Source organism: Inhella proteolytica (assembly GCF_016093275.1).
In the GTDB taxonomy this organism is placed as follows: Bacteria; Pseudomonadota; Gammaproteobacteria; order Burkholderiales; family Burkholderiaceae_C; genus Inhella; species Inhella proteolytica.
This window is the reverse complement of the sequence record NZ_JAEDAK010000002.1, coordinates 444,610-557,029: the sequence shown is the minus strand read 5'-3', so window position 1 is coordinate 557,029 and position 112,420 is coordinate 444,610. Positions and strand designations below refer to the sequence as shown.

The window sequence follows — 112,420 nt, the reverse complement described above, 5'->3', positions numbered from 1 at the left end:
CGGCAGCGGCAGGCTGGGCCGAAACTTGGCCCGCTTGACCGCGAAGAAGGCCTTCACATTCCGCACATTGGCGTCCTGCGTGAAGAGCTCTTGGGCCAGGGCGGCGTAGGCGTCCATGTCGCGCACCTGGATGACGAGCAGAAAGTCCGGCCCCGGCGAGGTGCGGTAGCACTGCTGCACGGCGTCGAAGGCGATCGTGCGGCGCTCGAAGGCTTCGAGGTGCTCGGCGCCCTGGCGGTCCAACGTGATCTCCACCAGGGCCGTGAGCAGGGGCACGAAGGCGGCCGGGTTCAGCAGTGCCACCTGGGCTTCGATGACGCCGCGCTCCTGCAAGGCCTTGACGCGGCGCAGCGCGGTGGCGGGCGAGACCCCGGCGCGCTCGGCCAGGGTCTGGTTGGTCAGGCTGGCATCGCGCTGCAGCAGGTCGAGCAGGCGCAGGTCAATGGCATCCATTTGGGTGGATAAATAAATCAAATACTTCTGTCATTTGAAATAAGAGTGCGAACCAAGAAGAAGGTGCATGAGTATTTCAAATGAATGCAAATTTTGAAAGCACATGCCGTCGCCGACTGCCTAGCATCCGCCACCTTTTCAAACCTGGGCGGACAACACCATGTGCGGCATCGTTGGCGCGGTAAGCAGCAGAAACATCACCCCGATCCTCATCGAAGGCCTCAAGCGCCTGGAATACCGCGGCTATGACAGCTGCGGCGTGGCCGTGCATCAGGACGGCGCGCTGCGCCGCGCCCGCTCCACCAGTCGCGTGGCCGAGCTGCAGACCCAGGCGGCCGAGGACGGCATTGCCTCCGGCACCGGCATCGCCCACACCCGCTGGGCCACCCATGGCGTGCCGGCCGTGCGCAATGCCCACCCGCACTTCAGCCCCGGGCCGAACGCCGCTGAAGGTGCGGCGGGCCGCGTGGCCCTGGTGCACAACGGCATCATCGAGAACCACGACGAGCTGCGCGCCGAACTGCAGGCGCGTGGCTATGTGTTCCACAGCCAGACCGACACCGAGGTGATCTGCCACCTCGTCGACCAGCTCTACAACGGCGACCTGCTGGAAGCCGTGCAGCAGGCCGTGCAGCGCCTCAAGGGCGCCTACGCCATCGCCGTGTTCCACCGCGACGAGCCGCAGCGCGTCGTCGGCGCCCGTGAGGGCTCGCCCCTGGTGCTGGGCGTGGGGGAGGGCGAACGCTTCCTGGCCTCCGACGCCATGGCCCTGGCCGGCGTGACGGACCAGATCGTCTACCTCGAAGAGGGCGATGTGGTGGACCTGCAACTGGGCAAGCACTGGATCAGCCATGCCCAGGCTGGCCGCTTCACGGCGGTCGAGCGCGAGGTCAAGACCGTGCACGCGCACAGCGGCGCGGCCGAGCTCGGCCCCTACCGCCACTACATGCAGAAGGAAATCTTCGAGCAGCCCAAGGCGATTGCCGACACGCTGGACGCCGTCGAGACCATCGGCCCCGAGCTCTTCGGTGCCGGCGCCGCGGCGCGCTTCAAGGACATCGACTCGGTGCTGATCCTCGCCTGCGGCACCAGCTACTACAGCGGCAGCACCGCCAAGTACTGGCTGGAGTCGATCGCCAAGATCCCCACCAGCGTCGAGATCGCCAGCGAATACCGCTACCGCGACTCGGTGCCCAACCCGCGCCAGCTCGTCGTCACCATCAGCCAGAGCGGTGAGACTGCCGACACCCTGGCCGCGCTTAAGCACGCCCGCTCCCTGGGCATGCAGCACACGCTGACGATCTGCAATGTGGGCACCAGCGCGATGGTGCGCGAGTGCGCGCTGAACTACATCACCCGCGCCGGCGCCGAGATCGGCGTGGCCTCCACCAAGGCCTTCACCACCCAGCTGGTCGGCCTGTTCCTGCTGACGCTGACGCTGGCCAAGGTGCGTGGCCACCTGAGCGAGGCGCAGGAGGCCGATCACCTGAAGGCCCTGCGCCACCTGCCCGTGGCCGTGCAGGCCGTGCTGGCGCTCGAACCGCAGGTGGTGGCCTGGAGCGAGGCCTTCGCCCGCAAGGAGAACGCGCTCTTCCTGGGCCGCGGCCTGCACTACCCGATCGCGCTGGAAGGCGCGCTCAAGCTCAAGGAAATCAGCTACATCCATGCCGAGGCCTACCCGGCCGGCGAACTGAAGCACGGCCCGCTGGCCCTGGTGACGGCCGAGATGCCGGTGGTGACCGTGGCGCCGAACGACGCCCTGCTGGAAAAGCTCAAGAGCAATCTGCAGGAAGTGCGCGCGCGCGGCGGCGAGCTGTTCGTGTTCGCCGATGCCGACTCGCACATCGAGAGCGGCGAGGGCCTGCACGTGATCCGCATGCCCGAGCACTACGGCGCGCTCTCGCCCATCCTGCATGTGGTGCCGCTGCAGCTGCTGGCGTATCACACCGCCTGCGCCAGAGGCACGGATGTGGACAAGCCGAGAAACTTGGCGAAATCCGTGACCGTCGAATGACGGGCACGGAGTTCGCCAGGTTCGGCGGCGCAGCCGCCGCGCAGCGCAAGCGCTGCGACTCGGTTTGGACGTGAACCGGGTCGCGCAGCGAGCCGGTTCACGGCACAAGCCCCGCAACTTGGCGAAGTCGGTCACCGTCGATGAGACGGCGACCGGCTGCGCCAAGTTGGGCCGCGCAGCGGCCTGATCGGCGCAGCCGATCATCCGAGCTTGGACGTGTGGCCGCTCGCGCAGCGTGTGGCCACACGGCACAAACCGAGGCGCAGCGCGCGGTCGGCCACACCCGATGCGAAGGAGCCGGCACCGTCAGCGAAGGCCCCCAATCGCCCCCAACTTGGCCCCCACCGCCTGTCACCGCACTCCATGCAGCAAGCACCAGCCTTCCCTTCCATTCCCCAAGCCCTGCTGCTGGCGTTGGCGCTGATCCTGCTTCAGGTGCTGGCGTACGCCCTGTTGCAGGAGCTGCACACCCCGCTGGGTCTGCCGGAGCCTGCGCTCTGGCCGCTGGCCATGGTGCTGGGCAACGGCCTGCTGTTCCTGGGCCTGATGCCGCTGGCCCGGCTCGGCTACCGCCAGCTCTTCCACGCCAGCAAGGCCTCGCCCTGGGTGATCGGCCTGCTGACCCTGCCGCAGCTGCTGATGATCACGCCGCTGCTGGCGCTGCTGTTGGGCCAGCTCGGCGAGTTCCTGATGGAGCTGCTGCCGGTCTCGGCTGCGGAGCAGGCGGGCTTCGAGTTGATGATGGATGGCTCGCTGACCAGTCTGGTGGCGGTCTGCCTGCTGGCGCCCGTGCTGGAGGAAATGCTGTTCCGCGGCGTGGTGCTGCGCGGGATGCTGACGCGCTACCCGCGTGGCCAGGCCATTGCGGCGTCGGCCCTGCTGTTCGGGCTGATGCACCTGAATGTCTACCAGTTCGTCATCGGCTCCCTGCTGGGCCTGCTGCTGGGGTGGCTGTATGAGCGCACGCGCTCGCTGATCCCCTGCATCGGCCTGCATGCGGCCTACAACAGCTGGTTGACCCTGCTGGCCGCGCGTGCGGATGCGCAGGCGAGTCCCTGGGGCGAGCTGGGTTCGCTGGGGCTGGCCGCGGTGGGCATCGGCCTCCTGGGCGCCTGGGGGCTGCGGCGGGTGCTGGCCCCACGACCTCTCAGACCCTGAGCTCTGAACCCGCCCTACAGCCCCATCGCCTCGATCTCCACCGCACAGGCCTCGCGCACCGTTTGCACGGTGCAGGGCATGTCCAGCCGGAACCAGCCGGGCAGGCCGCGCTCGCTGCGTGAATCGAGGATGGCGTGCTTGAGCGCGAAGTACACGGTGGCGGCCAGGCACAGCGGCGGCTCGCCCACCTCTTTCGCCGACATCAGCAGGTTCGGGTTCTCGGGCACCTCGGCCGAGCGTTCGCGTGGGTACAGGTCGACGTGGAACTCGCGCGGAATGGTGGTGCTGGCCGGGATCTTGTAGCCCCAGGTATTGGGCGTGTTGTTCATGCCGCGCTGCGGGCCGTCGGGTTGCCAGACCACGTTCTCCATCAGCACCCGGCCAATGCCTTGCACGAAGGCGCCCTCCAGCTGACCGACATCGGTGGCCGGGTTGAGGCTCTTGCCCATGTCGTAGATGAGGTCGGAGCGCAGGATGGTGGTCTCGCCGGTCAGGATGTCCACCTCGACCTCGCTGCAGCCCACGCTGTAGGTGAAACCGACGAAGTTCTGCGCGGTTTCCTGCGTGCCCGGGTGGAACTGCAGGTTCGTGTCCGCACGCTCGCCGCCGCTCTCGTTGTGCTGGGCCTGGGCGGAGAGGTTGACGCGCGCCATATTGGCGGCCGCCACGATGGCCTGCCACAGCAGCCGTTGCTGGCCATTGCCGGCATCGTAGGGCGTGTTCCAGCCCTCGTCGTAGCTCCAGAAGTCGAGGTGCTGCTGGCGGCAGTAGTCGCGGCCGCGGCTGTTGAGCTGCTCCACGCAGAAGGCTTCGAGGCGCTTGCGCAGGCGCTGGGCGGCCTTCTGGGCCGCGCCGCCGTTGAAGGCGCTGCCGGTGCTCGCGCCGGTGGAGATGGGGTTGGGAATGACCTGGGTGGACAGGGTGCCCACGCGGATCAGGTAGACGGGGATGTTGAGCGCCTCGGCCACCAACTGCATCACCTGGGTGTTCAGGCCCTGGCCGATCTCGCAGCCGCCATGGCGCACCACCACGGTGCCGTCGCCGTCAAAGATGTCCACCAGCGCATCGCCGCGCTCCAGGAAGGTGGCGTTGAAGCCCATACCGTACTTGATGGGCAGCATGGAAATGCCGCGCTTGCGCCAGCGGTTGTTGCGGTTGAACGTGCGCACCTGCTCCAGGCGGCGCGCAAAGTCCACCTTCTGCTTGGCGTACTGCCACACGTCCTGCAGGTAGCAGTACTCCAGCACCTGGCCATAGGGGGTGAAGTCGCCCAGGCGGTAGAGGTTCTTTTCGCGCACCTCCTCGGGCAGCATGCCGATGGCATGTGCGGCCGCCTCCAGGCCGTCTTCCAGCACGACGATGCCGGAGATCGCGTCCAGGCTGCGGAAGGAGCTGTTGCTGATGAGGTTGGTCAGGCAGACCTCGCCCTTGGTTTCGTAGTGCGGCACGTAGTAGCCGTTGTCGGCGCGCAGCAGCACGCAGTCCATCACCACCGGCGTGCAGTCGGCGGTGTTGCCGGCGTCCATGAAGTAGTGGATGTCCAGCCCCATCAGCAGGCCGCGGTGCTCGGGCTTGTCCTCGCCGGTGCCGATGGCGAAGGCGTAGCGGCCGAACAGCGGGCTCTCGTGGCCGAACAGGGCGGAGTCGGCCTCGCGTGTCATGGCCAGCTTCACCGGCCGGCCGAGCTTGTGCGCCGCCACCGCCGCATTGGCCGCGGCCCAGGGCGAGCGCGGGCCCTTGCCGCCATAGCCACCGCCCACGCGCCGCACCTGCACGTCCACCTGGTTGGACGCCAGGCCCAGCGCCGCGCTGACGGCCGAGAGGATGGTGTCGGGGTTCTGGGTGGAGGAGATGACGGTCAGGCTGCCGTTGTCGTTCGGGGTCGCCAGCGCCGATTGCGTCTCCAGGTAGAAGTGCATCTGCGGGCAGCGCGACATCTGCTCGCCCTTCACCACCTGGCAGGCGACGCTGCGCCCCTGCCAGCTCAGCACGGTGCGCTCGGCCTGCTGCCAGCCCGGCTGGCTGCCGTCGCGGGAGATGCCCCAGATGTTGTCCGTCACCAGGAAGTTCTTGGCCTCAATGGCCTGCTCCAGGCTCAGCAGCGGTTGGCGCGGCGCGCCGGCGGCGTCCGGCAACGGGGCATAGGCCACGCAGTCCTGCTGCACGCGGTAGGCGATGTTGATGGCGGCCTGCGCCGTGCGCGCCAGCACCAGGGCCAGCACCTGCCCGCAGGCCGTCACCTGGTCCTGGCAGATCAGCGGGTCTTCCGGGTTCTGGCCGTAGGCCTGGTTGTTCCGGCCCGGCACGTCCTGGGCGCTGACGAGGTCCACGAAGTCGGCGTGCTGTTCACGCAGCCAGGCCGCCAGCTCGGCAGGGGCCAGCGGCGCGCCGCCGCCGGGCTTGCGGAAGCTGAAGCGTGCCAGGGGCTGGATGGCCAGCACCGGTGCGGCTTCCACGCCATGGCGGGGCAGCGGCTCGTCGTGGGTGTAGACCGCTTCGCCGCTGACCTGGATGAAGGCCTCGGCCTTGATGTAGGGCCGATTGACCGGGTACTCGTCGGGGTAGCTCTGGTAGGCCTGCGTGCCGCGCGACACCGGCCGCTCCAGCGGCCATTGCCCGGCCGAGCGCAGGGCCGGCGGCACGCTTTCGGGGGCCACCTGCTCAGCCACCCAGATGAAGAATTGGTAGAAGAAGCTCTCGGCCAGATGGCTGCGGTAGGCGTCGGTGAAGCCCTCGTCGGGCAGGGCGGCCATGCGCTCGCGCGTGGCCTCGAGGCGCGAGCGCACCGCCGCACGCACCCGCTGCAGGCCGCCGGCCAGCAGCGCGGCATTCCAGGCCTGGCCCTGCAGCCATTGCTCCAGTTCGTGCAGCTGGAAGGCGATGGGGCCGATGCCGCCGTAGACCACCCGGGCCTGCTCCACCCGCCCGTCGGCGCCGAAGCGCACCCGCAGGCCCGCGTTGACGATGGAATGCGCATTGATCTCGCGCAGCGCCACCTTGAAGGTGCGCATCAGTTCGCGCGGTGCGGTGTAGGGCACGTGGTAGCGCAGCAGGATGGCACCGCGCTGCAGCTCCGGGTCCTGGCGCCAGGCCTCGGCAAAGGCCGGCAGGCCCAGGCGGCGGGGTGCGCTCCAGTTCGGGCAGGCCACGTCCACCTCGGCGTCCAGGCCGCACAGGGCGGTGAACAGGTCGGAAGGAAAGGGCACGCCGTCTTCCACATGCTGCACCACCAGCATGGTGTTGCCGCCCAGGCTGGCGGCGTCGCGCACGATGCGGCCGGCCGTGCGCTGCGCCATGTAGCGCAGCGCGGTCAGGCCACTGCGCTGGGCCTCGCTCGCCGTGCCCATCAGCGCATCCAGGAACTCCAGCAGCTCGGTGTAGGTGGTGGCTGCACCCAGCACCAGGCCTTCGCTGCCGGCCGTGCGGCCATGCAGCTCGGGGATCTCGGAAATGTCGATGCGGCTGAAGGGGGCGCCGTAGCAGACGTCCTGCGCCGGTTCGCCGTAGATGCCGATGGAGGTATTGCCCATCACCAGGCGCAGCGGGTCCGGCCCGGGGTGGGCGCGCAGCGCCTGCTCCAACTCGGCCAGGCTCAGCACGCGGCGCCAGCTGCTGTCGCGCTGCCGCAGGTCCAGCGGCACCGGCGGGCAATGCGGCAGGTTCTGGATCGGGTTGGGTTCCTGCGCCAGCTGGATGGGGATGACGGCCTTGCCGGTCTTGGCGTCGTAACCGGGCCAGGGCTGGCAGCGCATCGAGCCGCGTTCGTCCGCCTCGCTCCAGCCGGCCGCAAAGTGCCGCATGGCGTAAAGGATGGGACGAAAGCCCGTGCAGCGGCACAGATTGCCGTCGAACAAGGCCTCGATCTCGGCCTGCGTCAGCTGGGCGTCCGGCCGAGCCACAAGCTGGCTGTGCATGCTCATCACCCATCCGGGCGTGCAGTAGCCGCATTGCGTGCCGTTGTTGAGGGCCAGCGTGTACTGCACCGGGCTCAGGCCGGTGGCCACCTTGCCCACGCCTTCGACGGTGGTGATGGCCATGCCATCCACCGCGCACAGCGGGCGCAGGCAGGAATTGATGGCGCGCTGCTCGACCTGACCGCTGCGCGGGTTCCAGCGCGACAGGGTGACCGTGCAGGCCCCGCAGCCGCCCTGGGCGCAGACCTTCTTGGTGCCGGTCAGCCCCACCTCCGGCGAGCGCAGGTAGTCCAGCAGCAGCATGCGCGGGTCAGGGTTCTCGACTACATGGCGCTGGTCGTTGACCCAGAACACCAGGGTGCGCGTGCGCTGTTCGGTGCTTTCGAGCGGGAGCTGCGGCTGTCGGGCGTTCATGCGGTTCACCTCCGATGTCGACAAGGGCATGCACCCGCCAGGGCGCGTGGGTCGGCAGGCTAATCGAGCGCGTGGCCGCGTGCGCGGGGCTCCTTCTTCTTGAGGTGAGGCCGGGCGCGCCTCAGCCCATTGAATCGCTGCAGGCGGCCAGATCCGAACGCGTCACTGGCGGGCGCCGCCGCCCTCCAGCGCGGGGTGCGAGCGCAGGCGCTCCACGGCGAGATCGATGAAGGCACGTGCCTTCTTGGAGGCATAGCGACCCTCGCGGTGCACCACATGCACCGGCAGCGGCTCCGGCTCATAGTCCGTCAGCACGGTCTGCAGGCGGCCTTCGGCCTGCAAGGTCGCCACCTGATAGGACAGCAGGCGCGTCAGCCCGAAGTGCTGCAGGCAGGCTTGAATGGCCGCGTCGTTGGAGGTGGTGGTCAGGCGCGGTTGCAGCTTGATGGTGACGGGCTCTCCCGCTTGCTGCAGGCGCCACTCGGCGTTCGGGGTGACGGCGCTGGCGGCCACGATGGCGTGGGCTTGCAGGTCGGCGGGCACTTGCAGCGGCGGCGCGCTTTTCAGGTACTGCGGCGTGGCCACGATGACGCGCCGCACCTGCCCCACGCGCACCGCCTGCAGCGAGGAATCCGGCAGCTCGCCGATGCGCACGGCCACGTCCACGCCCTCGTCCATCATGTTGACGATGCGGTCCAGAAACCAGCATTGCGCCTGCACTTCCGGGTGCAGGCGCAGGTACTCCGTCACGATGGGCGTGACCACCTGCGCGCCGAACAGCACCGGTGCCGTGAGGGTGAGGCGGCCGCGCGGGTTGGCGTGCAACCCCGCCACGGATTCGTCCGCCTCCACCAGCTCGGCCAGGATGCGACGGCAATCCTCCGCGTAGCGCTCGCCCGCTTCGGTGACGCGAACGACGCGCGTGGTGCGGGTCAGCAGGCGGGCGCCGAGCTGGGCCTCCAGCTCGTTGATGGCGCGCGTCACCGCCGGTGGCGAGAGGTTCAGCTTGCGTGCCGCGCCGGCAAAGCCGTTGGCGTCCACCACGGCCACGAACACTTGAATCTGGTGCAGACGGTCCACAAAGCCTCCCGGTGTGGCGGGGGATTGTGCCGAGCCGGGAAGCCATGCCGGATTGTTCCGCTGCGCGCAGCAGTGCATTGGCTCTGGCGGGGATTCCGCCTGCACACGGGTTTGCGCACAGTGCGGGCATCCCTGCTCTGAAGCCGATTCCTCATGCTGCCCAGCCCTTTCTTCACCGAACTGCCGCCCCAGGGCGATGCCGATTGCTCCTTCGTTTCCCGCGCGTGGGCGGTCTTGCGGGTCTACCTGGGAATGGCGCCATGCAAGCGCTGAGCGTCGATGTGGCCATCGTCGGCACCGGTACCGCCGGCATGGCGGCCTACCGTGCCGCGCGCCAGCACACGGAAAGCGTGCTGGCGATCGAAAGTGGGCCCTATGGCACCACCTGCGCACGCGTGGGCTGCATGCCCAGCAAGCTGCTGATTGCCGCGGCCGAGGCCGCGCATGCCGTGCAGCAGGCGGCCGGCTTCGGCGTGCGGGTGCAGGGCGTGCAGATTGACGGCCGGGCCGTGATGCAGCGCGTGCGCAGCGAGCGCGACCGCTTTGTGGGCTTCGTGACCGAGTCCGTGGACAGCTGGCCCGCCGCCCATCGCCTGCGCGGCCACGCCCGCTTCGTGGCGCCCGGCGTGCTGGAGGTGGACGGCCACACGCGGGTGAAGGCCGCTCGCATCGTCATCGCCACCGGATCGGAGCCGCAGATCGACCCGGCCTGGCAGCAGGCCCTGGGCGAGCGCCTGATCCGCAACGACGAGCTGTTTGACTGGCACGACCTGCCGCGCGCCGTGCTGGTGCTGGGCGCCGGCGTGATTGCGCTGGAACTGGCGCAGGCCCTGCACCGCCTGGGCGTGCGCGTGCGCTTGGTGGGCCGCAGCCAGCGCGTGGGGCCGCTTACCGACCCGGTGCTGCAGGCCCTGAGCCGCGAGCTCCTTGGCGCCGAGATCCCCATGCACCTCGGCCAGCCCCAGCCTGAACTGCGCCGCGAGGGCGACGAGGTGGTGCTGAGGCTCGATGGCCAGGAGGAGCGCGTCGATTGGGTGCTGGCCGCCACAGGGCGCCGCCCGCGCCTGCAGGGCCTCGGGCTGGAGCACAGCGGTCTGCCATTGGACGCCGACGGCGTGCCGCCGTTCGATCGGCACACCGGCCAGGTGGGCGCGCATCCGGTCTTCATCGCGGGCGACGCCACGGCTGAGCTGCAGTTGCTGCACGAGGCCGCCGATGAAGGCCGCATTGCCGGCGACAACGCCGGCCGCTGGCCGGACGTGCGCGTGCGCCCGCGCCGGGCCCCTCTTGCCGTGGTGTTCAGCGATCCGCAGATCGCCACGGTCGGGCGCAGGCACGCCGAATTGCTGCAGGCGGGGGTGGCCTTCGAGACCGGCCGCGTCAGCTTTGCCGACCAAGGCCGCAGCCGGGTGATGCGCAAGAACCAGGGCGGCCTGCACCTGTATGCCGACAAGGGCACGGGCCGCCTGCTGGGCGCCGAAATGATCGGCCCGGCCGCCGAGCACCTGGGCCACCTGCTCAGCTGGAGCGTGCAGCGCGGCGACACGGTGCAGCAGATGCTGGACAGCCCCTTCTATCACCCGGTGGTGGAAGAGGGGCTGCGCACCGCGCTGCGCGACTTGCAGCGCGCCCTGCGCATGGGCCCGCCGCCGGTGGAACGCTGCCTGGACTGCGGGCCGGGGGCCTGAGCGGTGGCCTAGAAAATCGTCTGCAGCGCCGCCACCAGGGCGTCCGCATCCGCCGGGCTGTTGTAGCCCTGGAAGGACGCCCGCACGAAGGTCTGCGGCCCGTGCTGGGTCACCGGCACCTCGATGCGGAATTCGTCGAACAGCCGCTGCTTGAGCGCCTCGCCGTTCATCGGCGGCACGGGAATGGCCACCATCTGGCCGAAGTCCTCATCGCGGCACAGGGGTGAAAGACCGGTGTGCGCGCACACGCGCTGCAGGGTTTGCACCGCCAGCGCGTGACAGGCCTGGCGCACCTGCGGCCAGTGGTGCCGGGCGGCGAAGTCCAGCGCCGCGGGCACCGTGAGGAAGGCGGAAATGTCGCGCGTGCCCTGCCATTGCAGGCGCCGCTCCAGCAGGCTGTGGCCCAGGTAGGCGTCGAAGCCGGTATGCCCCTCCACGCCCGGGCTGTAGCCCCAGCTGATGGTGAGCGCGTGCAGCAATTCGTGCTGCTCGGGCCGCGCGTGCAGAAAGGCCGCACCCTTGGGGGCACCCAGCCACTTGTGGCAATTGCCGGTATAGAAGTCCGCGCCCAGGGCATCCAGATCCAGGGGCAGGTGGCCGGGCATGTGCGCGCCGTCGATCACGCTGCGGATGCCGGCCGCCCGCGCCCGGCGCACCAGCTCCTGGATCGGGAAGATCAGCGCGGTGGTGGACGTCATGTGGCTCAGGAACAGCACGCGCGTGCGCGGCGTCACCGCGCGCCAAACGCGTTCCACGAATTCTTCGGCGCGGAAGGGCAGGGGGATGGGCACCGCCACGCGGCGCGCGCCGCTGCGGGCGCAGACCCAGTCCCAGGTGTTGTCGCAGGCACCGTACTCGTGGTCGGTGCTCAGGATCTCATCGCCCGGTTGCAGCGGCAGCGAGCGCGCCACCGTGTTCACGCCCTGCGTGGCATTGGGCACGAACACCAGGTGTGCCGGGTCCGCGCCCAGTTCCTGCGCCAGCCGCGCGCGCGCCTGCGCCAGCAGTTCGGCCGAGCGTCGCCCAAGAAACGCCACCGGGTTGCGTTCCATCTCGCGCTGCCAGCCTTGCTGCACCGCCAGCACCTCGGCCGGGCAGGCGCCGAAGGAGCCGTGGTTCAGAAACACCAGGTCCGGATCCAGCAGGTACAGCGGCTTCAATCGCGCGGGGTCGAAAGACTCTTGCATGGGCTGAAACAGTGTGTTGGACGGGGCGCGGATTCCCGCGCCGGGGCTGCGTCGGCACAGTGTGGTCCATCGCCTCTCCTGCCTGCATTCGTACCATGATCGACGTCTACTACGCCCCCACCCCGAACGGCATCAAGATCCCGATTGCCCTGGAAGAACTGGGCGTGCCCTACCGGCTCATTCCGGTGAACCTTTCGGCCAACGAACAAAAGCGCCCGGAGTTCCTGAAGATCAATCCGAACGGCCGCATCCCGGCCATCGTGGACCCCGATGGCCCTGATGGCCCTGATGGCGAGCCGGTCTCGGTGTTCGAGTCCGGCGCCATCCTGCAGTACCTGGCCGAGAAATTTGGCGGCCTGCTGCCCAAGCCTGCGCGCGAGCGCATCCGCGCGTTCGAGTACCTGTACTTCCAGATTGGCGGCGTGGGCCCGATGTTCGGCCAGGCCGGCTGGTTCATGCGCCACCCCGAGAAGATGCCCGCCGGCATTGAGCGCTACCAGGCCGAGAGCCGGCGCCTCACGGCCGTGCTGGAAGCCCGCCTGCAAGAGTCGCCCTGGTTGGCCGGTGACGAGTACTCGATTGCCGACATCGCCCACTTCGGCTGGCTGCGATCGGCCGGCTATGCGGGGGTGAAGCTGGAGGACTTCCCGGCGGTGAAGGCCTGGGTGGAGCGAATTGCGCAGCGGCCGGCGGTGAAGCGGGCGCTGGGGTGAGGGGCACTGGGCAGCTGGCCGCGCGGGCTCAGCCGCCCGCGCAGGCGGACTCTTGGCGCTTCTGCCCGCGCTCCAGCGCGCGCTGAGCAACCAGGCGCTGTCGCTCATTGCCGGCGGCTTCGAGCCGCTCCTGCAGGCTGGACAGCCGCTTCGTCTCGAAGTCGCAGACGCGGGCCTGCTCCTGCTCCCGGCGCTCCTGGTGGTGTGAGCGGGCTTCCTCGCGAGCGGCCTGGCGCGCGGCGTCGCCCCGCTCGCGCCGCAGGGCGGCCGCCTCCAGCGGTGGCCGGCGCGCGTAGTCTTTGTTGGCGCTGGAGCGGGCCGTGGCGCGCTGCGCCGAGGCTTCGCGGTTGAAGCGGTAGTTGCGCAGTGCCAGCGCGCACTCCGGCTCGCCCTGGTCGGCGCAGTGCTGCAGCAACTGCTCGCCGCGCTGCGCGTCGATGCCGGACTGCCGGTTGCCCAGGCACCAATGCGCGTAGTCCCGCATGAAGACGCCATGGCCCTGGCTCACACCAGCCTCCAGCTGGGTGCAGCCCTGGCGCACATCCCCCTCCTCCTTGATCGTCCACAGCGCAAGGCGGTGCGCATCCTCGGGCTTGCCGCTGCGTGCTTTGTCGACCAGCTGCTGGCGCGCTTCCTGGCGCCTGAGTTGGCACAAGGGGCTGCCGTGGATCAGGCCGCCGATGAGTGCGGCGGCGGCCGTCCCCTGCTGGCGCCATTGATCGGCGTTGGCGCAGTAGAGGCGAATCGCCTCCGCATGCTGGGCTTGGATGCGCTCCAGCTCCGCCTGCAGGGCCGCGCGCTCGGCACAACTGCCGCAGCGCTCAAGGCGCTGGTGCAGCTCACGCAGCTTGCGCACCTGGGCTTCATGAAGTTCGGCATCGCGCTGGATCTGCGCGTTCTGGCGTTCGGCGGCCTGACGGTCGAATTCCCGCTGCTGCTCATGGGCGCGCTCCAGGTCCTCCAGGCGCCGGAGTTCGGTGGGGCTCATGGCCAGGGCGAATTCGCCCATGCCGAGCTGCAGGGCGAGCAGCAGCGTCGCGCGGCTGCCAGGCTTGCCCAAGCCGATGGACTTGCGTGGGGGGCGTGCGGGGCTCATGGATCGGATCCTGGGTCGCGCCCCTGAGGCGCAGCCCGCCGAAGGATAAGAACGCCGTCACGGCCTCGCAAGCGCAGCGCCCCGGGGCCGCACCCAGCCCAGGCTTTCACGTCGACCATTCCGCGCGCCGCAAGAGTCTCTTGGGCGCTGCGGTGATTCCGCTGTGCAGCCCAAAAACGCACAGTTCAACCCATGCGCTGAAGCCCAGCGACACGGTGCCCCGAGACGGACGCACTGGCCCCCACTCACTCCACGATTGACAGGACCTTTGCAATGAACGCCATGACCCTGCGCCACACCCTGCTGGCCACCCTGATCGCCTCCGCCAGCCTGATGGCCGTGCTGCCCAGCACCGCCCACGCCTACGACACCCACAGCACCTCTGCGCTGAACGTCGACGCCAAGGGCGTGGCCGTCTCCGGCTACGACGTGGTGGCTTACCAAACCGTGGGTGCCCCCACCCAAGGCAACGCCAGCTTCATGGCCAAGCACGAGGGTGCCACCTACCTCTTCAGCAGCGCCGCCAACCGCGACCTGTTCACGGCCAACCCGGCCAAGTACGTGCCGGCCTTCGGTGGCTTCTGCGCCATGGGCGTGGCGCTGGAGAAGAAGCTCGACGGCGACCCGACCGCCTGGCGCGTGGTGGACGGCAAGCTCTACCTGAACGTCAACAAGGACGTGCAGAAGAAGTGGCTGGAAGACGTGCCCGGCAACATCAAGAACGCCCAGATGACCTGGCCCAGCATCAAGGGCAAGGCGCCCAAGGATCTGTAAATCCGGCCTGCCGCCAGCGCGCTCGCATCCGCCGTGCGCGCTGGGGCTGAACTTCTCAGAGCGATGAAACCCCTTGCACTGAACCCCGCCGCGGGCGAGCTGACCATGCCGGGCGCACCCACCGTCACCCTGCCCAACGGATGCGCCTGCGTGCCCCAGCACTACCTGCAGTTCCGCCACGACGCCCGCAGCGTGCAAAGCCTGCTGGCCGACGTGGCGTGTGACGCGCACAGCTTGCTGTTCGCGGCCGAGGATGGCGGCGGGGTCTATCTGCAGGTGGGCCTGATCGGGCGCGAGAACTACGAACGCGGTGCCGCCGCGCGGCCGCTCAAGCTGGTCTACGGGCGCAAGTGGCGCATCGACGCCGACACGCCCAGCTCGGAAATCGTGCAGACCGCCTTTCTGGCCATTCAGAAGGCCCATGAGCACGAGGTGCGCGAGCTGCTGACCCTGCGCGACGCCGCCAGCGCCCGCTGCTCCAGCCCCTTGAGCAACCACCTGGATCTGCCGCTGATGGCGGCATTCCCGGAGCTGACGGCGGCCGAGCCGGAACCGCAGGCACTGGATCGCCCGCTGGCCGAGGCGGTGCGCGAGTGGTTGGCGCTCTGCCAGTTCGCGCAGCGGCCCTTGGAGCTGCTGCGCTGCGAGGACTGGGGCGCGGACGGTGCGGCGCTGTGGGTGCGCATCGGCAGCCCGCCCGCGGCGCGCGCGGCGGAGGGCGAGCTGGCGCACTTTGATGGCCAGGTGCTGCGCCTCCAGCTGGCGCAGGCCAGCCGGGTCGAGCTCGTGTTCGCGTTGATGGATGCGCTCATCCACTGCAGCAACCGGCGCATCGAAGAAGCCTTTCGCTTCCGCGGCTTTGCGCGCTTCAGCCGTCGCAACGACCCGGCGCGCATCGCGCAGTTGTCGCGCCAGCTGCGCCCCTATGCCCGCGACCTTCAGCGCCCCGAGTTCGCCGCCGAGTTCCAACGCCGCAACCACGACACCGACGCAGGCCGCGCGCCGCGCTGGCCCAGCGGCGAGCTGGCGCGCGTGAACGCCGAGAAGCTCATGCCGCACCGCCACCTCAGTGGGCACCTGCCGCAGGGCTATGCCCGTGCCGTCGCCTGATCTTCCTTTCCGCCCTGAATCACCCAGCCGCCATGAAGCTCTATCACTTCCCCCTCTCCGGCAATTCGCACAAGGTGCGTCTGGCCTTGTCGATGCTCGGCCTGCCGTACGAGGCCGAGGTGCCCAGCGGTGGCGCGCACAAGGCGCCCGAGTTCCTGAAGCTCAACCCCTTCGGACAGGTGCCGGTGCTTGTGGACGGGGCGGTGGTGGTGCGCGACAGCCAGGCCATCCTGGCCTACCTGGGCCAGCGCTACGGCGGTGACGCCTGGTGGCCCCGGGAAGCCGGGCGACTGGCGCAGGTGGTGGCCTGGCTCTCCACCGCCGCCAACGAGGTGGCCCACGGCCCGAACCTGCTGCGCCTGCACCACAAGTTCGGCCGCCCGATCGACCTGGCGGCCGCGCAGGCCCGCACCGCGGCCTTGCTGGCGGTGCTGGAAGGCGTGCTGGCCAGCCAGGCCTGGCTGGTGGACGGCGCGGCACCCACCCTGGCCGACCTGGCCGTCTACCCCTACATCGCCCTGGCGCCCGAGGGCCAGGTGGACCTCAGCCCCTATCCCGCCGTGCAGGCCTGGCTGGGGCGTGTGCAGGCCCTGCCGGGCCATGGGGACATGCCGGGCACCTGGAGCGCGAAGCGCGCTGCCTGAATGCTCTGGATCGCCGCTAAACCGCCCTCCCTCACCCCCTTTGCGCAGCCCATGAACACCCCCGAAGCCCCCCGCCACCCCCTGCCGCCCTTCACGCTGGAAGCCGCCCGGCAGAAAGTGCGTGCCGCCGAAGACGCCTGGAACCAGCGCGACCCGAACAAGGTGGCCCTGGCCTACACGCCCGAGAGCCGCTGGCGCAACCGCGCCGAGATCTTCCAGGGGCGGGCGGACATCCAGGCCTTTCTGGAGCGCAAATGGGCCAAGGAGCAGGAGTACCGCTTGATCAAGGAGATCTGGGCCCATGACGGCCACCGCATCGCGGTGCGCTTCGCCTACGAATGGCGGGACGACGCCGGCCACTGGTTCCGCGCCTACGGCAATGAGAACTGGGAGTTCGACGCCAACGGCTTCATGGCGGTGCGGCATGCCTCCATCAACGACCTGCCGATCCGACCCGAGGAGCGCAAGTTCCACTGGCCGCTGGGGCGCCGGCCGGATGACCATCCGGGCCTGAGCGAGCTGGGGCTGTGAGCATGGCTGCGCCCGCTCTGATTCGCAGGGCCCTGCACGGCCTGGAATGGCTGCAGGGGCTCGAAGCGCCGCTGCTGCTGCTGGCCCGTCTGCATGTGGCCTGGGTGTTCTTCGCCTCCGGCCTGACCAAGCTGAGGAATTGGGAGACCACCCTGACGCTCTTCACCGACGACTACCACGTGCCCCTGCTGCCGCCTGAAGCTGCGGCCTGGGCCGGCACCGCCGGCGAGCTGCTGCTGCCGCCCTTGCTGGTGCTGGGCCTGCTGGACCGCGTGCCCGCGCTGGGCCTGCTGGTGGTCAATGCCGTGGCGGTGCTCAGCTTGCCCGACATCGCCCCGGCCGCCTGGGCGCAGCACCAGCTCTGGGGCGTGCTGCTGGTGGTGGTGGCCGTGCGCGGGCCCGGCGCCTGGGCCCTGCCCAGCTTCTGGCGCCGCATCGCCGCCAGCGCCCCGCGCTGACCATGGCGTGACGGCGCGGGTTTCGGCACACTGGCCCACCCGCCCTGCAGGAGCGCCCATGACCATGCCGTCCCTGTCTGTTCTGGGCAGCGATGCCCTCTACGAGCACATCCTCGGTTCGGTCAGCGATGGCATCCACGTCATTGACCTGCAGGGCCGGGTGCTGATCGAGAACACCGCCTCGGCGCGGCTGCTGGGCTGGTGTGGCGACTGCCTGGTGGGCAAGAACGGCCACGCCGCCATCCACCACCACCATGCCGACGGGCGCTTGTTTCCGGTCGAGGACTGCCCGATCTTCTCGACCCTGCAGGACGGCCAGCCGCGTGAGGTGCTGGACGACGTGTTCTGGCGCCAGGACGGCAGCTGCTTCCCGGTGGAATACCGCACCGCGCCCCTGCGCGACGGGCAGGGCGTCATCTACGGCGTGACGGTGGTGTTCCGTGACATCACCGAGCGCAAGCTGGCCGCGCGCATGCAGGCGGCCCTGCATGGCCTGTCCACCTGCGCGCACGACTGCGACTCCTGCGCCACCCTGTACCCGCAGATCGAGCGCCTGCTGGGCGAGGTGCTGCCCCTGCGCGCCCTGCAGGTGGCGCTGCGGGACGAGGGCAGCGCCCAGCTGCAGCTGGCCTACCAGGGCGGGGCCGAGCCGCCGGCCGGTGCCCGCGGCCTGCAGCCCAGGGCGCTGCAGCGGGCCTGGCAGGTGGTGCAGGGGGTCGGCCCCTGCCAGGGCAGCGGCACGGCGGAGGGCGCCTGGCTGGGGGCGCCGCTGCGGCTGGGCGGGCGCATCGTCGGCGCGCTGGTCGTCGAGCCGCTGGAAGACGCGCGCCCCTGCACCGAGGCGCAGCTGCGGCTGCTGCAGTTCGCGGCGGACCAACTGGCCAATGCGCTGGAGCGCACCTGGCGCGAGGAGCGCCTGCGCTTCCAGGCGCAGTACGACGCGCTGACCGAGCTGCCGAACCGGCACCTGTTCGACGACCGCCTGCAGGTCGCTCTGGGCCAGGCCGGGCGGCGGCGCGAGGGCCTGGCGCTGGTCAACATCGACCTCGACAAATTCAAGCCCATCAACGACACCCTGGGCCACGCCGCCGGCGACGCGCTGCTGCGCCATGTGGCGCGCCGCCTCAAGCACGCGCTGCGCCAGTCGGACACCGTGGCCCGCGTGGGCGGGGACGAATTCGTGGCCCTGCTGCAGCCCGCCCTGCGGGCCGAAGAGGTGCTGGCCGTGGCCGAAAAGATGCGCGCCGCGCTGGCGCAGCCCTTTGAGCTGGAGGGGCAGCGGGTCGAGATCTCGGGCAGCATCGGCGTGGCGCTGTACCCGCAGCATGGGCAGGACGCCGAGAGCCTGGGCCGCAGCGCCGACGCCGCCATGTACCGCGCCAAGCGCGCCGGCAGCAACCGCGTGCAGCTGGCCTGACGGCTTCGATTCTTCCGCGCCGCGGCACAGTGCATTGCCGCGCGGGCGCCTTCACCCCGCCGCGGAGAGCGGCGACAGTGCAGGCTCGATCAGGAGACCCCGATGAGCCGCGCCTATTCCGACCTTGCCTTCACCGAGCGCGTGCGCGCCATGCAGACCCGCATGGGCAGCCGCCAGGCCTATGCACCGCTGGACCTGACCGACGATCGCCGCGACACCCTGACGGCGCGCGAGGCCGAATTCATCGGCGCCCGCGACGGCTTCTACCAGGCCACGGTGGGCGAGACCGGCTGGCCCTACGTGCAGTTCCGCGGCGGCCCGGCCGGCTTCCTGAAGGTGCTCGACGCCAAGACCCTGGCCTATGCCGACGTGAGCGGCAACCGCCAGTACATCAGCGTGGGCAACCTGCAGGGCAATGACCGCGTCTCGCTCTTCTTCATGGACTACGCCGCGCAGCGCCGCCTCAAGCTGCTGGGCCGCGTGCGCTTCGTGGAGGACGACCCCGAGCTGCTGGCGCGTCTGCGCATGCCCGGCGTGGCCCAGCCCGCCGAGCGCGCGGTGCTCATCACCGTCGAGGCCTACGACTGGAACTGCCCCAAGCACATCACCCCGCGCTTCACCGAGGCCGAGGTCAATGAGGCCGTGCGGCCGCTGCGCACCGAACTGGAGCGCCTGCGCGCCCAGGCCAGCCAGGCCGAGCTGGAGCTGGGCACAGGCCCGCTGCGCCTGCGCATCAGCGGCGTGCGCGAGCTGACCCCGCGCGTGCGCGCCTACGAACTGCGCGACCCCGAAGGCCGCGAGCTGCCCGCCGTGCGCGCCGGCGCCCACATCGACGTGCCGGTGCGGCTGGCCAGTGGGGCCCTGAGCACGCGCCGCTACTCCATCAGCTCCAACCCCGCGCGGCGCGACGCCTACGAGATCGCCGTGCTGCGCGAAGACGGCGGCAGCGGCGGCTCGGTGGCCGTGCACCAGGGCTACCGGCTGGGCATGACCCTGCACTGCGGGATGCCGGGCAACGACTTCAACCTGCACGAGGACGAACGCCCGGCGGTGCTGATCGCCGCTGGCGTGGGCATCACCCCCATCAAGGCCATGGCCCTGCGCCTGCGCTCGCTCGGCCGGCCGGTGGAACTGCACTACGCCGTGCGTACGCGCCGCGAGGGCGCCTACCTGGACCGCCTGGAGCGCGAGTTCGGCGCCGGCCTGCACGTCTACGCCAAGGACGCCGGCCAGCGCCTGGACCTGGCGGCCGTGCTGGCCGCCGCGCCCGCCGATGCGCTGTTCTATCTGTGCGGCCCGCAGGGCCTGCTGGACGAGGCCCAGGCCGCTGCGGCCGCGCTGGGCATGGACCCGAAGCGCCTGCGCGTCGAGCGCTTCCGCGCCGCCCAGACGGTGGGTGCCGAGAAGGCCCTCACCCTCACGCTGGCCCGCAGCGGCCACCAAGTGGCGGTGAGCCCGCTGCAGACCGTGCTGGAGGCGCTGGAAGACGCCGGCGTGGCCGTGCCCTTCGGCTGCCGCGGCGGCAGCTGCGGGGATTGCGCGGTCAAGGTGCTGGGCGGCACGCCCGAGCACCGCGACTCGGTGCTGAGCGCCGACGAACGCCGCGAGCGGATGTGCGTGTGTGTGTCGCGGGCCCAGGGGCCGGAGCTGGTGCTGGATCTGTGACGCGGCGCCACCCGGCGCACCGAGTTCGGCAACGTGGTGAGCAGCATGAAGAACTGCTCAGCAGCGGCAGCCGCCATTCGCTCCCTTCTCTTGAACGGCAGCTAGAAGTCCTATGGCCACCACCGAAATGCGGGTCGGTCCCCGAGTGCTGAGATGACGCGGCTGCCTTTTTTCGCCTTGCTATCGGCGAGCCGGCTACCCAAGGCGCTCGACCACCCAACCCTGAGCGGCAAGGCCCCTCTTGACGTCCTCCCTCACGCGACTCTCATTCGCCGAGATGCACAGGAAACTTGTTGGCCGAGACATGCCGACATAAAGATTTCGGAACAAAGCCAACTGATGGTCGGTCATCCTGGCGTCGCGTGCCTCGACCCCAGCGAGCACCGGCAATGCCAGTTCTAAGTCGAACCGCCGAGGCCGCCAACCAAACGATTCCAGGACCAGCGTTGCTAAGTGCGTCTCGCCCTTCATGGATGCAATCGAACCAATTTCCACTTGGACCTGACGGCCGCCGTGCTCAACTCGGCAATGCCGCTGCTCCAGTTCGACCTCTGGCGCGTCTTCTGGCTCCTCGAAGACCGACAGCTTGGCAAAGTCAGCGAAGGACAGCGCAGAGGGAAGCAACCCCTTGAGCGCCTGGTAGAACAGTCCCGGGACCTCGAGACGACTCGCCTTCGAGGCACCAAGAGTGCCCTGTAGGGCAAGCGTGCGGCAGAGCAGACGCACGTGCGCCGTGTCCTGGCCAGCCTCCTGCAGCCTTCGCAGTAGTTGGGGCCCATCGCGAACAGTGGAGACATGTTCCGAGCCCGCTGCACGCAGCACCAGTAGGACCGCGCGCTTGGCGTCAACCGCCCGATCGACCAGCGTTGACGCAGCACTCGCCGTCAATCTTGGACTAGCAAGCAGGGCCCAGAACCGTTCGGACCTCGAACCTGAGCTCTTCACGTCCCCGCCGTAGCCGGGCCAGTAGTCGATGAGCGATCTGCCTGGCTCCTCCTTGGCATCACCTTGCTTTCTCGCGCAGAGCGCCCTAACGGAGCCGCTGCCGAGTTGCTCGTCGCTGAACCGCTCTAGGACCTTCTGTCCAAACAGGTTGAGGACTTCGCCGACGCGAGCGGTTGCGTAGGTCAGCAGCATCGGCGGGTGAACGTCCGCGGATGTGCCTACGACGGCGGCCCCGCCGACTCGAACGCCGGAAACCGCAGCTGCAATCAACGGGCCGAAGCGCTTGCTCGTGCTGATGGTTAGTGCAGGAGCCCTCGGAAAGGTCAGGTTCGCAGCCCCTTCATCGCTGCCCAGGATTCGCTGATTGAGGTCTCCAAGCCGCTGCACCGTTACCGTGTCGTCGAAGAGACGGTTCAGGAGGTCCTCCTGCGCCCATGACGTGTCCTGCATCTCGTCGATAAAAACCAGGGGGAAGCGTTTGGACAGCCGGCCCCTCAAGGCGGGTGACTTCTTCAACAGCGCCTCCGCGAAGGCGAACATGTCGGCGTACCGAAAGACGCCCTTCGCGGTCAGTTCCAGCTTGATGTCATGCAGTAGGGGATAGGACTTGGAGTCCGGCTTGGGCAGCTTCCCTCCCTCGCTGACAAGCTCCAGCCCGCTGCCCCTGAAGACCAAGCCGCCAACCATCGGCTTCACGCCATCGTTGTTCGCAGCCCATCCGCGCAGCGGCGCCTTCCTCATTGCCATGCCGATGGCTCGGTTGGCAAACACCTCATCATCGATGACATCGACCTCCAGCCCTTCGCTTCGGAGGAACGGCAACGCCAGGAACTGGTTCACAAACGCGTGGATGGTCCCGATGAAGTGCGGATACGCCAGGAGTCGACTGCCGTCGGGCGTCCCAGCCAGCCGTTTCTGGATTTCCTCACGAGCGACATTCGTGTGGCTGAGCACGCAGATGCCGCGGCGGTCGTCAGGCCACTTGCGCGCCAGGAGCAAGAGCTTGGCCGCCAACACCGTGGTCTTGCCGCTGCCAGGAGCCGCGTTGACGTCGCGCGTCCCGCCTTCAAGTAGCACCGCCCGGCGCTCAGCATCGGTGAAGTCGAGGTCCGCAGTCAGAGCGGCAAGAGCGTCTATGTCTTCATCGGACAGGACTGGCAGCGTCATGCTGCGGCACCTTTACCCGTGAGGTGAGCCAGAGCGCGCTGAACGTAGGGAGGCAGTCGCTTGAAGAGGTCTTCACCCTTCCCATACTGGCCGGTCGCAACGAGATGAGCGGCGTATTGGGCTGCCACTGCCTTGGACGCATCCTTCTCCTGAAGCGGCTGGTAGACGACCGACGCCAGCTTCTCATCGCTGTGCCCGGCAGCCTTCAGCGCTTCCCACTCGTCGTGAGCTACGGCCATGGCCTTCACTTCGTCCTCTTCATCCAGGCGCTCACCCTTGGACTCGGCCAGCTTGGCAAGGTGAATCGCCTTGAACATCAGCTCGGCGCATCCAAAGAGCGCCAGGTCGTACTCGAAGGTCCAGCAGTCCGAGACGCAGACGACAGTGTTGCCGCCCTGCGCGCGGTCCTCCTTGGCCTTGACCAGTGCCTTGACTTCCGCCTCGCTGTAATCGGACTCGAACCGCTTCTTCTCGCCGCTCTTGACCACGAAGTCGTTGGCAACGTCCGGCACAACGTCGCGGTCCGTGAGACAGGCCACGGGTATCGGCACCTTCACCGCCTCATCGGCGCGCTGGAGGATTCGTGCGTAGTGGTACAGGCCTACGTTGCTGACGTTCACCACCGATACGCCATGTCGCGAGAACGACCGGTCGCACGCTTCTGCCAGCGCTGGGAGCAGCAGCGCCTCGGCCGGACCTTCGACTATTGCCACGCCTCGGGCGAAGAACATGTTTGCCTTGGTCGCGTCGATGAAGCGCCGCAGAAACTCGTAGTCGCTCTTCTTAAGCTTGGTCTTGTCGTGAGCCAGGCTGTAAAGCTGGGCCCGGTGCACCAGCGTCATGCTGGCTATGTCGGCACTTGCAGCCAGAGACGGACTATGGGTTGTCATGACGACCTGAACCCTTCGCTTGCCCTCCTCCGGCGTTGTAGCGCTCTGCTCCAGCAGGCGTTGGACGCGCTCCTGCAGTTGCGGGTGCAAGTGGGCTTCCGGCTCTTCAACCAAGAGAAGTGCCAGTTCCTCTCCATCCCTCAGGAGCACCAACTCCGTGGCCATAAAGAGGGCGTTGTTGTAGCCGAGGCCGCGAGCGCAGCGCTCATCGGGATGAATGCCAGTCGATGGCAGCAAGCTGAGTTCGAACTTCTCGAGGATGGGCTGCAGGGCCAGTTCGGAGGCAATCTGAATCCGCGAAGACAACGCGTCCCCGGCGAAGGCGAACTTGTTCAGGTAGTTGTCGTTGATGTCCTTCTCGACGCCCTTGATGACCTCGTGCTCGCCGAGGTGGTGTTGGGCGAAGGCCATCAGACCAACCAGGTTCTTCGGGACTTCCTTGGGCGTCGCTACGACGAAGTCGTTCTTCTCCTGGCCGCCGATGCTCTTGTGCGCGCCGAGAATCTGGGACAGCCGGGATTGACGACCTGGCTGAAGCTCTGCCTCGGCATCTCGCAGCGGTCGCAGGTATGTCGCCCGAACCAGCTCCCGCACGGCCGAACCAATCTCCAGCCCGACGCCGCCACGGCCTGCGCGAGTCACCGCGTCAACGCGCCCACGCTTGCTGTCCTGGGGCGGAATCCATCGCGCTTGCAGATGAAGGATGAGGCTTCTGGTCCCGTCTGCCTCGTGGGTGAGCCACTCCAGAACGGCGGCCTCTTGGTCGGGGCTGAGGTCGGCAAGCGTCGCCTCAATGAACAGCGAGGTCGCGCGTTTCGCGCCGTCGATGTGGAAGTCGGTCTCAAACAGCCGGACGAACTCATAGCTGGTGGTCCATAGCACGTGCCGGATGGCGTCGACGACCGCTGTCTTACCGGCGTCGTTCTCCCCGACCAGGATGTTCAGGCCGGGAGACAGTTCCCAATCCAGAACTGGCGAGGCGATGCCGTCTCCGAACGCGCGAAAGTTGCTTGCGCGAATTTGCTTCAAATACATGCAGTCTCCCTGCGTCGCTTTGCTCCGAGCGACTGGTTTTCAGGATAGCAATCGCGGCGCGAGCGGTGACGGTCGCTACACCGTTGGCCCCGGGGGGTGTCGCCGGGTACTGCATGGTGGTGTCCGGTGAACCCAGACCTCGGCAATGCGGTCGCGGGATCAGCGTGCGGAGAATCCAGCCACGGAGTTCAACGCATAGAAGCACTTGGGGGGAATGATCATGTTCAACCGGATCTGGACAGCGATAGGTGCGCACGTCACCGCGCCCGTGGTCATTGCGTCAGCCGCACTGCTCGTGTCGGTAACAGCGGCGTTGATTGCATGGCGGAACTACCGGCGGAAAAGCTCACTGCACTTACGGGGCTATGCGCTCGTGGCTGAAAGCTCGGAGTGCGCCGACAGGTACGTCTCGTCGGTGGTGATTGAGAACCTCAAGGACCGTGCCGTCTCCATCTACGCCGTCTACCTCAAGGTTGGACACAGCTACTTCATCCGAATCGAAGACTTTCAAGGTGGGCCGCCGCTCATATTGCGACCCTTCGAGACGTGGCACAAAGAGTACGGGCCAATCGATCACTACACCGTAAGCAGCAAGCGGATAGCGATGAACTCCGTACTCGCAGACCAGCGCGCGAAGCGAACGCTGGTGTTGTCCACTACCGAGGGCAAGTACGTCATCAGAAAGGCCCCGAAGGTCTGGAGCCCGATCGAACTCTTCTTCCGCAATCACATGACAGCAGTGGTGCTCCCAAGGCGCGTTAAGCATGACGGTCAAGATGTGGGCGGAAACATCGCCTACGTCGTGAAGTTGCTCTTTAAGAATGGCGAGTCAGAGTTGATTCAGCTCCTGCGACGAGACTTCCAGGTCAGACGGTTCAAAAACTTCAGATTGACGGAGGAGTGCTTGCAGACAGCCGAAGCCCTGCGCGAGTTCCTTCAGGGACAAGTCGATCAGGGCGCCCTAGTCTGCACATCCTTCGAAGTCATCGATTTCGACTCCTGGCGAGAACGCCAGAGAGGCGAGATGCCCGAGGAGGAACACATCGAGGCGGAGTACGTCAGCTATCTCATGTACAAGGTGGTCGGTCGCATCGGCACGCTCGTCGCCGACAGAAGAATGGCAAAGAGCAACCGGCGTCTAGCGGAGCAGAGAGCCAGAGAGGGACGCACAGCCTCCTGACCGTTACACGGCTCAAGTCGGAACACGAATTGAGTTCCAACGCTGGCTGGACTGAGTGAAAGTGCAGTGGTCCCTTCTGGATCGCACGCAGAGCACGACCCAGAGAGCTACCACCGGCTTCACCGCTCCACGGAGCGGTCACTTGGCCCAGCCCTGTGAAAGTCGGCTACCAGCCTGAACCTGTCATCGCACCGGGCTTGAGCGTGTTGCCGATGGACCTGACCACTTACAACTGAAAACCCCGCTCACCGATGATTTCGAGGCGTACTTTCTGGTCAAGGGCCGCCTGATCGTCATGGAGACCCCGATGGTCAACGACTGGATCTCGCCCATCGGCTCGCCTGCTGACGAAGCCCTGTTCCGAGAAGTCGAAGCCCACGTGCAGGGGTTCAGCGCCTGGCTCTACCTGCAGGCGCCGTTGGCTGTTCTGCGGTTTGCGCGGGTTCCGCCCAACCTGCCGCTGCCCTTGCTCGAACAGCACGAACGGGGCGCGCTATCCCATCCTGGCCGGCACTGACCGGCTGCAGCGTCTGCTGCTGCTGCCCTCACGCCGCCAGCGCCGGCTCCGCCCGCAGCCGCTCGATCGCCAGATCCAGAAACGCGCGCGCCTTGCTGGAGGCGTAGCGGCCCTCGCGGTGCACCAGGTGCAGCGGCAGGGGGGGCGGGGCGTGGTCGGCCAGCACCTCTACCAGGCGGCCGCTTTGCAGGTGCTCGCGCACCTGGTAGCTCAGCAGCCGGGTCAGGCCCAGGCCGCTGAGCGCGGTGGACAGGGCGGTTTCGTTGGTGGTGGTCAGCAGGCGGGGGCTCAGGCGCACGCTGTGCGCCTGGCCGTCCTTGAAGAGCTTCCACTCCACGCTCGCCTGGCTGCCCGCGGCCGCCACCACGCAGTGCTGGGGCAAGTCCTCGGGCCCTTGCGGTGTGCCGTGGCGGGCCAGGTACTCGGGCGAGGCGCAGATCACCCGCCGCACCTGGCCCACGCGCACGGCCTGCAGCGTGGAATCGGGCAGCTCGCCAATGCGCACCGCCACGTCCACGCCCTCGTCCATCAGGTTGACCACACGGTCCAGAAACAGGCAGGTGGCGCTGACCTGCGGGTAGCGCTGCAGGTACTCGTTGACGATGCCGGTGATGAATTGCGCCCCCAGCAGTACGGGGGCGGTGAGCGTGAGCCGCCCTTGCGGCTCCCGGTGCAGGCCGTTGACGGCGGCGTCGGCCTCGCTCAGCGAGGCCAGGATGCGCCGGCAGTCCTCCACGTAGCGCGCGCCCGCGTCGGTCACCCGCACCACGCGGGTGGTGCGGGTGAGCAGGCGCACGCCGAGCTGTCGTTCCAGCTCGGCAATGGCGCGGGTGACGGCCGGCGGCGAGATGTTGAGCTTGCGGGCGGCGCCGGCCAGGCCGTTGGCGTCCACCACCGCCACGTAGACCGTCATCAGGTGCAGGCGGTCGACGCTCAGGGCACGGGTCATGCTTTCAACCTGAAAACGGCAGTTGACCGCTTGCCGCCGCAAGCAAGGTCCTGATGGAGAAGCGAAAAGTGCCCACGTACAAGTTCACCTACTGGGTGAGAGCGCTACACGGCCGATTGCACCGCGCTGCGGCACGCTGGCCGCGTTGCTCCGCCTTGCGGGCACGAGCCCGCTGCGTTGTCGCGCCTTGCCAGCGCACCGCATCACGGCGCACTCGACCGCGTCCAACTGCCGTTTCCAGGTTCAAAGATCCAGGGTCAGTTCGGCACTGCGGGCCCAGCCCACGCAGGTGCACAGGCCACCGGCGCGCTGGGCGGGGGTCAGGCAGACGTCGCGGTGCACGGGCTCGCCGTCGAGCACCGGGGTCCAGCACTGGCCGCATTCGCCGCGCTTGCAGTCGAAGGCGACGAACTGGTCGGCCTGGATCAGGGCGTCCAACAGGCTCACCCCCACCGGCACGTCCAGGCTGAGGCCGGACTGCGCCAGGTGCAGGCGGATCGGGCGGTCCTGCGCGTCCACGCGGGCGCCAAAGCTTTCGAAGTGCACGGCTGAGGCCGGCCAGCCCAGGGCGGCGGCCTGCTCGCGCAATGCGTTGAGCAGCGGCACCGGGCCGCAGGCGTGCAGGCTGGTGCCGGCCTGGAACGAACCCAACAGCCCCGCCAGGTCGGGCGGCGTGCGGCCCAGGTGCAGGTGGATCTGTGCATGCGGCAGGGCGCGCAGCTCGTCCAGCAGCACCAGGCGGTCTTCGCTGCGGGCCAGGTAGTGCAACTCGAAGTCGCGCCCCTGGGCGTTGAGGGCATGGGCCATGGCGTGCAGGGGTGTGATGCCGATGCCGCCTGCCACCAGCACGGTGCGGCCGGCATTGGCCCGCAGCGGGAAGCTGTCGAACGGGCCTTCGACCTCCAGCACCTGCCCGGCCGCCAGCTGCTCATGCACCTGGCGCGAGCCGCCGCGCGATTGGGGGTCCTTCAGCACCGCGATGCGATACTCCTGCGTGGCGCCCGGGCTGCCGACCAGCGAATAGTGGCGCTCCAGCGTGGTGCCATCGGCCTGCGGCAGGTGCAGTTTGAGGTGGGCGCCGGCGGGCCAGGCCGCCAGGGGCTGGCCGTCGGGGTGGCGCAGGCGCAGTTCGCGCACGTCGGCGCCGTGGGCCACGGTGGCCTGGATGAGGAGTTTCATGCGGAGACGGGGGTGGGGAGGAAGGGCGAGGCGTCCAGGTACTCCCACTCCATGGCGGTGGGCAGTTCGCGCAGCAGCCACTCGCGCACCTCGAACTCCCAGAAGCGGCCGGTGCCGCCGCTGAGGCCCTGCGGATCGGGCTGGTCCCACAGCAGTTCGGCGCGGCCGCTCAGGTGCAGCAGGCGCCCCGCCGCAAAGTCCGGCAGCACCAGGCCGCAGGAAGGGTCCAGCGCCAGGTTGCCCAGGGTGTTGAACAGGCTGTTGCCGCCGTAGTCCGGCACGCGCAGGCGGGTGGCGCTGAGGGCCTGCACGAAGCCGGCCGGGCCGCCGCGGTGCGAGGCGTCCAGATGCCCAGCAGGCGCACCGCTGGCGATGAAGAGGGTGTCGGCCTGGGCCAGCACGGCCAGGCCCTCGGCATTCAGTTCGGTGCCGCGGCTGATGCGCGGGTTCTCAAGGTTCTGAACCTCGCCCAGCGCGCGCAGGTGGCGGCGCTGGATGTATTTGGGGCAGTTGGGGTAGGCCTCGTCAATGGCCAGCACCATCTGCTCGGCTTGCAGTGCGTGCACATGGCCATTGACGCGGTAGCGGCGGCGCGTGCTGAGCTCGATGAACAGCATGCCCAGCGGCGCCTCGGGGTGAAGCTGCGCCCACACCGGGTCGCTGGGGTCGCGCTGTGCGGCGGGGGTGTGGACCTCAATGTGGCGGCCCTCCGGGCTCTTCAGAAAGCCCGGGGCGCCGAACCACAGCGAGGCCCAGAGCGCGCCGTCCGCCGCGCGCGCTGCCACCGCCGTCATGGCCTGCTTTTCGATGAAGGGGCGCGCACCGGCGATCACCGTGTCGGTGATCACCGACGCATTGCGCAGCGCGACCGCCGACTCGCCGGCGCGCGCCTGCACGGCACGCTCACCCTCATGAAAGGCAAAGGCCATGGCGGGCTCGGCTTAGAAGGTGAAGACGGTGAAGCCGTCGGCCACCAGCTTGCCCAGGCTGGGCAGGCCCGAGGTGCCGGGCACGCTGTTGTCGGTGATCAGGTCAAAGCCGCTCTTGACGGCGTCTTCACGGGCACCGAAGACATCCGCGCAGCCGCAGGACACGCCGGCGATCTCCGTCTCCACGGCCTTGAAGAGCGCGTGCACCGGGTGGCTGGGCTGGCCCACCACGCCGGGCCAGCGGGTGCCGGCGCCTTGGAAGTAGATCGACACCGGGATGTCGCGCTGCTTGAAGTCGTAGGCAGCGGCCAGGCCGTTGAACATGCGGCCCAGGGCGTCTTCGCCACCGTGCTTGGGGTCGGACAGGATGATGATGGCGGCTTTCATGGGGTTTCCTTTGCGTTCGTTTTGGGTGGGGTTGGCAGCCGTGTTGGGCTGGGAACGAACTCTAGGAATCGGGGCCCTTTTGAAAAATCACTTGGGCGGTAATGGGCTCTTGCGCGCAGCGGAAGAATGACCCGGGCAAAGCGCGCGGGGCTGCCGTGCTACCGTCCCCCAAGCCCGGCCGCTGCAGTTCGCGCCGGCCCCTGACGCCCGTCTGGCCTGCGCCCCTGCACTCGCATGCCCCTGCTCAGCTACCTGTCCCAGGATCGTCGACTGGCGCTGGCCGAAGGGCCCGAGGGCAGCTTGCCGGAGCGCGTGCAGGGCACGGCGCTGATCGCGGACATCGCCGGCTTCACGGCGCTGACGGAGCGGCTCAGCCAGCGCAGCGGCGAGCGCCTGGGGATCGAGGCGCTGTCGGAGCAGATCAATGCCGTCTACGCGGCGCTGATTGCCGAGGTCGAGGCGCAGCAGGGCAGCGTCATCGCCTTTGCCGGCGATGCCATCACCTGCTGGTTCGATGCCGCGCAGGGCGCCGCCAGCGCGCGCGCCGCGGTGGCGGCGCTGGGCATGCAGCGGGCCATGGCCGGCTTTGGGGGCCTGTCACTCCGGGTCGGCATGGCCAGCGGCGCGGCGCGGCGCTGGGTGGTGGGGCGCGACAGCCAGCCGCCGCAGTGGCTCGACGTGCTGGTGGGCGCCACGGTGGTGCGCGCCGCCACCGCCGAGAACCTGGCCCAGACCGGCGAGGTGCTGCTCGCTCAGGCCAGCGCCGTGCAGCTCGGCCTGCCCAAGGGCGCGCCGCGCGAGGCGCCCAGCGGCGAGCGCTTCTTCCTGCTCGAGCCCGGCTGGACACCGAACCCCGCGCCGGCGCCCAGCGCGCCGCGGCCCCTGCCTGAGTTGCCGCTGGCGCTGCTGCGCCCCTGGGTACAGCCCTTCGTGTTCGCGCGCGAACTGGGCGGGCAGGACCTGTTCCTGAGCGATCTGCGCCCGGCCACCGCGCTGTTCCTGCGCTTCGAGGGGATTGACTACGACCGCGACCCGGGCGCGCTGGCCGCCCTGGACGCGCTGGTGGCGCAGATCCGCCGCGCCGTCGAGCAGCAGGGCGGCACGGTGCTGGAGCTCAGCGTGGGCGACAAGGGCAGCTACCTGTACGCCAACTTCGGCGCCGCCCAGGTGCATGAAGACGATGCAGCGCGGGCGGTGCGCGCCGCGCTGGCCCTGCGCGAGGCCTTGGGCGGCACGCCGCATGCGGTGCAGATCGGGCTTTCCTGCGGCACGCTGCGGGTGGGCGGCTATGGCGGCCCCACGCGCCAGTCCTTCGGAGCCCTGGGCGATGAAGTCAATGCCGCGGCGCGGCTGATGGCGCTGGCCCAGCCCGGCGAGCTGCTGATCTCCGGGCGGCTGCGCCAGCAGCTGGGCCAGGAGTTCCGGCTCGAAGCCCGGCCGCCCGTGCCGCTCAAGGGCAAGGCCGAGCCCATGCCGGTGTTTGCGGTGCTGGGCCTGGCCACCCAGGCACCGATCCGGCTGCAGGAGCGGGTGCAGGCGCAGCTGATGGCCGGGCGCGCGGCGGAGCTGGCGCTGCTGACGCGCAAGCTCGGCATCGCGCGCCAGGGGCAGGGGCAGGTGCTGTGCTTCAGCGGCGAGCCCGGCATCGGCAAGTCGCGGCTGGTCGTCGAGGCCCTTGGCATGGCGCAGCGCCAGCAGTTCATCGCCTGCGGTGGTGCCTGCCGCCAGGAAGACGTGCCCACGCCCTACCGGGTCTGGCAGCCGATCTGGCAGGCGCTGCTGGACCTTGACCCGAGCTGGCCGGCGCGGCGGCAGCGGCGCGCGCTGGAGGCGCGGCTGCAGGCCTGTGCGGCCGCGCAGGCCGAGGCCTGGCCCCTGCTGGGTGGCCTGCTGGGCATCGACTGGCCCGACACCCCCTTCACCGCCGCCCTGCTGCCGAAGGACCGCAAGGCCGCGCTGGAGGCCTTGCTGCAGCAATGCCTGGGCCAGTTGCTGCGTGAGGCCGAGGAGGACGACGCCGCGCTGCTGCTGGTGCTGGAGGACGTGCACGCCATCGACCCGCTCTCGGCCGATCTGCTGCTGCAGCTGGCCAGCCTGAGTGCCACCGGGCCGCTGCTGCTGCTGCTGACCCACCGGCCCGAGCCCGCGCCGGTGCTGCAGGGCCTGTTGGAGCGCTTGGAGGAGCTGCACCATGCCGAGCGCCGCACGCTCGGGAGCCTGAGCGCCCAGGAGATCGAGCAGGTGCTGCGCGCGCGCCTGGCGGCGCTGTTCCCGGCCCGGCTGGCCACGGTGCCGCCGGCGCTGCTGGCCGGCATTGCCGCGCGCGCCCAGGGCAACCCCTTCTTTGCCGAGGAGCTGCTGCACGACCTGCACGACCGCGGCCTCGACCCCTTCGACCCCGCCAGCGCCGCGCAGCTGGCCCTGCCGGGCAGCCTGCACAGCCTGGTGCTCAGCCGCATCGACCGCCTGCCGCTGCCGCAGCAGCGGGTGCTCAAGGTCGCCAGCGTGATCGGCCGCTTGTTCCCCGCGGCGGACGTGCAGTCCTACCACGCCGGCATGGGCGAGCCGGCCCAGGTCGAGGCCGATCTGCAGGCGCTGGAGCAGCAGGGCTTCACGCCGCAGGCGCCCGACGAGGCGCGGCTCAGCTACCTGTTCCGCCACCTGATCACCCAGGAGGCCGCCTACGAAAGCATGGCCCTGGCGGCGCGCCATGCGCTGCACGGCGAGTACGCGAGCTTTCTGGAGGCCACGGCCAGTGGCAGCGCGGCGCTGCTGGCCCAGCACTTCTGCCGGGCCGAGCTGCGCGGCCCGGCCTGCCGCTATCTCAAGCTGGCCGGCGAAGAGGCGGCGGCCCGCTTCGCCAACGAGGACGCGCTGCGCTGCTTTGCGCAGGCACTGGCCTGGTTGCCCGCCGAGGCGGTGGACGAGCGCCTGGCGCTGCTGCTGCACAGCGAGGCCCTGCTGGACGTGCAGGGCCGCCACGACGCCCGCGCCGAGACGCTCGACCAGCTGCAGGCGCTGGCTGAGCGGCTGGAGGGCAGCGCCGCGCAGTGTGCCGGTGTGTGGGCGCAGATCGCGCTGCGCCGCGCCCGGCTGGCGCTGGACCTGGGCGATTACGCGCAGGCGCGCCGCCAGGCCAGCCTGCCGGAGCTGCCCGCTGCCCCGGACGAGCTGCCGCTGCCGCTGCAGGTGGACGCGCTGCTGCTGCAGGCCCGTGCCCTGTTCTATGCCGGCCATGCCGCCGAGGCCCGCCCCCTGCTGGCCCAGGCCCAGCAGCTGGCCGAGGCCGGCGCCTACGCCGCCGGGCACTACAACAGCCTGGCCCTGCTCGGCGTGGTGCACTGGCAGCTCGGCGAATTCACCCAGGCCACGGCGCTGCTGCAGCAGGCCTTGGCCCTGATCGAGCGCGCGGGCGACGTGCGCCGCCAGGTCGATGTGCTGAGCAATCTGGGTGTGGTGGCCAAGGCCCAGGGCCAGCCGGCCAAGGCGCTGGCCTTTTATGCCGCCGCGCGCGCGCAGGCGCTGCGCATTGGCGACCGCGCCGGCGAGGCCATGCTGCTGACGAACATGAGCAATGCCGAGCTGATGGCCGGCGACTTTGTGGCCGCCGGCGCCCACGCCGAGCAGGCCGCGGCGCTGTACGGCGCGCTGCGCGAGCCCGCGCAGCAGGGCATGGCGATGCTCAATGGCGCCGAGGCCCAGCGCGAACTGGGCCAGCTGGATGCCGCCCAGGCTGGCGCCGAGCGTGCGCTGGCGCTGCTGCGCCGCGCCGGCGCCGAGCGCAACGAGGCCATCCTGCTGGAGAACCTGGGCCTGCTGGCGGCCGCGCGGGGCGACTCGGCGTCGGCCGCCGACTGGTACGCGCAGGCGCTGACCCGTGCCGAGGCGCTGGACATGCGCCCGTTGGCCACCAGCGTGCGGCTGAACCGGGCCGCCACTGCCCTGCGCCGCGGGGACGACACGGCGGCCGAGGCCGACCTGGCCGCCGCCGCGCGGCAGCTGCGGCCCGACGACGACCCGATGCTGGGCCTGCGCCTGCAGGCCCTGCGCTCCGAATTGGCCCTGGCGCGCCGGCAGCCCGCCGCGGCCCTGGCCGCGCTGGCCACGCCGCTGGACCTGGTGCAGCACCTGCTGGCCGCCGATGCCGGCTTCCTGCCCATGGAGCTCTTTGCCTGCGCACTGCGCACCCTGGCGACGGGGGCCGACCCACGCCATGCCGCGCTGCGCGCGCACGCCCAGGCGCTGCTGGCCCAGCGCGCTGCCGCGCTGCCCGAAGGGGCCGCGCGCCAGGCCTTCCTGGCGCTGCCGGATCACCAGGCCATCGGCGCCGGCTCGGCCGCCTGAGCTTTCGCCGCCGTGCCCAAGCCCGCCCCGTTCCAAGCCCGCTTCCAGCTCGACATCCAGGGCCACCTGGGCCCGGTGCACCAGCTCGCCGTCAGCCCCGACGGCAAGCACCTGCTGAGCGCCGATGCCCAGGAGCTGCGCGTCTGGGACCTCGCCACTCGCCAGCCCCTGCACCGCTGGTTCGCCCCCTGGATGGGGATGGAACCCGGGCACCTGCTGCGCTTTGCGCTCAGCCCCGATGGCCGCTGGGTGGTGGTGCTGACGCTGAACCGCTGGCGCGACACGCTGGGCGCCGCCGCGCCGGCCCGCTCCGAGCTGCAGGTCTACGAGCTGGCCACCGGCAATCTGCAGGCGGCCAGCACCTGGCCGGGCTTTGTGCAGGACCTCGCCTTCAGCGCGGACGGCCGCCAGCTGCTGCTGGCCTGCGACCCGGGTGCGGGCGAGGCCACGCAGCTGCAGCTGCTGGGCCTGCGCGCGCTGCTGCAGGCGCGCTTCCGCCCCTGGCCGGTGCCGCTGGCGCGGCTGCAGGGCCTGGGGGGCGAGGGCCTGCGCCTGGCGCTGCGCAGCGTGCCGGGCGGCGGCTGGCTGCTGGCCGCGCAGGCACGGCGCAGCCCGGGGGCGCTGGTCTGGCTGGCTTGGGACCGCCGGGCCGGCCTGCAGGTGCAGCGGCAAGTCCACACCCCGGTGGGCCTGCAGGTGCGCACCCTGGCCTGCAGCGCACGCCACGCGGTGGTGGCCGGCTACGGCAGCCCGCGCCGCGACGGCCGCCTGGGCCAGCTGCTGAGCTACCGCCACGATGGCCAGGCCCTGCCGCGCACGCTGACCGAATCGCTGCCCGCGGCGCTGGCCTTTGACGCGATGGGCACGGGCCTGCTGGTGGGCCTGCAGGTGGACGGGGCGCGGCCGCCCGTCGACGGCGTGGCCGTGTTCGGGGCCGACCTGCCGCCGGCCCGGCCCGGCAGCGCGGCCTACTTCAACGGCCCGCCCATGCCCGAGGAAGAGGGCCTGGGCCTGCAGAGCGTGCAGGTCAATGCCTATGCGGTGGCGGGCGATGCGCTCACGCTGTGCAGCAGCTACTTCGGCCATGACGATTCGGTGCGCGCGCTGGCCTGGGCCGGCGCGGGCCTGGCCTTGAGCAGCGGCGGGGACAACCAGGCCCTGCATGCCTGGAGCACCGAATGCCGCTTCCCGGTGCGGCGCTGGGCGCTGCGGGGCAGCGGGCGCAATTGCTTCGCCCCCGGCATCGATGCCGACGAGCAGCTGCGCTTCGGCGTGCTGCCGCCGCGCCTGCTGCCGCCCCAGCACCCGCAGCGCCAGCAATGCTTTGACCTGCGCAGCCGCAGCCTTTCCACCACCCGCGCCAGCGACGTGGACCCGGACGACTACGCCTCGGAGAAATGGCTGGTGGCGGGCGAGCTCTCGCCGGTGATCCAGCTCGGCCATCTGGACGACGCCATGGCGGCCCTGGACGCCCTGGCCGAGAAGGCCGTGGACGCAGCCACCTTTCCGGCCGATCTGTCCCTCTACGTGGGCGCGGACGACGAGTGGCTGCTGTGGAGCCGCAGCGGCTTCTACGACGCCAGCCCGCGCGGCGCGCAGCGCGCCGGCTATTGCATCGACCGCGGGCGCGAGCAGGAGGCGCTGTTTGTGCCGGCCGACCGCTTCAAGGCCTTCTACCGGCCGGACCTGATCGCCGCCATCGTGCGCCATGGCAGCGAGGAACGCGCACGGCGTGCCGGCGTGGCCATTCCGCAGCTGGCGCTGGCACAGATGCTGCCGCCGCTGCTGGAGCTGAGCCGCGGCGGCGTGGCGGTGGAAGGCGGGCGCGTGACGTTGCGCTTCAGCGTGCAGCAGCTCGGCGCGGGCGCGCCGCTGGAGCGCGTATGGGTGGTGGCCAACGAGCGCTTTGCCTGGGAACTCAAGCGCAGCGACGCCGCCTGGCCGCGCCGGCGCGGCCGCCAGCGCGAGCAGCAGTTTGAAGTGCGCCTGCCGCTGCGCCCGGGGCGCAATGTCTTCAAGCTCTGCGCCGAGACCGCGGACGCCAAGGCCGTGCCGCTGATCTGCCGGGTGGACGGCCCGGCGCTGGCGAGCGCCCCGGCCGCCGCCCCGGACCTGCCAGCGCCGGGTCGCCTGCACCTGCTGTGCGTGGGCGTGTCGCAGATGGCGGTGGCCGGCACGCCGCAGGCGCAGGGCTTCAAGAACCTGCGCTACGCGCATCGGGATGCGATTGCCGTGTTCAAGGCCCTGGCGCGCCGCCGCGGCCAGGCGGCGGGCCCGCTGCACAACCCGGCCTTCAGCGCCGTACAGGGCGAGCTGCTGACCGATGTGGCGGCCACCCGTGCCGCGGTGCTGGCGGCGCTGGAGCGCCTGTGCGCGCCCCTGCGCGCCAGCGCCCAGGCCGGCGCACCGCGCGACGTGCTGATGGTCTTCCTGGCCGGGCATGGCGCGCGCTTCGCCGGCGAGCAGGACCTCTACTTCTTCACCCACGACGTGGAGCCCGCCAGCATGGACCGCAGCGGCCTGTCGCTGCTGGAGCTCGGCCGCCTGGTGACCTCGGTGGCCGCCGAGGTGGTGCTGGTGATCGACACCTGCCACGCGGCCCTGGCGGGGGACGACGTGATCGCCAGCCTCAGCCCGGAGGAACTGGGCCAGCGCCTGCACGCCCTCAACGAGCGCGGCCTGACCCTGCTGAGTGCGGCACGCGGCGACGAGATCGCACGCGAGAACCCGCTGACGCGCCAGGGCCTGTTCACCGGGGCGCTGCTCGACACCCTGGCCGACACGCGCTTCTACGCCCCCGGCCCGCCCGGCCAGCGCGCGCTGACCCTGCTCGGGCTGATGCATGGCATCGAGACCCTGGTGCCGCTGGCCAGCGCGCAGGCCGGCACCAAGCCGCAGACGCCGGTCTGCCGCAGCTACGGCGATCTGCTGCCGCTCACGCTCTACCGCCGTTGAGCGGCAGATCTGGCTGCGGGTAGACCGCCATTGCTGGCCGGTCGGCGGCTTCCTACGCTGTCCGCACCCCCAGCCCGGAGCCGCACCCATGGCCACCTCCAAGTCCGCCGCGAAGAAGACCGCCCCGAAGCCGGCCGCGAAGACCGCGGCCGCGCCGAAGCCGAGCAAGGCCAAGGCCGTGGCGCCCGATGAGGACGATGGCCGCGGCGGCACGGACGTGGTGCGCGGCAAGACCGGCGGGAGTTGAGCGCATGACGGGCGCGGGCGGGCCCGCGCCTCGGGCCCGCCGCGGGGCTTACTTCAGCCCGTTGCCGATCGCCTTGGTCAGCGAGGCCTGCGGGTCATCGCCGCTGAACTCCCAGAAGAAGGCGCCGCCGAGGTTCTTGCTCTTCACGTAGTTCATCTTCTCGGTGACCTGTGCCGGGGTGTCGAAGCTCCAGAAGGTCGTGCCGTTGTAGATCCACTGCGCGCGGCTTTGCGGGTCGACGAAGCTGGGCCAGGCCAGGTTCTTCAGCACCTTGTAGTCCTCGTTGCCCGCCTCATAAGTGCCCGGGGCGGCGCCGCTGCTGGTCTGGAACAGGCCGTTGTTGACGTTGGGCACGCCCGTCCAGCCGCGGCCGTAGTAGCCGATGCCGAGGTTCAGCTTGGCGGCTGGCACGCCGGCATCCAGGTAGGCCTGCAGGCCGGCATGGGTGTTGTACTGGCGCGCGTCGCCCGTCGAGGGGTCGGCGCTGTTGCCGTACAGGCCGGAGTGGAAGCCGGTACGGTTCTCCCAACTGCCGTGGAAGTCGTAGGTCATCACATTGATGAAGTCCATCGACGGATGGGCCAGGCCGGGGTCGAAGGCGCGCACCTTGTCGACACCGGCGGGCGCGGCCATGGTCAGCAGCAGGCCGGGTCGCACGGCGTTCAGTTGGCGGCGGAACTCGGCCATCAGGGCGGTGAAGTTGGCGCGGTCCTCGGGCTGGCCGCAGGCCAGGCCGCAGGCGTTCGGGTACTCCCAATCGATGTCGATGCCGTCGAACACACCCGCTGCCGCGGCAGTGCCGCCGGCGCCGTCGGTGACCGGCAGATCGCCCTTGATATAGGCGTCGACGCAGCTCTTGACGAAGGCCACGCGGTTCTCCGGCCGCGCGGCGCTGGAGAAGCCACGCGAGTAGGTCCAGCCGCCCAGCGAGATCAGCACCTTGAGCTTGGGGTACTTGGCCTTGAGCTTCTTCAGCTGGCCCCAGTTGCCGCGCAGGGGCTGGTCCCAGCGGTCGGCCACGCCGTCCACGCTCTGGTCGGCCTGGAAGGCCTTGCTGTAGTCGGCAAAGGCATCGCCGCCGACGCCGGTCTGCTCATTGCTGGGCACGGTCAGGCCGACCTCGCAGCGGTTGTTGCGCACATTGCCGAAGGCGTAATTGATGTGCGTGAGGTGGGGTGCGGCGCCGCTGCTGTCGATGTGCTTCACCAGGTAGTTGCGGCCATAGATGCCCCATTGCGCGAAGTAGCCGATGACGTTCTTGGCACCGCCCTGGCCGAGTGGATCGGTGCGCACGCTGATGGGGGCGGAGACCGGCGAATTGCCGGCCTGGTTGAAGGCCTGCACGCTGAAGCTGTAGGCGGTGTCGGGGCTCAGGTTCGTCACATTGGCGCTGGTGGCCGCGCCCTGGGCCACGCTGCTGCCGGCTTGCAGCAGGCGGTACTGCACCGTGCAGTTGGGGCCGGCGGCCACGGCGTTCCAGGCCAGGCCGATGCTGTTGCTGCTGCGGCTCGGGCTGTTCAAGCCCGAGGGCGTGGTGGGCGGGCTGGCGCAGGCGCCGCTGGCGGTGCTGGTCAGCAGCGCGGCACTGGCGGCCGAGACATTGCCGGCCACGTCCTTGGCACGCACGGTGTAGCTGTAGGCGGTGCCGGCGCTCAACCCGGTGTCGGTATGGCTGGTGCCGGTGGGGCTGGCGATCAGCTGGCCGCCGCGCAGCAGCTCGTAGCCGGCCACGCCGCTGCCGCCGGCGTTGTCGCTGCTGGCCTGCCAGCTCAGGGTGATGCTGCTGGTTGTGATGTTGCTGGCGCTCAGGCCCGCGGGCACGGACGGGGCGGTGGTGTCGGTGCCCGCGCCATCGCAGGCGCCGAGCTTTTTCCAGACATCCCATTGGCCCGAGCGCAGAACCGGGCTCTCGTTCTGGGTCCACCACTTGGCCTCGTAGGCCTGGCCGGTCTGCTGGACCTTGAGGCCGCCGGTGTAGATGGCGCTGCCGCTCCATTCGGGCAGGCCGGTGCAGTTGTAGGCCTGGGCCTGGGCGGCCGCGCCGAGCAGGATGGCGGCGGCGAGGGCGGTGCGTTGCTTGCGGAAGTTCATGAGGATTCCTTGGGGTGAGGGCTCAACGACGTGCGAGGGAGGCAGGGGCGGCGGCAGCGCCGCGGCGGGCTTCCTGCACCAGGCCATAGCTCTTGCCCCCGAAGCTGACGCTCCAGTTGCTCGGCACGGGCATGGGCAGGTAGTAGTTCAGGCGGATGGCGACGCTGGCCCCGGGGGCCAGGCTCTGCCAGCCGGGCAGCTTGAAGCTGGCGCGATGGAACTCGCTCAGCAGGCCGCCGATGTTGTGCCCGGCCGGGTTGGCGCCGCTCTGCACCACCTGCAGGCCCACGCCGCTCTGGTCGGTCAGCGTGGCGGGAATGGCGGTGGGCACATCGAAGCTGAACTCGGTCCCGCCGGGCAGGGTCTGGCTGCTGCGGTTCGTCAGGGTCAGCGTGGGGTTGATCGGGTAGTTCGCATCACCGAGCGCGAAGCCGTCGATCTTGAAGCCGAGGTCGATGCGCTCGGCCGGGCCGGCAGCGCGACCGAGCTGGTTGCCATAGGGCGCCGCGCTCTTGAGCTTGTTGTAGAGCAGGGTGGTCAGGGTGCTGCCCATGCCGTACTCGGCCTTGGCGGTGTCATAGGCGTAGTCCCCCGCCAGCTCCCAGAACATCACGCCGCCGAGGCCCTTGTCGGCCACGTACTGGGCCTTGACGGCGACGGACTGCTCGTCCTCGGTGCTCAGGAAGACCTTCTTCTGCGCGTTCCACAGCCAGGGGGCGACGAGGGTGGCGTCGTAGTGCCGCGCATAGGTGCCGGTCAGGCGGTCCTCGGGGTCGCTGGCCGGTGTCAGCCCATAGGCGGCCAGATAGCTGCCGGCCTTGCCCTGGGCCAGATTCATCGCATGCCACATGGGGTTGGAGCCCGCCGGCATCTCGCGGCCCTGGCTGTCCAGGTCGTGCCAGAGGTTGTCGATGCCCACCGCGCCGGCGCCGCATTTCTGCACCGTGCCGCCGCCGGTGCCAGCCGGGCAACGCGTCTGGTCGGTCTGCGCGGCCGTGCCCCACAGCCCATTCGTGCCGCCCTGCACGTCCTTCCAGCCGCGCGTGTAGTAGGGCAGGCCGATGTTGATGCGGCCGGCCGGCAGCGCGCCGCGGAAATAGTGCGCCGCCCAGTCGGTGTTCAGGTAGCCGATGCGCGCGTACTGGCTGGCGCTGTAGTAGTTCCAGGCCTGCAGCTCGGCGTCGCGGCCATCGTCATACAGCGCGGCGTTGGGGCCGACGAACTGGTTCCAGGCGCCGTGCAGGTCGTAGCTCATGATGTTCACGTAGTCCAGGTACTGCGTGACGGGGTAGCTCTCCATGCCGCGCAGCAGGTAGGCCGAAGAGGGGGCAGCCACGGTCAGCAGGTAGTGGCGCTGGTCCTGCTGGCTGGCCGCGTCCAGCTTCTCGCGCAGCACGCGCATCAGCACCGCGTAGTTCTTCACCAGGCTGGCGCGGCGGGCGTTGGAGATGGCGAAGTCGTCGGGGTTGCCGGCGTCCTTCATGCTGGTGGCGTACTCGTAGTCGATGTCCACGCCGTCGAAGCCGTACTGGCGCAGGAAGGCCACGGTCGAATCGGCGAAGGTGTTGATGCCGACCTGATTGGCGCTGCCGTCGGCATTCGTCGTCAGCGTGTAGAAGCCGCCGCTGGCGACGCGCTGGCCGGCGTCGTTGAAGTAGCCGCCGGTCTCGGCCCAGCCGCCCACGGAGATCAGGGTCTTGACCTTGGGGTGTTGCTTCTTGAACTTGTTCAGCAGGTTGAAGTGGCCCTTGTAGGGCAGCGCGGGGTCCAGCTCGGCGCCGGCCACGCCGGGCCAGCTCAGGCTGGTGGCGGCGTTGTTGGGGTCGGCCGCATTGCCGATCGAGAGCCGGTTGTTGCCGTCGACATGGGCGAAGGCGTAGTTGATGTGGGTCAGCTGGCCCCAGGGGATCTGGTGGGCCAGGTAGGCCGGCTGGCCGTTCTTGCCGGTGCGCCAGCTGGTGAAGTAGCCAATGATGCGGCGCGGCTTGTCGGCGCCCATCGCTTCGCGGCCCTGCTCGTCGTAGACCTTGCAGTAGGCCGGCGCGGTGCCGGGGCTGGTGACCAAGCCATCGGGGCGGCAGCGCTCGTGGCCCGTGGGCTGGGTGCCGATGCTGATGCGCACCGCGGTGCTGTCGCGGCTGGCGCCGAGGTTGTCGGTGGCGCGGGCCATGATCTCGGCACTGCTGCCGGCGGCCGTCCAGTTGATGGCGTAGGGCGCCGTGCTGTCCTCGCCCACCAGGCTGCCGTTCACGTAGAAGCCCACCTTGGCGACCGTGCCATCGGCATCGGCTGCATTCGCGGCCAGGCTGAGCACCGTGCCGGCCGGCACGCTGCTGCCTTCCGTGGGGCTGCTGAGCTGCACCGTGGGCGCCTGGTTGGCGCCGCTGCTGACCGTGACAACGCGGCTGCTGCTGTGCGTGGCGCCCTTGTTGTCGGTCACGGTCAGGCTCACCGAGTAGCTGCCCGCGGAGGCATAGCTGCGGCTGGCGCGCACGCCCGTGGCGGTGCTGCCATCGCCAAAGCTCCAGGCGTAGCTGGCGATCTGGCCATCGGGGTCGCTGGAGGCGGCGGCGTCCACGCTCAGGCTCAGGCCGCTGGCCGAGTGCGTGAAGCTGGCCACGGGCGGCTGGTTGGGCGTGCCGCCATCGCAATTGCCCAGGGGCTTCCAGACATCCCATTGGCCCGAGCGCAGGGCCGGGCTGTCGTTCTGGGTCCACCACTTGGCCTCGTAGGCCAGGTTGGCCTGCTGGACCTTTTTGCCACCGGTGTAGATGGCGCTGGCGCTCCACTCGGGCAGGCCGGTGCAGTCGTAGGCGAGGGCGGGCAGGGCGCCGCTGCTCAGCAGCAAGGCAACGAGAGGCTTGAGTCGCATGGGGAATTCCGGCGTGAGTTCGCCCCGGCCCCGCGCGACGGGGGCTTGAAGGGCGGGGTTGGATGGGGCTTAGGGCTTGACGATCACGTCAAAGAACTTCTCGACGCAGCGCTGGTAGTCGCCGCTCTTGAGTGCGAAGAAGGCGGTCTGGTAGCCCACCCTTTTGCATGCGAACGCCTTGCCCTCGGGCATGTCGGCGCGGTAGGACCAGTCCTGGTCCCAGTAGATGTCCAGCGCACCGGCGCCGCCGACCTCGAAGCGCTTCTGGTTGGCGCAGCCGAGTTCCTCCTGCGCGGTGATGGGCACGTTCAGCGCCGCGGCGAACTGGCGGTAGTAGGCGATGCGATTGACCGACTGCGGCTTCTCGTAGCCATGCCCGCACTCGATGCCGCCGTTGATCACATTCGTGGTGGCGCCAAAGCCCGGCGCGATGCCGGCGGCGCGGTCCACCGCATTGGGCTGCCAGCTGCCATCCACCACATGCAGCATGCTGGGTTTGGGCGAGGCCGGGTAGGCGTAGAAGAACAGCGCCGAGGCCAGGTTCAGCCAGGTGTCGGCGACCTGCTCGGGCGCGTTCAGCAGCACGCGCACATCGCCAAACATCGCGTCCGAGAAGGGGCCGTAGTTGTAGTTGTACGAGAGCTGCTTGGCGCCGCGCCCGAAGTACTGCTTGTAGCGGCCTTGCGCGTCCTTGCCGCAGGGCCAGGTCTGGCCTTGCCAGGTGCTGGGCAGGCACTCGTTGTTGTAGGGGCAGCCGTAGCTGCCCTCGTTGCAGCCGGACTCGCGCAGGAAGTAGAGCGCCTGGCGCCATTCGGGGATGGCGTGGTTGCGGTCGTGCGCGCCCGTCTCCTGCGCGAAGTGCGCAAACATCGTCGCCAGGGTCTTGCGGCAGATGGCGTCGGCGTCGCGGCCATCGCCGTAGCTGGCGCAGACGCCGGCGAACTTGGCGACGGATTGCAGGAAGCCGGTGTAGCTGTAGGCCGGGTCGCGCAGCGGGAACAGATAGTCCCATTGCGTGAGGGGCAGCAGGCGCTCCACGCGGCGCACGTTCTCGGGGTTGGCGCTGGCGCCGGGCCGCACCGCGTCCACCACGGCCTGGCTGCGCGTGGCCACCGAAGCCTGCACGGCGCGGAACAGCGGGCTGTCGGTCAGCGCGGCCTCGGTGGCGCGCACATCGGCCGCGCGCAGCAGCCACTTGCCGCTCACCGGGTCGCGCACCACGGCGGCCACGGTCACGGACTGGGACTTGCTGGCCGTGGCGCCCCAGTCGTCCGTGACGGTGAGCGTCACGGCATAGGTGCCGGGCGCGGCGTAGCGGTGGCTGATGCGCGCGCCGCTGGCGCTCTGGCCATCGCCCAGGCTCCAGCTCCAGCTGCGCAGCGTGCCGTCGGGGTCGCGCGAGGTGCTGGCGTCCAGGCTGATGCTCAGGGCCTCGCTGCTGACGCTGAAGCTGGCCTGTGGCGCCTGGTTGCCGCCCCCGCCCCCTCCGCTGCAAGTGCCTTGCAAGGTCCAGACCTGCCAGGGCCCCGAGTTCGCCGCCGGGGTGGCACCCTGGTTCCACCAGTTGGCCCGGTAGGCCTTGCCCTGGTCTTGCACTTGCTGCGGGGATGTGTAGATACCAGTAGGAGACCAAACAGGGAGCGAACCGCAATCCACTGTTTGTGCCAGCGCGGTGCCGGCGGTGCTGCACAGCAGCAGGCCCAGCAGGGCCGGGTTCCGAGAGGCCATGAACGACTCCGTTCAGGGGTGGCGCTCCAGACTTCCGCGCCTTGCGTGAGGACCGGCGGCCTGTAGGGCTGCCACGGCCATCGAGGTCTGGACTGCAACTGATCTCGTGGTGGTATGCACTGTAGATACCAATCAGATGCCAGATATCGGGCCTTACCCGAGGGGTGCAGGTAAGAACTTGCAACAGCTGGCGAGGACCGCCAGCCGCACCGGCTGCTCAGCCGGTGGAGAGCTCGACCAGCCCCTCTGCCACCGACTGCTGCAGCGGCCGCTGCAGCGCCTGCGCCAGGCCCTCGGCGTCGCGCAGGGCCTGGTTGTTCACCAGCACCCAGCGGTTGCGGCCGCGCGCCTTGCCCTCGTAGAGCGCCAGGTCGGCCAGGGCCACCAGGTTCGTCCAGGCGGGGGCATCGGCCGCTTCGATGAAGGGCAGGCGCACGGCGCCGATGGTGCAGGTGACGGGGATGGGCTCCGCGGCCCCGACCGCGAAAGGCGTGCCATTGACCGCCTGCAGCAGGCGCGCCGCAATTTGCGCGCAGCGCTCCGGGCAGTCGAGCCGGGCCAGCAGCAGGAACTCCTCGCCGCCCCAGCGCACCAGCAGATCGGTCTCGCGCGTGATGGCCTGCACCCGGCGGCTGAGCGTGACCAGCACCTTGTCTCCCACGCCATGGCCATGGCGGTCGTTGATCGACTTGAAGTGGTCGACGTCGAACACATAGAGCCCGAGCGAGGCCGCGGGGTTGCTGCGCCGTGCCCGCTGCAGATGGGCGAGCTCGCGGCCGATGTGCTGCTCCAGGTAGCGGCGGTTGCCCAGCTGCGTGAGCGAGTCCACCAGGCTCAGGTGCTCGAACTGCTCGGCCAGCTTCTTCTTGGCGCGCCATTGCAGGCCGATCAGCAGCAGCACCGCGCCCAGCAGCAGCGAGAGGGCGATGAAGAACTGCTGACGCTGCGTGTGCGTGGCGTCGCGCTCGCGCTGCAGCTCCGCCTGCTGGCGCAGCACCACGCTCTTCAGTTCCGATTCGCGCTGCAGGCGGGCCAGCTCCGCCTTCGAGGCCGCTTGCGAGCCGCGCCGCCGCAGCTGCGGCTCCAGCTTGTCGAGGAACAGGGTCTTCAAGCCGCGCAGGCCGGCCAGGGCGATGGCCGGGTCCTCGCTGCGCGAGAGGCGCTTGTAGACGTCGAGCTGCACCTCGGTGGTGGTGTCGGGCTTCAGATTCAGGCAGGAGGCGAGCGAATGCCCGGGTTGCCAGTGGCGCTGCGCCAGGTCGCGGTAGCAGCTCAGGTACTGCTGCACCGTGGGTGAGAAGTCCCCGGCGGGCTCGCGCGTGGCGCGTGCCACGTAGCGGCGGGCGCGCTCATGCTCGCCCAGCTCGGCGGCCGCCAGGGCGGCAAAGCTGAGCGCGCTGGCGCGGTAGGCGCTGGGCTCGGCATTGACACGGTCGAAATGCTCCAGCGCGCGGGTGTAGTCGCCCAGGTGCAGCACGTAGGCGATGCCGCGGTTGAACTCGCTGAGCAGGATGGCGTCGCGCAGCATGTCCTTGTCGCTGCGATCGGCCGGATCGTTCAGGGCCCGTTCCATCTGCTCGCGCGCATTGGCCAGCAGCGCGATGCCCTTGCGGATGTAGGCCTCGTCGCCGTTGACGATGTAGCTGGCCGCGGTGTCCATCATCAGGTCGCTGAGCAGCTGGACGTTCTCGGCCGGCACCAGGCTGAGCGCGGCCTCGAAGTTCTCGAAGGCCCCGGCGATATCGCCTGCCTGCGATTGCCGCCAGGCCAGGCCACTGAGCACCTCGGCCGCGGCCGCTGGCTTGCCCAGGGTGCGCGCCTCAGTGGCCAGCGCGAGCAGGGCCGGAACTTGTTCGTCTTCCGACTGCAGCGTGGCCAGCAGGCAGCGCTCGCGGTAGACGAAGTCCTCGCGCAGCGGCGGGTTCTGGCGGCAGAGGGGAGCGGCTTCACTCAGCCGGTAGGCGAGGAAGTACTCGTCGAACCGCAGGCGCAGCGTGCGGTAGCGCTCGGCGGGGTCCTGGGTCTGCGCCAGCCGCTGCTGCAGCCAGGCCAGGCGCGCGTCCAGCGAGGGCTCCTGCTCGTAGCTCGCGGGCAGGGGCGGCAGCGCCCGGACCTGCTCGACGCGCAGTTCGGCGTGGGCGGGCGCTAGCGCCAGCAGTGCGAACTGCGCGCACAAAGCGGCGGCCAGCAGGTGCCGGGTACCAGGCCGGCGCGGGCCGGGTGCTGGGGCGGGGCGGGGTGTGGGCACGCGCAAGGGCTCAGGCGATCCGTGTGGCGAGGACCGCCGATTCTGGCCTGGCGTGCGGAAGCAAGCAGGCGGCGCCGTGTGCCGGCGCCGCCTGTGGGGGCTTCGCGTAGTGTGAACAGGCCCTAGTGCAAACGCGTGGTGCTGCGTCGGCGGCTGGCCAGCGCCGCCGCGGCGGCCACCAGCAGCCAGCTGGCGGGCTCGGGCACTTGATGGGTCGGGATGTCACGCAGACCGACGGTGCGGATCAGGGTCTGGAACTCGGCGTAGGAGAAGTCGCGGTCCAGGATGCGCTGGTTGTTCGGCATGCTGGTGGGAAACGCGCCGGTTGACATCACCGAGTAGATCGACTCGCCCGGATTGGTCTGCGGGCCGCTCGGGTGGTCCAGCAGCAGGGTGTGGCCGATCTCGTGCGTCAGCGTACCCACCAGCAGGTTCAGGCGCTCGGTGTCGTTGTCGGCCAGTGGCAGCAGGCCCGCGATGGTGTCCGTCAGCACGGAGCCGACCTGGCTGCCGACAGCCGCCGGCGAGCCGTTCCCGCGCACGCAGCCGTAGCAGGCCTGACCCAAGAAGCCCTGGTTGGGGCTGGCGTCGCCGATGTTGACGAAGTAGTAGTCGCTATCGCCGCTGGTCGGGGCGGTCAGGCCGAAGGAGATCTCGAAATCGATGTTCAGCTGCTTGCCGACCGGCAGCGGGCTGTTGGCATCGCCGCCCAGACTGGGAAAGCCGTGGAAGTCGTCGATGACGGCCGCCAGCGTGGCGTTGCGCAGCTGGTTGATTGACATGCCGAAGCCCCAGGAGGCGAAGCTTTCCGAGACTGTGGTGACGCCCCACATATCGGTCGTCGAGCTGCCCGTGAAGTTCAGCATCACCGTCAGCGCCTGCGCGGGCTGCGGGAGCACGAGGGTGGCGCTGGCCAGGGCCAGGGCGGGCACTGCCAGCGCTCGGCGGGTGTGGCGGGTCAGCTGGGACCAGAGGCGACGGGTGACGGTCATGTGAACTCCTGTGGGCTGCGTGCGGCTTCGCAAGCAAGCAACGCGCCACGCCCTGCTGACAAGGACTTGCGCGCGTTGGCGCGGTGAACTGTCAAGCGGGTCGACGCGCGCGGCTGCGCCAGATCAAGCCGGTGGCGTCCCGACTGGCGCATGCTTGGAGCCTTGGCCCATGTCCGGAGCGCCCCATGCCCTTTCGTCTGACCCCTCGCCCGACCGTTCGCAGCCTGGCCGTCTGGATGGCGGCCGGCCTTGGCCTGCTGGCCTGCAGCGCCCCGCGTGTCGAGTTTGAAAACACGCAGCCCGCCAAGGAACAGGCCCGCCAGCAGGCGCAGGCGGCCGGCTCGCTGTACGGCGGCTGGCGCGTCTACCAGCAGCGCTGTGCCAGCTGCCACGGCGAATGGGCCGATGGCGCCGGCGGCGCGCCCAATCTGCTGCTGCGCGTGCGCGACCTCGGGCCGCAGCGCTTCGTGGATCTGGTGCTGCGCCGCTACAGCAAGGACCTGCTGCCCGAAGGCGGTGGCACGCCGCGCGAGACCCTGGTGGACGAGGTGCTGGAACGCCGCTCGGGCGCCCTCAGCATGCCGGCCTGGCAGGGCGACCCGGTGGTGCAGGCCCATGTGATGGACCTCTACGCCTACCTGAACGCGCGCGCCGAGGGGCGCCAGGGCACCGAGCGGCCGGCGCGCTGAGCCGCCCCCGCGGGCAAGCCTGGCTTGCCTGAATATTGGATCCAAAAAATCGGCGTGCGGCTAGCATCGCGGCCCTGCTGATGCCCTGAGCCGCCCATGCCTGCCACCGCCGATACCGCCTTCCAGACCCTGTTGGCCGATGAATGGGCCTGGCGCCTGCGCGAGTTCCCGCGCCTGGCCAGCTGGGTGGGCGAACGCAGCGAAGACCACCGCCTGGAGCGCATGGACGGCGCCAGCCGGGCCGCGCGCCTGGCACGTTGGCGCGCCACGCGCACGGCGCTGCAGGCCATCGACCGCGGCGCGCTGAGCGCGAGCGCGCGCGTGGAGGCGGCGGTCTACGCACACCAGCTCGAAGGCCTGATCACCGAGCACGAGCTGGGCGGCGTGCTGATGCCCATCGATGGCGACTCGGCCTTCTACAGCTACCTGCCCGAGCTCTGGCGCGACCAGCCGCTGGACACCCCCGCGCAACTGCAGGCCCATCTGCAGCGCCTGGCGGCGATCCCGCAGCTCTTTGACGATTTCATCGGGCTGATGGAAGAAGGGCGCCGCAGCGGCCGCATGCCGCCCGCTCTGATCATGGCGGGCCGTGAAGAGCCGGTGGCCCGCGTGGCGGCCTGCAGCCGCGCCGAGGACACGCCTTTCTACGCCGCGCTGCACGAGCGCCTGCAGGGCCAGCCGGCGCTGCAGCGCGAGGCCGTGGCGGTCATCGAGCAGCGCCTGCTGCCCGCCTACCGCCACTTGCTGCACTACCTGCGCACGGACTACCTGCCGCACGCCCGCCCCAACACCGCGGCGCGCGATCTGCCCAGCGGCGAGGCCTTCTACGCCGCCCGCGTGCGCCAGTTCACCACCCTGGACATGAGCCCGCAGCAGGTGCATGAGACGGGGCTGGCGGAGGTCGAGCGCATCGCCGCGGACATGCGCCGCCTGCAGCGCGAGTGCGGCCACACGGGCGACTGGGGCGATTTCCTCGCCTGGCTGCGCAGCGATCCGCAGTTCTACCCGCGCAGCGGCGACGAACTGCTGGCCCAGGCCAGCTGGATTGCCAAGCGCGTGGACAGCGTGCTGCCGCGCTACTTCGGCCACCTGCCGCGCCAGCCCTTCGGCGTGGAGCCCGTGCCGGCCGAGATGGCGCCCTTCTACACGACCGGCCGCTACGTGCCCGCCGCGCCGGGCAGCGGCCAGGCGGCGTTGTACTGGGTCAACACCCACAACCTGGGCGCGCGCGCTCTCTATTCCCTTCCCGCCCTGACGCTGCACGAGGCCGTTCCCGGCCACCACCTGCAGTTCGCGCTCGAAGCCGAGAACCCCGGGCTCCAGCCTTTCCGTCGCGCCGGCGACCTGTCCGCCCACAGCGAGGGCTGGGCCCTGTACGCCGAGTACCTGGGCTCCGAAATGGGCCTGTACCGCACCCCCTTCGAGGAATTCGGCCGCGCCAGCTACGAGATGTGGCGCGCCTGCCGCCTGGTGGCCGACACCGGCCTGCACGCCCTGGGCTGGAGCCGAGAGCAGGCCTGCCAGCTGCTGCGCCAGCACACCGCCTTGAGCGAGCATGAGATCGGCACCGAGGTGGACCGCTACATCGGCTGGCCCGGCCAGGCGCTCTCGTACAAGATGGGCGAGATCGTCATCCGCCGGCTGCGCCGCAGCTGGGAGCAGGCGCAGGGCGCGGCCTTCGACCTGCGCGCCTTCCACGACCGCCTGCTTGCCCTGGGTACGGTGCCCCTGCCCTGCCTGGAGCAGGAGCTGGCCGCGCCGACCTGAGCAATCCCTAACGACAGGCCGAGCTGGGACGCCCGCGCCCCGCCATGGCCTTGGGTTACCGGCTGCTTCACGGCTAAGCTGCCGCATTCCCGCAGATTCAAGCCGCGCTCCCGTCGGGCGGCGCGGCCTTTTTCAACATGAACGAAACCCTGATCTGGATCCTGGCCCTGGCCATCGCCATCGTCCTGGGATGGCTCGGGTGGACGCGCTGGCGCGCCGCCGTGCGTGCCAAACATCCGAAGCGCGAGGAGCTGGAGGAAGTCAAAGACCTCCTCGGCCCCAATGTCGTGGCGCCGCCCTCGATGGCCATGCCCGAGGAGGCCGATGCCGCGCACGACGCCGACACCGAAGCCGACATCGCCGAGTTGGAGCGCCAGTACGCCGCCCTGGCCGCCGAAGAAGAGGCCCGCCAGCGCGCCCAGCGCCAAACCACCGAAAGCACGGAAGCCCCCGCCCGTGCCCAAGCCGAAAGCGAAGCCGCCGCCCGTGTCCAGGCGGAACGTGAAGCCGCCGAAGCTGCCGCGCGTGCCCAGGCCGAACGTGAAGCCGCGGAGGCCGCAGCCCGTGTCCAGGCCGAGCGTGAAGCCGCCGAAGCCGCGCGTGCCCAGGCCGAACGCGAGGCCGCCGAAGCCGCTGCCCGTGCCCAGGCCGAGCGTGAAGCGGCCGAAGCCGCCGCGCGCGCCGAGGCCGAACGCGAAGCTGCTGAAGCCGCCGCCCGTGCCGAGGCTGAGCGTGAAGCCGCCGAAGCCGCTGCCCGTGCTCAGGCCGAGCGTGAAGCGGCCGAAGCCGCCGCGCGTGCCCAGGCCGAACGCGAAGCTGCTGAGGCGACCGCGCGTGCCCAGGCCGAACGCGAAGCTGATGAGGCGGCCGCGCGTGCCGAGGCCGAACGCGAAGCTGCCGAAGCCGCCGCGCGTGCCGAGGCTGAACGTGAGGCTGCCGAAGCCGCCGCGCGTGCCGAGGCTGAACGTGAAGCTGCTGAAGCCGCAGCCCGCGCCCAGGCCGAACGTGAAGCTGCAGAAGCCGTTGCCCGCGCCCAGGCCGAACGTGAAGCTGCTGAAGCCGTTGCCCGCGCCCAGGCCGAACGTGAAGCTGCTGAAGCCGTTGCCCGCGCCCAGGCCGAACGCGAAGCCGCTGAAGCGGCAGCAGCGACAGCAGCCGCCACCTCGGCGCCCCGCACCCCGCTGAGCCCGCAGGAGACCATCGTCATGGTGGTGGATGACTCCAAAGTCGTGCGCGTCAAGACCAACCGCCTGCTCAGCCCGCAGGGCTACAAGGTGGTGCTGGCCGAATCGGCCGAACAGGCGATCGAGTTCATCGCCGCCGAGCCGCCCCATGTGCTGATCACCGATGTGGAGATGCCCGGCATGGACGGCTTCGACCTGACCCGGCATGTGCGCGCCACGCCCACCATTGCGGATATGCCGGTCATCATGATCACCTCGGCCGATGACCGCAAGGCCGCGGCCGATGCCGCCGGGGTCACCCTGCTGCTGGGCAAGCCCTACCCCGAAGAGCGTCTGATCGAGTGCATCGAGCGGGCCCGCCAGGGCCAGCCGATTGTTTGAGAGGCTGAGCCCGCCGCTCATTCGAATCCGCCTGCAAGCCCTATTGCGCGCGCTGCGCCCCGCGGCGCTGGGCGGTGATGGGCGCGAGCGCGCGCGGGCCGCTTTGGGCGCCTTGCTCGGGCTGCTGGCCACCGCGCTCATCACGGCGTGGCTGGCACCTGCCAGCCCCTGGCTGGTGGCGCCGCTGGGGGCCAGCGCCGTGCTGGTGTTTGCCGTGCCCGCCAGCCCGCTGGCCCAGCCCTGGGCCGTGCTGGGCGGCAACGGCCTGTCGGCTCTGGTGGGCGTGGTCGTGATGCAGCTCGGTCTGGCCGCACCGCTGGCCGCCGCGCTGGCCGTGGCCCTGGCCATCGGCACCATGTTCGTGCTGCGCTGCCTGCACCCTCCGGGCGGTGCGGCGGCACTGCTGATGGTGCTCAGCGGCATCACCGACCCGCGCTTCGCGCTGCTGCCCGTGGCCGTCAATTCCGTGCTGCTGGTGCTGGTCGGCATGGCCTACCACCCGCTCACCGGCCGGCGCTACCCGCACCCGCAATGGCCCGAGCCGGTCGCGCGTGACCGCGAGGCTCAGGGCCTGGACGCCGACTTGCAGACCGTGCTGGCCCGCCACACCGAGGTGCTGGACATCAGCCCCGCCGACCTGCGCGGCCTGCTGGCCGAGCTGCAGCTGCAGGGCCAGCAGCGCCGGCTCACGCAGCTGCGCTGTGGCGACATCATGAGCCGCCAGCCCATCACCGTGCGGCGCGACACCCCGCTCACGCAGGCCTGGTCCCTCTTCCGCGAGCACCGCATCAAGGCCCTGCCGGTGGTGGACGCCGCCGGAGGCGTGATCGGCATCCTGACCCCGGCCGACGTGCTGCGCAGCGCCGAGGGCGCCGCCGCGGAAAGCCTGGGTTCGCGCATGGACGCGCTGCGCCAGCTGCTGCGGGGCCGTGGTGATGGCCTGCCCGAGCGGGTGGGCGAGGTGATGAGCCGCGAGGTGCGCGTGGCGCGCGTGGACCGGCACCTGGCCGAGCTGCTGCCCCTGTTCGCCGGCAGCGGCCACCACCACCTGCCCATCCTGGGGCTGGACGGGCGCCTGGTGGGCATCCTGACGCAGTCGGATGTGGTGAAGGCGCTGGCGCGTCTGGGCTAGCGGCCAGAGGCTTTCGGCGCCAACGGCAAAGCCTGCGCTCAGCGTGGTGGCGGCTCAACGCGCCAGTTCGGGGTAGCGGGCTGCAAAGCGCAACCAGGCCTGCGCCCCTTCGCTGGTGGCGCCGCGTTGCCCCTGGGCCGCGGCGACGAACTCGGCGTCATAGCGGTTCAGCGGCGTGAGCTGACCGCTGGCGAGCCCGCGCAGGTAATGGCCATAGTGACGCAGCAGGTAGCGCTGCAGCCCGCTCAGGCCCTCCGGCAGTTCCTCTTCGAAGCCGCCCCGCTCCAGCAGGGCCTGATGGGCCGCGGGCACCGGGCTCCAGTGCTGGTGAATCAGCGCCAACACATGGGCCTGGGCCTGCGGATCCTGCAGGATGCCAGTGTGGGTGGTGTTGAAGCCGCGCTGCTGGCGGGCCTGGCGCTGCGCGTTGGCGCTGAGCTGGCTGGACAGGGGCACCACGCCGTCGCTGTTCTCGCCCAGCTTGAGCGCGTCCGGGTTGGCGAAGGCGTACAGCAGGTGGTGGCTGACCGCCTCCGGCAGCGGCGTGCGGTGCAGGCCGGCAATGAAGCGGCTGGCGGGGCTCAGGTCGCGCCAGGAGGGCAGCACCAGCAGGCCGTTGCGCTCGCCGGCCGCCGCCGCCGGGTGCCCGCCGAAGGGGCTGGCCAGCGAGATGAAGCCGATGGGTCGCTGCTCTCCGGCGGCACGCAGGTTCAGGGCCTCGCGCACCACCAGGCCACCCATGCTGTGCGCCACGATGACCAGGGGCATGCCCTCGGGCGGCGGGATCAGGCGGCCGGACAGAAAGATGTCGTGAAACAGCTGGGCCATCTGGTTCAGGCTGGCCCCGGAGGGGTAGTGGAAGAACCAGGGTTTGAAGCGCCGACGGTCGAGCTGCTGCACCAGGCCTTCGAACTCGCGCGCGCTGCCCTGGATGCCGTGCACGAAGACCACCGGGATCTTGTGGCCGAAGTCTTCCTCCAGCGCATAGAACAGCGTTCCGGCCTTCTCGATGAAGGCGGCCGGCTGGTACAGGCCCAGTGCGGACATCGCCGGGTCGAACAGCGGGTCGCTGAGGGTGCGCAGGGTGTTGGGCGGGTAGAAGAGCGACTGCGGCCGCGTGGGCAGGGGTTCGGCCTTCAGGTCGATCGGCCATTCCGGCGGCTGCGTGGGGCCGATGGGCAGGTCCACCTGGCCGATCACCTTTTGCGCGCTGGCTGCGTCCGGCAGCTGCAGCTGGCGCCGCGCCAGCGCCTCATGAGTACCCAGTCGCCCATCGCCGTCCAAATCGCTCAGCAGCACCAGCTCGTAGTCACCCGGCGGCAGGTTGAGCCCGTAGTGGGTGCCAGGGGCCAGGTGGTGCATTGCATCCACCGCCTCATGTGCGCGCAGCCGGCTGGAGAAGGCCACCAGGCTCATCGGCTGGGTGAGTGCAGGGCCACCCTCCAGGGCGCTCACGCGGCCATGCACCAGATAGGTCTCGCGGGCGACCAGGTGCTTGAGGTTGCGCATCGACGGCTCGGCCGTCTGCAGGCGCTCGTACTCGGCCTGCAGGGCGGCGTTCTGCAGGAAGGTGCAGGAGGCCAGCAGGGGGAGGAGGGTGGCGCAGAGGCGCTTCATCCGCCCCAGGGGAGGTACTCGACGCCGCTGGCTGCCAGCCCCACCAAATCGATCCGCAGGGCGTTCTCGCTGGTGTCGGCGGCCATCAAGAGCAACTCGGCCTGGCTGGCAGAGCCCCCGTCCAGTAGCGCGACATAGCGCTGCAGGGCCGTCTGGTCTGGGGCGCTGCCGACGACATTGCGGTAGACGCAGTTGACGAAATCGACATTCGAAGACGAGCCGGCGAGAGCCTGAAAGGCCTCCGTCTTCAGGGCTGCACTTGCGACGGCCAGGCGGTCCATGCCGCTGTCGATCATGGACAGGCCGGCGCCGACCACGGATTTGTCACGCACCATGGCGGGGCCGAACAAGGCGCCAATCAGCTTGACGGCCGTCCCCGCTCCGCCTTCGAGGTCCAGGGCGAGGTGCAGGTCCACAAAAGCAATGCGCTCGACGCCGATCAGGGTGTCGTGGCCTTCGTTGCCGTAGCGGCCGGCCACCACCCAGTTGCTGCCCTGCTTCAGAACCCAGTACTCCGAGCGCTTGCCAATGTAGCCCTGCGCGATATCAGTGCCCGCACCGCCATTCAGTACATCCGCGCCACCGCCGCCCTGCAAGCGGTCGTTGCCCGCGCCTCCTGACAGGTTGTCATCGCCGATGCCGCCGCGCAGGTTGTCATCGCCCGGGCCTCCAGACGGCCATGCCGGCGGATAGACCGTCATCTGAGACTTGAAGGCGGGGCGCAGTGAGGTGGCCAGCGGGTTCTGATTGAGGTCGAGCACGGCGCTTGCAGGTAGCAGTACCTCGTAGTCCGTGCCTCTGTACAGCAGCAGCGCGTTGAAGCTCAGCATGGTGCCATTGAAGACCAGGGCCGGGTTGCTGGCGACATCAAAGCTTGCAATAGGAACGCCGCTCTTGGTCTGCACGACCAGGGTTCCGCTGCCACGCTGGATCGGCTCGTCGAAATAGAGTGCCAGATCCGAGCCGGGCACGAAGGTCGACGGGACGCCCAGCAGTTCAGGCCCAGCCTTGTCGTTCGAACGATCGACGGCATGGAAGGCCGTCGATGGACCGTTGGTCGAACCAAAGCCCCAGCTGCCATTGAGTCCGTCGCCACCGTAAATCCAGTTCAGGGCCAGCTGATCAAAGGCCTGAAAGCTGGTCTTGCGGCTGCCCGACTGGGTGTACGACATCACCGTGTTGCCGCTGTGGTCCTCTGAACTCGATAGACGGCTCGTACCTTCGAAGGGGTGCTTCAGCCCCAGCGCATGACCAAGCTCATGCAGAAGGGTCTGGTAGCCGGCACTGCCCGGACTGGGGTTGCTGTTCGCGTTGCGGAATGTCGTGTCATCCAGATAGATGTAGGCATCTGCGAAGTAGCCGCCAGCAGTGGTCTGGACGCTCGTCATGCAAAGCCCGGTGGTCTGCGTGCCTTCCAGATCCGAGTTTGCGAAATGCAGATCCGCCTGCGCGGCGGCGGAGGTTTCGACAAACCGAACTCCCGTCAAAGCACCGCAATGAGCCAGCAGCTGACGCGCCGCGTTTTGCTGCTCGCTATTGAACATGGACGGAGTTTGATCAGGCGACTGCGAGTAGTCGCTAAAGGTAATTTCGAACGTGAAGTAGATCGTGTTGCTGGCACGCCCGGATGGCAGCGTCAGGAGATTCCAATCGATGGCGCTGCCAAGCAAGGCGTCAACTCGGGGATCGCCGCTGAGCGGCAGGCTGGAAGGGGAAAGCGGGGAAGTCATGCGTATCAGCCGTCGTGCTGAACTTTTTCGGGGGCTGGATTCTCGGTGGCTGGACCCCGAACAGGCCCTCCGCCAGGAAGCGTGCGGACACGAGGCGTGGAAGGGCGCACAGACCGACGGACAACGTCTGGCGTCAGGATTCCAGCCCGGTTGTGCGGAGTGGTGTCCACGCCAACTCAGCTTCTGTGCCCAATCCCTCTGCCAACCGCCCCGGCGTCATAGCCCCCACCTCGGCCCCGGCCGCCACCGGCTTGGCCGCCAGCTCGCGGTCGAACACCGGGCCGGCCTGTTCATCCCGCGCGGTCAGCCCAGCACCTTGCTGTCCTGGGCCGTGAGCCCTCGCACGTGGCTGATCAGCACCGATTCGCCCAGGCCCTCGGAGAAGTTGCCGATGCGGACGCCGATGACGCGCCGCGCCGCTTCGATGCGCTCGGCTGCGTAGACCACCGCCTGCCCGATGGGGGTGCCGCCGCCAAGTGGCATCTGCGCCAGCAGCTCGACCGGGTCAACCCAGCTGCTTGAGATGAAGACTGCGGAACCGAGGGGCTGCGTTTGTGGTTCACGGGGTGGTCGGCGCGCTCCCCTGTGCCCAGACCTCCCAGAACTTGCTGGAGTCACCCCCACCCACTCGAATCGCCGCATCCTTGCCTCCCCTCAGAGGCCGGCGACTTTAGGGTGTGGCCATGCGGGGGGCGGCTTCTCGGCAACCCTTCGGATGCAGGAGTCAGGCGCTCAGCGGAACTCGGCCGGCGGCTCCGATGCGTCTTCGACGCACACCTGGTTGCGCCCAAGGTGCTTGGCGCGGTAGAGGCGCCGGTCGGCGGTGGCGTAGAGGGTGGTCAGCGCGTCGCAGCTCGGGCCGGTCTGGGCTACGCCCAGGCTGATGCTGAGCTGCAACTGGCTGCCCTGGGGGGTGGGGATGCGCAGGGCCTGCACGGCGGCGCGCAGTTGTTCGGCCTTCAGTGCGGCGGCGTCCAGCGGGGTGTCGGGCAGCAGCACGGCGAACTCCTCGCCGCCCACGCGCGCCAGCAGGTCCTCGCGGCGCACCAGCGGGCGCAGGGCCTCGGCCAGGGCGCGCAAGGCGTCGTCGCCCACGCTGTGGCCATGGCGGTCGTTGATGGCCTTGAACTGGTCGATGTCCAGCAGCACCAGGCTGATGCGGCGCTGGTGGCGCTGGGTGCGCGAGAGTTCGGTCTCGGCGGTGGTCACGAAGTGGCGGCGGTTGGCCAGGCCGGTGAGCGAATCGGTGACGGACTGCTGGCGCAGCTGTTCGCGCAGGCGCACCAGCTCGGTGATGTCGGAGGAGAAGCCGATCAGCACCCGGTGCCCAGCTTCCGTCTTCAGAGGCACCTTGACCGTCCAGTAGTGCGAGCTGCGGCCCTCGGCATCAATGATGGTTTCCTCACCGCTCTGCGGCCGGCCGGACTCGAACACCTGGCGGTCCATGTCCCACAGGGCGTCGGCAGTCTCCGCTTTCAACACCTCAATGTCCCGGCGGCCGATGATGTCGGCCGCCGGGCGCTGGAACAGGGCGGCCGTCTTGGCGTTGACGTACTGAAAGCGACGCTGGTCGTCCTTCATGTAGATGTGAGCATCCACATGGGCCAGCACGGTCTGCAGCAGCTGGTGCTGCTCGGCCAGCTGCGCCTCAATGCGCTTGCGCTCGGTGATGTCGGTGGAGATGCCGCACAGGCCAACGATGTGGCCCTCGGGGTCGCGTACCGGTTTCTTGACGGTCCAGTAGATGCGCTGCTCACCGGTTTCGCGCACGTAGTTCAGCTCTTCCTGCTCGATCGGCTCGCCGGTGCGCATGACCTGCTGGTCGTGCTCGCGCAGCTGGCTGGAGCGTTCGAGGTCGAAGAACTCGCTGTCCTCGTGGCCCAGCACCTGCTCGCGGCTGCGCCCGAACAGGTCCAGCACCAGCTGGTTCACATAGGTGTAGCGGCCCTGCAGGTCCTTGCAGAAGATGTAGGCGCCGGTTTCGTCCAGGACATTGCGCAGGGCCAGCAGCTCGTGGAGCAGCGCGGTGGGCAGGGCGGCGTCGTTGGACATGGGGCAGTGCGGGCGGGCCCCTGGTTGTACTCCAAGCAACACCCGGAAACACTCCGGCCCCGCCAGGGGGCCGGAGCGCGGGGATCAGCGGCTGATGGCGTCGCTGGTCTCGGTGTTGGTGGCCGGCTGGTAGGCGTAGCCGGCCAGGCTGACCCCGGTGACCGTGAACACGAAGCTGCCGCTGGTGCTGCGCGTGTTGGGCGACACCAGGTTCGCCACGCCATTGCTGGTGGTGGTGGCGGTGGCGCCGGTGCGGCTGACGATGCCGCTCCAGTTGCCCGTCACCACCGCGCCCGCCACCGGCTGGCCGCTGCCGTTCAGCACCTTCACCATGGCCGTGGCCTTGGCCTGGCCATTGCGCGCCACCTGCAGATACATGGCGATGTCCGCCACGCGCATGGGGATGAGGACGACGGGTGCGTCCACCGTGATGGTGACGGCGCTGCTGGCGCTGAGGCCGCTGTTGTCGGTGACGCGCAGCTGCGCGCTGTAGCTGCCGGGCTGGGTGTAGCTGTGGCTGCTGCTGACGCCGCCGGCCGTGCTGCCGTCGCCGAACTGCCAGTCGTAGGCCACGATGCTGCCGTCGGGGTCGGAGGAGCCGGCGCCGGAGAAGTTGACCGTCAGCGGCGCGGTGCCGCGCAGGGTCGATGCGCCGATCTGGGCCGTGGGTGCGCTGCCGATCGGTGTGGTGTAGCTGGCGCTGAGCTGGTAGTTGCCCAGGCTGCCGTAGGACGTGTAGCCGGTGCCCAGCGGGTCACCCTTGCCCGTGCCCTGCACCCACAGGGTGTAGGTGCCGGCGCTGGGCAGGCTGAGGCTGGCGCTGGCGTTCAGGGCTTCGGTGGGGTTGATGCTGGCCAGCACCGTGCCCGCGGCGTCGCGCAGGGTCAGCAGGGCGTCCAGATTGGGCGAGCGGGCAGCGGGGCTCAGCGTCAGGCTCAAGGGGCCGGCGCCGGCGTTGAAGCTGAACACGTCCACATCGGTGGGCCGCTCGATGACGCCGGTGGCGCTGGCGCTGGTGACGCCGCCGCCATTCACGCCGGGCAGGGGCGTGGCCGTGGCGGCGCTGTCGCCATGATCGTCGGCACGCAGCGGCAGGCCGTTGCCCTGCATCACCACGTAGTCGTCCTGCACGTTGTTGGCGCCGCTGTACTCGCCCTTGTTCCACTGCACCAGGGCCTGGTAGTAGCCCACGCCCATGATGGGCGCCCAGCCGGTGGCGCCGCTGCCATGGCCCTGGTAGTAGCCGGCGGTGGCGCTGCCGTCGTGGTTCAGGCCCATGTTGTGGCCGGCCTCGTGCGAGATGGCCTCGGCCACGTACTTCTCGTTGCCGCTGCCCAGGGCGTCATAGAACACCAGGGCGGGTTTGTAGAAGTCGCTGGTGTCGTCAAAGATGCCCAGGTAAGCCACGCCGCCGCAGCTGCAGCTGTACACGCCGGCGCGCGTGGTGATCAGCACCGTGGTGCCGAACACCGTGTCGGTGCTGCCGCTGCGCGTCAGCGCCTCGGGCGGCGGGGCTTCGGTGGTGACGTTGACGTCGAAGGGCGCGTAGTCCTCGGCCACGCGCTGCCAGATGGTTTGGATGCGCTGCAGCTCGCTGGTGTTGAAGCTGCCGGGGATGCCGTCCAGGTCGAAGGGCGGGGCGGTGATGGCCGTGCCGCTGCTGTTCCAGGCCGTGCCGCTCAGCGTGGCGCCCTTGAAGTTCAGGTAGATGGTGCGGGCTGCGCCGGGGCGGCTGTGCAGGGCGAAGGTCTGGTCCAGCGGGGCCAGCGTGCCGTCCAGCACGTTCGTCGGACTGCTGGCTGCCAGCGGCTGCTCCAGCTCTTCCACGAAGAACACGCGGCCGCGTGCGTCCAGGCGCATGCGCTTGTCCTGCTGCAGCAGGTTGGCGAATTCTTCGGGTGACTTGCCGTACCAGGCGGCCACCTCGGGCAGGCGGCTGCCCAGCACCTCGACGGCGCGCTGGCCGGCCACGCCCTCGCGGCCCACTTCCAGCAGGCGCAGCTGCGGGAAGGGCGGTTTGACGTTGGCGGGCGGCGCAGCCAGGGCGGCGCCGGCCAGCAGGGTGGAGAGCAGCAGGGAAAGCAGACGCGGCATGAGGAGGCTCCGGCTACGGGCCACGCCGCGAGGGGGTCGTGCTTGGGGAACGACGCCAGCCGGGGGGGGGGGAAGGGGCTGGCGGCGGCCCCGCTGTCGTGGCGGCTTGCGCCGCGGTAGACCGGAAGCTTTGCGACCCCGGCTTTCGCGCGGGTGTGCCCAGGGCGCCGATGCTAGGCAGTGCGCGCCGGCGCCGCAGCCCCTCTTACCCGCCGTTACATCTGTTCCAGCGCGCGCGCCGCGCCCAGCAGTGCGGGCGAGACCGGGCTGTCGATCACCCAGCAGGGGATGGGCGTCAGGAAGGGCGCGAAGCGGCCCTTGCCCTCGAACCGCTCGCGAAAGCGCGAGGCGCGCAGCTCGGGCAGCAGGCGCGGCGCGATGCCGCCACCGATGTAGACCCCGCCCTGCGCGCCCAACGTCAGCGCCAGGTTGCCGGCCACGCTACCCAGGAAGGCGCAGAACCAGCCCACGGCATGCTGGCAGTCGGCATCGCCGGCGCGCGCACCGTTGATCACGGCGGCCGGCTCCAGGCGCTCGGCCACGGCGCCGCGCAGGCGCGCGGCGGCCCAGGCCAGATTGCTCAGCCCGGGGCCGGACAGCGCCCGTTCGGCCGAGACATGGCCGAACTCCTGGCGCAGCAGGCGCAGCACGGCGTCTTCCTCGTCGTCGCAGGCGGGCAGAGTGGCATGGCCGCCCTCACCGGCCAGCGGCAGGAATTGCCCGCCCGCCGCCGGCAGCAGGCCGGAAACCCCCAAGCCGGTACCGGCGCCCAGCAGCGCGAGCGGGGCGTGGGGCCGGGTGCGCTCCGCCTCGCTCAGGCTGCGGCCGCCCAGCTGCTGCAACTCCTGCGCCGGCAGGGCGGGCAGGGCCAGGGCCAGGGCGGTGAAGTCGTTCAGCACCTCCAGGCGCTGCAGGCCCAGACCCTGGCGCAGTTCGCGGATGGAGAACGCCCAGTGGTGGTTGGTCATGCGCACCTGGTCGCCATCCACCGGGTTGGCAATGCCCAATGCGCAGGCGGCGGGGTTCTCGCCCCCCTGCTCGTGCAGGTATTGGCGGATGGCGGCCTCCAGCGTCGGGTGCTCGGCGCAGCGGTAGCTGCGCACATCGCTGAGCGCGGCGCCCGGGCGGCTGAGCCAGGCGAAGCGGGCATTGGTGCCGCCGATGTCACCCAGCAGGCGGGGAAAGGGGGTGGTGTTCATGCGGCTCCGGCAAGGCGTGTGGGACAGATGGCCGGATTTTCATGAAAGCGCTTGCATGACGCAAGCCCGCCGTGATGGTTCCATAACCCAAGGTGATTAGGTGAATACCCTTTCCGTCAGCAGTATGAAAGCGTTTTCATTAAGATTGCGACAAACACCACCCACGGAGTGTCGGATGAAGTGCTTGCGCCCCAGCGCCTGGCTGGCCCATGTTGTGTTGCTGGCTTCCTGCGGCGGCGGGGGCGGCGCGGCCTCGGCCCCACCCGTGCCGGCCCCTGCACCCGCTCCCGCTCCCGCTCCCGCTCCCGCTCCCGCTCCCGCTCCCGCTCCGGCGCCCGCGGCTGCGCTGCAGCGCCCCGACGACCACCAGCTCGTCTGGGCCGAGGAGTTCGAGCAGGCCGGCCTGCCGGATGCCAGCCGCTGGGTCTACGACACCTTCCGCAACAAGGAGGGCTGGTTCAACCACGAGCTGCAGTACTACAGCGCCGCGCGCGCCGAGAACAGCGTGGTGCGCGACGGCCGCCTCGTCATCACGGCGCGGCGCGAGTCGCTCTCCAGCCAGCCAGATTGGGGTGGCCAGCCCTACACCTCCGCTCGTCTGATCACCCGCGGCAAGGCCGAGTGGACGTACGGCTTCTTCGAGGTCCGCGCCAAGCTGCCTTGCGCCAAGGGCAACTGGCCGGCCATCTGGTTCCTGGGTTCCCAGGGCGAATGGCCCGACGGCGGCGAGCTGGACCTGATGGAACACCTGGGCCGCGACCCCGGCCATGTGTTCTCCACCGTGCACACGCGCAGCGGCTTCGGCGGCCAGGGCAAGGGCGGCGGCACGCAACTGCCCACCGTCTGCTCCGCCTTCCACAACTACCAGATGCTGTGGACGCCGCAGAGCGTGCGCTTCGGCATCGACGGCGTGGAGCACGCCCGCTACGACAACGCCGGCAGCGGCCCGGCGCAATGGCCCTTCGACAAGCCGCAGTTCCTGCTGCTGAACCTCGCCATCGGGGGCGACCTGGGCGGTGCGGTGGACGACAGCGCCTTCCCGCAGCAGATGGAAGTCGAGTACGTGCGGGTCTATCAGAAGCGATGAGTAACGCGCCCTACCGCGAACCCGGCCTGCCCCTGCAGGCGCGCGTGGATGACCTGCTGGCGCGCATGACGCTGCCGGAAAAGGTCGGTCAGCTGATGCAGCTGGATGGCCAGCGCGTTTACCGCGACCTGATCCGCGACTTTAACGTCGGCAGCCTGCTGCACATCAATGGCAGCGATGCCGATGCCGCCCAGGCCGCCGCCGCGCAGACGCGGCTGGGCATTCCGCTGCTGCTGGCCGACGACGGCATCCACGGCCACTCCTTCTGGGCCGGCGCCACCATCTTCCCCACCCAGCTGGCGTTGGCCTGCAGCTGGAACCCCGAGCTCGCGCGCGAGGTGGCGCGCGTGACGGCGGTGGAGATGCGCGCCACCGGCCTGAAGTGGACCTTCAGCCCGGTGCTGTGCCTGGCGCGCGACCTGCGCTGGGGCCGCATCAACGAAACCTTCGGCGAGGACCCGCTGCTGCTGGGCACGCTGGCGCTGGCCATGATCGAGGGCTACCAGGGCGAGGGCCTGCACGACCCCAATGCCGTGCTGGCCACCGCCAAGCATTACGCCGGCTACTCCGAAACCTTGGGCGGGCGCGACGCCAGCGAGGCTGAGCTGAGCCGCCGCAAGCTGCGTTCGACCTTCCTGCCGCCCTTCGAGCGTGCCGCCCGCGGCGGCGCCATGGCCTTCATGACCGGCTACCAGGCCATCGATGGCGTGCCCAGCACCGCCAACCGCTGGCTGCTGACCGAGGTGCTGCGCGAGGAGTGGGGCTTCGAGGGCATCCTGGTGACGGACTGGAACAACCTCGGGCATCTGGTGAATTCGCAGCGCGTCTGCGCGGATCACGCCGAGGCTGCCGCGCTGGCCATCCGCGCCGGCAACGACCTCATCATGGCCACGCCCGAGTTCTTCGAAGGCGCCCAGGCCGCCGTGGCGCGCGGCCTGCTGACGGAGGCCGAGATCGATGCCGTGGTGCGGCGCGTGCTGACGCTCAAGTTCCGCATGGGCCTCTTTGAGGACGCCGGGCTCAGCGACCCCGAGCGCATCCGCACCCAGGTGGGCTGTGCCGCGCACCGCGAGCTGGCGCTGCGCGCCGCGCGCGAATCGCTGGTGCTGCTGCGCAACGACCCTTGGCAGGGCGCGCCCCTGCTGCCGCTCGACCCCTCGCGCCCGCGCCGCATCGCGGTGGTGGGGCCGAACGCCGACGACCCCGACGCCCAGCTGGGCGACTGGAGCCTGGGCAGCGGGCAGATGGTGGGCCCGAGCGGAGATCGCCATCCGCGCGAGGCCACCGTGACGGTGCGCGACGGCGTGCGCTCGCTGCTGCCGGCGGGCTGGACGTTGGTGGATAGCGCCGACGAGGCGGACCTGATCGTCGCCCTGGTGGGCGACCGCGTGGCCTACAACGGCGAGTTCAAGAGCACCGCCACGCTGGAGCTGCAGGACGGCCAGATCGAATGGCTGGCCGGCCTTGCTGCGCTCGGCAAGCCCTGGGTCGGCGTGCTGATCAACGGCAAGCCCCTGGTGTTGCCGCCGGCGCTGCAGGCGGTACCGGCGCTGATCGAATGCTTCAACCCCGGCATGCTGGGCGGCCAGGCGGTGGCCGAGGCCTTGTTCGGCCTGCTGAACCCGAGCGGCCGGCTGTCCATCAGCATTCCCGTGCACGTGGGCCAGCAGCCGGTCTTCTACAACGCGGTGCGCGGCCAGCATGGCGACCGCTATGCGGACCTGACGCAGGAGCCGGCGTTTGCGTTTGGCTTCGGGCTGGGCTACGGGCGCGTTGAGTACGGCGCCCCTTCGCTCGATCGCCCGCAAGCCCGTGCGGGTGAGACCGTGAGCGTGCAGCTGGAACTGCACAACCCTGGGCCGCGGGAGCAGGTGGAGGTGGTGCAGCTCTACGTCGAGGACGAGGTGACCAGTGCGACCTGGGCGCGGCGGGAGTTGAAGGGGTGGGAGCGGGTCTGCCTGGCGGCGGGTGAGCGGCGCGAGGTGGTGCTGAGCCTGGCGGTGGATTCGCTCTGGATCGTGGATGCGGAGGGGCGGCGGGTTGTGGAGCCGGGGTCGTTCCGCTTGCTGGTGGGGGGCTCTTCTCGGGATCAGGACTTGTCGGCTTTGTCGCTGGTGGTGGGCTGAGGGGGAGCCCGCAGGGGCTTCACCCCTGCACCCGACCTACCTTCTTTGCTTCGCCAAAGAAGGTAGGCCAAGAAAGGCGACCCCGATGCCTGCGCCCCTCGCCTGCGGCGAGGGGTTCCCTGCGGTGCGCGAAGAGCGGGCCCAGGCGCAAAACTCGCTGCGCTCGCTCTGCTCACTCCGCTCAGACAGTTGCGCCAAGTCAGAGCACGAGGCGCGCTGACGCGCGCGGGCCCGCTCTTCTGTGCTCCTCGGCTTGGCATAGGGGGAACTCCAAACAGCCAACAGCCAACAGCCGAACAGCCCGGACTGCCCCTATCGCGCCGTTTCCCGGCTGTTGGCTGTTCGGCTGTTCGGGCTGTTGCCCCTATGCGCTGCCGAGAAGCGCAGCTTGGCTGGGCAGCGTGCGCAGCACGCGTTCCCATCAAACTCGGCCCGACTGTCTGAGCGGAGTGAGCGAAGCGAACGTAGCGAGTTTCGGGCCGGCCCAAGTGGGCGAGCATCGCAGGGGACCGCTTGGCGAAGCCTAGGGGCTGCGCATCGGGGCCGTGTTCTTTGCTTACTTTCTTGCACGAGCAAGAAAGTGAGTCGCCTGCCGGGGCGAAGTCCCGGCGGGGTCTTTCGACTCACACCGGACAGGCCAGAAGCTCAGGCCAGTTCAGCCCAAGCGCAACCCCGCGCCATCAAACGCCATCACCGCCTCCTGCCGCGCACACAGCCGCACCTCGACCCCCATCTGAATCGCCCGCCCCTCATCCCCCAGTCGCACGATCAAGGGTTGCTCCAGCCCCTGCACGCGCGCGTAGACCAAGGTGGTGTCCCCCAGATGCTCGGCCAGCTCAACGAGGGCCGGCACGCCCGCCTCGTCGCCCACTGCCAGACGCAGATGCTCCGGTCGCACGCCACGCCGCACGCAAGCCGCATCGGCCGGGCCCATCGCCACCCACAGCGCCCGATGCGGCGCCGGGGCGTCGCCAGCAGGCCGCGGCACCAAGTTGATGCGCGGCGCGCCGATGAAGCCGGCGACGAACTCGGTGGCGGGCTTCCCGTACAGCTCCAGCGGTGCACCGATCTGCTCGATGCGGCCGCCGTTGAACACGGCGATGCGGTCGCCCAGGGTCATGGCCTCGGTCTGGTCGTGCGTCACGTAGATCATGGTGGCACCCAGCTGCTGGTGCAGGCGCGCCAGCTCGATGCGCATGTCCACGCGCAGCGAGGCGTCCAGGTTCGAGAGCGGCTCGTCGAACAGAAAGACCTTGGGCTGGCGCACGATGGCGCGGCCGATGGCCACGCGCTGGCGTTGGCCGCCGCTCAGTTGCGCGGGGCGGCGATCCAGCAGCTCGGTCAGGCGCAGGGTCTCGGCGGCTTGGCGCACGCGCGCCTCGCGCTCGGCCTTCTTGACGCCGGCCATCTTGAGCGCGAAGCCCATGTTCTCGGCCACGCTCATGTGCGGGTAGAGCGCGTAGCTCTGGAACACCATGGCGGCGCCGCGCTCGGCCGGGCGGCGTTCGTTGGCGCGCTGGCCGTCGATGCGCAGCTCGCCCTCGCTGATGTCTTCCAGCCCGGCAATCATGCGCAGGGTGGTGGTCTTGCCGCAGCCGGAGGGACCGACGAAGACGAGGAACTCGCCGTCGCGCACCTCCAGGTCCACGCCCTTGATGATGTGCGTGTCGCCGTAGCGCTTGTGGATGCCGTGCAGGCTCAAAGCGGCCATGGTCAGGCTTTCTTCTGCTGCTGCAGGAACTGCTGGTACCAGCGCGCGCTGTCCTTGGGCGTGCGCTGCTGGGTGGCGTAGTCCACATGCACGATGCCGAAGCGCTTGCTGTAGCCGAAGGCCCACTCGAAGTTGTCCAGCAGGCTCCAGACCATGTAGGCGCCCACGCGCACGCCCTCCTGCATGGCCTCGTGCACGGCCGCGATGTGCTGCTGCAGGTAGCGGGTGCGGGCTTCATCGGCCACGCGGCCGTCCTTCAGCTCGTCGGGAAAGGCGCCGCCGTTCTCGGTGATCCACAGGCTGGGCAGTTGCGGGTAGTCGCGCTGCAGGCGCAGCAGCAGCTCGGTCAGGCCCTCGGGGTAGATCTCCCAGCCCATGTCGGTGAGCTCGCGGCCGGATTGCTGGTTGGTCCAGCTGCCATCGGCCGATTGCACGGTGCGCGAGTAGTAGTTGACGCCCAGGAAGTCCAGCGGCTGCTGGATCTCGGCCAGGTCGCCCTCGGCCACCTGGGGTGCGGCATCGCCCAGGCTGGCCCAGACGTCGGCGGGGTAGCGGCCGCGGCACAGCGGGTCCAGGTACCAGCGCGCCAGCAGGCCGTCTTCCAGCTGCGCCTTGGCGCGGTCGGCCGGCGAGGGCGTGGCCGGGTGCATCGGGGCCAGGTTCAGCACGATGCCGAGCTTGGCCTTGGCCCCGTGGGCACGCAGCGCCTTGAGCGCGCGGCCGTGGCTGAGCAGCAAGTGGTGCGAGACCTGCATCGCGGTGGCGCGGTCCTTCACGCCGGGGGCAAAGATGCCCTGGTGGTGGCCCAGCTCGGCCATCACCCAGGGTTCGTTGTGCGTCACCAGCGAGGCCAGGCGGTCGCCCAGGCGGCGCTCGATGGCGAGCGCGTAGTCGACGAAGCGGTCCACGGTGGCGCGGTTGGCCCAGCCGCCTTGCTCCTGCAGGGCCTGCGGCAGGTCCCAGTGGTTCAGGGTCAGGTGCGGCTGCAGGCCACGCGCCAGCATGCCGTCCACCAGGCGGTCGTAGAAGGCCAGGCCGGCGCGGTTCCAGTCGCCCTGGCCGGTGGGCTGTACACGCGGCCAGCTGACCGAGAAGCGGTAGGCGTTGACGCCCAGGCTGGCGATGAGGTCCAGGTCATCGGCCCAGCGCTGGTAATGCTCGCAGGCCACCAGCCCATTGCTGGCATCGGCAATCGCACCGGGCTGGCGGCAGAAGCGGTCCCAGACGGATTCACCCTTGCCGTCGGCTTGGGCGGCGCCCTCGATCTGGAAGGCGCTGGTGGACACGCCCCAGACGAAATCGGCCGGGAAGCGCAGGTCGGCGGTGGGGTCGGACATGGGGAGTTTTTGTGGGGACAACATCACTTGACGGCACCGGCGGTCAGGCCGGCAATCAGTTGGCGCGAGGCCAGGGCGAACAGCAGCAGCAGGGGCAGGGTGGCGATGGCGGCGCCGGCAATCAGGGCGCCCCATTCGGTGTCCACCGGGTTCTGCAGCAGGCGCAGGGCCAGCGGCAGGGTGAAGTTCTCGGGCGTGCGCATCACGATCAGCGGGCCGACGAAGTTGTTCCAGCTGCCGATGAAGGCGATCAGGCCCAGCGTGCCCATGGCGGGCTTGAGCAGGGGCAGCACGATGCGGGCGTAGATGCCGAACTCGCTGCAGCCGTCCATGCGCGCGGCCTCGATCAGCTCCTTGGGCACTGCGCTCTTCACGTACTGACGCATCAGGAAGATGCCGAAGGCGCTGGCCGCACCGGGCAGGTAGAGCGCGCGGGGTTGGTCGATCCAACCCAGCAGGTCCATGATCATGAAGCTCGGAATCATGCTCATGAAGCTGGGCAGGATCATGGTGCCCAGCACCAGCGCAAAGAGCGGCCGCTTGAAGCGGAACTCGAACATCGCGAAGGCGTAGCCGGCCATCGAGCAGAACAGCAGCGTCAGCGCCGTGGAGGCCAGCGCCACGTACAGGCTCCAGCCCAGGTTGCGCCAGAAGGGGATGCGCTCGGTCAGGATGCGGAAGTTGTTCAGCAGGTCGTCGCCAAACCACAGCGGTGGCGGCACGGCAAAGATCTCGGCGCGCGACTGCGTGGCGAACACGAACATCACGTAGAAGGGCGCGGCCATCAGCACGGCGCCCAAGGCCACCAGCAGTTGGGCGGCGCGCGGGGTCATGGTGTCGGGCTTCATGCGCGCTCTCCGAAGGCCTTCTGCGTGGCCCAGGTGGCCAGGGCCAGCAGGGCGAACAGCAGCCAGGCCATGGCGCTGGCGGCGCCGAAGTCGTTGAAGTCGAAGGCCAGGCGATACAGGTACACCGCGCTCGTCATGCCGGCCTGGTCGTTGCCGCCGCGGCCGTTGGTGAGGATGAAGGGCTCCTCGAACAGCTGCAGGCTGCCGATGACCGAGAGCGTCACGCCGAACAGCAGCATCGCCTTCAGGCCCGGCAGGGTGATGTAGACGAAGCGCTGCCAGCGCCCGGCGCCGTCCATGGTGGCGGCCTCATACAGATCGCGCGGGATGGTCTGCAGCGCGGCCAGGTAGAGCACGGTGTTGAAGCCGACGAAGCGCCAGAACACCACGGTGGCGATGGCGGGCTTGAGGCGGTCGGGGTCGTTCAGCCAGTCAATGGCTTGCGCGGGCAGCAGCCAGTCCAGCCCCGGCACCGCCCGCAGGGCCTTCAGCCCCGCGTTGATCAGACCGTAGTCGGTCGAAAACAGCGAGCTGAACAGGATGGCAATCGCCACCGTGGAGGTGATGTAGGGCATGAAGTAGATGCCCACCAGGGTGTTGCGCGCGCGTTGGTGCAGGCCGTTGAGTGCACAGGCCAGCGGCACCGCGATCAGGTGCTGCGGCAGCGCGCTGGCCAGGCCCAGCCAGAGTGTGTTGCCGAGCGACTTCCAGAACCATTCGTCCTGCAGCGCGAAGACAAAGTTTTCGAGGCCGACCCACTCCATCGCGCCCATGCCGCTGGTCGGTTCCCACCGCGCAAAGGCCAGGCCCAGCGAGAACAGCAGCGGGAACAGGCCGAACACCGCGAACAGCAGCAGGAAGGGGGCCAGGAACCAGTAGGGCGCGCTGCGCGCCGTGATGAAGAAGCGTGTCATGGCGTTCAGCGGTGGGCGCGGCGAGCCAGCAGGCGTTCGGCATCGCCTAGGGCGCTGGCCACGTCTTTGCCGCGCACCAGCACCTTGTCCAGCTCGGTGTTGATGACCTCGTCCGCGAACGCATCCTGGCGGTGCACCTCGACGGCGCGGATGTTGCGCGCGGCCTCACGCCAGATGCGGCGCGCCGGCTGGCCGCCGAGGAAGGGCAGGGGCTGGTCGAAGAAGGGGTCGTCGAAGGTGTCCACCAGGGCCGGGAAGATGTCGTGCGCCTGGAAGGCGTCCAGCAGCAGCTGGCGGTTCAGGGTCAGGTGCTGCAGCAGGTCCCAGGCCAGGGCCCGGCGGCTCGGTTCGCCCTTGGCGGGCATGGCGTAGAAGCTGCCGCCATAGGCCGCGAAGCTGCCCTCGGGCAACTGGGCGGCGCGCCACAAGCCGCGGGTCTTGGGGGCCAGCCAGCTGTTCAGGAATCCGGCCAGCCAGGCGCCGATCATTTGGGTGGCGATGGCGCCGCGGCGGAAGCCCTCCGTCCAGTCGCTCGACCAGTTGTAGACCTTGGCGTCCAGGCCTTCGCGGCGCACCTGCGCGGCCAGCTCGAAGGCGCGCACGAAGCGGGGGCTGCGCACCAGCACGCGGTTGTCCTTGCTGAAGTACAGGCCCTCGCCCGGCTGGATGCCGGTGCGGATCAGGATGTCCTTCATGTCGCGCGCATGGGCGAGTAGGAAGGCGCCAGTGCGGGTGCGGATCTGCTTTCCTGCCGCCAAAAAGCCTTGCCAGCTGGTCGTCAAGTCGGGCTCGGTGAGGCCGGCGCGCGTCAGCACGTCGTGGCGGTAGAGCAGGGTGCCGGGGCCGATGTCCGAGGGCAGGGCCAGCAGCTCGCCGCGCGCGTTGTGGGCCTGCTGCCAGGTGTAGGGCACGAAGCGCTTCTCCAGCCGCTCGGCCTGGAAGGGCGCCTGGCGCAGATCCAGCAGCCCGTGGCCCTGGGCGAAGCGGCCCAGATACCCGACCTCCAGCGTCATCAGGTCCGGCAGGTGGCTGCCGGTGGAGAGCGCCGTCACCATCGCCGTGTGGTGGTCGTTCATCTCCCGGCTCACCACCTCCACCTTGACGCCGGGGTGCTGGGCTTCCCAGGCGGGCAGTGCGGCTTTGACGATGGCGTCCAGCTTCGGGTAGGCGGCGACGGTGAGGTGCTGCGGGGCCTGCGCCCGGGCTTGACCGGCACCCAGTGCCAGACCCAGGCCGAGCGCGAGGGTGCTGCGGCGGGGCAAGGGTGGGGCGGCGGTTTTGGGATCGGTCATGAGATGAATGAAAGCGCTTTCATGACTCTAGGGACTGTTGATGGTGCTGTCAATGTCGAGAAGGCGAAACCGGGGGTTTTCGTGGGGGCGCCCTTACCTTCGCTGGCGCTGCTTGTGAGGGCCCTCGGGGGCTTCACCCCCGAACCCCGACCCGCAATTCTTTGTCTTGCCAAAGAAACGCGGGGCAAAGAAAGGCGCTGAATGCACGCAGCCGACCTAGGGTCGGCCGCGATTGCACGTCCGGTTCACATGGCTCCGAGACCCCTCCTGGGACTGCGAAAACCTGCCCGCTAAGCTGGCCGGAGTACCGGCCGACTAGACCACCGCAAACCATCGCGGGCTCTCTGCGATGAATGGACCCCCATCCAGCAGAAGACAAGGTTTGGTGCCCGTTGGGGGTCTGTTCTTCGGAGCACCTAAGGTCATGGTCTGCGGTGCCCGGGACGACCGGTACCCCGGGCGCCTTCGTTGTCCTGACCGTCGAAGTCAGAAGAGGGCTCGTGTCAGTGTGAGCCCAAGCACCGCCATCACAGTTCGCCCCTAGGGCGACTGTGTTCTTGAGCGCCTTTCTTTGCCCCGCGTTTCTTTGGCGCAGCAAAGAAATGCGGGTCGGGGTGTGGGGTTGAAGACCCCACGGGCTCTCACTTGGGCAACAACAACATGCTCAAGCGGCCACAGCGGCATCCCTCGCCCGCACCGGCGCACAGAAGCGCTCCACGTACTCCTGATGCGACGGCAAGCTCGCCACCGTCCGTTCCACCTGGCTGTGGATGCCCTCCAGGAACTGCGTCAGCTCGGACAGTCCCATCAGGTCCGCTACCGGGTGATACGCACGTGGCGTGATGCCCTGCCCCAGCATCACCTGGATCCACGAGTTCTCGGCAAACAGCTCATCCGCCGGCCGGAACACGCGGCCGGATTCGCGGAAGAGTTCGATGCGATGGCGCAGCGTGGCCGGGATTTCCATCGTGCGGACATGCCGCCACAGGGCCGAGTCGTCCCGCTCGGTCACGTGATAGTGCAGCACGATGAAGTCGCGGATGTGCTCGATGTCCTTGGCGGCCTGGCGGTTGAACTCTTCGACATCCACGGCGCGGATGCCGCCGGCCGGGAAGAGCTGGGCCAGGCGGATGGCGGCGCGCTGGATCAGGTGGATGCTGGTGGATTCGAGCGGCTCGATGAAGCCGCTGGACAGGCCCACGGCCACGCAGTTGTGCGACCACACGCGGTGGCGCTGCCCGGGCGTGAAGCGCAGCAGGCGCGGCTGGATCAGCAGCTCGCCCTCCACATGCTGCTTCAGCACCTCGGGGGCATCGGCGTCGCTCAGCTCCTTGCTGCTGTAGACCAGGCCATTGCCGACGCGGTGTTGCAGCGGGATGCGCCATTGCCAGCCAAAGCGGTGGGCGATCGAGCGCGTGTAAGGCGGCGCCTCGCGCACGCTGGCGGTCTGCACGGCCACGGCGCGGTCGCAGGGCAGCCAGTGGCTCCAGTCCTCGTAGCCCACGCCCAGGGTCTCACCCAGCAGCAGAGAACGAAAGCCGGTGCAGTCGACGAAGAAGTCGGCCTCCAGGCGGCTGCCATCGGCCAGCGCCAGGGCCTGGATGGCACCGAAGGGTTCGATCTGCTCGACGCGCGCGATCTTGCCCTCGATGCGCTGCACGCCATGGCGCTCTGCCAGGGCGCGCAGGAAGCGTGCGTAGCGGCCGGCGTCCAGGTGGTAGGCGTAGTTCATGCCGTGCCGCGGCAGGTGGGCGAAGCGGCTTTCCTCGGCGGCGCGCAGCTCCAGGCAGTAGTCGCCATAGGGGCGGGCGATGCCTTCGCGCTGGGCCTTGAGCCAGAAGTGCTGGAAGCCCGCACTCCAGTGGTCCTTGCCCGTCATGCCGAAGGAGTGGATGTAGTCCTGCCCCGGCGCGCGCCAGCCTTCGAACTGGATGCCCAGTTTCATCGTGGCTTGGGTGGCGGCCATGAACTCGGGCTCATCCAGGCCGAGCAGCTCGTGGAAGGTGTGCAGGGCCGGGATGGTGGCCTCGCCCACGCCCACGGTGCCGATCTCCTCGGATTCGACGAGCTGGATCTGCAACTGTTTGCCGAGCAGCTTGCCCAGCAGCGCGGCCGTCATCCAGCCGGCGGTGCCGCCGCCGGCGATGAGCAGCCGGCGCACCGGGGTGGAGGTTTCAAAGGGCTTGTGGTCCATGGGGTGCTTACCGGTTCAGGCGGTTCAGGAGCAGGGCGCGGATGCGGCGCATGCCGGCTTCGTCCAGCGGCGCGAGCGGGCCGCGCGCGTGGGCGGGGATGTGGGTGGGTTCGGGGGCGTCGAACACGTAGTGGTCGAACAGCGCCCGCCAGGCCTGACGCTCGGCGGCGGGGAGGTCGCGCATGGTGGCCAGGGCCAGCCACAGCGCCTGCATGGGCGAATCGGCCCAGGCCGGGCCGCGCCGCCACCAGTGGTTGAGCAGCAGATTGAAGGGCTCCAGCGCCTCGACCTGATGCCACCACAGGCTGGGGATGTAGAGCGCGTCGCCGGGCGCCAGCTCCACCACCTGCGCGCGCGCCTGCGCGGCGGCGAAGCGCGGGAAGCGCTGCAGGTCGGGGGCGCGCGCATCCACCAGGCTGACGGGCTGGCCGGCGGGGGTCAGGTCGAGCGGGCCGATGTAGAGATCGGCCACGCAGTCGGGCGGAAAGAGCGTGAAGCGGCGGCGACCCGCCAGCACGCAGGCCAGGTTGTCCGGCCAATCCTGGTGCGTGGCCACGCAGGCGCGATTGCCCAGCCACAGGCTGGCCAGCGGCTCGGGCACGTCCAGCGCCAGTGGCAGCTCCGCACACAGGCCGGGCAGGCAGGTGTCCAGCGTGGTGGAGCCCATGTAGAGCGCCGGGGGCGCGGCCGCACTCTGCAACGCCAGCAGCTCGTCCAGCACGGCGGGGAAGGGGTGGATCTCGCGGCTGAAGTTGAAGCCGCGGAAGTCGTCTGTGTAGAAGAAGCGCCCGCCGGCCTGCGGCGGCGCGCGCCACACGCCCACGGTGGCACCCCGCCAGTGCGCGCGCAGGCGCGCGGCCACGGCGGCCGGGTCCGCAGCCTCCTGCGCCAGCGGCCAATGCGCCACCAGGCCGCGCAGCAGCTGGGGCTCGGCCCCCTGCAGGGCGCCAGGCGGCAGCTCGCCGGGGCAGGTGACTTCGAGGAGCTGCATCAGCCGCGCTGGCGCGCCTCGCGTTCGACCAGATCGCGCAGCCGGCCCAGCGAGGCCAGGGCCATGGCGATGGGCAGCCAGTGGCCGGCCTCGTGCAGCGCCGCCACGGCCGCGCCGGGCAGGGCGGCCAGGCGTTCCTCGTGGATGCCGTGGTAGCCCGAGAGCCGCCGCACCGAGCCATCGGGCTGGTCGACGTCGAAGTGCAGGGGCTCCAGCAGGTCCAGCCGGCACAGCGCCTCGATGAAGCCCGGCAGTTCTTCAAGCCCCTGGTGCAGGGCCTGCAGCACGGCCACGCGGCGCTCCAGCAGCGGCGCCTGACCGCCATGGGGCAGGAACAGGGGCTCGCCCTCGCGCTCGCTCAGCAGCGGGTGGTCGAGGTCGATGTGCACCACGGCCTGGCTGCCCTCACGGCCCACCAGCAGGGGCTGGCGCTCCAGCGCCCAGGGCAGGTGGGCGGCGTCCCAGCCGGTGTCGGTCAGGAACAGGTTCTGGCCCTGCTCCAGCCCCAGCAGCGCCACCGGCTGGAAGCTGTCGCCCGCGGCCTGGAACAGGATGGGGTAGTGCGCCTGCAGCAGGCGGAACTCGGCCGGCACGGTGGGCAGGGCGCCGGGCAAGGCCGGGGCGCTCTGGCGGGTGAGCGGACGCAGGCGCAGCGCCTGGTGGTCGAGGTTGTTGAGCAGGGCGGCACGCATCAGGGTTCCTGGGTGAGTTCTTGGAGCAGGCGGCGGTGGTCGGGCAGGGCGGCCAGCAGGCGCTGCGTACGGGCGGGCTGTTCGGCCAGCAAGGTCTGCGCGGCGCGCAGTTCATCAGGGCGGGCCGGGCCGCCCATTCCGGCCGAGGCAAAGCCCATGCCGTACAGCACGTACTGGTAGCTGGCCGAGGGAAAGAGCTCTTCGGCCATGGGCAGGTCGCGCCGGCTGGGGGGGCGGTGGGCCCAGAGCCGCAGCTGCTCGCGCAGGCGCTCGGGGCAGCTGGCGGGGTCGCGGTGGGCACGCCAGTAGGCGCTGTCATCGCGCTCGCTTAAGACATAGTGCAGTTTCAGGAATTCCACCAGCCAGCCCCAGCGATAGTCCAGGGTGTCGTTCATGCGGCGCGCCACGGTGTCCATGGCGGCGCGCTCAAACGGGAAGTCGTCGCAGAGCTGCTGCACGCTCAGCTCGATCAGTGCCAGGGCCGAGGCCTCCAGCGGTTCGATGAAGCCGCCCGCCAGGCCCACGGCCAGGCAGTTGCGTTCCCAGAAGCGGGCGCGGTGGCCGGGGTCGAAGCGGATCAGGCGCGGCTCGGCGGTGCCGCTGCCTTGAGGGGCCAGATAGGTCTGCAGGGCGTCGTGGGCCTGGGCCTCGCTGGCGAAGTCGCTCGCGAACACGCAGCCCACGCCGCGGCGCGTAGGCAGGCCGATCTCCCAGATCCAGCCCTGGCTGTGCGCGGTGGCCAGGGTCTGGCTGGCCAGCTGCCCGTGCGGGTCGGCATGTGGCACCTGCACGGCCAGCGCGCGGTCGTTGAACAGCACGTCGCGCCGCGAGACCCAGGGCACGCCCAGCTCCTGGCTGATCAGGCGCGCCTGCAGGCCGCTGCAGTCGATGAAGAGGTCGGCCGCCAGGCGCTCGCCGGCCTCGGTGTGCAGGGCCGCGATGTCGCCATCGGCGTGGCGCTCCACGCGCTGCACATGGGCCACGCGGTGCTGCACGCCCAAATGCTGTACGGCGTGGCGCTGCAGCAGCGGTACGAAGCGGCCGGCGTCGAAGTGGTAGCCGTAGTTCAGCACCGCGGCGTAGTCCGGCGTACTGGCCTGCTTGGGCGCGCGGGCGGCCAGGCAGACGGCGGGCTGCGGGCCCACGGCGGCGGCAAAGTCGCCGCGCGTCGTGGTCGCCGCCCAGGCGGCCACCAGGGGCAGTTCGCCATGGCCCTGCGGCAGGCTGAAGGGGTGGTGGTAGACGTCCTGGCCATTGCGCCAGCCCACGAAGCGCGAGCCCTGCTTGAAGGCGGCGTCGGCATGGCGCAGCAGCTCGCGTTCGGAGAGACCGATGCGGCGCAGGGTGTCGCGCATCGTCGGCCAAGTGCCTTCGCCCACGCCAATGGGCGGGGTGTTGGGGGATTCGACCAGGGTGATGCGCAGCGCATCCTCGCCCTGGCCGCGCTCCGCCGCCAGCAGGGCGGCGGCCAGCCAACCGGCGGAGCCGCCCCCCAGGATCAGAACGTCTTGAATTCGGGCAGAACGCATGGTGAAAAGCCCGCCCCGGGTGGGCCGGGGCGGGCAAGGGCCTTGCAGGTCAGAAGTTGTACCTTGCGCCCAGCATGAAGCGACGTCCCGTCTGCGTCATGTAAACCACCTGTTCCTTGGTGCGGCCATGCAGGCGCTGCACGCCGTCATTCAGGTTGATGGCCTCGAACTGGAAGCTCAGGTGCTTGTCCCACTTGTAGCCCAGGCTCAGGTCCCACTGGCCATAGGGTTCGGTGTAGACCGGGTTGGGCAGGCCGCTGCCGTCGGTGGTGGCGGTCAGGAACTCGCCGCGCCAGTTGTAGGCGGCACGCACGCTGAAGCGGTCGTCCTCGTAGAAGCCCACCAGGTTGGCGGCATTGCTCAGACCCAGAAGCGCGAACTGCTCCTTCAGGCTGTTGTTGTCGTACTTCAGGCCGGAACGCACATAGGTGTAGTTCGCCGAAAGACCGAAGCCGCTGTTGCCGAAGTGGTGCTGCACATTGAGCTCGGCCCCGCTCAGGCTGGCGCTCTTCTGGTTCGAGGGCACCGTGATGTCGAAGGTGGCGATCGGGTCGCCCGACTGGCCGGCGATGGTGCCGGTGGCATTGCCATTGCTGTCCACGCCCGTCTTCACCACACCACGGCTGCCGTTGTAGGTGTTGAGGATGTAGTTGCGGATGCAGGTCAGGTCGGTGCCCTGGCAGCCCTTGCTCACGGCCTCCTTGAACAGGGTGCCGTTGGCCGGCGTAGCCAGATTGAACGGCGTGGCCTGCACGGTGCCGGTGCCGATGTAGTTGGAGATGTTCTTGCGGAACAGCCCCAGCGCCACATAGCTGCCCTTGGCGTAGTAATGCTCCAGCGAGAGGTCGAAGTTCTTCGACAGCAGGGGCTTCAGGCCCGGGTTGCCCTGCGCGCCGGTGCCGCCGTTGATGCGCACCAGCTGGTTCAGGGTCTGTCCGCCCTGGATGTCGCCCCAGCCCGGACGGCCGATGCTCTCACCGTAGCTGAAGCGCAGCTTGGTCTTGTCGTTCAGCTCGGCTTCCAGGTCGATGTTGGGCAGCACGTAGTCGTACTTGCCTTCCAGCGTGGTGAAGCCGGGCTGGCCGAAGCTGACGGAGAACTCGTTGTTGGCCACCCAGCTGATGCCGGTGGCGGTGGGCACCAGGGCGGTGGAGATGACCTTGGTGCGCTCGTAGCGCAGGCCGATGGCCGCGCCCATCGGGATGCCCCATTCCCAGTCGGTGTTGTACTGGGCGTAGGCGCTCTGGCTCTCTTCGGTGGTGCGGCGGTCGGTGGTGAACTGGTTCGAGGATTTGAACAGCGCGTCGCTGCCGTCGGCCTTGATGGCGGCGTCGCGCACGGCGCCGAAGTCCCAGGTGAAGAACTGGTTGTAGAGGTTGCCGGCGTTCGAGCCCAGCATGCGGCCGAAGTAGGGGGCCAGTTGCTGCGGGATCCACAGGCTGTCGGCGTAGTCGGCCGGGCTGGTGCGGCCGCCCCAGCTGTCTTGCTGCACGTTGGCGTAGGCCGAGCGGTTCTTGGCCTTGACGCTGCTGACGCCGAAGTCGAGGCTGGAGGTGTCCTCGAACAGGTAGGAGCCCTTGGCCTGGAACTGCTCGATCTCGGCCTTCATGTAGCTGTTGCGGAAGGAGGAGCCCGTCACCAGCATCTTGCTGGCATCCAGCGGCGCGCCCTGGATGCTCAGCACCGGGAAGTCCTGCGAGAAGTCCACCGAGGTGGTGCCGCGGTTGAACATGGCCGCGCCCAGCACGGCGTTGCTGCCGAAGGGGCTGTCCTGCGCCGAGATGGCGGTTGCCTTGTGGGCGTCCACGCCCAGGCGCAGCTTGTCGCTGGCCTTCCACAGCACGTTCAGGCCGGTGGACTCGTTCTTGTTGCGCGTGCCGTAGTTGGCGCCGGCCATGGCCACGTCCGAGGTGGCCGGCGAGATGATTTCCTGGTACAGCAGCGGCGCGGCCACCGGACCGTCGGTCCAGGTGGTGGTGGTGGGACCGAAGTTGAACCAGGCCGAGAGCTCGTTGCGCTTGGTCTGCAGCTTGTTCTCGGAGTAGGTGTAGTCCAGCGTGGCGGTGACGGCCTTGGAGGGCGCGTACTGCAGCGTCAGCTGGCCGTTGGTGCGCTCGCGCTCGATGCCGTTCACGCTGTAGAGCAGGTTCTGCGGCACCGAGTAGATGTCACCTGCCTTCGGGCGGTTGGTGATGCGCTCCGAGCCCGGCGTGCCGGCCTGGGGGATGGTGCCCCAGTTGTTCTCGTCGCCCTTGAAGGCGCGCCAGCCACCCGGCACCGAGGCCTGGTTGTAGCCGAGGTCGCGCTTCTGGTAGCTGCCCGAGAGGGCGATGCCGAACTGGCCGTCGGCGAACACGTCGCTATAGATGCCCGAGAGCTCGGGGGTGACGTTGCTGCCGGCCAGGGTGTCGGGCAGGCGGGTGTTGCTCTGGTCCTTCACCGCCTTCACGCCGATGCTGGCGATCATGCGCTTGCTGTCCAGCGGGCGGGCGGTCTTGATGTTGATGACCGCGCCCATGCCGCCGGCCGGGTTCTCGGCGCGGCTGGTCTTGTAGACCTCCAGCGCGGCAATCGATTCCGAGGCCAGGTTCGCGAAGTCGAAGGCGCGGCTGTTCGAGGGGCCGGTCTCCTGCAGGCTGGAGGCCGGCATCTGGCGGCCGTTCAGCAGCACCAGGTTGAAGTCGGGGCCGACGCCGCGCACGGTGATGCGCGAGCCTTCACCCAGCGAGCGATCGATCGACACGCCGCTGATGCGCTGCATCGACTCGGCCAGGTTGGTGTCGGGGAACTTGCCGATGTCCTCGGCCACGATGCCATCCACCACGCCTTGGCCCTTGCGCTTCAGATCCAGCGAGGAATCCAGGCTCTTGCGGATGCCGGTGACGACCACCGTGTCGAGCTGCTCGACCTCGGACTTCTTTTCGGGCGTGGCTTGCTGGGCCTGCTGGGCCAGGGCTTGCTGGGCCAGCAACAGGGTGCAGGCGGCAGCCAGCTGGCTCAAGGCGTGGCGCGTGGGCGCGGGGGACTTCATCGGAGGGTCTCCTGGTGCGAACGATCGGGCGGGTGTCTGAAAAGGCGCGGAAATGCTGAAAGCGCTTTCACAGATTAGCGGCAGCGACCCCTGATGTTTATTTGGGTAACTACTAGGTGTGTTGAATCGGCCTCAGTTACAAACGGGCGCAAGTGCCCAAATGTCGCCCAAGCCTGTTTTGAAAGCGTTTGCGCGCCGAGGCCTTCAGCGCGCCCGGTTGCCGGGCACGGCGGTGGATTCGCGCACGATCAGGCGCGGCTCGGGCAGCTGCACGGTGGGCTTGTTGCCGGCCAGCAGGTCCAGCAGGGCCTGGGCGGCCAGGCGGCCGAGCTCGAAGCTGGCCTGGTGCACGGTGGTCAGCGGCGGCGTCTGGTAGGCGGCGCCGGCCAGGTCGTCGAAGCCGACGAGCGAGACGTCCTCGGGCACGCGCAGGCCGGCGCGGTGCAGGGCCACGGCGGCGCCGGTGGCCATCTGGTCGTTGCCGGCGAACACGGCGGTGAAGCGGCGCGGCCCGGCCAGCAGGCGCTCGGTGGCGCTGCGGCCGCCTTCTTCCTTGTAGTCGCCCGCCTGCACCAGCTCGGGGCGGAAGGGGATGCGCGCTGCCTCCAGCGCCTCCTGGTAGCCGGCCAGGCGCTCGCGCGCGTCGGCGTGGGTGGTGTCGCCGGCGATGTGCGCAATCTCGCGGTGCCCCAGTGAGATCAGGTGCTGGGTGGCCAGGCGCGCGCCGCTCTGGTTGTCGAAATCCAGCGCGTACAGGCCTGGACCCTTGAGGCTGCGCCCGCTCACCACGGTGGGCAGGGTCTTGGCCAGGGCCTTGAGCGGGGCGTCCGCCAGGCGGGCGTTGAGCAGGATCAGCCCGTCCACCCGCCGGCCGCGCAGGGTGTCCAGGCAGCGCTGTTCCACCTCGGCCTGCCAGTGGCCGCTGACGAACAGCGGGCTGTAGCCGGCCTCGCTCAGCGTGTCCTCGATGCCGCGCAGCGCGGCGCCGTAGAAGGGGCTGTCGATGAATTGGGTGATCACGCCCACGCTCATGGTGCGCCCGCCGGCCAGGCCGCGCGCGATCGGGTTGGGCACGAAGCCGAGCTCGGCAATGGCGCGGTCCACCGCGGCACGCTTCTCGGGGCTGACGATGGCCGTGCCGTTGAGGATGCGCGAGACCGTGCTGGGCGAGACCCCGCTGGCCTCGGCCACCATGCCGAGCGTGACGGGACCGCCCTTGGCGGCATTCTTCGGGGACGGGGTACGGGCCATGGCGGAACTGCGGGCCGCGGCGGGGCGGCGTTTGAAAGCGGTTGCGCAAGTCTATTGGAGTGGGCCGGCCGGGTGCCCGTGGCCGCTCAAAGCCGCCGGTTCAGCAGGGCTACCAACTCGCCGCTGGAGTGCACATCCAGCTTGGTGTGGATCTTCCGGACATGGTCGATGACGGTGGAGGGCGAGACCTGCAGGCGGCGCGCGATCTCGACCTGCGAGAGCCCCGCATGCAGCAGGCGGCAGACCTCGCGCTGGCTGCTGCTCAGGTCCAGGCCGGCCAGTGCGCGGTGCAGGCTCAGCGCCTCGGGTTCGTGATGGCGCAGGCTGATGTGCAGCTGCGCCGCGCCACCGCCCGGGGGCTGCAGCACGCAGGCTTCGAACACGAAGCGGCCCCAGCCGTTGTGCAGCTCCAAGCGCCCGGCCTGCGCCAGCGGGCCCTGCCATTGCCGCCACAGGGTCAGCAGGGCGGGGTAGTCGGCCAAGCGGGGCCGGCGCATCGCGCCGTCCGGGGTGATCTCGCCATGCGCCTGCAGCAGCAGGCGCGGAGCGTCGGCCGAGAGCTGGGTGATGCTGCCGTCCGCCGCCAGGCACAGAAAGGCCGGCGCCGCCGGCGAGGGGCGGTAGGCGCCCGGGGCCCCGGCTTGCGCCGCGCCTTCCTGCAGGCCGCGCGCCACATAGGGCAGCAGGCCCCCCAGCAGTTGCTCCTCGGCGGGGGTGAAGCGGCGCTCGCCAGGGCCGCGGTAGAGCACCAGCGAACCCAGCGGTGTGCCGTCGTCGGCGCGCACGATGCCCTCGATGCGGCTGTGCAGGCGCTGCGGCCGCCAGATCTCGTTGTAGTAGGCCGAGCGGTAGAAGTCCGCCTGCTCCAGCTCGGCCGCCCCGCGCACGCTGGGGCCGCCGGTCAGCGCCTGGCGGTAGGGTTGCATGCAGGCCGGTTCGGCGCGGTTGTGGAACTCCTCGAAATAGAGCCGGTTGATCTCCGGGTCGATCGGGCCTTCGAAGTAGTAGTGCAGCAGCCGGCCGTCGCGGTCGGTCCAGTCGAACAGGTTGCGGCTCGAAGGGATCAGCCCGTGCAGCGTCTCCAGCAGCGCTGGGATGAACACCTGGGGCGCCAGCCCCAGGCCCAGCAGCCCCTGGATGCGCGCTCGTTCGGCCGCATGCTTTGTGCCCATCGCCGTGCCCCCTGTTGTGGGGGTGATTGTGGGCAAGCGGGGCGCCACAGTCAGCCCCAGACGATGCCGCAAGACGACAGGGAGGTCGCATGCACGCTGTCGAAGAAGGTCTGCGCCGGGCCCCGATTGCCTCGACCGTGCGCATGCTGCTGCAGGCGCAGCGCGCCGGGCGCCATGTGGTGCGGGCGCGCTGCCGCGCCCAGGGCGACGGACATGGGGCGCCGGAGATGTGGCTGGAGCTCTTCGTGGAGGGCCAGCGCGAGGGCGCCACCGGCACCGTGCCCTGGCAGCGCGGCCTGCACGAGCTGGAGCTCAGCCTGACCCTGGTGCTGGAGGCCGGCGACAGCGTCGAGTTGCTGGCCCTGAGCGGGCACCGCCACGCCAGCGCCTGCAGCATCGAGCTGGACGCCATCCGCTCCGAGTTGCCGGCCAGCTTGTGCCTCGCGCCGGACGAGCAGCCCGCCGCGATGCCGACTTGATCTCACGCAAGGCCGGCGCGCGGCCGCAGGCCTAGTCTGGGCTTCTTCTGGTCGAGGAGAGTGCGATGAAGTCCGTGACCCTGTTGACCCTGACGACCCTGGCCCTGGCCGCCCTGCCCATGCACGCCGCCTTGGCGAGCGAGAAGCTGGCGCAAGAGAAACAGTGCATGGGCTGCCATGCCCTCAAGGACGAGGGCGCCGCGCCCGCGTTCAAGAAGATCGCCGCCGCCTGGAAGGGCCGCAAGGACGCCGAGGCGCAGATGGTGATCACCATCCGCGAAGGCAGCGCCGGCACCGGCGGGCCGCACTGGAACAAGGCCAAGATGCCCGACCAGTCCGAGCGCCCGCGCGTCAGCGATGCCGAGGCGCGCGAGCTGGCGCGCTGGATCCTGACGCTCTGAGCTTGCCCGGGTCGGACTAGCCCGGCCCGCTGCTGCGCGCAAAGCTGCGCGTCCAGGCCATCAGGTCCTGGTGCGCAGCGGCCTCGTGCTGGCCGCAGTGGCCGTCGCCCGCGGCGGGCTTGGGCGCGCTTGCGGCCTTGGCGGCCTTGATCGGCTTGGTGGCCACGCTGCCCGGCTCGGGTGCGCTGGGGCTGGCCACGGCCAGGCCGTCCAGGATGGCGCAGTGCGCGTGCTCGTCGCCTGCACAGGCCTGCACCAGCTGCTCCAGCGCCTGCTTCATGGTCTGCAGCTCCTGCAGCTTGTCCTCCAGCTCCTGCAGGTGCTGCTGGGCCAGCGCCTTGACCTCGCGGCTGCTGCGGTCGCGCTGGCTCCACAGGCCCAGCAGCCCGCCCACCTGCTCGATGGAGAAGCCCAGCCGGCGCGCCTGGCGGATGAAGCGCAGGATGGATACCTCGCGCGGCCCGTACTGGCGGTAGCCCGCCTCGGTGCGGATGGCCTCGGGCAGCAGACCGATCTGCTCGTAGTGGCGAATCATCTTGGCCGAGACGCCGGCGGCGTCGGCGGCCTCTCCGATGTTCAGCGGGCGGGGCATGGGGTTCTCCTTGGGGCGCAGGACGGGCGGATCTTCAAGCTTGCCACGGGGGCAAGCTCAAGGGGTGGGCGCGGGCGGATAACCCGCCTCGCGCAAGGCCTCGACCAGGGCCTGGGGGGCTTGCTCGCTCTGCACCTGGATGCGGCGCTCGCGCAGCTCGAAGTCGATGCGGCATTGCGGGTCCAGGGCCTTGAGCGCCTGGCTGACGCGGCTGGCGCAGTGGCCGCAGCTCATGTCGGGGAGGTGGAAGCTTGGCATGGCGAACTCCGTTCATGCGGTGGGTAGGAGGCTTCATGCTGAGCCTTGCCCCTGGGGCAAGCGCAAGCCCTAGAAGCGCTGCAGATAGCCGATGCCGAGCTGGGTGCGTGGACCGTTCGAGATCAGCGGACTGGCCGAGGGCAGCCCGCCGCGCTGCTGGCCCAGGTCGATGGCCCATGAACCTTGGCGCCCCGCCGCGAGGCTGGCGCGCAGCCCCCATTCCCATCCCTGCTGCGTACCGGGCGCAAAGGCCGGGCGGCCGGCGCGCGCCTCTGCGGGGCGCACACCGTAGTAGTAGCGGGCATGGCGGGCATCGCTGGCCGTCCAGGCCAGGCGCGGGCCGAACTGCCAGGCGCCGGCGTGCAGATGGGTGCTGGCGCCCAGGCGCAGGCGCTGGCCCTGGCTGTGGCCGCTGGCGTCGCCCAGCCACTCGGCGCTCAGGCGCAGCGGGCCGGCGCGCCCCTGGGTGGCCAGGCCGGCCCAGGCGCTGGCGCGGCGTTCGGCCAGGCCCTGCAGCGCGGCCGAATCGTCGGCCTCAAATCCCTCGGGGATCCAACGCAGGCGCAGGCGCAGATCCATGCCGGCCTGGCGGCCGAGCTTCAGGTCGGCCTGCGGGCCCTGGATGGCGAAGCGCGGGTGCTCGACGACGAGCAGCGGCAGCAGGTGGCGGCGGGCGGCCACGCCGCGGTAGGGCGACTCCTGGCTGACGGCGGCCAGGCCCAGGCTCCAGTGGCCGGGCTCGGGTGGGGTGGCCGAAACAGCGGCCAGCGGGGCACTCAGCAGGAACAACAGGGTCAGCGGGGCAGGGCGGGGCATGCGGGGCTCCAGAGGGTTGAAGCCGCCATGCTTGGGCCTGCCCTGCGGTCAAGGTCAAGGCGCGCGCAGCTGCGCCGGCGCCACGCCCAGCACGCGCTGGAAGCTGCGCTTCATGCGTTCGCTGTCACCCAGGCCGCAGTCGCGCGCCAGGGTTTGCAGCTGTGCGGCCGTGCCGGATTCGAGCGCGGCGCGCGCCGCCTCCACGCGCAGGCGCTCCACCGCCTTGGCGGGCGTCAGCCCGGTTTCCTGCACGAAGGCGCGCGCAAAGTGGCGCGGGCTCATGCAGGCCTGCGCCGCCAGACGCTCCACCGGCAGGGGCTCGTGCAGGCGCTGGCGCGCCCAGGCCAGCAGGGCCTCGAAGCGCGGGCCCTGCAGCCGGCCCAGTTCCGAGAACTGCGACTGCCCGCCGGGCCGCCGGAAATACACCACCAGGGCACGCGCGACGCGCCGTGCCGGCTCCTCGCCCAGGTCGGCGGCAATCAGGGCCAGCGCCAGGTCGATGCCGGCGCTGATGCCGGCGCTGGTCCAGATGGAGCCGTCCTGCACATAGAGGCTGTCGGCCTCGACCTGCACCGTCGGGTACTCGCGCTGCAGCTGCTCGGCGCGCAGCCAATGCGTGGTGGCGCGGCGCCCGTCCAGCAGGCCCGCCGCCGCCAGCAGCAGGCTGCCCGAGCACACGGAAGCCACGCGCGCCCCACGCGCCGCCACGCGCCGCGCCCAAGCGCGCAGGCCGGCGTCCTGCAGCGCCGCATCCACGCCGTTGCCGCCGGCCACCAGCAGGGTGTCCACCTGGCTGGGGCGGGGCAGGGCCTCGGCCTGCCAGGCCGGCCCGGCCGAGCTGGGCACCAGGCCGGGCTGGCGCGCCACCACCCGCAGGGCATAGCACCGGCCGGCGTACTCGAAGGCGCTCAGCGGCCCGGCCGCGTCCAGCAGCTGGAAGCCGGGGTAGATCAGCAGGCAGATGCGGTGTGTGGTCATGGCAGTAATTATGGAAACAAAGGCATGGCTGCCATCCCATGTCGGGACGATGCTGCACACCCTTCCTCCGTTTGCTGCCCTGCCATGACGACCCTGAACATCGGCTTCCTGCTCTTCCCCAACGTCACCCAGCTGGACCTGACCGGCCCGGCCCAGATGCTCGGCCGCCTGCCCGGCGCGCGTCTGCATCTGCTCTGGCAGGACCTGCAGCCCGTGCCCACCGATGCCGGCTTCTGCATCCTGCCCACCACCCGCTTCGAGGACTGCCCGGCGCTGGACGTGCTCTGCGTGCCCGGCGGCTTTGGCGTCGGCGCCCAGCTGGTGGACGCGCGCACCCTGGCCTTCCTGCGCGCGCAGGGCGCGCAGGCGCGCTACGTCACCTCGGTCTGCAACGGCGCCCTGCTGCTGGGCGCGGCCGGCCTGCTGCAGGGCTACCGCTCGGCCTGCCACTGGGCCTGGCGCCACCACCTGCCGCGCTTTGGCGCCATTCCGGTGGCCGAACGCGTCGTGCGCGATCGCAACCGCTTCTCGGGCGGCGGCGTCACTGCCGGCATCGACTTCGGCCTCACGCTGGCCGCCGAGCTCTGCGGCGCCGAGCTGGCGCAGACCCTGCAGCTGGCCTTCGAGTACGACCCCCAGCCCCCGTTCGACAGCGGCACGCCCGAGAAGGCCGGCCCGGAGCGCGTGGCGCGCCTGAGGGCCCTGCAGGCGCCGCGCTTTGCCGAGGTGGAACCGCTGATCGAGCGCGCCGCCGCGGCCCTGACCCAAGCCGCTTGACCTTCCCCTGAGGGCAAGGCCAACAGTGGCGGCCATTCACGGAAACGCTGAACAGGTCCCTGCGGGCGCGCCGCGACTTTTCGGGATGCTGGCCAAGGCGCGAGCCGCGGCCCAGGCTGGTGGCCTGGGCGAGGGTCGCAACGCCGGCCGGCGCTCGAAAAGTCGATGGCCCGCAGGGTTTGCGAGATAACCGGCCCGCTCGGTCGTTGGCGCGCTCGGCTGTCGGGCAGCGAGCCCGACCTTCGCGCGCCGCCTACGAGCCGGCCGGTTCTCTCGCAAACGCGCTCCGCAGGGACCTGTTCAGCGTTTCCATAACCCGGAGAACCGCCATGTCCGCCGTCCTGCCCCTCCCCGCAACCGGTCTGCCCACGCTGCGCCTGCCCATCGAGGGCATGACCTGCGCTTCCTGCGTGCTGCATGTGGAAAAGGCGCTGGCCGCCGTGCCCGGCGTGCAATCGGTCAGCGTCAACCTGGCCACCGAGAGTGCCGAGGTGCAGGGCCAGGCCGCGCAGGCGGCCCTGGTGGCCGCCGTGGAAAAGGCGGGATACAGCGTGCCGGCCGCAGCACCGGCCGCTTCGGCCAGCGCGGCCACGCCGCAGCGCGGCCTGGGCAAGGGCCTGGGCGAGGGCACCCGCATCCTCATCGCCGCCGCCCTCACCCTGCCGCTGGTGCTGCCCATGCTGCTGGCGCCCTTCGGCATCGAATGGGCACCGGCCGCCTGGGTTCAACTGCTGCTCGCCGCGCCGGTGCAGTTCTGGCTCGGCGCGCGCTTCTACCGCGGCGGCTGGAAGGCCCTGCGCGCCGGCACCGGCAATATGGACCTGCTGGTGGCTTTGGGCACCAGCGCGGCCTTCGGCCTGAGCCTGTACCTGATGAACGAGCATGCCGGCCACGAGGGCATGAATCATTTGTACTTCGAGGCCGCCGCCGTCGTCATCACCCTGGTGCTGCTGGGCAAGTGGCTCGAAGGCCGCGCCAAGCGCCAGACCACCGAGGCCATCCGCGCCCTGCAGGCCCTGCGCCCGCAGACGGCCCGCCTGGTGGGCGCCGCTGGCGAGGTCGAAGTGCCGATCGACCAGGTGCAGGTGGGCGATGTGGTGTTGGTGCGCCCGGGCGAACGCGTGCCGGTGGACGGCCTGATCGTCGAAGGCCGCAGCCAGGTCGATGAATCCCTGCTGACCGGCGAGAGCCTGCCCGTTCCCAAGCAGGAGGGCGAGCGCGTCACCGGCGGCTCCGTCAATGCCGAGGGGCGCCTGCTGGTGCGCACCACGGCCGTGGGCGCCGAGTCGGCGCTGGCGCGCATCGTGCGCCTGGTGGAAACCGCGCAGGCCAAGAAGGCCCCGATCCAGCGCCTGGTCGACCAGGTCAGCGCCGTCTTCGTGCCCGTGGTGCTGGGCCTGGCCGCGCTGACCCTGTTCGGCTGGGGCCTGGCCACCGGCCAGTGGGAACAGGCCATCCTGAACGCCGTGGCCGTCCTCGTCATCGCCTGCCCCTGTGCGCTCGGCCTGGCCACGCCTACGGCCCTGATGGCCGGCACCGGCGTGGCCGCACGCCACGGCATCCTCATCAAGGACGCCGAAGCCCTGGAGCTGGCGCACCGCATCGGCGTGGTGGCCTTCGACAAGACCGGCACCCTGACCGAAGGCAAGCCGCGCCTGCTGGCGCTGGAACCGATCGAAGGCAGCGCCGGCAGCCTGCTGCGCGCCGCCGCCGCCCTGCAGGCCGACAGCGAACACCCGCTGGCCCAGGCCGTGCGCAGCCAGGCCGAGCAGCAGGGCTTCGTGGCCCCGCGCGCCGAAGGCCTGCAGGCCGTGCCCGGGCGCGGCATCACCGGCCGTGTGGACGGGCGTGAACTGCACCTGGGCAGCCGCCGCTACCTGCTGGAACTGGGTGCTGAGCTGGCGCCGCACCAAGCCCTGGCCATGGCGCAGGAACGCCAGGGCCGCAGCGTCAGCTGGCTGGCCGAGCGCCGCGCCGATGGCAGCCTGCAGCTGCTCGGCCTGCTGGCCTTTGGCGACGCCCTCAAGCCCAGCGCCGCCGCCGCCATCGAAGCCCTGCATGCCGAGGGCGTGCAGACCGTGATGCTGACCGGTGACAACCGCGGCAGCGCCGCGGCCGTGGCCCAGCAGCTGGGCGTGGGCCGCTTCGAGGCCGAGGTGCTGCCCGAGCACAAGGCCGGCGCCGTGGCCGCGCTGCGCCAGCGCGGCGCCGTGGTGGCGATGGTGGGCGATGGCCTGAACGACGCCCCCGCGCTGGCCGCCGCCGATGTCGGCATCGCCATGGCCACCGGCACCGAGGTGGCCATGCAGGCCGCCGGCATCACCCTGATGCGCGGCGACCCGGCCCTGGTGGCCGACGCCATCGCCATCTCGCGCCGCACCTACGCCAAGATCCGCCAGAACCTGTTCTGGGCCTTTGCCTACAACGTCATCGGCATCCCGCTCGCCGCCTTCGGCCTGCTCAACCCCATGCTGGCCGGCGCGGCCATGGCCTTCAGCAGCGTCAGCGTGGTGGGCAATGCGCTGCTGCTGCGGCGCTGGAAGCGGGCTTAAGCCTCGCTTTTGTGCAGGCGCGCCGAGAGGCCATACAGCGCGAGCAGGCCCATCACGTGGCCGATCGCCACGCCCGGCTCGCCGGCCTCGATGCGGCCGATCGTCTGCACATGCACCCCGAGCCGGGCGGCAGCCGCCGCCTGGCCCTCGCCGGCCTGCAGCCGCGCCTGCTTGGCGGCCGCGCCCAGCGCCTTGATCGCGTCCAGCGCCGTGCCGTCAATCTCTGCCGAAATCCGTTTGCCTTGTGCCATTGGCGGATTGTCAGCCGGCCATCCCCGGCCTCAGCGCTCTTGCCGGCAAGCCGCGCCGCGCCAGCAACCAGGCCAGCCAGGCCGCGGCCACCAGGTCATAGGCCATGCAGAAGCCCGGCCAGCTGCGCGGCACGCCCGGGTTGTGCACCAGCAGGTGGTGCACCGCATCCATCAGCCCATGCCCGGCCAGGCCGGCCACCACCCACCAGAGATTGCGCCGCCAGCCCCACACCGCCAGGCCGATGAAGAGCGCGGCCACGCCCAGCTCGGGCAACAGCGGCTCGCCGCTGCTGCCGATGGCGGCGAACAGCAGGTAGTAGCTGGCGACGACGATCAGCACCGTTGGATAGAACACGCGCTCGCGGTCCATGCCCAGGGCGGAGGTGGCGGCGCCGACGAAGAGGGCGAGCGTGCTGCCGATGAGGAGTTCCATGGTCTGTCCCGGTGGGGGCTGGGGTGGGGCTGGGACGGACTGTGGCGGGGGGTGGGGCGGCAGGTGAAGGGATTGCGACCGGGGGTCGGGGGGTGTCCGGGAGTGGTGGTGGCGGGCGACCGAGTGGTGACTGCAGGGGCGACGCGCGCAAGCGCTTGGAGCGTCGATTCGGGGTGACCTCTCAGAGCCTGCTCCCCCTGGGCATGCCAGCCATGAGGAGACGAAAAATTCAAAACGCAGCGGATCATGCGGTGCTGCTCCCAGCGTGTGAGCGGAACTGGCGTAACTGCGATCAAAGGTTCAAATTGCGAACAGCATTGGTTGGCGCATCTTCGGGATTGAGCAGAGCATGAAAGGAAGCGAGCACCATGGATAGAGCTGCGGCCAGCGCGATTTCCAACTCACTCGAAGCAGCGATAGCTAGCCTGATGGAATCTTTGGCGCATGCGCAAGCAGCGTTGCCGCCAGCTGACTTCCCCGCCTATCAGAAGACGATCGGACTGACCGTCGGTAGGCTGTCGAACGAACTGCTTGACCCGATCTATGCGCAGCACCCGGACCTCGCCCCTCGGGGTGTCCTGTGAACGCTTTTCGATTCCACAGCCGTCGTGGGGCAGTGCTGGATGACTTTCAACGAACAGAGACCTGCCGATGAGCCGATCTGCTTGCCTTAGGTCCGCTGCATTGGTGCTTCTGGTGCTCGCAGCTCTCGCTGCGTGTACGAAGAAGCCCGCGAACATCTTCGAGGCCGTCGAACACGATGACCACGGCTACGTTGTTGATTGGCTGGAGGCTGGCGGCAATCCCAACACCCTTAGCCCCCGAAACGAAAGCCTCCTGTACATCGCTACGGGCCCACATGGTGGAAACAAGGTGCTCGCCGAACTCTTGAAAGCGTGTGCCGATCCCAACCTCGGTGCGTATGGGTACACACCTCTCATGAACGCGGCTAGCTGGGTCAATCTCCCGGGGGTCGAGCTCTTGCTCGCACATGGAGCAGATCCGCACCAACGCAATGCAGAAGGGGAAACAGCTGTTGAGCTGGTTGGTCTCTCTGGGGGGCGTGAGCAGCATGTCATTGCTAGGCTGAAGAAGGCGACGACGCAGGGAGCGCCTCACCCATCCACCCGGCGGGCATGTCAGGGCAGGCCACTCCGATCGGGTCAAGCGGCAAGCGGTGGGCGTTAGCCTTGCCGTCGAAGTACTCCAACTGCCCCACCGTTCGGTAGCCGCCCCCGACCCTTCCCGTATGCCCCCCGACCCTTCGTCGCACCCCGCTAGGGCTGCCGGCTCAAGCCTCCGACAGTGCGCCCATCGACGACATCCCGTCCTCGATGCAACGCAAAGGAAGCTGACCATGAACGACACCACCCCCTGCCCCTGCAGCGCCTGCCCCGGCACCGGCTGCACCTGTGGCTGCCAGACGCCCGCCGCCCAGACCGCGGCACCGTCGCATTGCGCCTGCGGCCCGGCCTGCCGCTGCGGCTCGGCCTGCGCCTGCCCGAAGGTCTGAAGACCGTGGACACCGACCGCGTTCGCCCGGCGCTGAGCTGCCGGGCGGCGCGGCGTCCACCCCCTGGGTCTGCATCCCTCGTCTTTTGCCCCTGAGCCCCTGAATGGAACCCTTCGTCTTTGCCTTCCTCGGCGGCCTGCTCGGCGCGCTGCTGATGGACATCACCGAGACCTACGCGGCCCGCGTGGGCGTGAGCAGCGGCGTCAACGTGGCCTTGATCGGCCGCTGGGTGCTGGGCTGGCGCGAGGGCCGGCTGCGCCATGCCGACATCCGCCAGGCACCGGCGCTGCCGGCCGAGACGGCGATGGGCTGGGCCTTTCACTTTCTGATCGGTGGCGGCGGCGTGGCCCTGCTGTACCCGCTGCTGTTCACCTCGCTGTTCGCGCTGCCTGCTGGGCTGGCGCCGATTCATCACTTGGTGGGAGGGCTGCTGTTCGGGCTGGCGACTTCGGTCCTGCCTTGGTTCGTGCTGCTGCCCTGCTTCGGCTGGGGCCTGTGGGGGCGGCGCGGGCCGCCGGGTTCGGATGCGCTGCTGGCGAGCACGGTGTCGCATTTGCCGTATGGCTTGGGGGTTGGGTTGGTGATGGCGTTTGCGAGCTAGCGTCGTGCGCGGCTTTGGCTCGTATCGACGCGGATCAGGCTTGCGCGTCGAACGGTGCGCGGTGGGGTGCGTGAGCGCCCGCCGGGCTTTCGTCCCGGCAGCCGACCTACTTTCTTGCTCGTGCAAGAAAGTAGGCAAAGAACACGGCCCCGATTCCGGCGCCCGGCCTGCGGCCGGGTTCCCTGCGCTGCGCGAAATGCTGGGCCGGCCCAAAACTCGCTGCGTTCGCTTCGCGCACTCCGCTCAGACAGTTGGGCCGAGTCAGTTGGGTGGGCGTGCGTGCCGCACGCCGCCCAGCATTTCTGTGCTGCTCGGCACCTGCATAGGGGCAGCAGCCAACAGCCAACAGCCGAATGCCGAACAGCCCGGACTTCAAACACGGTGCCGTTTCCCGGCTGTTGGCTGTCCGGCTGTTGGCTGCTCGCCCTTCGGAGCTGCCGAGCAGCACAGCGGCTTGGGGCGCGCGCGCAGCGCGCATCCACCTCTGGCCCAGGGCGGCCGTTCAAACGGAGAGAGCGCAGCGAACGCAGTGCGTTCCGCCCTGCCGCCCCAAGACGCGAGCAGCGCAGGGAATCACCGGCCGCAGGCCGGGGGCAGCGGAGCGGGCGCGTGTTCTTTGCCTACTTTCTTGCACGAGCAAGAAAGTAGGTCGGCTGCCGGGACGAAAGCCGAAGGCTTCGGCGAAGCCAAAACCCGGCGGGCTCTCTCGCAGGACTACACAAACGCAAAAGCAAGCAAGCGACCTACATCGGCCGAAACAAATACCCAAACGCCCGACTCACCTTCACCGGCCGCTCCAGCCCCCGCAAGCTCAAGCTGTAGTGCCCGATCTCATCCCGCGTGGCGCTGAGGATGCAGCGCGTGTTGACGACCACGCTGCGGTGGATCTGCTGGAAGTCGCTGGCGTCCTCGATGCGCGCCATCAGCTCGCGCAGGCTCATGCGCACCAGGGCCTCGCCGTGGGCGGTGACGACGTTGACGTACTTCTCGGTGGCCTCGAAGCAGATCACCTCGCTGACCGGGATCATGCGCACGGTGTTGCCCACGCCGGCGCGCAGGATCTTGATGCGCTCGGCGTCCGCCTCCGGTGCCGGTGCAGGCGCCAGCGACTGCACCCGCTGCATCAGCGCCGCGCGCGCATCAAGCGCCGGTGCCGCCGCCGCGCAGCGCTCGGCCAGGCGCTGCTGCAGGCGCTGCACGCACAGGGCCAGGCGCTCGGGGGTGGCGGGCTTGAGCAGGTAGTCCACCGCGGCGCGTTCGAAGGCCTGCAGGGCGAAGCCGTCGTGTGCGGTGACGAAGACGAACAGGGGTTGGGGGCGGTCGTCGGGCCAGTCGTCGGCCAGGGCCTCGGCCACTTCGAGGCCGCTGCGGCCGGGCATCTGGATGTCCAGGAACAGCAGCTCGGGCGTGTGCGCCAGGCCGAGCTCGATGGCCTGCAGCCCGTCCGTGGCCACGCCCAGCAGCTGCAGGCCGGGCCAGGCCTCGCTGAGCAGGCGGCTCAGGGTGCGCGCCAGCAGGGGTTCGTCCTCGGCAATCAGGGCGCGTGGGGCTGGGGCTTCGCTCATGACGGAATCCTCACTCGGGAGCACAGGCCTTGGGGTTGCAGCGGGCTCAGCGTCAGCGTGGCCGGGGGGCCGTAGGCGGCGCGCAGGCGTTCGCGCACATGCTGCAGACCATAGCTGCTGGCCGGGCCATCCAGCGGGCGCTGGAACTGGCCGTCGGCACCCAGGCCCAGGCCGTCGTCGCGCACCGTGATCTCGATGTGGGCGCCGTCGAGGTGCGCCTGCACCGTCAGGCGGCCGGGGCCGACCTTGGGTTCCAGCCCATGCTTGATGGCGTTTTCCACCAGGGGTTGCAGCAGCATCGCCGGTAGGGGCGTGGCCGCCAGCTCGGGCGGCAGCTCCAGCGTGTAGCTCAGGCGCGGGCCCATGCGCAGGGCCATGATTTCCAGGTAGGCGCGCAGCTGCGCGAACTCGGCCTCCAGCGTGCTGGCTTCGTGGCGCGAGGCCGCCAGCGTGGCGCGCAGGTAGGCGATCAGCTGGTCGATCATGTGTTCGGCCTGGCCGGCGTCCTCGCGCAGCAGGGCGCGCAGATTGGCCAAGGTGTTGAACAGCATGTGCGGTTCCAGCTGGGCACGCAGAAGGCGCAGCTCGGTCTCGGTGGCCAGGCGCTGGGCCTCGGCGCGCGCCCGCGCTTCCTGCGCCAGTTGTTCACGTGCCGCCAGGTAGTGCAGGCCGATGCCCCCTACCAGCAAGTGCACGACCACCGGCGCCAGGCGCGCCGCCCCTGTGCCCGTCAGGCGGAACGGCTCGCCCAGGAACAGCAGCGCCAGCGCGTGCCCGCCGATGTAGCCAAGCGGTATGGCCAGCGCGGCGGTCAGGGCCCAGGTCTGGGCGGGTCTCAGTCGGGTCAGCCGAGGCAGCCGCCGCATCAGCAGCGCCACGGCCAGCATGACGGCACCCACGCACTCGCTGAACACCAGCAGGCGCGGCAGGGTGTCCACGCCTGGGGCGGCGATCGAGAGACCGCCGGCCGCGGCGGCCCAGAGCAAGGCGTTGGCGCCGACCAGGCGAAGGGGGCTCGTGCCGGGGCTCATGACGCGCCGCGCATCCGGCCCAGGATGTGCGCGCTCATGCCGCGCGCCAGCTCGTATTCGTCCAGGAAGACCTCGCCCTGGCACTCCTGGCGCAACAGTGCGGCTTCCTCTTCGTTATGGCTGCGCAGCACCACTTGGATGCCGGGGTTCAGCGTGCGGGCCGTCTCCACCATCTGGCGCACGTTCACCGAATCGGGGATGGCCACCACCAGCATGGCGGCGCGGGCCACATGGGCCTGCACCAGCACCTCGGGGGTTTGCGCGTCGCCACTCACGGCGCTGATGCCCTGCGCGCGCAGCGCCTCCACGGCCTCGCGGTTCTGCTCGGCCACCACGAAGTGCAGGCCGTGGGCCTGCAGCTCGGCGGCGATGCGCCGGCCCACGGCGCCATGGCCCACCAGCACCACATGGCCGCTCAGGCGGCTCGGATCGGTGCTCTGCGGCAGCTCGGCCAGCGGGTCGTCGCGCAGCTCCAGCTTGCGCGCCAGGCTGGAGCGCGCCAGCACCCAGCGGCGCAGGGGGTCCACGGCGGCGAACAGGGCGGCATTGAGCGCGATGGAGATCAGCGCGCCGGCCAGGATCAGGCTCTGGCCTTCCACTGGCAGCAGCTGCAGCGCCACGCCCAGGCCGGCCAGGATGAAGGAGAACTCGCCGATCTGCGCCAGGCTCGCGCCCACGGTGAGCGCGGTGTTCAGCGGGTAGCGGAACAGCAGCACCAGGGCCACGGCGGCCAGGGTCTTGCCCAGCAGGATGATGGCCACCACGGCCAGCAGCTTGAGCGGTTCGGCCAGGATGACGGCGGGGTCGAACAGCATGCCCACCGAGACGAAGAACAGCACCGCGAAGGCGTCGCGCAGCGGCAAGGATTCATCGGCCGCGCGGTGCGCGAACTCCGACTCGCGCATCATCATTCCGGCGAAGAAGGCGCCCAGCGCGAACGAGACATCGAAGAGCTTGGCCGCGCCGAAGGCCACGCCCACCGCCACCGCCACCACGGCCAGCGTGAACAGTTCGCGCGAGCCCGTGCGCGCCACCCACCACAGCAGCTTGGGCAGCAGGCGGCGGCCCACCAGCAGCATCAGCGCGATGAAGGCGCCCACCTTGCTGAGCGTCAGGCCAATCGTGCCGAGCAGGCTGCCACCGCCGGCCGGTGCGGCACCGCCCAGCAAGCCCGCCACGGCGGGCAGCAGCACCAGCACCAGCACCATCACCAGGTCTTCCACCACCAGCCAGCCCACGGCGATCTGGCCGTTCACGGACTTCAGCAGGCCCTTGGCCTCCAGCGCGCGCAGCAGCACCACCGTGCTGGCCACCGAGAGGCTCAGGCCGAACACCAGCGCGCCGCCCAGGCTCCAGCCCCACCACAGCGCCAGGCCCATGCCCATGGCGGTGGCGGCGCCAATCTGCACGATGGCGCCGGGCACGGCGATGCGCTTCACGGCCATCAGATCCGCCAGCGAGAAATGCAGGCCCACGCCGAACATCAGCAGCATCACGCCGATTTCGGCCAGCTGCCCGGCCAGGCCCACATCGGCCACAAAGCCCGGCGTGGCCGGGCCGATCAGGATGCCGGCGAGCAGATAGCCCACCAGGGGCGGCATGCGCAGGTGGTTGGCCAGGAAGCCGAACACCATGGCCAGGCCGAAGCCGGCGGCGATGGTGGCGATCAGGCTGACGTCGTGGGGCATGGGCGGCAGTCGACCGGTGAGAGCAGGGGACGGCCGAGTGTAGGCAGCGGGTCTGCCTAGACTTCGGACATGTCCGCCACCTCATCTGAAGCGCTGATCGGCCCCGAGCAGGCCGAGTGGCTGCAGCGGCCCTTGTCCATCATCGTGGGCAGCCGCGACGCCCAGCTGCGCCCGCACCTGATGCGCGCCGTGGGTGCGCGCCTTTCCGCCGACCGGCGCCGGCTCTGCCTGTTGATGCCCTGCGCCCACGCCGAAGCCCTGTGCGCCGACCTGGCCGCCAACGGCCAGCTGGCCGTGGTGTTCAGCGAACCGCACAGCGACCGCACGCTGCAGCTCAAGGGCCAGGACGCCCGCCTGAGCCCCTGCCAGCCCGAGGACGCCGCGCTGGCCGAACATCATCTGCAGGGGTTTGTGGGCGAGATCGGCCAGCTCGGCTTCCCGGCCGAGGTGGCGCACACCGTGCTGCGTGCCGGCGCCGAGTGCCTGCGCATCGAGTTCACCATCGGCGCGGTGTTCGAGCAGACCCCCGGCCCGGGCGCCGGCGCCCCGGCGGCCGCGCAATGAACGCGCTTGACCTCGACGCCATCCGCCCTTGCCTGGAGGGCGCCATTCCTGGCGTGATCGCCACCTGCGGTGGCGATGGCGTGCCCAATGTCACCTATGTCTCCCAGGTGGAATACGTGGGCGCGCGCCAGCTGGCGCTCTCGTTCCAGTTCTTCAACAAGACGCGCCGCAACGTGCTGGCCAATCCGCAGGTGGAGCTGCTGGTGGTGCACCCCGCGCATGGCGCGACCTACCGCATCGGCGCACGCTTCCTGCGCACCGAAAGCGAGGGCCCGCTGTTCGAACGCATGAAGGCCAAGCTGGCCGGCATTGCTTCGCACACCGGCATGGCCGAGGTTTTCCGCCTGCGCGGCGCGGACCTGTATGCGGTGGACAGCGTGACCGAGGTGGCCGCCCCGCGCGGCCCAGCCGCCGCGCCCGCGCCCAGCCCCTTGAGCTCGCTGCGCCGCGCCAGCGAACGCCTGGCCGCCTGCACCGATTTCGACGCCCTGGTGGAGACCCTGCTGGACGCAGTGGTGCAGGAGTTCGGCCTGCCGCATGCCCAGCTGCTGGTCTGGGAACCGAGCCGGGAGCGCCTGGTCACGTTGGCCAGCCGCGGCTACGGGCGTTCCGGCGTGGGCGCGGAGATTCCGCTGGGCGAGGGCGTGATCGGCGTGGCCGCGCGTACCGGCAGCCCCATCCGCATCAACCACGCCACGCTGGAGTACGCCTACGCCCGCCGCGTGCGCGAGGGCCTGGACCCGGCGCAGCTCGGCCGTGAGATCCCGCTGCCGGGCCTGGCCGAGCCTGGCAGCCAGCTGGCCCTGCCCCTGCAGACCGGCGGGCAGCTGCAGGGCGTGCTGTTTGTTGAAAGCCCCGAGGAGCTGCGCCTGAGCTGGGACGACGAAGACGCCCTGGTGGCCCTGGCCGGCCAGGCGGCCGCGCTGGTGCGCGCGCTGCAACCGCAGTCCGATGAGGAGGGCGCTGCGCCACCGCTTGCACAGCCGGCCGATTGCCCGCTCGGCGGCGAGCCGCTGCGCGTGCGCTACTACGCGGCCGACAGCAGCGTCTTTCTGGACGACGAGTACCTGATCAAGGGCGTGGCCGGCGCCGTGCTGTGGAAGCTGCTGCGCCTGCACCATGAGGCCGGCCGCTGCGAGTTCAGCAACCGCGAGCTGCGGCTGGACCCGGAGCTCGGCCTGCCCGAAGTGGGCGACAACCTGGAGGCCCGGCTGCTGCTGCTGACGCGGCGCCTGGCGGAGCGCCAGGCCTGTGTGCGCCTGGAGCGCTGCGGGCGCGGGCGGCTGCGGCTGCTGGTGGAGCGGCCCTTGCAGTTGCAAGGGGTGGGGAGGTAGGGCCGGTTCAGGCCTTGCGGCGCGGGGCGCTCAGGTGGGGCGGGGCATGCGCCCGCCCCGTTCGGCCAGTGCGGCCGTCATGGCCTCCAGCACCGTGCGCGTGGCGGCCACGGGCGCCGCGCCCAGCCGCTGTGCCAGGGCCTGCTCGTAGGCGCGGTGAAACTGCCGCGCCCGCTCCAGCGCCGCGTGGCCGCGCCCGGTGAGCTGCAGGCGCTTGACGCGCCGGTCCTGCGCGTCGGCGCTGCGCACCACATAGCCCTTGGCCACCATGTCGTCCACCACCTTCAGCGCCCCCGGGGCGCTCATGCCGAGCTGGCTGGCCAGCTCGCTGAGGTTGCAGGGCCCCGGCGCCAGCAGGCGGAACACGTAGCCGAACGAGGTGCCGATGTCGTCGAAGCCGGCCGCGGCCAGGTCGGCGTCGAGCGCGTCCTTGAACGCGGCGAAGGCCAGGTTCAGCAGCACACCGAAGTCCGGTGGGTCGGTCCTTGACATGATTAGCCACGGTTAATAAACTATGGTTAAGTATATCGAGGAGCCCCCATGCCTTTGCTGCAACGCCACGACGCCCCGACCTTCAATCTGCCGGGCATCCAGTTCACCACCTTGGCATCGCCCCGCCGCGGCGCCCAGGAAAACGCGGTGTGGGAGGTGACAGTGGCCGCCGGCGTGAACGGCTCGCCCCACCGCCTGACGCGCGAGGAGACCTTTGTGGCGCTGGAGGGCCGTGCGCAGATCGAGCTGGACGGCGAGCGGCACGAGCTGCAAGCGGGCAATGCCCTGGTGGTGCATGCGGGGCAGACCCTCGCGCTTTCCAACCCGGGGGCGCAGCCCTTCCGCGCTCTGGCCGTCTTCCCGGTGGGCGGGCAGGCCTTGGTGGGGGATCAGCCCCCCTTCACCCCGCCCTGGGCCGCTTAAGACCGGTGCGGTCCGCGCGGGGTGACGAGTCGCCCCCGGGGCGGGGGCCCGGCACACTCACCGCCCATGCCCATCCAGTTCGAACGCCCGAACCAGCCCGACGTGATCGCATTGATTGCCGAGCTGGACGCCTACCAGGACACGCTCTACCCACCCGAGGCGCGTTATGCGCTGGACTTGAGCAGTCTGGAGCAGGACGGCGTGTTGTTCGCCGTGGCGCGGGACGCAGATGGCGCTGCGGTGGGCTGCGGCGCGGTGGTGCTGGGCGCCGGCAGCGGCGAGCTCAAGCGCATGTTCGTGCGGCCGGCGCACCGCTCGCAGGGCGTGGCCGCTCAGTTGCTGGCGGCGCTGGAAGCCGAGGCTGCGGCGCGCGGCTGCCGGCGCGTGCAGTTGGAGACGGGCCCGCGCCAGCCCGAAGCCATTGCCTTCTACGGCAAGCATGGCTACCGCGTCCGCGGCGCGTTCGGGAGCTACCCCGAACACCCGCTGAGCGTGTTCATGGAAAAGCAGCTGGCGGGCTGAGGCAGGCCCCAGGCTTCACGCGGCCAGGCGCTCCGGCGCACCCCGGCCGAGCGCGCGCAGCAGCTGCGCATGGGCCGCCGGCTCCAGCGTGCGCTCGGCAATCTGCAGCACGCCCTCGAACACCGGCGCCGGCATGCCCTGCTGCATGCCACCCAGCATGCCGGCACGCTCGCTGGCGTTCAGCGCCGGGATGAACCAGTGCAGCGCTTCCATCATGGCCTCGGGCGGGATGGAGGCCACCAGGGCCTGTTCGATGGCGCTGAGCTCGGCATCGCTGTAATGCGCCCACAGGATGGCGTTGTGCTCGCGCTCCTCGATCTCCATGTGCTGGAAGTTCTCGGCCACGAACAGAGCGAGCTCGCGGTACAGGCGGGTCAGGGCGGCGGCACGCGTCTCGGGCGCGGCTTGGCGCAGGGCATCGCGCTGGGCCCACAGCGCGGCGATGGCTTCGGCGTGGTGTCCATGCTCGGCGGCGATGCGCGCGCTGGTGCCGGGCTGGGCGCGTTCCAGCGCGGGGTGGATGAACTCGTTCTCGTCCTTCAGGTGCAGCTCGCACAGGGCCAGCAGGCGCTGCAGCAGATCCAGGGCGGCGTCCAGCTCGTGCGAGTGGGTGGGGTCGGTGCTGCCCAGGGTGCAGAGGGTGCGGCTCATGAAGAGGCGCAGGGCCTTGTGGATGCCGGCGTAGACGTCGTAGCGGGGGGTGGTGCTCATCAGGTTCTCCGGGGCGGCGAAAGGGTGCCGCCATGGCCGAGGACTCTAGGAATTCCGCACCGCCCGCGCTCTTAAGACTCGCGTCAAGGTTTCTTAACTTTCTCTTATTCGTACAAAAGGGCGGTGGGCACCAGTTGGCCGTGCAGGCCCTCGCCGCCCAGCACCAGCAGGCGGCCGTCGGGCAGCGGGGTGAGGCTGTGCAGCACGCGCGGCTCGGGCAGTTCGGCGCGCGCCTGCGCGGCCTGGTCCGGGGCCCAGGCTTCGCTGCGCCGCAGCGCGCGCTCGCCTGCGCTCTGGCCGCCCAGCAGCAGCCAGCGGCCATCGCCCAGCGGCGCAGCCTGCGCCAGGGTGCGGGCCTGGCCCAGGCCGGGCAGGGGCTCGAAGCGCTGGGTCTGCGGGTCGAAGCGCAGGGCGTCGGCCAGGGCCTCGAGGGCATCGGTGCGGGTGCGTTCGCCGGCCAGCAGCAGCACGCGGCCATCGGGGGCGCGCCAGGCGCTGTGGGCGGCGCGCGGCGCCAGGCCCTGCTCGGGCAGGGGGCTGAAGCGGCCGCTGGCGGGGTCGAACAGCTCGGCGAAGACGTAGGAGCCCTCGCCGATGCGGTGGCCGCCGGCAATCAGCACGCGACCATCGGTCCGCAGGGTGGCGCTGTGGCCGGAACGGTCGTGCTGCATCGGGCCGGCGGTGAAGCTCCAGCGGCCGGTTTGCGGGTCCCAGAGCTCGGCGCTGGCGCGGGCGGTGCCGCCGGCCAGCAGCACGCGGCCATCGGCCAGCAGGGTCAGGCTGTGGCCGTGGCGGGCCTGTGCCAGGTTGCCGCTGATCTGCACCTGGCCGGTGCGGGGGTCGATGAGCTCGGTGCGCGTGGCCACGGGCAGGGCGGTGATGCCGCCGGCCAGCAGCACGCGGCCATCGGGCAGTTGCACGGCGGTGGCCTCGCTGCGGCCGCTGCTCAGGCTGCCGATGCGCTCGAAGCGGCGCAGGGCGGGGTCGAAGCGGTCGATGGCATCGGACAGCACCACGCCGCCCCGGTCGCCCCCCAGCACCAGCACGCGGCCATCGGCCAACGGCAGCGCACTGTGGCTGCTGGCGGAGAAATCACCCACGGGGCTGAAGCGGTCGCGGTAGCGCACGTCCAGGCTCAGCTCGGCACGCTGCGGTGTCTGGCCGGGGGCGGCGTCCACTTCCAGGCGCAGCTGCAAGGGGCCGGCCAGCGCGCCGGTGCGCAGCACCTGGCCGCTGCGCACGCGGCCGAAGCCGGGCTCCAGGCGCGCGCCACTGCCGCTGAACTCGACGCGCAGTTCGGCCTGCTCGCCCACGAAGTACTGGCTGCGGTCGCTGCTCAGGCGCAGCGTGGGCGCGGGCTCTGCGGGCGGTGGGGTGATGCCACCGCCCCCACCGCAGGCGGCTAGGGCAAGGCTGGGCAGGGCGGCGAGCAGGTGGCGGCGGGTGGGCATGGCGATGACAGCAGCAATGGGGAATGCGCTGCACTCTAGGAACGCCCCCTGGGCCCGGGCCAGTGCTTTCGATGCAATACCCTTTGGGTATCACCAACTCTGCGGTCTGCCATGAAGCGTGCCATCAGCCTGCGCCAGCTGGCGTACTTCGTCGCCGTGGCCGAAGAGCGCAGCTTTCGCGTGGCGGCCGAGCGCCTGCACCTGACGCAGCCGCCGCTGAGCCGCGCCGTGGCGGAGCTGGAGCAGCAGCTGGGCCTGCGCCTGCTGCTGCGCAGCCCGCAGGGCGTGCAGCCCACCGCGGCGGGCGCGCAGGCGCTGCCGCGCTTCAAGGCCCTGCTGGCGCAGGCCGAGCAGCTGCTGGACGAGGTGGCCGCGCTGGGCGATGCCCTGCCGCGCCTGCGCCTGGCGCTGCCGGCCTGGCTGAACCTGGCCCAGTTGCCGGCCTTCGAGCGCGCCCTGCGCGACAGCGGCTTGATCTCTGGCCTGGAGACGCAGCTGCTGCCCGCCCACGAGGCGGCGGCCGCCGTGGTGGCGGGCCGGCTGGACGGCGCGCTGCTGGCCGCGCCCATCGAGACCCAGGGCCTGCCGCTGCAGACCCTGGGCCAGCTGCCGCTCTCGGCCTTCGTGCCGCAGGGCAGCGCGCTGGCGCGGCGGCGCAGTCTGAGCCTGCGCGATCTGAACCAGCTGCCGCCCTTCTACCGCTTCCGGCGCAGCCTGAGCCCGCAGCTGTACGACCACCTGGACCGCCAGTACCGCGCGCACGGCTTTGCCCCGCTGCAGGAGCTGCCCGCGGCCGAGCTGCTGGACGTGTTCACCCGCATCGGCGCCGGCCAGGGCTGCACCTGCATGCCGGCTCAGATGGCGGTGGGCCGCTTTGCCGGCGTGGTGCGCCGCCCGCTGCGCGAGCCGGTGAGCCTGGACCTGGCCTGGCTGCCCGCCCGCCAGCTGCCCGATGGCCTGGCCACGGCCTGCGCCGCGGCGCTGCGCCTGCTGCTGCCGGGCAACTGAGGCATCGCCTGCAGCGAACGAGAAAGCGCTTGCAAGGCGTCTTTCCCGTGCCGTTTGAAACTTGATGTAAACAGCGCAGGGCCAACCCGATCAGAGCAAACCCTGGACGCGCGTGAAAGCGCTTTCAAATGGCGATCGATCTGCCTAGCATCGCGCCCGTCGGCGGCTCAAGGACGGCCGATGCAGTGCCTGCGCGCGGCCTTGGCGCGCCAGCCTTGTGTTGGAGACCACCCCATGAATGGCATCACCTGGCATGCCGCCCGCTGGCTATTTGGCCTGGCGCTGGCTTGCCTCAGTTTCTTCGTCCCGCCCGGGGCCCAGGCGCAGAGTCTGAGCACGGGCGTGGACTTCGATGGTTCCCAGGCCACGCTGTGGTTCCGCTCGAGCGGCAACCTGGCCTGGGTGGACGCGCACTACAGCGTCAACAACGGCGCGCAGCAGAACGTGCGCATGACCTACAACAGCGCGCAGTCGCGCTTTGAAGTGCGCTTCCCGGCGCAGGCTGGGCAGACGGTGAACCACTGGTTCACCTACAACAACGGCACGGCCTCGTACGACAGCGCGCCGGGCAGTTCGCAGATCGGCGGGGGCGGTGGCGGTTCCGCCCCGAGCTTCAGCCCGGCGGCGGGCAGCTACGCCAGCGCGCAGAGCGTCAGCATCAGCACCAGTCCCCTGGGCCTGCCGGTGCGCTACACCACCGACGGCAGCACTCCCACGCTGAGCTCGGCGCTCTACGCCGGCCCCATCAACGTGAGCGCCAACACCACGCTCAAGGCGGTGGCCGTGGCGCCGGACGGCAGCCTCTCTGCCGTGGGCAGTGCGGCCTACCAGATCGGCAGCACCGGCCCGGCGCAAGGCGCCGAGCAGATGACGGGCGGCGTGCGGCTGTGGTTCGGCGCCCAGGCCAATGGCCAGACCGTGCAATGGGTGGACCTGCACTTCAACACCGGCACCGGCCAGCAGAACGTGCGCATGCAGCTGAACAGCGGCGCCGGCCGCCACGAGTACGCGGTGCTGGCCGCCCAGGGCAGCACGGTGAACTACAGCTACACCTACTACACCAGCGCCGCCCAGGACACGGGCAGCTACAGCGTGGTGGTGGGGCCGGATGGCACGCAAACCCAGCCGCCGGTGTTCACGCCGCCGGCCGGCAGCTACAGCAGCGCACAGACGGTGAGCCTGAGCAGCCCGACGCCGGCCGCGCAGATCCGCTACACGCTGGACGGCAGCACGCCGACGGCGAGCTCGCCGCTCTACACCGGCCCGATCTCGGTGCCGCTGGACCGCACGCTCAAGGCCTACGCAGTGGCGCCTGAAAAGACGCCCTCCAGCGTGGTCAGCGCCACCTACACCTCCACGCCGCAAGGCCCGAGCTGGGGTGGCGTGGACGCCTCCGGCGGCGCCGTGCTCTGGTTCAAGGCCGGCAGCACGGTGGACTGGGTGGACCTGCATGTGAACCCGGGCACCGGCATGCAGAACCTGCGCATGAACTACAGCGCCGCCAACGGCCGCCACGAAGCCTTCGTGGCCGCGGCCCCCGGCAGCACGCTGACCTACAACTTCACCTACTACCGCCCCAGCGTGGGCGCGGCCGACACCCCGAACGCCAGCTACCAGCTGCAGGGTGGGTGCGGCACCGCCATCCCGCCGGCTGTGAGCTTCACGCCGCCGGGCGGCAGCTACAGCGGTGCGCAGACCGTGACGCTGGCCAGCGCCGGTGCGGGCGTGCAGATCCGCTACACGCTGGACGGCAGCGCGCCCACCAGCAGCTCCGCCCTCTATTCGGCGCCCATCAGCGTGGGCAGCAACCTGACCATCCGTGCCATCGCGCGGGACGGCTGCGGCAATGCCTCGCCGGTGGCCAGCGCGAGCTACCAGATCGGTGGCGGCGGCGGTGGCTTCGCGCAGGGCGTGTCCGAGCTCGGCGCCGCGGCCACGATGTGGTTCAAGCCCAATGCCGCGGCCGAGTACGTGATCCTGCATTACGCGCTCGGCAATGCGTCCGAGATCGGGCCACAGATGGTCTTCAACGCCGCCGTGGGCCGCTGGGAATTCACCGCCACGCCCACCGCCCCGGGCCAGGTGCTGAACTACTGGTTCACCTACAAGCCCCTGGGCGGCGCGCAGCAGGACACGCAGCGCTACAGCCTGACCCTGGGCGGCGGCCTCTCCGGTCCGCTGTTCAGCCCGGCCCCGGGCAGCTACGCCACGGCGCAGCAGGTCAGCCTGGCCAACGCCGCCGGCGTGTCGGGCGTGATCCGCTACACCACCGACGGCACTGCACCCACCCAGCAGTCGCCGCTGTACAGCGGCCCGATCTCGGTGGAGCACGCGTCCACGATCTACGCCGCCACCTTCACGGCGGACGGCCAGAGCAAGATCAGCATGGGCAACTACGTGATCGGCACCGACGGCGGCCCGGTGGCCACGCCGGTGTTCTCGCACCCCACGGGCAGCTATGGCACGCGGCTGCGCGTCAACCTGCTCTCGGCCACCGTGGGCGCCACGCTGCGCTACACGCTGGACGGCAGCACACCGACGCTGAACTCGCTGCAGTACGGCGCGCCGATCGAGGTGGACAGCAATCTGACCCTCAAGGCCGTGGCCTTCAAGAAGGGTGTGGCCTCGGAAGTGGCCAGCGCCAGCTACACGCTGACAGGCACCGGCAGCAGCGACCACCTGTGGAACGGCAAGACCACCTTCAATGTGGTGAACGCCACCCGCGGGCGCTGGGCCGATGACCAGGTCTACTGGGCCATCATTGGCAAGGACTGGGCCACCGGCAAGTTCGTGCACGTGGGCGCGAACGGCGAGCTGATTCCGATGGCGCTGGGCGACAACGGCGCGCTGATGAAGAACGGTCTGCCCTACAGCAACTACTTCTTCCGCCTGAGCGACAAGCGCAGCATCACCATCCCGGCGATCAACTCGGCGCGCATCCTCTTCAGCGTGGGCAGCCCGATGTACATCTGGGTCAACCAGGACGTGAACGGCAACATCGCCTACGCCGGCGCGAACATCGAGAACCCGACCGACCCGAACACCGATGTCATCTTCGATTTCGGCGAGTTCGCCATCCTGCCCCCGGGCGCCAACCCGCAAGGCATCTTCATCAACACCACCCGCGTCGACCAGTTCGGCTTCCCGCTCAAGCTGGAGGTGACCGGCCTGGACGGCTTCAAGCAGACCGTGGGCGAATCGCTCACCGAAACCCGCGAGGAGCTGTTTGCGAAGTACTTCGCCGAGACCCCGGCCGAGTTCCACAGCCTGGGCCAGCCGCCCTACGGGCCAATGCGCATCATGGCGCCGGCCCATGCCACCTTCCAGGGCGAGGGCGCCAATGCCACCTACCTGGACAGCTATGTGGACGAGGTCTGGCAGCAATACGCCAATCAGGACCTGGTGATCGACCTGAAGAACGGCTGGGCGCCCTTCACCGGGCGTGTGGTGAACGGCAAGCTGCGCTTCACCGATGCCGCCGGCGGGCAGTACTTCGTCAATGCCAAGCCCAGCACCTCGATGGTGATGCTGGGCAACGGCAAGCTCGACGATCCGACCGGTGGCACCACCGATGTGGGCAAGCAGCTGCAGCTGCAGGCCCAGGTCTGCGCGGCGCTGAACCGCCGCGTGGCGCACCTGCCCTTCGCGGACTGGTGGAACGGCAACAAGTTCTTCCCGGCGACGGGGCGCTCCAACGCCTTCGTGAAGTTCTGGCACGACCACAGCCTGAACGCGCTGTCCTACGGCTTCGCGTACGACGATGTGGGTGGCTTCAGCCCCTCCATCCACACGCGCGCCCCGCAGACCGTGACCTACACGATCGGCTGGTAAGCGATGCGCCGGATCCTGGGAAAGAACCCGCGGTCCGGCGCGCTCCTCGCGGGCGCGCTGCTGCTTGGTCTGGGGCTGGCCCTGGGCTTTGGGGGCTCGAATCCAGGCGGGGAGTCGCCGCCCCAGCCGCCGCCCATTGCACAGTCGGTGGCTGCGCCGGTCGCTCCGCCTGCGGCCGGGCTGAGCACCGAGCTGCGCGCCGCGCCATCCGGGGTGCTGCGCTTCGAGCTGGAGGCGCTGCGCCGCGCTGCCAGCGGCCGGCCGCTGGCGCTGATCCGCCAGGGTGGGGCGCCGGCGCGTGTGCTCGGAGTGGGCGAGTCCCTGGGCCTGGGCGTGCGCCTGGCGCAGATCGAACCGCGTGCGGTGTGGATCGAGCGCGGCGGCCAGCGCGAACGCCTGGAGCTGCCGCGCGAGGCGGCTGGCCTGCCGGCCCTGCCGCCCCCCAGCCCGCCGCGGCTGGACGAGGCGCTCGGTCCCATCGCCCGGCCGGCGGACGCGCCCCTGCCCAGCAGCACCGGGCTGGAGCGCGCGATCCGCCGTGCGCAAGGGGCGGCCACGCGCTCTTGAAGCGCGGTTTGAACTGCAAGGGCGGCCCCCGCGGGCCGCCCTTTTTCATGCCGAAAACCCTGCACGGCAGTGCGCTTCTGGCATGCCGGCTTGGCCGCAGCGGCCGTCCCGCCTAGCATCCGCTCCATGTTCCCCCGCGCCTGCCACCCCATCAGCCGCGGCGTCGCCCAGACGCCGCGCGTGGCCGCGCGCATGAACTCCACGCTCCAGACCGGTGACCGCTGCGGCCGTCCTACGGACGCACATTCCTGAGCCCGGCGATCGCTCTCCTCCCTCATTAGCGCACCTCTCTGATCGCCGGGCCCAGATCCCGCGCGATGCCTATGGGTCGCCGCCTGCGGCGGCCGCCAGGAGTTGCCATGACCGCCGTCCTCAGCGGTGAGCTGCTGCTCACCGAACTAGACTTTGCCCGTCTTCTCAAGCTCAACAGCGCCGCGCTGCGCGAGCTGCTGGATGACGCCAGCGCCTTGCCCTCGCCGGAGATCCCGGCCGATGTGGTGACCATGAACAGCCGCGTGCTCGTCAGCGACGACGCCCGTGCCGCCCCGCAGACGCTCACGCTCTGCTACCCGCCCGATGCCGACCCGCATGCGGGCCGTGTGTCGGTGCTTTCGCCCGTGGGCGCCGCCCTGCTGGGCCGCCGCGTGGGCAGCGAGGTCAGCTGGCGCACGCCCACCGGCGAGCGCCGCGCGCTGCGCATCGAGGCCCTGCTGTTCCAGCCCGAAGCCAGCGGCGACTACCTGGCCTGAGCGACCCCCACATCTGGAGTTCCCATGACTGAACCGATCGAACACCCGCCCCCCGCCTCGGCCTTTGAGCGGGCGCTGCTGCGCAGCATCGCCAGCGAAGCCGGCCCGCGTGGCTGGCAGCTGCTGGATGGCATGCCCTACTGGAATCAAGGGCTGCTGTTCTGCCTGCTGATTCCCTTTGCCGATGCGCGCCAGGGCCATGCCCGCGTCACCTTGAGCCTCAAATGGCGGGCGCTGGACCGGGTGCTGTGGCGCCGCCTGGGCCTGAGTCCGCCCGAGGGCCTGCGAGCGCATGCCGCCAGCGCCCGGGCCCTGCCGGGCTGGACCGTGTACCGCAGCGCGGTCAGTGGCCTGGGCTGGCCGTCCGAGGCCCTGGAGCGCTGGGCGGCACTGGCCGTGCAGGGCGCGGCCGATTGCGCCGCCCGCCTTCAGGGCGAGCTGGACGCCTTGCCGCGTTACCTCGAGTTCATCGAGCGCGAGCACCGGGCGCTGCTGGAGCGCCAGCCCCATGCCAGCAGCCGCCTTGAGCAGGAGCGGGTGCTGGCGGCGCTGCTGCTGGAGGATGCCGCCGCAACGGGCCTGGGGTTGGCGAGGGCTTGACCTTGCCACCGGGTCAAGCTTGAGACTGCGCAAAACCGATCGCCACCGCCCTTGCTACATTGATCGCTATGTCCGCCCCCCGCCTGCTGCTGACCCTCTTGCTCGCCCTGTGCCTGGGCCTGCAGGGTGGGCTGGTGCGCGCCGCCAGCCTGGCGGCGATGGGGGAGGAGGGCGCCAGCGCTCAGGCCGTGCCACCCTGCCATGAGACGGCGGCGCATGCCGCCGTTGCCACTGATGCCGTGGATGCCGCGAATGCGGCCCTGCCCGACGCCGGCTGCAGCCACTGCGCCAACTGCTGCCTGCCGGCCGCCTTGCCCACGCCGGTGCCGCTGTGCCTGCCCGAGCTGGCGCGCGACGACTGGCCCGGCCTGCAGCCGCAGGCCCCGCCGCAAACCGCGCAGCCCCCGCTGTTGCGCCCGCCCCGCAGCCTGTAAGCCTGAGCCGCACCCGCGGAAAGCGGGTGTGCCCGTGCGCGCTGCGCACCCTCTCAGTTCTTGCTACCCATGCGCTTTGCCCTACTGACGCCGCTGCTCGCCGCGCTGGCCTGGCCGGCCCACGCGACCCCAGCCGGCGACCCCGCCGACCCCAAGACCCCGGTGCCGGCGCTGCAGCACCGTTCGGTGCTCGCACGCCCCGCCGCGCTCGTGGCGGACCCGGCCGAGCCCGGCCGCTGGCGCGCTGCCCACGAGGCCGTGCACCGCGCCGGCGGTTGGCGCGCCTATGCCCGCGAACCGGTGCCGCCAGCACCGGCGGCCTCCGCCGCCAAGCCCAACCTGCATCACCACGGGGCCCCGCAATGAAATGCCTGCCCCCGCTTCTGGCCGCCCTGGCCCTGGCCGGCTGCGCCAGCCTGGACCCGCAGCCGCGCTTTGCCGAACTGCAGCAGGCGGCCGCCAAGCCCCTGCCCGGCGCCCAGCTGCTGTGGGCGCAAACGCCCGAGCAGGAGGCCGAGCGCGAGCGCCGCGTCGCCGCGTTGCTGGCCCAGCCCCTGAGCCAGGACGCCGCCGTGCAGCTGGCTCTGCTGAACCACCGCGGCCTGCAGGCCGCGTACGCGCAGCTCGGCATCGCCGTGGCCGATCTGGACCAGGCCAGCCGCCTGCCCAACCCCGGCTTCAGCTTCGGCCGCAGCCGGGCCAGCGGCGACCACGGCGTTGAGCGCGAGATCGAGCGCAGCCTGCACCTGAACCTCAGCAGCCTGCTGAGCTGGCCGATGCGCCGCGCCATCGAAGCGCGCCGGGTCGAGCAGGCCCAGGGGGCGGCGCTGCTGGCTGTCATCGAGCGCGCGGGCGAGGCGCGCAAGGCCTGGGTGCAGGCGGTGGCCGCACAGCAAACCCTGGCCTACAGCGCTCAGGTGCTGGAAGCCGCCGAGGCCAGCGCCGAGCTGGCCGCGCGTTTGCGTAGCGTGGGCAATTTCAACAAGCTGCAGCAGCTGCGCGAACAGGGCTTCCAGGCCGAGGCCGCGCTGGGCCATGCGCGCGCCACCGCCGCGGCCCAGGCCGCGCGCGAACGCCTGGTGCGCGCGCTCGGGCTCTGGGGCGATCAGCTGCAGCACTTGCGCCTGCCCGAGCGCCTGCCCGACCTGCCCACCGCCCCGGCCGAGCACCCCGAGATCGAGCGCGAGGGCCTGGCCCAGCGCCTGGATGTGCAGGGCGCCAAGCTGAACGCCGAGGCCACGGCGCGCCAGCTGGGCCTGAGCCGCATCACCCGCTTCGTGAACGTGCTGGAGCTGGGCGGCCACCTCAACACCAACAACGAGGGCGCGCGTGAGCGCGGCTGGGAGCTGAGCATCGAGCTGCCGTTGTTCGACTGGGGCGGTGCCCGCGTGGCACGGGCTGAACAGCAGTACCGCCAGGCCCTGGCGCAGGTGGCCGACAGCGCCATCAGCGCCCGCTCCGAGCTGCGCGAGGCCTACGGCACCTACCGCCACGCCTGGGACATCGCCCGCCACCAGCGCCAGGTGCTGCTGCCGCTGAAGAACCAGGTCAGCGAAGAGAACCTGCTGCGCTACAACGGCATGTTCATCGGCGTGTTCGAGCTGCTGGCCGATGCACGCGCGCAGATCACCGCCGTCAACGCCGCCATCGAAGCCGAACGCGACTTCTGGCTGGCCCAGGCCGACCTGGAGCAGGCGCTGATCGGCAAACCCAATCTGGCGGCGGCCACCGCCAGCCTCAGCGCCCCGGCCGAAGCCGGCGGCGGCCATTGAAGGACATCCCCATGGTTTCCAGAAGAGGTTTTCTGCAAGGCGCGGGCGTGGCCAGCGCGGCGGTCTCCACGGTGGCGATGGCCGCCTTGCCCGAGCCCGTCATCCAGACCAGCGCCGACACCCAGCCGCCGCTGCTGCCGCCCAACGGCCGGCCCTACAACCCGGTGGTGACGCTGAACGGCTGGACCGCGCCTTGGCGCATGAAGAACGGCGTCAAGGAGTTCCACCTGGTGGCCGAGCCCGTGGTGCGCGAGATGGCGCCCGGTTTCAAGGCGCACCTGTGGGGCTACAACGGCCAGAGCCCCGGCCCCACCATCGAGGTGGTGGAGGGCGACCGCGTGCGCATCTTTGTGACCAACAAGCTGCCCGAGGTCACCAGCGTGCACTGGCATGGCCAGCGCCTGCCCAATGGCATGGACGGCGTGACCGGTCTGACCCAGCCCGCCATCCCGCCCGGCAAGACCTATGTGTACGAGTTCGTGGCGCGCCGCCCCGGCACCTTCATGTACCACCCGCATGCCGACGAGATGGTGCAGATGGCGATGGGCATGATGGGTTTCTGGATCACGCATCCGAAGGGACGCCACCCGCACATCGACCCGGTCGAGCGCGACTTCTGCTTCCTGCTCAACGCCTACGACATCGACCCCGGCGCCTACACGCCCAAGGTGATGACGATGCTGGACTTCAACCTCTGGAGCTGGAACAGCCGCATCTACCCCGGCATCGACCCCCTGGTGGTGCGCCACGGCGACCGCGTGCGCCTGCGCGTGGGCAACCTCACCATGACCAACCACCCCATCCACATCCATGGGCATGAGTTCGTCATGACCGGCACCGACGGCGGCCCCGTGCCCAAGAGCGCGCGCTGGCCCGAGGTGACCTGCGACATCGCCGTCGGCCAGATGCGCCAGCTCGACTTCCTGGCCGACGAGGTGGGCGACTGGGCCTTCCACTGCCACAAGAGCCACCACACCATGAACGCCATGGGCCATGGCGTGCCCACGATGATCGGTGTGGACCACACCGGCCTGGCCGGCAAGATCAAGAAGCTGATCCCCGACTACATGGTGATGGGCGAGCGCGGCATGAAGGACATGACCGAGATGGAGATGCCGCTGCCCGAGAACACCGCGCCCATGATGACGGGCGAGGGACCCTTCGGCGCCGTGGGCATGGGCGGCATGTTCTCCGTCATCAAGGTGCGCAAGGACCAGAAACCCGGCGACTACAAGGACCCCGGCTGGTTCCAGCACCCGCCCGGTACCGTGGCCTACGAACTGCAGGGCGAGGCCCCGGCCCCAGCCCGCGCCGCCAGCCCAAAGCCGGCCGCGCGTGACATCGAGGTCCAAGTGCGCAAGCCCGGCCAGCATTCCCATTGAAAGGATTCCGCATGAAATTCCTCCCCCTGCTGCTCGCCGCGCTCTTCAGCGCCGGCGCCGCCCAGGCCCATGGCCCCAAGCACCACGCGCCGGCCGCAGTCAAGAAAGAACAGAAGGACTGGGGCATTGCCGGCACGGCCAAGGGCGCGCGCACGGTCGAGATCGTCATGACCGATGCCATGCGCTTCCAGCCCGCCCACCTGGACGTGCGCGAGGGCGAGACCCTGCGCCTGCGGGTGCGCAACCAGGGCAAGATGCTGCACGAGCTGGTCATCGGCACGCAGCAGGAACTGGACGCGCACGCCGCGCTGATGCTCAAGTTCCCCGACATGGAACACGACGAGCCCTATATGGTCCATGTGGAGCCGGGCAAGACCGGCGAAATCGTCTGGACCTTCAACCGCGCGGGTTCCTTCCAATTCGCCTGCCTGATTGCCGGCCACTACCAGGCCGGCATGGTGGGCACCCTCACCGTGAAAGCCAAAGGAGGCTGATCATGAAACGACGCCATGCACTGAGCGCGCTTGTGGCGCTGGTCGCCGCGCCCGTCGGGGCCCAGGGCGCGCTGCCCAAGGTCGAGGTCTGGAAAGATGCCAACTGCGGCTGTTGCAAGGACTGGATCGTGCATTTGCAGCAGCAGGGCTTCCAGGTGGAGGCGCACGACACCGGCAACGCCGCCATGCGCCGCAAGGTCGGCATCCCGCAGGCCCTGGGCAGCTGCCACACTGCCCAGGTGGGCGGCTACGCCATCGAAGGCCATGTGCCAGCGCGCGAGATCAAGCGCCTGCTCAAAGAAAAGCCCGAGGCCGTGGGCCTGAGCGTGCCCGGCATGCCCGTGGGCTCGCCCGGCATGGACGGCCCCGTCTATGGCGGCCGCAAAGACCCGTATGAAGTGCTGCTGGTCCGCAAGGACGGCAGCACCCGCGTGTTCCAGTCCTACTCCTGAGTGAAACCCTTCATGACCAAGACCTTGCTGCTGGCCCTGCTGGCCAGCCTTTCCCTTTCGGCCGCAGCTGCCGATCTCACCGAGGCGGAGGTCAAGAAGATCGACGCCGACCAGGCCAAGATCACCCTCAAGCATGGCGAGATCAAGAACCTCGACATGCCGCCGATGACCATGGTCTTCGGCGTCAAGGACAAGACCCTGCTCGCCAAGGCCAAGCCCGGCGACAAGGTGCGTGTGCGCATCGAGAAAGACGGCGCCCGCTACGTGGTGACCGTGCTGGAGGCCGCACCATGAGGGCCGCTCTGCTTGTCTTGAGCCTGCTCGCCGCGGGCGCGGCCCAGGCCGACATTGCCGAGATCCGCTGGGATGCGGAAGGCCGTGCCAAGCAGACCTTCGACGTCGCCCCGGGCAAGTTCGCCGAGTACTGCGGCAAGCTCAACAAGGACCAGAGCGTGCGCTGGTCCTTCGAGGCCGGCGCGCCGCTGGACTTCAACATCCACTACCACGTGGGCAAGGCGGTGGAGTACCCGGCCAAGGCCAAGGGGGTGGCGGCGCAGCAGGGTGAATTGAAGGTTGCGCTGGACCAGGACTACTGCTGGATGTGGAGCAACAAGGGTGGGGCGGGGGTGACGCTGAAGGTGCAGTTGGAGCGCTGATCGGGCATCTGCACCGGCGTGCCGGAAAGAAAAAAGCCGCGCCTAGGGCGCG

General features: G+C 70.1%; 93 protein-coding genes and 1 riboswitch (1 of these 94 cut by a window edge). Of the genes, 47 read left to right on the top strand and 46 right to left on the bottom strand.

Going from position 1 to position 112,420, the window contains the following annotated elements; genetic code table 11:
- Positions 1 to 453 carry the 5' portion of an Lrp/AsnC family transcriptional regulator gene (locus I7X39_RS05055; protein ID WP_198109873.1) on the bottom strand. The gene continues 12 nt to the left of window position 1, outside the view, so the window shows 453 of its 465 coding nt (coding positions 1-453); its start codon is at positions 451 to 453; the stop codon falls past the left edge of the window.
- A 160-nt stretch (positions 454 to 613) separates the two neighbouring features.
- On the opposite strand from I7X39_RS05055, the gene glmS reads away from it, so the two are divergent.
- Complete coding sequence (glmS, locus tag I7X39_RS05050) at positions 614 to 2,467, top strand: glutamine--fructose-6-phosphate transaminase (isomerizing) (RefSeq protein ID WP_198109872.1); 1,854 nt, start codon at positions 614 to 616, stop codon at positions 2,465 to 2,467.
- A 363-nt stretch (positions 2,468 to 2,830) separates the two neighbouring features.
- Positions 2,831 to 3,625: a CPBP family intramembrane glutamic endopeptidase gene (locus tag I7X39_RS05045; RefSeq protein WP_198109871.1), complete on the top strand. Its 795-nt coding sequence runs from the start codon at positions 2,831 to 2,833 to the stop codon at positions 3,623 to 3,625.
- Between the two features lie 14 nt (positions 3,626 to 3,639).
- Here I7X39_RS05045 and I7X39_RS05040 read toward each other — a convergent pair whose 3' ends face one another.
- Positions 3,640 to 7,953 carry a molybdopterin cofactor-binding domain-containing protein gene (locus I7X39_RS05040; RefSeq protein WP_198109870.1) on the bottom strand — a complete coding sequence of 1,438 codons (4,314 nt, stop codon included), beginning with the start codon at positions 7,951 to 7,953 and terminating at the stop codon, positions 3,640 to 3,642.
- 162 nt (positions 7,954 to 8,115) lie between these two features.
- Positions 8,116 to 9,033: a LysR substrate-binding domain-containing protein gene (locus tag I7X39_RS05035; RefSeq protein WP_198109869.1), complete on the bottom strand. Its 918-nt coding sequence runs from the start codon at positions 9,031 to 9,033 to the stop codon at positions 8,116 to 8,118.
- A gap of 260 nt (positions 9,034 to 9,293) precedes the next feature.
- Here I7X39_RS05035 and I7X39_RS05030 point away from each other — a divergent pair, with 260 nt between their 5' ends.
- The gene (locus tag I7X39_RS05030; RefSeq protein WP_198109868.1) at positions 9,294 to 10,721 is read left to right on the top strand and encodes a dihydrolipoyl dehydrogenase; all 1,428 of its coding nucleotides are present in this window, start codon (positions 9,294 to 9,296) and stop codon (positions 10,719 to 10,721) included.
- An 8-nt stretch (positions 10,722 to 10,729) separates the two neighbouring features.
- Here I7X39_RS05030 and I7X39_RS05025 read toward each other — a convergent pair whose 3' ends face one another.
- Positions 10,730 to 11,908, bottom strand: coding sequence for an aminotransferase class V-fold PLP-dependent enzyme (locus I7X39_RS05025; RefSeq protein ID WP_232351702.1), 1,179 nt, complete (start codon positions 11,906 to 11,908; stop codon positions 10,730 to 10,732).
- A gap of 95 nt (positions 11,909 to 12,003) precedes the next feature.
- Here I7X39_RS05025 and I7X39_RS05020 point away from each other — a divergent pair, with 95 nt between their 5' ends.
- A complete protein-coding gene (locus I7X39_RS05020) occupies positions 12,004 to 12,621 on the top strand; it encodes a glutathione S-transferase family protein (RefSeq protein WP_198109867.1) in 618 nt (205 codons plus the stop codon).
- A gap of 28 nt (positions 12,622 to 12,649) precedes the next feature.
- Here I7X39_RS05020 and I7X39_RS05015 read toward each other — a convergent pair whose 3' ends face one another.
- Positions 12,650 to 13,717: a hypothetical protein gene (locus tag I7X39_RS05015; protein WP_198109866.1), complete on the bottom strand. Its 1,068-nt coding sequence runs from the start codon at positions 13,715 to 13,717 to the stop codon at positions 12,650 to 12,652.
- Between the two features lie 273 nt (positions 13,718 to 13,990).
- Here I7X39_RS05015 and I7X39_RS05010 point away from each other — a divergent pair, with 273 nt between their 5' ends.
- The 7 genes from I7X39_RS05010 (at position 13,991) to I7X39_RS04980 (ending at position 20,316) form a co-directional block, all read left to right on the top strand.
- A complete protein-coding gene (locus I7X39_RS05010) occupies positions 13,991 to 14,491 on the top strand; it encodes a YHS domain-containing (seleno)protein (RefSeq protein ID WP_198109865.1) in 501 nt (166 codons plus the stop codon).
- A 63-nt stretch (positions 14,492 to 14,554) separates the two neighbouring features.
- Complete coding sequence (locus I7X39_RS05005) at positions 14,555 to 15,601, top strand: hypothetical protein (protein ID WP_198109864.1); 1,047 nt, start codon at positions 14,555 to 14,557, stop codon at positions 15,599 to 15,601.
- 32 nt (positions 15,602 to 15,633) lie between these two features.
- Positions 15,634 to 16,245 (top strand): glutathione S-transferase family protein, encoded by a 612-nt coding sequence (locus I7X39_RS05000; protein ID WP_198109863.1) that lies wholly within the window; start codon positions 15,634 to 15,636, stop codon positions 16,243 to 16,245.
- A gap of 51 nt (positions 16,246 to 16,296) precedes the next feature.
- Complete coding sequence (locus tag I7X39_RS04995) at positions 16,297 to 16,776, top strand: nuclear transport factor 2 family protein (RefSeq protein WP_198109862.1); 480 nt, start codon at positions 16,297 to 16,299, stop codon at positions 16,774 to 16,776.
- Between the two features lie 2 nt (positions 16,777 to 16,778).
- Positions 16,779 to 17,234: a DoxX family protein gene (locus I7X39_RS04990; RefSeq protein ID WP_198109861.1), complete on the top strand. Its 456-nt coding sequence runs from the start codon at positions 16,779 to 16,781 to the stop codon at positions 17,232 to 17,234.
- A gap of 58 nt (positions 17,235 to 17,292) precedes the next feature.
- On the top strand, positions 17,293 to 18,651 hold the full coding sequence (locus I7X39_RS04985; protein ID WP_198109860.1) for a diguanylate cyclase domain-containing protein: 1,359 nt from the start codon (positions 17,293 to 17,295) through the stop codon (positions 18,649 to 18,651).
- Positions 18,652 to 18,753: 102 nt separating this feature from the next.
- The gene (locus tag I7X39_RS04980) at positions 18,754 to 20,316 is read left to right on the top strand and encodes a 2Fe-2S iron-sulfur cluster-binding protein (RefSeq protein ID WP_198109859.1); all 1,563 of its coding nucleotides are present in this window, start codon (positions 18,754 to 18,756) and stop codon (positions 20,314 to 20,316) included.
- A gap of 195 nt (positions 20,317 to 20,511) precedes the next feature.
- Here the strand turns inward: I7X39_RS04980 and I7X39_RS04975 are convergent, their stop codons facing one another.
- Entirely contained in the window at positions 20,512 to 22,428 is a 1,917-nt protein-coding gene (locus I7X39_RS04975) for a UvrD-helicase domain-containing protein (RefSeq protein ID WP_198109858.1), read from the bottom strand.
- Positions 22,425 to 24,353 carry an ATP-dependent nuclease gene (locus I7X39_RS04970; protein ID WP_198109857.1) on the bottom strand — a complete coding sequence of 643 codons (1,929 nt, stop codon included), beginning with the start codon at positions 24,351 to 24,353 and terminating at the stop codon, positions 22,425 to 22,427. The genes I7X39_RS04975 and I7X39_RS04970 overlap by 4 nt, the downstream gene beginning before the upstream one ends.
- 214 nt (positions 24,354 to 24,567) lie before the next feature.
- On the opposite strand from I7X39_RS04970, the gene I7X39_RS04965 reads away from it, so the two are divergent.
- Both I7X39_RS04965 and I7X39_RS04960 read left to right on the top strand, forming a co-directional pair.
- A complete protein-coding gene (locus I7X39_RS04965; protein ID WP_198109856.1) occupies positions 24,568 to 25,533 on the top strand; it encodes a hypothetical protein in 966 nt (321 codons plus the stop codon).
- Positions 25,534 to 25,840: 307 nt separating this feature from the next.
- A complete protein-coding gene (locus tag I7X39_RS04960; RefSeq protein ID WP_198109855.1) occupies positions 25,841 to 26,050 on the top strand; it encodes a hypothetical protein in 210 nt (69 codons plus the stop codon).
- A gap of 28 nt (positions 26,051 to 26,078) precedes the next feature.
- On the opposite strand, the gene I7X39_RS04955 is transcribed toward I7X39_RS04960, so the two are convergent.
- The 4 genes from I7X39_RS04955 to I7X39_RS04940 form a co-directional block, all read right to left on the bottom strand.
- Positions 26,079 to 26,999, bottom strand: coding sequence for a LysR substrate-binding domain-containing protein (locus I7X39_RS04955; RefSeq protein WP_198109854.1), 921 nt, complete (start codon positions 26,997 to 26,999; stop codon positions 26,079 to 26,081).
- Positions 27,000 to 27,242: 243 nt separating this feature from the next.
- On the bottom strand, positions 27,243 to 28,178 hold the full coding sequence (locus I7X39_RS04950; RefSeq protein ID WP_198109853.1) for a PDR/VanB family oxidoreductase: 936 nt from the start codon (positions 28,176 to 28,178) through the stop codon (positions 27,243 to 27,245).
- Complete coding sequence (locus tag I7X39_RS04945; protein WP_198109852.1) at positions 28,175 to 29,107, bottom strand: pyridoxamine 5'-phosphate oxidase family protein; 933 nt, start codon at positions 29,105 to 29,107, stop codon at positions 28,175 to 28,177. The genes I7X39_RS04950 and I7X39_RS04945 overlap by 4 nt, the downstream gene beginning before the upstream one ends.
- 12 nt (positions 29,108 to 29,119) lie before the next feature.
- On the bottom strand, positions 29,120 to 29,494 hold the full coding sequence (locus I7X39_RS04940) for a DsrE family protein (RefSeq protein ID WP_198109851.1): 375 nt from the start codon (positions 29,492 to 29,494) through the stop codon (positions 29,120 to 29,122).
- Between the two features lie 234 nt (positions 29,495 to 29,728).
- Between I7X39_RS04940 and I7X39_RS04935 the strand changes: the two genes are divergently transcribed.
- The 3 genes from I7X39_RS04935 to I7X39_RS04925 all read left to right on the top strand — a co-directional run bounded on the left by I7X39_RS04935 (position 29,729) and on the right by I7X39_RS04925 (position 37,040).
- Positions 29,729 to 33,838, top strand: coding sequence for an AAA family ATPase (locus I7X39_RS04935; protein WP_198109850.1), 4,110 nt, complete (start codon positions 29,729 to 29,731; stop codon positions 33,836 to 33,838).
- Between the two features lie 12 nt (positions 33,839 to 33,850).
- Positions 33,851 to 36,793, top strand: coding sequence for a caspase family protein (locus I7X39_RS04930; protein WP_198109849.1), 2,943 nt, complete (start codon positions 33,851 to 33,853; stop codon positions 36,791 to 36,793).
- 88 nt (positions 36,794 to 36,881) lie between these two features.
- Positions 36,882 to 37,040 (top strand): hypothetical protein, encoded by a 159-nt coding sequence (locus tag I7X39_RS04925; RefSeq protein ID WP_198109848.1) that lies wholly within the window; start codon positions 36,882 to 36,884, stop codon positions 37,038 to 37,040.
- A 48-nt stretch (positions 37,041 to 37,088) separates the two neighbouring features.
- Here the strand turns inward: I7X39_RS04925 and I7X39_RS04920 are convergent, their stop codons facing one another.
- The 5 genes from I7X39_RS04920 to I7X39_RS04900 all read right to left on the bottom strand — a co-directional run bounded on the left by I7X39_RS04920 (position 37,089) and on the right by I7X39_RS04900 (position 46,971).
- Positions 37,089 to 39,131 (bottom strand): glycosyl hydrolase family 18 protein, encoded by a 2,043-nt coding sequence (locus I7X39_RS04920; protein WP_198109847.1) that lies wholly within the window; start codon positions 39,129 to 39,131, stop codon positions 37,089 to 37,091.
- A 22-nt stretch (positions 39,132 to 39,153) separates the two neighbouring features.
- On the bottom strand, positions 39,154 to 42,003 hold the full coding sequence (locus I7X39_RS04915) for a chitinase C-terminal domain-containing protein (protein ID WP_198109846.1): 2,850 nt from the start codon (positions 42,001 to 42,003) through the stop codon (positions 39,154 to 39,156).
- A gap of 69 nt (positions 42,004 to 42,072) precedes the next feature.
- Positions 42,073 to 43,731, bottom strand: coding sequence for a glycoside hydrolase family 19 protein (locus I7X39_RS04910; protein WP_198109845.1), 1,659 nt, complete (start codon positions 43,729 to 43,731; stop codon positions 42,073 to 42,075).
- A gap of 217 nt (positions 43,732 to 43,948) precedes the next feature.
- Positions 43,949 to 45,979 (bottom strand): GGDEF domain-containing protein, encoded by a 2,031-nt coding sequence (locus tag I7X39_RS23630; RefSeq protein WP_198109844.1) that lies wholly within the window; start codon positions 45,977 to 45,979, stop codon positions 43,949 to 43,951.
- A 122-nt stretch (positions 45,980 to 46,101) separates the two neighbouring features.
- Positions 46,102 to 46,971: a PEP-CTERM sorting domain-containing protein gene (locus tag I7X39_RS04900; protein ID WP_198109843.1), complete on the bottom strand. Its 870-nt coding sequence runs from the start codon at positions 46,969 to 46,971 to the stop codon at positions 46,102 to 46,104.
- A 185-nt stretch (positions 46,972 to 47,156) separates the two neighbouring features.
- On the opposite strand from I7X39_RS04900, the gene I7X39_RS04895 reads away from it, so the two are divergent.
- The 4 genes from I7X39_RS04895 (at position 47,157) to I7X39_RS04880 (ending at position 52,124) form a co-directional block, all read left to right on the top strand.
- Positions 47,157 to 47,660 carry a c-type cytochrome gene (locus I7X39_RS04895; RefSeq protein ID WP_198109842.1) on the top strand — a complete coding sequence of 168 codons (504 nt, stop codon included), beginning with the start codon at positions 47,157 to 47,159 and terminating at the stop codon, positions 47,658 to 47,660.
- 96 nt (positions 47,661 to 47,756) lie between these two features.
- On the top strand, positions 47,757 to 49,427 hold the full coding sequence (locus I7X39_RS04890) for a DUF885 domain-containing protein (RefSeq protein ID WP_198109841.1): 1,671 nt from the start codon (positions 47,757 to 47,759) through the stop codon (positions 49,425 to 49,427).
- Positions 49,428 to 49,564: 137 nt separating this feature from the next.
- Positions 49,565 to 50,992 carry a response regulator gene (locus tag I7X39_RS04885; RefSeq protein WP_198109840.1) on the top strand — a complete coding sequence of 476 codons (1,428 nt, stop codon included), beginning with the start codon at positions 49,565 to 49,567 and terminating at the stop codon, positions 50,990 to 50,992.
- Positions 50,985 to 52,124 carry an HPP family protein gene (locus I7X39_RS04880; protein ID WP_232351701.1) on the top strand — a complete coding sequence of 380 codons (1,140 nt, stop codon included), beginning with the start codon at positions 50,985 to 50,987 and terminating at the stop codon, positions 52,122 to 52,124. Before I7X39_RS04885 ends, I7X39_RS04880 begins: the two co-directional genes overlap by 8 nt.
- A gap of 54 nt (positions 52,125 to 52,178) precedes the next feature.
- Here I7X39_RS04880 and maoP read toward each other — a convergent pair whose 3' ends face one another.
- From maoP to glk, 6 genes are all read right to left on the bottom strand, one after another.
- Positions 52,179 to 53,741 (bottom strand): DUF413 domain-containing protein, encoded by a 1,563-nt coding sequence (gene maoP / locus I7X39_RS04875; RefSeq protein ID WP_198109839.1) that lies wholly within the window; start codon positions 53,739 to 53,741, stop codon positions 52,179 to 52,181.
- Positions 53,738 to 55,471: a DUF4214 domain-containing protein gene (locus I7X39_RS23625; RefSeq protein ID WP_198109838.1), complete on the bottom strand. Its 1,734-nt coding sequence runs from the start codon at positions 55,469 to 55,471 to the stop codon at positions 53,738 to 53,740. The genes maoP and I7X39_RS23625 overlap by 4 nt, the downstream gene beginning before the upstream one ends.
- A 303-nt stretch (positions 55,472 to 55,774) precedes the next feature.
- Positions 55,775 to 55,954: a hypothetical protein gene (locus I7X39_RS04865; RefSeq protein ID WP_198109837.1), complete on the bottom strand. Its 180-nt coding sequence runs from the start codon at positions 55,952 to 55,954 to the stop codon at positions 55,775 to 55,777.
- 249 nt (positions 55,955 to 56,203) lie between these two features.
- Entirely contained in the window at positions 56,204 to 57,523 is a 1,320-nt protein-coding gene (locus I7X39_RS04860; protein WP_198109836.1) for a sensor domain-containing diguanylate cyclase, read from the bottom strand.
- 84 nt (positions 57,524 to 57,607) lie between these two features.
- Positions 57,608 to 59,617: a PKD domain-containing protein gene (locus I7X39_RS04855; protein ID WP_198109835.1), complete on the bottom strand. Its 2,010-nt coding sequence runs from the start codon at positions 59,615 to 59,617 to the stop codon at positions 57,608 to 57,610.
- Positions 59,618 to 59,697: 80 nt separating this feature from the next.
- Positions 59,698 to 59,787, bottom strand: a riboswitch (cyclic di-GMP riboswitch).
- 45 nt (positions 59,788 to 59,832) lie between these two features.
- Positions 59,833 to 60,816 (bottom strand): glucokinase, encoded by a 984-nt coding sequence (glk, locus tag I7X39_RS04850; RefSeq protein ID WP_198109834.1) that lies wholly within the window; start codon positions 60,814 to 60,816, stop codon positions 59,833 to 59,835.
- 175 nt (positions 60,817 to 60,991) lie between these two features.
- Between glk and I7X39_RS04845 the strand changes: the two genes are divergently transcribed.
- Positions 60,992 to 61,903, top strand: coding sequence for a glycoside hydrolase family 16 protein (locus I7X39_RS04845; protein ID WP_198109833.1), 912 nt, complete (start codon positions 60,992 to 60,994; stop codon positions 61,901 to 61,903).
- The gene (locus I7X39_RS04840; protein ID WP_198109832.1) at positions 61,900 to 64,029 is read left to right on the top strand and encodes a glycoside hydrolase family 3 N-terminal domain-containing protein; all 2,130 of its coding nucleotides are present in this window, start codon (positions 61,900 to 61,902) and stop codon (positions 64,027 to 64,029) included. The genes I7X39_RS04845 and I7X39_RS04840 overlap by 4 nt, the downstream gene beginning before the upstream one ends.
- Before the next feature lie 655 nt (positions 64,030 to 64,684).
- Here I7X39_RS04840 and I7X39_RS04835 read toward each other — a convergent pair.
- The 12 genes from I7X39_RS04835 to I7X39_RS04780 form a co-directional block, all read right to left on the bottom strand.
- A complete protein-coding gene (locus I7X39_RS04835; RefSeq protein ID WP_198109831.1) occupies positions 64,685 to 65,740 on the bottom strand; it encodes an ABC transporter ATP-binding protein in 1,056 nt (351 codons plus the stop codon).
- Between the two features lie 2 nt (positions 65,741 to 65,742).
- Positions 65,743 to 67,077: a GH1 family beta-glucosidase gene (locus I7X39_RS04830; RefSeq protein WP_198109830.1), complete on the bottom strand. Its 1,335-nt coding sequence runs from the start codon at positions 67,075 to 67,077 to the stop codon at positions 65,743 to 65,745.
- A gap of 23 nt (positions 67,078 to 67,100) precedes the next feature.
- The gene (locus I7X39_RS04825; protein WP_232351700.1) at positions 67,101 to 67,925 is read right to left on the bottom strand and encodes a carbohydrate ABC transporter permease; all 825 of its coding nucleotides are present in this window, start codon (positions 67,923 to 67,925) and stop codon (positions 67,101 to 67,103) included.
- Positions 67,922 to 68,839, bottom strand: coding sequence for a carbohydrate ABC transporter permease (locus tag I7X39_RS04820; protein ID WP_198109829.1), 918 nt, complete (start codon positions 68,837 to 68,839; stop codon positions 67,922 to 67,924). Before I7X39_RS04820 ends, I7X39_RS04825 begins: the two co-directional genes overlap by 4 nt.
- A 5-nt stretch (positions 68,840 to 68,844) precedes the next feature.
- Positions 68,845 to 70,131: an ABC transporter substrate-binding protein gene (locus tag I7X39_RS04815; protein WP_198109828.1), complete on the bottom strand. Its 1,287-nt coding sequence runs from the start codon at positions 70,129 to 70,131 to the stop codon at positions 68,845 to 68,847.
- A gap of 664 nt (positions 70,132 to 70,795) precedes the next feature.
- Positions 70,796 to 72,325: a tryptophan halogenase family protein gene (locus I7X39_RS04810; RefSeq protein ID WP_198109827.1), complete on the bottom strand. Its 1,530-nt coding sequence runs from the start codon at positions 72,323 to 72,325 to the stop codon at positions 70,796 to 70,798.
- Between the two features lie 7 nt (positions 72,326 to 72,332).
- Positions 72,333 to 73,316 (bottom strand): cupin-like domain-containing protein, encoded by a 984-nt coding sequence (locus I7X39_RS04805; protein ID WP_198109826.1) that lies wholly within the window; start codon positions 73,314 to 73,316, stop codon positions 72,333 to 72,335.
- Entirely contained in the window at positions 73,316 to 74,008 is a 693-nt protein-coding gene (locus tag I7X39_RS04800) for a SapC family protein (RefSeq protein ID WP_198109825.1), read from the bottom strand. The genes I7X39_RS04805 and I7X39_RS04800 overlap by 1 nt, the downstream gene beginning before the upstream one ends.
- Positions 74,008 to 75,537 carry a tryptophan halogenase family protein gene (locus I7X39_RS04795; RefSeq protein WP_198109824.1) on the bottom strand — a complete coding sequence of 510 codons (1,530 nt, stop codon included), beginning with the start codon at positions 75,535 to 75,537 and terminating at the stop codon, positions 74,008 to 74,010. Before I7X39_RS04795 ends, I7X39_RS04800 begins: the two co-directional genes overlap by 1 nt.
- Before the next feature lie 49 nt (positions 75,538 to 75,586).
- On the bottom strand, positions 75,587 to 78,568 hold the full coding sequence (locus I7X39_RS04790) for a TonB-dependent receptor (RefSeq protein ID WP_198109823.1): 2,982 nt from the start codon (positions 78,566 to 78,568) through the stop codon (positions 75,587 to 75,589).
- Between the two features lie 204 nt (positions 78,569 to 78,772).
- Positions 78,773 to 79,819, bottom strand: coding sequence for a LacI family DNA-binding transcriptional regulator (locus I7X39_RS04785; RefSeq protein ID WP_198109822.1), 1,047 nt, complete (start codon positions 79,817 to 79,819; stop codon positions 78,773 to 78,775).
- Between the two features lie 86 nt (positions 79,820 to 79,905).
- Positions 79,906 to 80,991: a LuxR C-terminal-related transcriptional regulator gene (locus I7X39_RS04780; RefSeq protein WP_198109821.1), complete on the bottom strand. Its 1,086-nt coding sequence runs from the start codon at positions 80,989 to 80,991 to the stop codon at positions 79,906 to 79,908.
- Between the two features lie 89 nt (positions 80,992 to 81,080).
- Here I7X39_RS04780 and I7X39_RS04775 point away from each other — a divergent pair, with 89 nt between their 5' ends.
- A complete protein-coding gene (locus I7X39_RS04775; protein WP_198109820.1) occupies positions 81,081 to 81,470 on the top strand; it encodes a hypothetical protein in 390 nt (129 codons plus the stop codon).
- A 65-nt stretch (positions 81,471 to 81,535) separates the two neighbouring features.
- The gene (locus I7X39_RS04770) at positions 81,536 to 81,871 is read left to right on the top strand and encodes a c-type cytochrome (protein WP_198109819.1); all 336 of its coding nucleotides are present in this window, start codon (positions 81,536 to 81,538) and stop codon (positions 81,869 to 81,871) included.
- A 16-nt stretch (positions 81,872 to 81,887) separates the two neighbouring features.
- Here the strand turns inward: I7X39_RS04770 and cueR are convergent, their stop codons facing one another.
- The 4 genes from cueR to I7X39_RS04750 form a co-directional block, all read right to left on the bottom strand.
- A complete protein-coding gene (gene cueR, locus I7X39_RS23620) occupies positions 81,888 to 82,463 on the bottom strand; it encodes a Cu(I)-responsive transcriptional regulator (protein ID WP_310739855.1) in 576 nt (191 codons plus the stop codon).
- Positions 82,464 to 82,520: 57 nt separating this feature from the next.
- A complete protein-coding gene (locus tag I7X39_RS04760) occupies positions 82,521 to 82,721 on the bottom strand; it encodes a heavy-metal-associated domain-containing protein (RefSeq protein ID WP_198109818.1) in 201 nt (66 codons plus the stop codon).
- Between the two features lie 69 nt (positions 82,722 to 82,790).
- Positions 82,791 to 83,537: a MipA/OmpV family protein gene (locus I7X39_RS04755; protein WP_198109817.1), complete on the bottom strand. Its 747-nt coding sequence runs from the start codon at positions 83,535 to 83,537 to the stop codon at positions 82,791 to 82,793.
- 54 nt (positions 83,538 to 83,591) lie between these two features.
- Entirely contained in the window at positions 83,592 to 84,515 is a 924-nt protein-coding gene (locus I7X39_RS04750) for a GlxA family transcriptional regulator (RefSeq protein WP_198109816.1), read from the bottom strand.
- Positions 84,516 to 84,599: 84 nt separating this feature from the next.
- On the opposite strand from I7X39_RS04750, the gene I7X39_RS04745 reads away from it, so the two are divergent.
- Together I7X39_RS04745 and I7X39_RS04740 are read left to right on the top strand one after the other, a co-directional pair.
- The gene (locus I7X39_RS04745) at positions 84,600 to 85,292 is read left to right on the top strand and encodes a DJ-1/PfpI family protein (protein ID WP_198109815.1); all 693 of its coding nucleotides are present in this window, start codon (positions 84,600 to 84,602) and stop codon (positions 85,290 to 85,292) included.
- 329 nt (positions 85,293 to 85,621) lie between these two features.
- Positions 85,622 to 87,844 carry a heavy metal translocating P-type ATPase gene (locus I7X39_RS04740; protein ID WP_198109814.1) on the top strand — a complete coding sequence of 741 codons (2,223 nt, stop codon included), beginning with the start codon at positions 85,622 to 85,624 and terminating at the stop codon, positions 87,842 to 87,844.
- Here the strand turns inward: I7X39_RS04740 and I7X39_RS04735 are convergent.
- Both I7X39_RS04735 and I7X39_RS04730 read right to left on the bottom strand, forming a co-directional pair.
- Complete coding sequence (locus I7X39_RS04735) at positions 87,841 to 88,095, bottom strand: helix-turn-helix domain-containing protein (RefSeq protein WP_198109813.1); 255 nt, start codon at positions 88,093 to 88,095, stop codon at positions 87,841 to 87,843. The two genes, I7X39_RS04740 and I7X39_RS04735, sit on opposite strands and share 4 nt — an antisense overlap.
- 10 nt (positions 88,096 to 88,105) lie before the next feature.
- Entirely contained in the window at positions 88,106 to 88,528 is a 423-nt protein-coding gene (locus I7X39_RS04730) for a hypothetical protein (RefSeq protein ID WP_198109812.1), read from the bottom strand.
- Positions 88,529 to 89,179: 651 nt separating this feature from the next.
- Between I7X39_RS04730 and I7X39_RS04725 the strand changes: the two genes are divergently transcribed.
- The 3 genes from I7X39_RS04725 to I7X39_RS04715 all read left to right on the top strand — a co-directional run bounded on the left by I7X39_RS04725 (position 89,180) and on the right by I7X39_RS04715 (position 90,642).
- Positions 89,180 to 89,716, top strand: a complete 537-nt coding sequence (locus I7X39_RS04725) for an ankyrin repeat domain-containing protein (RefSeq protein ID WP_198109811.1) — start codon at positions 89,180 to 89,182, stop codon at positions 89,714 to 89,716.
- A 169-nt stretch (positions 89,717 to 89,885) separates the two neighbouring features.
- On the top strand, positions 89,886 to 90,041 hold the full coding sequence (locus I7X39_RS04720) for a hypothetical protein (RefSeq protein ID WP_198109810.1): 156 nt from the start codon (positions 89,886 to 89,888) through the stop codon (positions 90,039 to 90,041).
- A gap of 103 nt (positions 90,042 to 90,144) precedes the next feature.
- Positions 90,145 to 90,642 (top strand): DUF2938 family protein, encoded by a 498-nt coding sequence (locus I7X39_RS04715; protein ID WP_198109809.1) that lies wholly within the window; start codon positions 90,145 to 90,147, stop codon positions 90,640 to 90,642.
- 743 nt (positions 90,643 to 91,385) lie between these two features.
- On the opposite strand, the gene I7X39_RS04710 is transcribed toward I7X39_RS04715, so the two are convergent.
- Genes I7X39_RS04710 through I7X39_RS04700 form a run of 3 tightly spaced genes read right to left on the bottom strand, consistent with a single transcriptional unit; the run spans position 91,386 to position 94,926 of the window.
- Positions 91,386 to 92,207: a LytR/AlgR family response regulator transcription factor gene (locus I7X39_RS04710; RefSeq protein ID WP_198109808.1), complete on the bottom strand. Its 822-nt coding sequence runs from the start codon at positions 92,205 to 92,207 to the stop codon at positions 91,386 to 91,388.
- Positions 92,204 to 93,238 carry a sensor histidine kinase gene (locus I7X39_RS04705; protein ID WP_198109807.1) on the bottom strand — a complete coding sequence of 345 codons (1,035 nt, stop codon included), beginning with the start codon at positions 93,236 to 93,238 and terminating at the stop codon, positions 92,204 to 92,206. Before I7X39_RS04705 ends, I7X39_RS04710 begins: the two co-directional genes overlap by 4 nt.
- Entirely contained in the window at positions 93,235 to 94,926 is a 1,692-nt protein-coding gene (locus I7X39_RS04700; protein ID WP_198109806.1) for a cation:proton antiporter domain-containing protein, read from the bottom strand. Before I7X39_RS04700 ends, I7X39_RS04705 begins: the two co-directional genes overlap by 4 nt.
- A gap of 69 nt (positions 94,927 to 94,995) precedes the next feature.
- Here I7X39_RS04700 and I7X39_RS04695 point away from each other — a divergent pair, with 69 nt between their 5' ends.
- Together I7X39_RS04695 and I7X39_RS04690 are read left to right on the top strand one after the other, a co-directional pair.
- Positions 94,996 to 95,490: a pyridoxamine 5'-phosphate oxidase family protein gene (locus I7X39_RS04695; protein WP_198109805.1), complete on the top strand. Its 495-nt coding sequence runs from the start codon at positions 94,996 to 94,998 to the stop codon at positions 95,488 to 95,490.
- On the top strand, positions 95,487 to 96,824 hold the full coding sequence (locus I7X39_RS04690) for a GAF domain-containing protein (protein WP_198109804.1): 1,338 nt from the start codon (positions 95,487 to 95,489) through the stop codon (positions 96,822 to 96,824). Before I7X39_RS04695 ends, I7X39_RS04690 begins: the two co-directional genes overlap by 4 nt.
- A gap of 30 nt (positions 96,825 to 96,854) precedes the next feature.
- Here the strand turns inward: I7X39_RS04690 and I7X39_RS04685 are convergent, their stop codons facing one another.
- Positions 96,855 to 97,316, bottom strand: coding sequence for a MarR family winged helix-turn-helix transcriptional regulator (locus I7X39_RS04685; protein ID WP_198109803.1), 462 nt, complete (start codon positions 97,314 to 97,316; stop codon positions 96,855 to 96,857).
- Between the two features lie 48 nt (positions 97,317 to 97,364).
- Between I7X39_RS04685 and I7X39_RS04680 the strand changes: the two genes are divergently transcribed.
- A complete protein-coding gene (locus I7X39_RS04680) occupies positions 97,365 to 97,739 on the top strand; it encodes a cupin domain-containing protein (RefSeq protein ID WP_198109802.1) in 375 nt (124 codons plus the stop codon).
- A 66-nt stretch (positions 97,740 to 97,805) separates the two neighbouring features.
- A complete protein-coding gene (locus tag I7X39_RS04675; protein WP_198109801.1) occupies positions 97,806 to 98,261 on the top strand; it encodes a GNAT family N-acetyltransferase in 456 nt (151 codons plus the stop codon).
- Positions 98,262 to 98,276: 15 nt separating this feature from the next.
- Here I7X39_RS04675 and I7X39_RS04670 read toward each other — a convergent pair whose 3' ends face one another.
- Entirely contained in the window at positions 98,277 to 98,972 is a 696-nt protein-coding gene (locus tag I7X39_RS04670) for a hemerythrin domain-containing protein (protein WP_198109800.1), read from the bottom strand.
- 104 nt (positions 98,973 to 99,076) lie between these two features.
- Positions 99,077 to 100,423 (bottom strand): Kelch repeat-containing protein, encoded by a 1,347-nt coding sequence (locus tag I7X39_RS04665; protein ID WP_198109799.1) that lies wholly within the window; start codon positions 100,421 to 100,423, stop codon positions 99,077 to 99,079.
- Between the two features lie 111 nt (positions 100,424 to 100,534).
- Here I7X39_RS04665 and I7X39_RS04660 point away from each other — a divergent pair, with 111 nt between their 5' ends.
- The 14 genes from I7X39_RS04660 (at position 100,535) to I7X39_RS04600 (ending at position 112,368) form a co-directional block, all read left to right on the top strand.
- Positions 100,535 to 101,431: a LysR family transcriptional regulator gene (locus tag I7X39_RS04660; protein ID WP_198109798.1), complete on the top strand. Its 897-nt coding sequence runs from the start codon at positions 100,535 to 100,537 to the stop codon at positions 101,429 to 101,431.
- A 234-nt stretch (positions 101,432 to 101,665) separates the two neighbouring features.
- On the top strand, positions 101,666 to 105,262 hold the full coding sequence (locus I7X39_RS04655) for a chitobiase/beta-hexosaminidase C-terminal domain-containing protein (RefSeq protein WP_198109797.1): 3,597 nt from the start codon (positions 101,666 to 101,668) through the stop codon (positions 105,260 to 105,262).
- Between the two features lie 147 nt (positions 105,263 to 105,409).
- Positions 105,410 to 105,829 carry a type II secretion system protein N gene (locus I7X39_RS04650; protein ID WP_198109796.1) on the top strand — a complete coding sequence of 140 codons (420 nt, stop codon included), beginning with the start codon at positions 105,410 to 105,412 and terminating at the stop codon, positions 105,827 to 105,829.
- A gap of 126 nt (positions 105,830 to 105,955) precedes the next feature.
- A complete protein-coding gene (locus I7X39_RS23495; RefSeq protein ID WP_259376415.1) occupies positions 105,956 to 106,081 on the top strand; it encodes a hypothetical protein in 126 nt (41 codons plus the stop codon).
- 107 nt (positions 106,082 to 106,188) lie between these two features.
- On the top strand, positions 106,189 to 106,578 hold the full coding sequence (locus tag I7X39_RS04645; RefSeq protein WP_198109795.1) for a GreA/GreB family elongation factor: 390 nt from the start codon (positions 106,189 to 106,191) through the stop codon (positions 106,576 to 106,578).
- Between the two features lie 24 nt (positions 106,579 to 106,602).
- The gene (locus I7X39_RS04640) at positions 106,603 to 107,178 is read left to right on the top strand and encodes a hypothetical protein (RefSeq protein WP_198109794.1); all 576 of its coding nucleotides are present in this window, start codon (positions 106,603 to 106,605) and stop codon (positions 107,176 to 107,178) included.
- A 68-nt stretch (positions 107,179 to 107,246) separates the two neighbouring features.
- Complete coding sequence (locus tag I7X39_RS04635) at positions 107,247 to 107,612, top strand: hypothetical protein (protein WP_198109793.1); 366 nt, start codon at positions 107,247 to 107,249, stop codon at positions 107,610 to 107,612.
- A gap of 69 nt (positions 107,613 to 107,681) precedes the next feature.
- Complete coding sequence (locus I7X39_RS04630) at positions 107,682 to 107,978, top strand: hypothetical protein (RefSeq protein ID WP_198109792.1); 297 nt, start codon at positions 107,682 to 107,684, stop codon at positions 107,976 to 107,978.
- Positions 107,975 to 109,384: a TolC family protein gene (locus I7X39_RS04625; protein WP_198109791.1), complete on the top strand. Its 1,410-nt coding sequence runs from the start codon at positions 107,975 to 107,977 to the stop codon at positions 109,382 to 109,384. Before I7X39_RS04630 ends, I7X39_RS04625 begins: the two co-directional genes overlap by 4 nt.
- An 11-nt stretch (positions 109,385 to 109,395) precedes the next feature.
- Positions 109,396 to 110,766, top strand: a complete 1,371-nt coding sequence (locus tag I7X39_RS04620) for a copper oxidase (RefSeq protein WP_198109790.1) — start codon at positions 109,396 to 109,398, stop codon at positions 110,764 to 110,766.
- A gap of 11 nt (positions 110,767 to 110,777) precedes the next feature.
- On the top strand, positions 110,778 to 111,260 hold the full coding sequence (locus I7X39_RS04615; protein ID WP_198109789.1) for a cupredoxin domain-containing protein: 483 nt from the start codon (positions 110,778 to 110,780) through the stop codon (positions 111,258 to 111,260).
- A 2-nt stretch (positions 111,261 to 111,262) separates the two neighbouring features.
- Positions 111,263 to 111,712, top strand: coding sequence for a DUF411 domain-containing protein (locus I7X39_RS04610; RefSeq protein ID WP_198109788.1), 450 nt, complete (start codon positions 111,263 to 111,265; stop codon positions 111,710 to 111,712).
- Between the two features lie 12 nt (positions 111,713 to 111,724).
- Positions 111,725 to 112,006: a copper-binding protein gene (locus I7X39_RS04605; RefSeq protein ID WP_198109787.1), complete on the top strand. Its 282-nt coding sequence runs from the start codon at positions 111,725 to 111,727 to the stop codon at positions 112,004 to 112,006.
- Positions 112,003 to 112,368, top strand: coding sequence for a hypothetical protein (locus tag I7X39_RS04600; protein ID WP_198109786.1), 366 nt, complete (start codon positions 112,003 to 112,005; stop codon positions 112,366 to 112,368). The genes I7X39_RS04605 and I7X39_RS04600 overlap by 4 nt, the downstream gene beginning before the upstream one ends.
- The last annotated feature ends 52 nt before the right edge of the window (positions 112,369 to 112,420 follow it).

Bases quoted from the DNA above. Each gene is read 5' to 3' on its own strand.
- glmS (WP_198109872.1), top strand. From the start codon at position 614: ATGTGCGGCATCGTTGGCGCGGTAAGCAGCAGAAACATCACCCCGATC.
- I7X39_RS05045 (WP_198109871.1), top strand. From the start codon at position 2,831: ATGCAGCAAGCACCAGCCTTCCCTTCCATTCCCCAAGCCCTGCTGCTG.
- I7X39_RS05040 (WP_198109870.1), bottom strand. From the start codon at position 7,953: ATGAACGCCCGACAGCCGCAGCTCCCGCTCGAAAGCACCGAACAGCGC.
- I7X39_RS05030 (WP_198109868.1), top strand. From the start codon at position 9,294: ATGCAAGCGCTGAGCGTCGATGTGGCCATCGTCGGCACCGGTACCGCC.
- I7X39_RS05025 (WP_232351702.1), bottom strand. From the start codon at position 11,908: ATGCAAGAGTCTTTCGACCCCGCGCGATTGAAGCCGCTGTACCTGCTG.
- I7X39_RS05020 (WP_198109867.1), top strand. From the start codon at position 12,004: ATGATCGACGTCTACTACGCCCCCACCCCGAACGGCATCAAGATCCCG.
- I7X39_RS05015 (WP_198109866.1), bottom strand. From the start codon at position 13,717: ATGAGCCCCGCACGCCCCCCACGCAAGTCCATCGGCTTGGGCAAGCCT.
- I7X39_RS05010 (WP_198109865.1), top strand. From the start codon at position 13,991: ATGAACGCCATGACCCTGCGCCACACCCTGCTGGCCACCCTGATCGCC.
- I7X39_RS05005 (WP_198109864.1), top strand. From the start codon at position 14,555: ATGAAACCCCTTGCACTGAACCCCGCCGCGGGCGAGCTGACCATGCCG.
- I7X39_RS05000 (WP_198109863.1), top strand. From the start codon at position 15,634: ATGAAGCTCTATCACTTCCCCCTCTCCGGCAATTCGCACAAGGTGCGT.
- I7X39_RS04995 (WP_198109862.1), top strand. From the start codon at position 16,297: ATGAACACCCCCGAAGCCCCCCGCCACCCCCTGCCGCCCTTCACGCTG.
- I7X39_RS04990 (WP_198109861.1), top strand. From the start codon at position 16,779: ATGGCTGCGCCCGCTCTGATTCGCAGGGCCCTGCACGGCCTGGAATGG.
- I7X39_RS04985 (WP_198109860.1), top strand. From the start codon at position 17,293: ATGACCATGCCGTCCCTGTCTGTTCTGGGCAGCGATGCCCTCTACGAG.
- I7X39_RS04980 (WP_198109859.1), top strand. From the start codon at position 18,754: ATGAGCCGCGCCTATTCCGACCTTGCCTTCACCGAGCGCGTGCGCGCC.
- I7X39_RS04975 (WP_198109858.1), bottom strand. From the start codon at position 22,428: ATGACGCTGCCAGTCCTGTCCGATGAAGACATAGACGCTCTTGCCGCT.
- I7X39_RS04970 (WP_198109857.1), bottom strand. From the start codon at position 24,353: ATGTATTTGAAGCAAATTCGCGCAAGCAACTTTCGCGCGTTCGGAGAC.
- I7X39_RS04965 (WP_198109856.1), top strand. From the start codon at position 24,568: ATGATCATGTTCAACCGGATCTGGACAGCGATAGGTGCGCACGTCACC.
- I7X39_RS04960 (WP_198109855.1), top strand. From the start codon at position 25,841: ATGGTCAACGACTGGATCTCGCCCATCGGCTCGCCTGCTGACGAAGCC.
- I7X39_RS04955 (WP_198109854.1), bottom strand. From the start codon at position 26,999: ATGACCCGTGCCCTGAGCGTCGACCGCCTGCACCTGATGACGGTCTAC.
- I7X39_RS04950 (WP_198109853.1), bottom strand. From the start codon at position 28,178: ATGAAACTCCTCATCCAGGCCACCGTGGCCCACGGCGCCGACGTGCGC.
- I7X39_RS04945 (WP_198109852.1), bottom strand. From the start codon at position 29,107: ATGGCCTTTGCCTTTCATGAGGGTGAGCGTGCCGTGCAGGCGCGCGCC.
- I7X39_RS04940 (WP_198109851.1), bottom strand. From the start codon at position 29,494: ATGAAAGCCGCCATCATCATCCTGTCCGACCCCAAGCACGGTGGCGAA.
- I7X39_RS04935 (WP_198109850.1), top strand. From the start codon at position 29,729: ATGCCCCTGCTCAGCTACCTGTCCCAGGATCGTCGACTGGCGCTGGCC.
- I7X39_RS04925 (WP_198109848.1), top strand. From the start codon at position 36,882: ATGGCCACCTCCAAGTCCGCCGCGAAGAAGACCGCCCCGAAGCCGGCC.
- I7X39_RS04920 (WP_198109847.1), bottom strand. From the start codon at position 39,131: ATGAACTTCCGCAAGCAACGCACCGCCCTCGCCGCCGCCATCCTGCTC.
- I7X39_RS04915 (WP_198109846.1), bottom strand. From the start codon at position 42,003: ATGCGACTCAAGCCTCTCGTTGCCTTGCTGCTGAGCAGCGGCGCCCTG.
- I7X39_RS04910 (WP_198109845.1), bottom strand. From the start codon at position 43,731: ATGGCCTCTCGGAACCCGGCCCTGCTGGGCCTGCTGCTGTGCAGCACC.
- I7X39_RS04900 (WP_198109843.1), bottom strand. From the start codon at position 46,971: ATGACCGTCACCCGTCGCCTCTGGTCCCAGCTGACCCGCCACACCCGC.
- I7X39_RS04895 (WP_198109842.1), top strand. From the start codon at position 47,157: ATGCCCTTTCGTCTGACCCCTCGCCCGACCGTTCGCAGCCTGGCCGTC.
- I7X39_RS04890 (WP_198109841.1), top strand. From the start codon at position 47,757: ATGCCTGCCACCGCCGATACCGCCTTCCAGACCCTGTTGGCCGATGAA.
- I7X39_RS04885 (WP_198109840.1), top strand. From the start codon at position 49,565: ATGAACGAAACCCTGATCTGGATCCTGGCCCTGGCCATCGCCATCGTC.
- maoP (WP_198109839.1), bottom strand. From the start codon at position 53,741: ATGAAGCGCCTCTGCGCCACCCTCCTCCCCCTGCTGGCCTCCTGCACC.
- I7X39_RS23625 (WP_198109838.1), bottom strand. From the start codon at position 55,471: ATGACTTCCCCGCTTTCCCCTTCCAGCCTGCCGCTCAGCGGCGATCCC.
- I7X39_RS04865 (WP_198109837.1), bottom strand. From the start codon at position 55,954: ATGCCACTTGGCGGCGGCACCCCCATCGGGCAGGCGGTGGTCTACGCA.
- I7X39_RS04860 (WP_198109836.1), bottom strand. From the start codon at position 57,523: ATGTCCAACGACGCCGCCCTGCCCACCGCGCTGCTCCACGAGCTGCTG.
- I7X39_RS04855 (WP_198109835.1), bottom strand. From the start codon at position 59,617: ATGCCGCGTCTGCTTTCCCTGCTGCTCTCCACCCTGCTGGCCGGCGCC.
- glk (WP_198109834.1), bottom strand. From the start codon at position 60,816: ATGAACACCACCCCCTTTCCCCGCCTGCTGGGTGACATCGGCGGCACC.
- I7X39_RS04845 (WP_198109833.1), top strand. From the start codon at position 60,992: ATGAAGTGCTTGCGCCCCAGCGCCTGGCTGGCCCATGTTGTGTTGCTG.
- I7X39_RS04840 (WP_198109832.1), top strand. From the start codon at position 61,900: ATGAGTAACGCGCCCTACCGCGAACCCGGCCTGCCCCTGCAGGCGCGC.
- I7X39_RS04835 (WP_198109831.1), bottom strand. From the start codon at position 65,740: ATGGCCGCTTTGAGCCTGCACGGCATCCACAAGCGCTACGGCGACACG.
- I7X39_RS04830 (WP_198109830.1), bottom strand. From the start codon at position 67,077: ATGTCCGACCCCACCGCCGACCTGCGCTTCCCGGCCGATTTCGTCTGG.
- I7X39_RS04825 (WP_232351700.1), bottom strand. From the start codon at position 67,925: ATGAAGCCCGACACCATGACCCCGCGCGCCGCCCAACTGCTGGTGGCC.
- I7X39_RS04820 (WP_198109829.1), bottom strand. From the start codon at position 68,839: ATGACACGCTTCTTCATCACGGCGCGCAGCGCGCCCTACTGGTTCCTG.
- I7X39_RS04815 (WP_198109828.1), bottom strand. From the start codon at position 70,131: ATGACCGATCCCAAAACCGCCGCCCCACCCTTGCCCCGCCGCAGCACC.
- I7X39_RS04810 (WP_198109827.1), bottom strand. From the start codon at position 72,325: ATGGACCACAAGCCCTTTGAAACCTCCACCCCGGTGCGCCGGCTGCTC.
- I7X39_RS04805 (WP_198109826.1), bottom strand. From the start codon at position 73,316: ATGCAGCTCCTCGAAGTCACCTGCCCCGGCGAGCTGCCGCCTGGCGCC.
- I7X39_RS04800 (WP_198109825.1), bottom strand. From the start codon at position 74,008: ATGCGTGCCGCCCTGCTCAACAACCTCGACCACCAGGCGCTGCGCCTG.
- I7X39_RS04795 (WP_198109824.1), bottom strand. From the start codon at position 75,537: ATGCGTTCTGCCCGAATTCAAGACGTTCTGATCCTGGGGGGCGGCTCC.
- I7X39_RS04790 (WP_198109823.1), bottom strand. From the start codon at position 78,568: ATGAAGTCCCCCGCGCCCACGCGCCACGCCTTGAGCCAGCTGGCTGCC.
- I7X39_RS04785 (WP_198109822.1), bottom strand. From the start codon at position 79,819: ATGGCCCGTACCCCGTCCCCGAAGAATGCCGCCAAGGGCGGTCCCGTC.
- I7X39_RS04780 (WP_198109821.1), bottom strand. From the start codon at position 80,991: ATGGGCACAAAGCATGCGGCCGAACGAGCGCGCATCCAGGGGCTGCTG.
- I7X39_RS04775 (WP_198109820.1), top strand. From the start codon at position 81,081: ATGCACGCTGTCGAAGAAGGTCTGCGCCGGGCCCCGATTGCCTCGACC.
- I7X39_RS04770 (WP_198109819.1), top strand. From the start codon at position 81,536: ATGAAGTCCGTGACCCTGTTGACCCTGACGACCCTGGCCCTGGCCGCC.
- cueR (WP_310739855.1), bottom strand. From the start codon at position 82,463: ATGCCCCGCCCGCTGAACATCGGAGAGGCCGCCGACGCCGCCGGCGTC.
- I7X39_RS04760 (WP_198109818.1), bottom strand. From the start codon at position 82,721: ATGCCAAGCTTCCACCTCCCCGACATGAGCTGCGGCCACTGCGCCAGC.
- I7X39_RS04755 (WP_198109817.1), bottom strand. From the start codon at position 83,537: ATGCCCCGCCCTGCCCCGCTGACCCTGTTGTTCCTGCTGAGTGCCCCG.
- I7X39_RS04750 (WP_198109816.1), bottom strand. From the start codon at position 84,515: ATGACCACACACCGCATCTGCCTGCTGATCTACCCCGGCTTCCAGCTG.
- I7X39_RS04745 (WP_198109815.1), top strand. From the start codon at position 84,600: ATGACGACCCTGAACATCGGCTTCCTGCTCTTCCCCAACGTCACCCAG.
- I7X39_RS04740 (WP_198109814.1), top strand. From the start codon at position 85,622: ATGTCCGCCGTCCTGCCCCTCCCCGCAACCGGTCTGCCCACGCTGCGC.
- I7X39_RS04735 (WP_198109813.1), bottom strand. From the start codon at position 88,095: ATGGCACAAGGCAAACGGATTTCGGCAGAGATTGACGGCACGGCGCTG.
- I7X39_RS04730 (WP_198109812.1), bottom strand. From the start codon at position 88,528: ATGGAACTCCTCATCGGCAGCACGCTCGCCCTCTTCGTCGGCGCCGCC.
- I7X39_RS04725 (WP_198109811.1), top strand. From the start codon at position 89,180: ATGAGCCGATCTGCTTGCCTTAGGTCCGCTGCATTGGTGCTTCTGGTG.
- I7X39_RS04720 (WP_198109810.1), top strand. From the start codon at position 89,886: ATGAACGACACCACCCCCTGCCCCTGCAGCGCCTGCCCCGGCACCGGC.
- I7X39_RS04715 (WP_198109809.1), top strand. From the start codon at position 90,145: ATGGAACCCTTCGTCTTTGCCTTCCTCGGCGGCCTGCTCGGCGCGCTG.
- I7X39_RS04710 (WP_198109808.1), bottom strand. From the start codon at position 92,207: ATGAGCGAAGCCCCAGCCCCACGCGCCCTGATTGCCGAGGACGAACCC.
- I7X39_RS04705 (WP_198109807.1), bottom strand. From the start codon at position 93,238: ATGAGCCCCGGCACGAGCCCCCTTCGCCTGGTCGGCGCCAACGCCTTG.
- I7X39_RS04700 (WP_198109806.1), bottom strand. From the start codon at position 94,926: ATGCCCCACGACGTCAGCCTGATCGCCACCATCGCCGCCGGCTTCGGC.
- I7X39_RS04695 (WP_198109805.1), top strand. From the start codon at position 94,996: ATGTCCGCCACCTCATCTGAAGCGCTGATCGGCCCCGAGCAGGCCGAG.
- I7X39_RS04690 (WP_198109804.1), top strand. From the start codon at position 95,487: ATGAACGCGCTTGACCTCGACGCCATCCGCCCTTGCCTGGAGGGCGCC.
- I7X39_RS04685 (WP_198109803.1), bottom strand. From the start codon at position 97,316: ATGTCAAGGACCGACCCACCGGACTTCGGTGTGCTGCTGAACCTGGCC.
- I7X39_RS04680 (WP_198109802.1), top strand. From the start codon at position 97,365: ATGCCTTTGCTGCAACGCCACGACGCCCCGACCTTCAATCTGCCGGGC.
- I7X39_RS04675 (WP_198109801.1), top strand. From the start codon at position 97,806: ATGCCCATCCAGTTCGAACGCCCGAACCAGCCCGACGTGATCGCATTG.
- I7X39_RS04670 (WP_198109800.1), bottom strand. From the start codon at position 98,972: ATGAGCACCACCCCCCGCTACGACGTCTACGCCGGCATCCACAAGGCC.
- I7X39_RS04665 (WP_198109799.1), bottom strand. From the start codon at position 100,423: ATGCCCACCCGCCGCCACCTGCTCGCCGCCCTGCCCAGCCTTGCCCTA.
- I7X39_RS04660 (WP_198109798.1), top strand. From the start codon at position 100,535: ATGAAGCGTGCCATCAGCCTGCGCCAGCTGGCGTACTTCGTCGCCGTG.
- I7X39_RS04655 (WP_198109797.1), top strand. From the start codon at position 101,666: ATGAATGGCATCACCTGGCATGCCGCCCGCTGGCTATTTGGCCTGGCG.
- I7X39_RS23495 (WP_259376415.1), top strand. From the start codon at position 105,956: ATGTTCCCCCGCGCCTGCCACCCCATCAGCCGCGGCGTCGCCCAGACG.
- I7X39_RS04645 (WP_198109795.1), top strand. From the start codon at position 106,189: ATGACCGCCGTCCTCAGCGGTGAGCTGCTGCTCACCGAACTAGACTTT.
- I7X39_RS04640 (WP_198109794.1), top strand. From the start codon at position 106,603: ATGACTGAACCGATCGAACACCCGCCCCCCGCCTCGGCCTTTGAGCGG.
- I7X39_RS04635 (WP_198109793.1), top strand. From the start codon at position 107,247: ATGTCCGCCCCCCGCCTGCTGCTGACCCTCTTGCTCGCCCTGTGCCTG.
- I7X39_RS04630 (WP_198109792.1), top strand. From the start codon at position 107,682: ATGCGCTTTGCCCTACTGACGCCGCTGCTCGCCGCGCTGGCCTGGCCG.
- I7X39_RS04625 (WP_198109791.1), top strand. From the start codon at position 107,975: ATGAAATGCCTGCCCCCGCTTCTGGCCGCCCTGGCCCTGGCCGGCTGC.
- I7X39_RS04620 (WP_198109790.1), top strand. From the start codon at position 109,396: ATGGTTTCCAGAAGAGGTTTTCTGCAAGGCGCGGGCGTGGCCAGCGCG.
- I7X39_RS04615 (WP_198109789.1), top strand. From the start codon at position 110,778: ATGAAATTCCTCCCCCTGCTGCTCGCCGCGCTCTTCAGCGCCGGCGCC.
- I7X39_RS04610 (WP_198109788.1), top strand. From the start codon at position 111,263: ATGAAACGACGCCATGCACTGAGCGCGCTTGTGGCGCTGGTCGCCGCG.
- I7X39_RS04605 (WP_198109787.1), top strand. From the start codon at position 111,725: ATGACCAAGACCTTGCTGCTGGCCCTGCTGGCCAGCCTTTCCCTTTCG.
- I7X39_RS04600 (WP_198109786.1), top strand. From the start codon at position 112,003: ATGAGGGCCGCTCTGCTTGTCTTGAGCCTGCTCGCCGCGGGCGCGGCC.